The 88,631-nt window shown below is 55.6% G+C and carries 71 protein-coding genes (1 of these 71 running past the window's edge); 29 read left to right on the top strand and 42 right to left on the bottom strand.

What is annotated here, in order from left to right; all coding sequences use genetic code 11:
* Positions 1-101: 101 nt before the first annotated feature.
* From ACLBVC_RS11460 to ydfG, 3 genes are all read left to right on the top strand, one after another.
* Positions 102-1,547: an MFS transporter gene (locus tag ACLBVC_RS11460; protein ID WP_410149686.1), complete on the top strand. Its 1,446-nt coding sequence runs from the start codon at positions 102-104 to the stop codon at positions 1,545-1,547.
* A gap of 47 nt (positions 1,548-1,594) precedes the next feature.
* Complete coding sequence (locus ACLBVC_RS11455; protein ID WP_410149685.1) at positions 1,595-2,650, top strand: aldo/keto reductase; 1,056 nt, start codon at positions 1,595-1,597, stop codon at positions 2,648-2,650.
* 168 nt (positions 2,651-2,818) lie between these two features.
* Positions 2,819-3,568 (top strand): bifunctional NADP-dependent 3-hydroxy acid dehydrogenase/3-hydroxypropionate dehydrogenase YdfG, encoded by a 750-nt coding sequence (gene ydfG, locus ACLBVC_RS11450; RefSeq protein WP_152326213.1) that lies wholly within the window; start codon positions 2,819-2,821, stop codon positions 3,566-3,568.
* Positions 3,569-3,691: 123 nt separating this feature from the next.
* Here ydfG and ACLBVC_RS11445 read toward each other — a convergent pair whose 3' ends face one another.
* Entirely contained in the window at positions 3,692-4,987 is a 1,296-nt protein-coding gene (locus tag ACLBVC_RS11445) for an NCS2 family permease (protein WP_104922061.1), read from the bottom strand.
* 329 nt (positions 4,988-5,316) lie between these two features.
* On the opposite strand from ACLBVC_RS11445, the gene ACLBVC_RS11440 reads away from it, so the two are divergent.
* A complete protein-coding gene (locus ACLBVC_RS11440; protein WP_195815150.1) occupies positions 5,317-6,222 on the top strand; it encodes a LysR family transcriptional regulator in 906 nt (301 codons plus the stop codon).
* 3 nt (positions 6,223-6,225) lie between these two features.
* On the opposite strand, the gene ACLBVC_RS11435 is transcribed toward ACLBVC_RS11440, so the two are convergent.
* Entirely contained in the window at positions 6,226-6,552 is a 327-nt protein-coding gene (locus ACLBVC_RS11435) for a YnfA family protein (RefSeq protein ID WP_410149684.1), read from the bottom strand.
* Between the two features lie 134 nt (positions 6,553-6,686).
* Between ACLBVC_RS11435 and ACLBVC_RS11430 the strand changes: the two genes are divergently transcribed.
* Positions 6,687-7,043 carry a DUF1283 family protein gene (locus ACLBVC_RS11430; protein WP_410149683.1) on the top strand — a complete coding sequence of 119 codons (357 nt, stop codon included), beginning with the start codon at positions 6,687-6,689 and terminating at the stop codon, positions 7,041-7,043.
* A 118-nt stretch (positions 7,044-7,161) separates the two neighbouring features.
* Positions 7,162-7,458: a DUF1161 domain-containing protein gene (locus tag ACLBVC_RS11425; RefSeq protein ID WP_410149682.1), complete on the top strand. Its 297-nt coding sequence runs from the start codon at positions 7,162-7,164 to the stop codon at positions 7,456-7,458.
* 689 nt (positions 7,459-8,147) lie between these two features.
* Here the strand turns inward: ACLBVC_RS11425 and malI are convergent.
* Positions 8,148-9,179 carry a Mal regulon transcriptional regulator MalI gene (malI, locus tag ACLBVC_RS11420; protein WP_410149681.1) on the bottom strand — a complete coding sequence of 344 codons (1,032 nt, stop codon included), beginning with the start codon at positions 9,177-9,179 and terminating at the stop codon, positions 8,148-8,150.
* Between the two features lie 256 nt (positions 9,180-9,435).
* Here malI and malX point away from each other — a divergent pair, with 256 nt between their 5' ends.
* The 3 genes from malX to add all read left to right on the top strand — a co-directional run bounded on the left by malX (position 9,436) and on the right by add (position 13,498).
* The gene (gene malX, locus ACLBVC_RS11415) at positions 9,436-11,049 is read left to right on the top strand and encodes a maltose/glucose-specific PTS transporter subunit IIBC (RefSeq protein WP_410149680.1); all 1,614 of its coding nucleotides are present in this window, start codon (positions 9,436-9,438) and stop codon (positions 11,047-11,049) included.
* A gap of 61 nt (positions 11,050-11,110) precedes the next feature.
* Positions 11,111-12,295, top strand: a complete 1,185-nt coding sequence (locus ACLBVC_RS11410) for a MalY/PatB family protein (RefSeq protein WP_410149679.1) — start codon at positions 11,111-11,113, stop codon at positions 12,293-12,295.
* A gap of 204 nt (positions 12,296-12,499) precedes the next feature.
* Complete coding sequence (gene add, locus ACLBVC_RS11405) at positions 12,500-13,498, top strand: adenosine deaminase (protein WP_152326205.1); 999 nt, start codon at positions 12,500-12,502, stop codon at positions 13,496-13,498.
* A gap of 76 nt (positions 13,499-13,574) precedes the next feature.
* Here add and ACLBVC_RS11400 read toward each other — a convergent pair whose 3' ends face one another.
* The 9 genes from ACLBVC_RS11400 to argH all read right to left on the bottom strand — a co-directional run bounded on the left by ACLBVC_RS11400 (position 13,575) and on the right by argH (position 23,551).
* Positions 13,575-14,585 (bottom strand): bile acid:sodium symporter family protein, encoded by a 1,011-nt coding sequence (locus tag ACLBVC_RS11400; RefSeq protein ID WP_104922070.1) that lies wholly within the window; start codon positions 14,583-14,585, stop codon positions 13,575-13,577.
* A gap of 51 nt (positions 14,586-14,636) precedes the next feature.
* On the bottom strand, positions 14,637-15,680 hold the full coding sequence (locus tag ACLBVC_RS11395) for an oxidoreductase (protein WP_410149678.1): 1,044 nt from the start codon (positions 15,678-15,680) through the stop codon (positions 14,637-14,639).
* 775 nt (positions 15,681-16,455) lie between these two features.
* Positions 16,456-17,811, bottom strand: coding sequence for an MmgE/PrpD family protein (locus ACLBVC_RS11390; protein WP_410149677.1), 1,356 nt, complete (start codon positions 17,809-17,811; stop codon positions 16,456-16,458).
* Positions 17,804-18,706 carry a polysaccharide deacetylase family protein gene (locus ACLBVC_RS11385; protein ID WP_410149676.1) on the bottom strand — a complete coding sequence of 301 codons (903 nt, stop codon included), beginning with the start codon at positions 18,704-18,706 and terminating at the stop codon, positions 17,804-17,806. The genes ACLBVC_RS11390 and ACLBVC_RS11385 overlap by 8 nt, the downstream gene beginning before the upstream one ends.
* Positions 18,699-19,556 carry a polysaccharide deacetylase family protein gene (locus ACLBVC_RS11380; protein WP_410149675.1) on the bottom strand — a complete coding sequence of 286 codons (858 nt, stop codon included), beginning with the start codon at positions 19,554-19,556 and terminating at the stop codon, positions 18,699-18,701. Before ACLBVC_RS11380 ends, ACLBVC_RS11385 begins: the two co-directional genes overlap by 8 nt.
* 21 nt (positions 19,557-19,577) lie before the next feature.
* The gene (locus tag ACLBVC_RS11375) at positions 19,578-20,399 is read right to left on the bottom strand and encodes an ABC transporter substrate-binding protein (RefSeq protein WP_410149674.1); all 822 of its coding nucleotides are present in this window, start codon (positions 20,397-20,399) and stop codon (positions 19,578-19,580) included.
* 38 nt (positions 20,400-20,437) lie between these two features.
* A complete protein-coding gene (locus ACLBVC_RS11370) occupies positions 20,438-21,202 on the bottom strand; it encodes an amino acid ABC transporter ATP-binding protein (RefSeq protein WP_101079700.1) in 765 nt (254 codons plus the stop codon).
* An 11-nt stretch (positions 21,203-21,213) separates the two neighbouring features.
* Entirely contained in the window at positions 21,214-22,086 is an 873-nt protein-coding gene (locus ACLBVC_RS11365) for an amino acid ABC transporter permease (RefSeq protein WP_195815162.1), read from the bottom strand.
* 37 nt (positions 22,087-22,123) lie between these two features.
* Entirely contained in the window at positions 22,124-23,551 is a 1,428-nt protein-coding gene (gene argH, locus ACLBVC_RS11360) for an argininosuccinate lyase (RefSeq protein ID WP_410149673.1), read from the bottom strand.
* A 186-nt stretch (positions 23,552-23,737) separates the two neighbouring features.
* Here argH and ACLBVC_RS11355 point away from each other — a divergent pair, with 186 nt between their 5' ends.
* The 7 genes from ACLBVC_RS11355 (at position 23,738) to ACLBVC_RS11325 (ending at position 31,019) form a co-directional block, all read left to right on the top strand.
* Positions 23,738-24,718, top strand: a complete 981-nt coding sequence (locus ACLBVC_RS11355) for a LysR family transcriptional regulator (protein WP_410149672.1) — start codon at positions 23,738-23,740, stop codon at positions 24,716-24,718.
* Between the two features lie 278 nt (positions 24,719-24,996).
* Positions 24,997-26,007: an ABC transporter substrate-binding protein gene (locus ACLBVC_RS11350; RefSeq protein ID WP_410149671.1), complete on the top strand. Its 1,011-nt coding sequence runs from the start codon at positions 24,997-24,999 to the stop codon at positions 26,005-26,007.
* A complete protein-coding gene (locus tag ACLBVC_RS11345; RefSeq protein ID WP_410149670.1) occupies positions 26,004-26,813 on the top strand; it encodes an ABC transporter permease in 810 nt (269 codons plus the stop codon). The genes ACLBVC_RS11350 and ACLBVC_RS11345 overlap by 4 nt, the downstream gene beginning before the upstream one ends.
* Entirely contained in the window at positions 26,813-27,583 is a 771-nt protein-coding gene (locus ACLBVC_RS11340; RefSeq protein WP_410149669.1) for an ABC transporter ATP-binding protein, read from the top strand. Before ACLBVC_RS11345 ends, ACLBVC_RS11340 begins: the two co-directional genes overlap by 1 nt.
* A gap of 16 nt (positions 27,584-27,599) precedes the next feature.
* Positions 27,600-28,940, top strand: a complete 1,341-nt coding sequence (gene hisD / locus ACLBVC_RS11335; RefSeq protein WP_410149668.1) for a histidinol dehydrogenase — start codon at positions 27,600-27,602, stop codon at positions 28,938-28,940.
* A 2-nt stretch (positions 28,941-28,942) separates the two neighbouring features.
* Complete coding sequence (locus ACLBVC_RS11330; RefSeq protein ID WP_410149667.1) at positions 28,943-30,271, top strand: hypothetical protein; 1,329 nt, start codon at positions 28,943-28,945, stop codon at positions 30,269-30,271.
* On the top strand, positions 30,264-31,019 hold the full coding sequence (locus ACLBVC_RS11325) for an SDR family NAD(P)-dependent oxidoreductase (RefSeq protein WP_410149666.1): 756 nt from the start codon (positions 30,264-30,266) through the stop codon (positions 31,017-31,019). Before ACLBVC_RS11330 ends, ACLBVC_RS11325 begins: the two co-directional genes overlap by 8 nt.
* Positions 31,020-31,808: 789 nt before the next feature.
* Here ACLBVC_RS11325 and ACLBVC_RS11320 read toward each other — a convergent pair.
* The 10 genes from ACLBVC_RS11320 to ACLBVC_RS11275 all read right to left on the bottom strand — a co-directional run bounded on the left by ACLBVC_RS11320 (position 31,809) and on the right by ACLBVC_RS11275 (position 43,717).
* Positions 31,809-32,894, bottom strand: coding sequence for an iron-containing alcohol dehydrogenase family protein (locus ACLBVC_RS11320; protein ID WP_410149665.1), 1,086 nt, complete (start codon positions 32,892-32,894; stop codon positions 31,809-31,811).
* An 81-nt stretch (positions 32,895-32,975) separates the two neighbouring features.
* Positions 32,976-34,124: an alpha-hydroxy acid oxidase gene (locus ACLBVC_RS11315; protein WP_410149664.1), complete on the bottom strand. Its 1,149-nt coding sequence runs from the start codon at positions 34,122-34,124 to the stop codon at positions 32,976-32,978.
* Positions 34,121-35,275: a histidinol-phosphate transaminase gene (hisC, locus tag ACLBVC_RS11310; RefSeq protein ID WP_410149663.1), complete on the bottom strand. Its 1,155-nt coding sequence runs from the start codon at positions 35,273-35,275 to the stop codon at positions 34,121-34,123. The genes ACLBVC_RS11315 and hisC overlap by 4 nt, the downstream gene beginning before the upstream one ends.
* A 181-nt stretch (positions 35,276-35,456) precedes the next feature.
* A complete protein-coding gene (hutU, locus tag ACLBVC_RS11305; protein WP_410149662.1) occupies positions 35,457-37,139 on the bottom strand; it encodes a urocanate hydratase in 1,683 nt (560 codons plus the stop codon).
* A gap of 61 nt (positions 37,140-37,200) precedes the next feature.
* Positions 37,201-38,751: a histidine ammonia-lyase gene (gene hutH / locus ACLBVC_RS11300; protein ID WP_410149661.1), complete on the bottom strand. Its 1,551-nt coding sequence runs from the start codon at positions 38,749-38,751 to the stop codon at positions 37,201-37,203.
* Positions 38,752-38,868: 117 nt separating this feature from the next.
* The gene (locus ACLBVC_RS11295; RefSeq protein ID WP_101078820.1) at positions 38,869-39,654 is read right to left on the bottom strand and encodes an ABC transporter ATP-binding protein; all 786 of its coding nucleotides are present in this window, start codon (positions 39,652-39,654) and stop codon (positions 38,869-38,871) included.
* Positions 39,654-40,535, bottom strand: a complete 882-nt coding sequence (locus ACLBVC_RS11290) for an ABC transporter permease (RefSeq protein ID WP_410149660.1) — start codon at positions 40,533-40,535, stop codon at positions 39,654-39,656. The genes ACLBVC_RS11295 and ACLBVC_RS11290 overlap by 1 nt, the downstream gene beginning before the upstream one ends.
* 17 nt (positions 40,536-40,552) lie before the next feature.
* A complete protein-coding gene (locus ACLBVC_RS11285; RefSeq protein ID WP_195815176.1) occupies positions 40,553-41,533 on the bottom strand; it encodes an ABC transporter substrate-binding protein in 981 nt (326 codons plus the stop codon).
* A 232-nt stretch (positions 41,534-41,765) separates the two neighbouring features.
* A complete protein-coding gene (locus ACLBVC_RS11280) occupies positions 41,766-42,347 on the bottom strand; it encodes a HutD/Ves family protein (protein WP_410149659.1) in 582 nt (193 codons plus the stop codon).
* Entirely contained in the window at positions 42,344-43,717 is a 1,374-nt protein-coding gene (locus tag ACLBVC_RS11275) for a formimidoylglutamate deiminase (RefSeq protein ID WP_410149658.1), read from the bottom strand. The genes ACLBVC_RS11280 and ACLBVC_RS11275 overlap by 4 nt, the downstream gene beginning before the upstream one ends.
* Before the next feature lie 241 nt (positions 43,718-43,958).
* Here ACLBVC_RS11275 and hutC point away from each other — a divergent pair, with 241 nt between their 5' ends.
* The 3 genes from hutC (at position 43,959) to hutG (ending at position 47,034) form a co-directional block, all read left to right on the top strand.
* A complete protein-coding gene (gene hutC, locus ACLBVC_RS11270; RefSeq protein WP_410149657.1) occupies positions 43,959-44,759 on the top strand; it encodes a histidine utilization repressor in 801 nt (266 codons plus the stop codon).
* 179 nt (positions 44,760-44,938) lie between these two features.
* A complete protein-coding gene (hutI, locus tag ACLBVC_RS11265) occupies positions 44,939-46,201 on the top strand; it encodes an imidazolonepropionase (RefSeq protein ID WP_410149656.1) in 1,263 nt (420 codons plus the stop codon).
* Entirely contained in the window at positions 46,198-47,034 is an 837-nt protein-coding gene (hutG, locus tag ACLBVC_RS11260; RefSeq protein WP_410149655.1) for an N-formylglutamate deformylase, read from the top strand. The genes hutI and hutG overlap by 4 nt, the downstream gene beginning before the upstream one ends.
* A 681-nt stretch (positions 47,035-47,715) precedes the next feature.
* On the opposite strand, the gene ACLBVC_RS11255 is transcribed toward hutG, so the two are convergent.
* The 5 genes from ACLBVC_RS11255 to bcsR are packed head-to-tail and all read right to left on the bottom strand — an operon-like array spanning position 47,716 to position 56,903.
* A complete protein-coding gene (locus ACLBVC_RS11255) occupies positions 47,716-51,024 on the bottom strand; it encodes a cellulose biosynthesis protein BcsC (protein WP_410149706.1) in 3,309 nt (1,102 codons plus the stop codon).
* Positions 51,011-53,368 carry a cellulose biosynthesis cyclic di-GMP-binding regulatory protein BcsB gene (bcsB, locus tag ACLBVC_RS11250; RefSeq protein WP_410149654.1) on the bottom strand — a complete coding sequence of 786 codons (2,358 nt, stop codon included), beginning with the start codon at positions 53,366-53,368 and terminating at the stop codon, positions 51,011-51,013. The genes ACLBVC_RS11255 and bcsB overlap by 14 nt, the downstream gene beginning before the upstream one ends.
* Positions 53,365-55,980: a UDP-forming cellulose synthase catalytic subunit gene (bcsA, locus tag ACLBVC_RS11245; protein ID WP_410149653.1), complete on the bottom strand. Its 2,616-nt coding sequence runs from the start codon at positions 55,978-55,980 to the stop codon at positions 53,365-53,367. The genes bcsB and bcsA overlap by 4 nt, the downstream gene beginning before the upstream one ends.
* A 1-nt stretch (position 55,981) precedes the next feature.
* Positions 55,982-56,701, bottom strand: coding sequence for a cellulose biosynthesis protein BcsQ (gene bcsQ, locus ACLBVC_RS11240; protein ID WP_410149652.1), 720 nt, complete (start codon positions 56,699-56,701; stop codon positions 55,982-55,984).
* Position 56,702: 1 nt separating this feature from the next.
* Positions 56,703-56,903 carry a cellulose biosynthesis protein BcsR gene (gene bcsR / locus ACLBVC_RS11235; RefSeq protein ID WP_410149651.1) on the bottom strand — a complete coding sequence of 67 codons (201 nt, stop codon included), beginning with the start codon at positions 56,901-56,903 and terminating at the stop codon, positions 56,703-56,705.
* 203 nt (positions 56,904-57,106) lie between these two features.
* Between bcsR and bcsE the strand changes: the two genes are divergently transcribed.
* Genes bcsE through bcsG form a run of 3 tightly spaced genes read left to right on the top strand, consistent with a single transcriptional unit; the run spans position 57,107 to position 60,590 of the window.
* Positions 57,107-58,705 carry a cellulose biosynthesis protein BcsE gene (gene bcsE / locus ACLBVC_RS11230; RefSeq protein ID WP_410149650.1) on the top strand — a complete coding sequence of 533 codons (1,599 nt, stop codon included), beginning with the start codon at positions 57,107-57,109 and terminating at the stop codon, positions 58,703-58,705.
* Positions 58,706-58,710: 5 nt separating this feature from the next.
* Positions 58,711-58,944 carry a cellulose biosynthesis protein BcsF gene (bcsF, locus tag ACLBVC_RS11225; RefSeq protein WP_410149649.1) on the top strand — a complete coding sequence of 78 codons (234 nt, stop codon included), beginning with the start codon at positions 58,711-58,713 and terminating at the stop codon, positions 58,942-58,944.
* On the top strand, positions 58,941-60,590 hold the full coding sequence (bcsG, locus tag ACLBVC_RS11220; RefSeq protein WP_410149648.1) for a cellulose biosynthesis protein BcsG: 1,650 nt from the start codon (positions 58,941-58,943) through the stop codon (positions 60,588-60,590). Before bcsF ends, bcsG begins: the two co-directional genes overlap by 4 nt.
* A gap of 672 nt (positions 60,591-61,262) precedes the next feature.
* Here the strand turns inward: bcsG and ACLBVC_RS11215 are convergent.
* On the bottom strand, positions 61,263-61,961 hold the full coding sequence (locus tag ACLBVC_RS11215) for a FadR/GntR family transcriptional regulator (protein ID WP_410149647.1): 699 nt from the start codon (positions 61,959-61,961) through the stop codon (positions 61,263-61,265).
* A 196-nt stretch (positions 61,962-62,157) separates the two neighbouring features.
* On the opposite strand from ACLBVC_RS11215, the gene uxuA reads away from it, so the two are divergent.
* Positions 62,158-63,342 carry a mannonate dehydratase gene (gene uxuA, locus ACLBVC_RS11210; protein WP_410149646.1) on the top strand — a complete coding sequence of 395 codons (1,185 nt, stop codon included), beginning with the start codon at positions 62,158-62,160 and terminating at the stop codon, positions 63,340-63,342.
* Positions 63,343-63,642: 300 nt separating this feature from the next.
* Here uxuA and araC read toward each other — a convergent pair whose 3' ends face one another.
* The 4 genes from araC to ACLBVC_RS11190 all read right to left on the bottom strand — a co-directional run bounded on the left by araC (position 63,643) and on the right by ACLBVC_RS11190 (position 68,475).
* Positions 63,643-64,578, bottom strand: coding sequence for an arabinose operon transcriptional regulator AraC (gene araC, locus ACLBVC_RS11205; RefSeq protein ID WP_104922100.1), 936 nt, complete (start codon positions 64,576-64,578; stop codon positions 63,643-63,645).
* A gap of 176 nt (positions 64,579-64,754) precedes the next feature.
* On the bottom strand, positions 64,755-65,759 hold the full coding sequence (gene araH, locus ACLBVC_RS11200) for an L-arabinose ABC transporter permease AraH (protein WP_101078840.1): 1,005 nt from the start codon (positions 65,757-65,759) through the stop codon (positions 64,755-64,757).
* 18 nt (positions 65,760-65,777) lie between these two features.
* Complete coding sequence (araG, locus tag ACLBVC_RS11195) at positions 65,778-67,361, bottom strand: L-arabinose ABC transporter ATP-binding protein AraG (RefSeq protein WP_229893726.1); 1,584 nt, start codon at positions 67,359-67,361, stop codon at positions 65,778-65,780.
* A gap of 127 nt (positions 67,362-67,488) precedes the next feature.
* Positions 67,489-68,475: an arabinose ABC transporter substrate-binding protein gene (locus tag ACLBVC_RS11190; protein ID WP_195816514.1), complete on the bottom strand. Its 987-nt coding sequence runs from the start codon at positions 68,473-68,475 to the stop codon at positions 67,489-67,491.
* 416 nt (positions 68,476-68,891) lie between these two features.
* Between ACLBVC_RS11190 and ACLBVC_RS11185 the strand changes: the two genes are divergently transcribed.
* From ACLBVC_RS11185 to ACLBVC_RS11165, 5 genes are all read left to right on the top strand, one after another.
* Positions 68,892-70,571 carry a ribulokinase gene (locus ACLBVC_RS11185; protein ID WP_410149645.1) on the top strand — a complete coding sequence of 560 codons (1,680 nt, stop codon included), beginning with the start codon at positions 68,892-68,894 and terminating at the stop codon, positions 70,569-70,571.
* Positions 70,572-70,623: 52 nt separating this feature from the next.
* Positions 70,624-72,129, top strand: coding sequence for an L-arabinose isomerase (gene araA / locus ACLBVC_RS11180; RefSeq protein WP_410149644.1), 1,506 nt, complete (start codon positions 70,624-70,626; stop codon positions 72,127-72,129).
* Between the two features lie 384 nt (positions 72,130-72,513).
* Entirely contained in the window at positions 72,514-73,257 is a 744-nt protein-coding gene (locus ACLBVC_RS11175) for an ABC transporter ATP-binding protein (RefSeq protein ID WP_410149643.1), read from the top strand.
* An 86-nt stretch (positions 73,258-73,343) separates the two neighbouring features.
* A complete protein-coding gene (locus tag ACLBVC_RS11170) occupies positions 73,344-74,285 on the top strand; it encodes an ABC transporter substrate-binding protein (protein WP_410149705.1) in 942 nt (313 codons plus the stop codon).
* Between the two features lie 60 nt (positions 74,286-74,345).
* Positions 74,346-76,004 carry an ABC transporter permease gene (locus ACLBVC_RS11165; RefSeq protein ID WP_410149642.1) on the top strand — a complete coding sequence of 553 codons (1,659 nt, stop codon included), beginning with the start codon at positions 74,346-74,348 and terminating at the stop codon, positions 76,002-76,004.
* Here the strand turns inward: ACLBVC_RS11165 and ACLBVC_RS11160 are convergent.
* From ACLBVC_RS11160 to ACLBVC_RS11145, 4 genes are all read right to left on the bottom strand, one after another.
* Positions 76,001-77,482: an MDR family MFS transporter gene (locus tag ACLBVC_RS11160; protein ID WP_410149641.1), complete on the bottom strand. Its 1,482-nt coding sequence runs from the start codon at positions 77,480-77,482 to the stop codon at positions 76,001-76,003. The genes ACLBVC_RS11165 and ACLBVC_RS11160 overlap by 4 nt on opposite strands.
* 131 nt (positions 77,483-77,613) lie before the next feature.
* Positions 77,614-78,300 (bottom strand): dethiobiotin synthase, encoded by a 687-nt coding sequence (bioD, locus tag ACLBVC_RS11155; RefSeq protein WP_410149640.1) that lies wholly within the window; start codon positions 78,298-78,300, stop codon positions 77,614-77,616.
* Between the two features lie 319 nt (positions 78,301-78,619).
* Entirely contained in the window at positions 78,620-79,843 is a 1,224-nt protein-coding gene (gene mlc / locus ACLBVC_RS11150) for a sugar metabolism global transcriptional regulator Mlc (RefSeq protein WP_410149639.1), read from the bottom strand.
* A gap of 171 nt (positions 79,844-80,014) precedes the next feature.
* The gene (locus ACLBVC_RS11145) at positions 80,015-80,914 is read right to left on the bottom strand and encodes a LysR family transcriptional regulator (protein WP_410149638.1); all 900 of its coding nucleotides are present in this window, start codon (positions 80,912-80,914) and stop codon (positions 80,015-80,017) included.
* Between the two features lie 142 nt (positions 80,915-81,056).
* Here ACLBVC_RS11145 and ACLBVC_RS11140 point away from each other — a divergent pair, with 142 nt between their 5' ends.
* A complete protein-coding gene (locus tag ACLBVC_RS11140; protein ID WP_410149637.1) occupies positions 81,057-82,349 on the top strand; it encodes an MFS transporter in 1,293 nt (430 codons plus the stop codon).
* Positions 82,350-82,517: 168 nt separating this feature from the next.
* Here ACLBVC_RS11140 and ACLBVC_RS11135 read toward each other — a convergent pair whose 3' ends face one another.
* The 6 genes from ACLBVC_RS11135 to ACLBVC_RS11110 form a co-directional block, all read right to left on the bottom strand.
* The gene (locus ACLBVC_RS11135) at positions 82,518-83,612 is read right to left on the bottom strand and encodes an ABC transporter ATP-binding protein (protein ID WP_410149636.1); all 1,095 of its coding nucleotides are present in this window, start codon (positions 83,610-83,612) and stop codon (positions 82,518-82,520) included.
* Between the two features lie 4 nt (positions 83,613-83,616).
* The gene (locus ACLBVC_RS11130) at positions 83,617-84,459 is read right to left on the bottom strand and encodes a carbohydrate ABC transporter permease (protein ID WP_410149635.1); all 843 of its coding nucleotides are present in this window, start codon (positions 84,457-84,459) and stop codon (positions 83,617-83,619) included.
* Between the two features lie 10 nt (positions 84,460-84,469).
* The gene (locus ACLBVC_RS11125) at positions 84,470-85,393 is read right to left on the bottom strand and encodes a carbohydrate ABC transporter permease (protein ID WP_410149634.1); all 924 of its coding nucleotides are present in this window, start codon (positions 85,391-85,393) and stop codon (positions 84,470-84,472) included.
* 58 nt (positions 85,394-85,451) lie between these two features.
* Positions 85,452-86,735, bottom strand: a complete 1,284-nt coding sequence (locus ACLBVC_RS11120) for an ABC transporter substrate-binding protein (protein ID WP_410149633.1) — start codon at positions 86,733-86,735, stop codon at positions 85,452-85,454.
* Between the two features lie 66 nt (positions 86,736-86,801).
* Positions 86,802-87,980, bottom strand: a complete 1,179-nt coding sequence (locus ACLBVC_RS11115; protein ID WP_410149632.1) for an aminotransferase class I/II-fold pyridoxal phosphate-dependent enzyme — start codon at positions 87,978-87,980, stop codon at positions 86,802-86,804.
* A protein-coding gene (locus tag ACLBVC_RS11110) for a FadR/GntR family transcriptional regulator (protein ID WP_410149704.1) crosses the window boundary here: on the bottom strand, positions 87,967-88,631 show its 3' portion. Its footprint extends 49 nt past the window's final position; only the last 665 of its 714 coding nucleotides appear in the window; its start codon lies off the right edge, out of view — the gene reads right to left on this strand; its stop codon occupies positions 87,967-87,969. Before ACLBVC_RS11110 ends, ACLBVC_RS11115 begins: the two co-directional genes overlap by 14 nt.

Here is an 88,631-nt window from a genome sequence, read left to right as displayed (position 1 = left end):
TATTTTCACAGAAGAAAAGTCCCCCCCAATCTCGTCATTGACGCCTTCCCCCGATGCGCTATGCTCAGACATTGCTTATTTCATTAGCGCGCTTACCTTCTATGAGCCTCTTCGCAAACAAAAAATTCTCGCTGCCACAGGGTTCCGCTTTGCCGTTGCTGGTGGCGGGGGCGTTCTTTATGGAAAATCTGGATGCCACGGTGATCGTCACCGCGCTGCCGCAAATGGCGAAAGATTTCGGCGTGCATCCGGTCGATATGAATATCGGCGTGTCGGCGTACATTCTGACGCTGACGGTGTTCATTCCGGCCAGCGGCTGGATCGCTAACCGGTTTGGCACGCGTAACGTCTTTTCGCTGGCGCTTATCCTGTTCACCCTCGCGTCACTGTTATGTTCCGCCAGCACCAGTCTCGGCATGTTTACCGCCGCCCGCATGTTGCAGGGGTTTGCCGGTGCGCTGATGGTGCCGGTCGGGCGGCTGGTGGTACTGAAAAATACACAAAAATCAGATCTGATCCGCGCCATCGCGACGATTACCTGGCCCGGGTTGGTGGCGCCGATCCTCGGGCCACCGCTGGGCGGTTTTATTACGACGTATGCTTCCTGGCACTGGATATTTCTGCTCAATCTGCCGCTCGGGATTATCGCGCTGATGTTCAGCCGCAAGCTGATCCCGCAGGTTGCGGGGCAGAAAGGCGTGCCGTTTGATGTCACCGGTTTTGTGCTGACCGGCGCGGCGTGTCTGGGGTTAATCTTCGGGCTGGATATGTTTAATCAGGACTCCGTTAACTGGAAACCGGTGACAATGGTAGGCGGCGCGGTGATCGTCGGGGCGCTGGCGGTCTGGCATTCCGGGCGGGCGGCGTACCCGTTGCTGCCGCTGACGGCGCTGAAAATTAAAAGTTACGCCGTCACGATTTACGGCGGTTCACTGTTTCGCGTGGCTATCGGCGCCCTGCCATTTTTGCTGCCGTTGATGTTCCAGCTGGGTTACGGCATGAACGCGTTTGATGCCGGGCTGCTGGTGCTTGCCGTGTTCGCCGGTAATCTGGCGATGAAGCCGTTTACCTCGCCGATTTTGCACCGCTTCCGCTTTAAGTCGATTATGCTGGTTAACGGCCTGCTCAATTCTGCGACGATATTTGCCTGCGCGTTGCTGACGCCGGAAGTGCCGACTGCCATTACGTTGCTGTTGCTGTTCGCCAGTGGCATGACCCGTTCGATGCAGTTCACCGCGCTCAATACATTGGCCTTTTCGCAGGTTCCGGCAGAACAGATGGGCGGCGCGAATACGTTATTTAACACTGCACAACAGCTCTCTACCGGGCTGGGCATTGCAATCGGCGCGCTTTCGCTGCGCGTCGCGGAACATTTTTTACCGGCCAGCGCCGGGATGCAGACCGGCACGTTCCATATCGCTTTTATTATCATCGGGGTGTTTTCTTTGGCAGGAACACTCGACAGTCTGACGCTCGACCCTACCGCAGGCGATGAAATCCGCCGAAAAAAAGAATCTGAACCGCAACCGGCTTCGTCAGAAAAATAATGACGTTGCCAAACTGAAATTAAGTATCCGACAAATGGAGAAAACCCATGGAATACCGTCTGTTAGGCCATTCCGGCCTGAAAGTTTCAGTTCTAAGCCTGGGCACTATGACGTTTGGTGGTCAGGGGAAATTCGCTAAAACCGGCCAGACTGACGTCAGTGCCGCGCAACGCCAGATTGGCCTGTGTCTGGATGCGGGTATTAACTTATTTGATACCGCCGACGTTTATTCAGGCGGTGAATCGGAAGTGATTCTGGGCAAGGCGCTGGGCACTCAGCGTCATGACGTGCTGGTTGCCAGCAAAGCCCGTTTCCCGATGGGCGATGGCCCGAACAATCGCGGTTCATCGCGTCACCATATTCTGCGCGCCTGCGAAGCCAGCCTGAAACGCCTGAGTACAGACTATCTGGATTTGTATCAGTTGCATGAATGGGACGGTCAGACGCCGCTGGAAGAAACGCTGCGCGCGCTCGACGATCTGGTTAGCAGCGGCAAAGTGCGTTATGTCGGTGTCTCCAACTTTTCCGCCTGGCATGTGATGAAAACGCTGGGCGTGGCGGCAGCAAATCACTATATCCGCCCGGTCAGTCAGCAAATCCATTACACCCTTCAGGCGCGTGAAGCGGAATACGAACTCCTGCCGGTGGCGCATGATCAGGGGCTGGGCATTCTGGTCTGGAGCCCACTGGCCGGTGGCCTGCTTTCCGGTAAATACCGCCGTAATCAGGCCGCGCCTGAAGGGACACGCCATCTGGCCGACTGGGGCGAACCGCCAGTGCGTGACGAAAATGCGCTCTATGACGTGGTGGATGTTCTGGTGGATATCGCCGGGCAACGCGGCGTTTCCGCGGCGCAAATCGCGCTGGCATGGCTGATTGCGCGCCCGCAAGTGACGTCCGTGATTGTCGGTGCGCGTAACGACACCCAATTGCAGGACAACCTTCTCGCGGCAGATTTGACCCTGAATAGCGAAGAAATTGAAAGGCTTAATAAAGTCAGCCAGTTGCCGTTGCTGTATCCATACTGGCATCAGGCTCAGACCGCGCCGGACCGGCTTTCTGCGGCAGATTTATCGCTGATTGCGCCTTATTTGAAAAAGTGACCGCAATAAAATGATACCAAGTCAGACCGGCATCCGCTGCCGGTCTGGTTATTTTTGTGTTAATACTTATAGAGTTTCTTTTTCTACACACTGTGCGCGGGCAAACGCGTTCATTTTTGATTCGATTTTTATTTCATTCTATTTATTTAAATACTAAGGATTACCGGGATGATTATTTTTGTGACCGGCGCAACCGCCGGATTTGGTGCTGAGATCGCGCGCCGCTTTGTCAAAGAAGGCCATAAAGTGATTGCCTCTGGCCGCCGCAAAGAGCGTCTGGACGACCTGAAAGCGGAGTTGGGTGACGCGCTGTATACCGTTGAGCTGGATGTGACCAACCGTGCTTCCATCAAAGATGCCATCGACAGCCTGCCAGCCGAATGGAGCAACATTGATGTGCTGGTCAATAACGCCGGTCTGGCCCTCGGTCTGGAAAAAGCCGACAAAGCGTCGCTGGAAGACTGGGACAAAATGATCGACACCAACACCAAAGGTCTGGTGTACATGACCCGCGCCGTCCTGCCGGGCATGGTTGAACGCAACACCGGCCACGTGATTAATATCGGCTCAACGGCGGGCAACTGGCCGTATGCCGGTGGCAACGTGTATGGCGCGACCAAAGCCTTCGTCCGTCAGTTCAGCCTGAACCTGCGCACCGACCTGCACGGCACTCACGTTCGCGTGACCAATATCGAGCCGGGCCTCTGCGGCGGAACGGAATTCTCCAACATCCGCTTTAAAGGCGATGACGAGAAGGCCAGCAAAACCTACGACAAGACAAACCCGCTGACGGCCACCGACGTGGCTGAATCCGTGTTCTGGGTTTCCACATTGCCTGAGCACGTTAACATCAACAGCATCGAAATGATGCCTGTCAGCCAGTCTCTGGCCGGTTTGCAGGTTCACCGCGAAGACTGATCAGACCTTGTGATGCACATGAAAAGCAGCTCCGGCTGCTTTTTTTATTGGGTTTTCGTCCAATTTTGAGCATAAAAAAGGCGTGGTAATCAAACCCACGCCTTTTTCAAACCCGCAGAGCGATTACGCGCTCAGCCAGCCCAGTTTGATCACGAACAGAATCGACAGAACGATCAGCGCGGAATTCAGTTCACGCCAGCGGCCGGTCAGCAGTTTTGCCAGCGTCCAGGTGATGAAACCAAACGCGATACCGTTAGCGATGGAATACGTGAACGGCATGGTCAGCGCAGTCACGGTAACCGGCGCGGCAACGGTGATGTCTTTCCAGTCGATTTCGGCCAGACCTGAGGTCATTAGAACCGCGATGAAAAGCAGAGCCGGCGCGGTGGCGAATGCCGGAACACTGCCTGCCAGCGGTGCGAAGAACAGGCTCAGCAGGAATAGAATTGCGACCACGATAGCCGTCAGACCGGTACGGCCACCGGCGCTCACGCCCGCCGCAGACTCGATATAACTGGTGGTGGTTGATGTCCCCAGCAATGAACCGAACAGCGCCGCCGCACTGTCAGCAACCAGCGCACGGCCCATTTTCGGGATGTTGCCATCTTCGTCCGCCAGACCTGCGCGTTTAGTTACGCCGATCAGAGTGCCGGAGTTATCGAACACGTCAACGAAAAGGAATGCGAACACGACGCTGATCAGCGAAACGTTGAATGCGCCTTTGATGTCCAGCTGCATAAAGGTTGGTGCAATGGAAGGTGGCATAGACATCACGCCACCAAACGGTGAGTAGCCCAGCGCAATCGCCAGAACCGTCACCGCCAGCACGCCAATCAGCACAGCACCGGTCACTTTACGCGCTTCCAGAACCACAATCAGAATGAAACCGAGCATCGCAAACAACGGACCCGGTTTAGTAAGGTCGCCCAGACCCACCAGCGTGGCCGGGTTTGCAATCACAATACCGGCGTTTTCCAGCGCAATCAGCGCCAGGAATAACCCGATACCGGCGGCAATCGCCGAACGCAGCGGAAGCGGAATACTGCGGATAATCCATTCACGAATTTTGAAAATCGACAACGCGAAGAAGATACACGCGGAAAGGAAAACAGCACCTAACGCGATCTGCCAGGTGTAACCCATGTGCAGCACGACGGTGTAGGTGAAGAAGGCGTTTAAACCCATGCCCGGCGCCAGTGCAATCGGGTAGTTGGCGATAAAGCCCATCAGTGCGGAACCGATTGCGGCAGCAAGACAAGTTGCCACGAAAACCGAGCCTTTATCCATCCCCGTCGCGCCCAAAATGGACGGGTTAACGAACAGAATATAGGCCATTGCTAAAAATGTAGTCAGTCCTGCCACAATCTCAGTCCGCACGTTAGTACGGTGAGCTTTTAACTTGAATAGTTTTTCTAACATGAGAAGGAATCTCTTGGTCGCGTGATCACTTCAACCGGGTGATCAAAAGCGCACGCTTGTTATTAGTGTTGTTTTTCAAAACACGCACGCGCGCCAGCAGTACGAATGCCACAATTCGCACCCCTTCTGTCCAAAGAAAAGCGGCTCACGTGCTAAACGTGTTTTGACGAACCCTGTCATTACCCTTTATTGACCTCTTTTGCACAGAGATTTGCACATAAAACAATCTGAGGTGATTGTTTACAAAGGCCATTGCACAATCTAGGAAAAATGAGTGATGCAGTCCATAATAGATATCTCACTTATTCACTGCATAAATTAGTACACCTATGTCACCCTTCTCCCGTTTTTCGCAATATTTTACCGAAGTCGCCCGAACAGGAAGTTTGCGCAAAGCGGCGGAAGCGCTGCACGTCTCCGCTTCGGCCATTAACCGGCAGATTTTACAGGCCGAACAGACGCTGGAAACGCCGCTGTTTGAGCGCCTGCCCACCGGCCTGAAGCTGACGTCCGCCGGTGAGATTTTGTTCGATGACATCCGCCGCTGGCGGAAAGAATTTTCCCGCACCCGCGAACGCTTTGATGAGATTCAGGGTTTGCGGCGTGGGCATGTCACCATTTCCATTATTGCGGCGCTCAGTGAAGGAATTATGGCGCAGCTGATTGCCGAAGTCGGCGCTGAACATCCTTACCTCACGTTTGATATCCGCATTGAAGACAGCCGGAATATCAGTGAACAGGTCAGTTCGGCGGAAGTGGATTTTGGTCTGCTGCTCGATCCTATCGAACATACCGGGCTGGAAGTACAGGCGTTCGCGGAATTGCCGATTGGCATCGCCATGCCGGTCGGGCATGAACTCTCAAAGCAGGAATCGCTGTCGTTCAGCGATATCGCGGCTTACCGGCAGATTATTCCATCGGAACCGCTGATGGTGAACGCCCGCGCGAAGCTGTTGTACAACCGTTATCAGCTGCTGGATACGCCGTCGATTGTCTGTAATGACGTGCGCATGATGCGTGAATTGATCCGCAAAGGGGCTGGCGTGGGCGTGCTGAGTTTACTTGACGTATTGCCTGATTTGCAGGAAAACCGGCTGGCGTTTGTGCCCTTGCAAGGGCGCAGCGCCAAACCGCTGACGCTCGCGCTGTGTGTTGCGCCACGCCGTCAGCTTTCCCGCGCCGCGCAGATTGTGATTCAGAAAGTGATCGTGATGATGGAAAAACTTTCGCAGTAATCGTTACGCCGTTTTCCAGCCAGATATGATAATCAGCATCCCGGCCAGCGCCACACAAGCGCCGAGCCAGTCGGTGGTGCTGAGTTTCACGCCATCGACAAACCGCAGCCACAACATCGCCGTCATCACATACACCCCGCCGTAAGCCGCATACACCCTGCCGCTGGCTGCCGGATGCAGCGTCAGCAACCAGACAAACGCTGCCAGGCTCAGCGCAGCCGGGAAAAGCAGCAGCCAGCTGCCGCCTTTGCGCAGCCAGAGATACGGCAGAAAACAACCGATGATTTCCGCCAGCGCGGTCGCAAAGAACAGTAAAGTCGTTTTGAGCATGTGAATCGCCAGGTTTACAGTTGTAAGTTAAACATGAATTCAACCCGTTAGCAGGCTTTGGGTGACGTGACTCAGGGTGATGTTATAATTGAAAGTATTCGCCTGAGCGATGTGTAAATTAAAAGGATTAGCTAATGAATACAACGTTTTTACGCCGTTTACTGCCTGTTGCGCTGCTGGTTATGACAGCAAGCTGGCAGGCACCTGCGCTGGCAGCCACCAACTGTGCGGGCGGAACCTGTGTCTTTGGCGGCAGCGGCAATGACGCCATGTCCAACGAAGAGGCGCGCCAGAGTAAAGAGCAGTGGAACGAAACACAGCGTCTGCGGGCTTTGAAAAACCAGCGCGCTGAGAAAGATTATTCCAAGTACGATAATTCTGTGGATCTGCGTGATAAATGCAACGCCAGCCAGAACGTCAATGCGTACTGGGAATCTAATACCGAGCGCTGCCTCGACCGCCGTACTGGCCGTCAGCTGATGGCGCCGTAATACCGTTATACCGTAATAAAATCTTTCCGCCCTTTTCCTGCCCGACAGCGGCGAACGTTGCCGCTGTCTCTATCTGCTAAACTCATTAATACACTGTTTCTCATAAAAGGAATGAATGATGAAAAAGACACTCTTAGCCGCCCTTGCGGTCATGATGTTAGCGCCGCTGGCGGTTCAGGCTGCCACCTGTGAAAGCGTGAAAGCGGATATCGCCCAGAAAATCGTCGCCAATGGTTTGCCGGAATCCGGCTTTAAGCTCGACATAGTCCCGAACGATCAGGCTGATCAGGCCGGTGGACAGGTAGTAGGTCATTGCGGGAATGATACGCAGAAGATTATCTACACGAAGACCGCTGGCGCGGATGATGCGACAGCAGCGAGTCCTAAGACGGGGACAAGCCAGGATTCTCAGTGATGCAGACCGGCATCACACTCGGTGATATTTCATCGAGAAAATTTCACTTGCAGTGAATGCGCAACCCAGGTCAAGACCTTGGGTTGCCACCCAAACCGGCTTCAAGGGGCGCCTATCGCCGCAAACGCCGCCGCTGCGCGGTCCTCTCATTTCGGATTCGAACCAGCGAGAAAAAAGACTCTCCCCGTTTCTCACCACTCACTCGACGTCGTTTTGAAAGCGACCAGCGGCTTTTTCCCAATATAACCGTGGGTTGGTTTGCTCCTCCCCCTGCGAAGGGGGAGGCAGGGAGGGGGTTTAGCAGGCAACTGAGTCGCTAAAACCAACACCCCATCCCAGCCTTCCCCTCATGAGAGGGGAAGGAGCAATTCAAAATCAGCCAGCATCAATCTTCCGAATTACATAGCCTCCAGCCGCTTTCAAAAATCACGCCGTAGGAGTGGTGGAAAAACGAGCGTTTTTTTTGCGAGGTTTGTAACCCGAACGAAGGGAACCGCGCAGCGGCAAGTTTTCGCGGCAATCACTATTGTGTCTGGAACATAGCAGCGAGCGGCCGCGCGCAGTTAAAAAAGCGCAGAGTCCAGAGACCCGCGCGTTACCGGGTCTTTGGTCGGTGTGGGCCGACGCCCAAGACTTTGAACTTGAACTTGAATTTGAATTTGAATTTGTCACCTTTCTCAAAGGTGCTCTCAGGCCGACTCCCTCTCCACTAACCCCGGTGGCACAATAATATTCTGTGCTTCGAGATTCTGTCCCCCGATCCTCAGCAATAACCGTCTCGCCGTCGCATGACCAATCTCCCGCGCGGAGTTCGCGATTGACGTCAGCGGCGGTTCGGTGAGTTCAGATTCCGGTGCATCTTCCATGCCGATAAGCGCCACTTTTTGCTGGAAGAAACTGTCGACAGCTCCGCCGCCGACTTCCGCGCCGGTGCGCAAAACGCCGAAATAAGCGCCGAGCGCGACGGACGATTTATGGCAAACGATGGCGCTGATTTTCGGGTAATGGGTCAGCAGCGTTTCGGCGGCGTCAGCGGCGCATTTCTGCTGGTAATTACATTCGATAATCCACTCACTGCGAAACGGCAGACCGTACTGTATAAGTGTTGAGCAAAAACCGCCGAGACGTTCGGCGCGGGTTAACGAATTACTGAGGCCGCCGAGGTAAGCGATTTGTTTGTGGCCGTGGCGGATAAGATACTCGGTGGCCATTTTGGCGGCGAGCATATTGTCCGGGCGGACAACGTCGACACCTTCAATACCGCCGGAACGCGCGGCGCAAATCAGCGGAACGCCCTGCTCATCTGCCTTTTCTTTCAGGCCGGAAATAGAACTGGTGCCACCGGCGATGACAATGCCATCAACGCCGTGGGTCAGCAAAGTGTCGAAACAGCGCATCAGACCTTTGCCTGACGGACCACTTTGCAGCAGAAATAATACTTTGCCCTGCGCTTCAAACATCTCGCTGAGACCGGCGGTCATTTCCGCATAAAACGGCTCGCAGATGTCACGCACAATCAGCCCGACCACGCCGGACTCACCGCCGCGCAGCGTGCTGGCCTGCCGGTTACGCACGAAACCCAGTTCATCCACCGCACGGTTTACCCGCTCGGCGGTACTCAGGGAAATGCGCCCTTTGCCGCTGAGCACCAGCGAAACCGTGGTGACAGAAACACCGGCGTGCTGCGCAACATCGATAATCGTAATTTTTTTATGATTCATCAGGCTATGTCGTTCATTCCAGATTCCATGAAACGGGATTATGACCCGTTCGTCGGACTTAAGCGTTTAAATCAGTAGTGCGGTCAAACAGTTATACCCGACTCGCCAGATTGAGTAAAACGTTAAACCTCCATTTAACCCTGATAATGAGGCAACCTTCCAATATTGTGAGTTCAAACACGTATTGTTTAGGTAAAACGTTTTATCTTAGCCGCCATTACCACACAGCTAACACCAAACCACTCAGGGAGCAGTCATGCCTGCAAATAAAAAACAAAAAGTCACCCTTTGGGAATTCTTCCAAAGCTTAGGTAAAACCTTCATGTTGCCCGTCGCGTTGTTGTCATTTTGCGGCATCATGCTGGGCATCGGCAGCTCATTAAGCAGCCACGATGTCGTTACATTACTGCCTGCACTGGGCAATCCTGTTCTTCAGCTGATTTTCGTGTGGATGAGCAAAGTCGGCTCATTTGCATTCAGCTTCCTGCCGGTCATGTTCGCCATCGCTATCCCGCTGGGCATGGCGCGTGAGAACAAAGGCGTTGCCGCCTTCTCGGGTTTTGTCGGTTTTGCCGTACTGAATCTGGCCATCAACTTCTACCTGACCGCCAACGGCACGCTGCCAACGGTTGATCCGCTGGTGCTGAAAGCCAACAACATCCAGATGATCCTCGGTATTCAGTCTATCGACACCGGTATTCTGGGCGCGGTGATCGTGGGTATCATCGTGTACATGCTGCACGAGCGTTACAACACCATCCGCCTGCCGGATGCGCTGGCGTTCTTCGGCGGTACGCGTTTTGTGCCGATCGTCACCACCGTCGTGCTCGGTATAGTCGGTCTGCTGATCCCGTTAATCTGGCCATTCTTCGCCGCCGGGATTAACGGTCTGGGCCGTCTGATTCAGGGCGCAGGCGTGTTCGGGCCGATGATTTTCGGTTCCGGCGAACGTCTGCTATTACCGTTCGGTCTGCACCACATTCTGGTTGCGCTGATCCGCTTCACCGAAGCCGGTGGCACGATGGATGTGTGTGGCCGCGAAGTCAGCGGTGCCCTGACCATCTTCCAGGCGCAACTTTCCTGCCCGACCACCCACGGTTTCTCTGAAAGCGCGACGCAGTTCCTGTCTCAGGGCAAAATGCCTGCATTCCTCGGGGGTTTACCGGGTGCTGCGCTGGCGATGTACCACTGCGCGAAACCTGAAAACCGTCATAAAATTAAAGGTCTGCTGATTTCCGGTGTGGTCGCTTGTGTTGTCGGCGGAACCACTGAACCGATCGAATTCCTGTTCCTGTTCGTTGCGCCGGTTCTGTATGTGATCCACGCAATTCTGACCGGTCTGGGCTTCACCATTATGTCGGTACTGGGCGTCACCATCGGGAATACAGACGGTAACATCATCGATTTCGTGGTCTTCGGTATCCTGCACGGCACAGCCACCAAGTGGTATCTGGTGCCGGTGGTGGCTGCAATCTGGTTCGCGGCTTACTACGCAATCTTCCGCTTCTCCATCACGCGCTTTAATATCAAAACGCCGGGTCGTGAATCTGAAAATACGCCAGCCGCCGCGGCCGTGCCGTCTTCCAGCAAATCCGGTTACAACGTGCCGGTGATCTTAAGCGCCCTGGGCGGTGCCGGTAATATCGTATCACTCGATAACTGCATCACCCGTCTGCGTCTTTCCGTGGCAGATATGTCACTGGTTGACGATGCGACGCTGAAAGCCAACCGTGCGATTGGTGTGGTTCATCTTAACGAACATAACCTGCAAGTGGTTATCGGCCCTCAGGTGCAGTCGGTAAAAGATGAGCTGGATTACCTCATCCGTGAGGCAGCCAATCAGCCAGCGCCCGAACCGGCGATGGTGTAAACACTGAATCCACAGGGCGACGCCGTGTCGCCCTTTTCTGCTTTCTTCAGGGAGTGAAAAAATGTCCTTAGCTTCTTTTGATTTCTCCACCGTCGTTGATCGTCACAAAACCTGGTGTACTCAGTGGGATTACGTCGCCGACCGTTTTGGTCGTGACGATTTACTGCCGTTTACCATTTCAGACATGGATTTCGCCACCGCGCCGTGCATTCTGGACGCGCTGCAAAAACGCCTGCAACACGGCGTGCTTGGCTACAGTCGCTGGCACCATGAGGATTTTCTCGGTGCCGTTGAACACTGGTATCAGCAGCGATTTAACAGCCAGATTGACCTCGACTGGGTGGTGTATGGCCCGTCGGTAATTTACATGGTGGCACAGCTTATACGCCAGTGGAGCCAGCCGGGTGACGGCGTGGTGACGTTTACCCCGGCCTATGACGCGTTCTTTAAAGTGGTTGATGGCAATCAGCGCAACCTGCTGGCCTGCCCGCTGATTAAACACGGCAACGACTGGTCGCTGGATGCCGAAAATCTGGAAAGCCTGCTGGCGCAACCGGATTGTTCGCTGCTGTTACTTTGCAGCCCGCACAATCCGACCGGCAAGGTCTGGACGCACGAAGAACTGACGCTGATTGCAGCACTTTGCGAGCGCCACAGCGTGCGGGTGATCAGCGATGAAATCCACATGGATATGGTCTGGGACGGGAACCCACATACGCCGTGGAATGAGGTGGCTCGCGGTGAATGGGCGCTGCTGACATCCGGCTCGAAAAGCTTCAATATCCCTGCACTGACCGGCGCGTACGGCTTTATCAGCCATAAAATGCCGCGTGATGCGTATCTGCATCAACTGAAAGCCTGCGACGGTTTGTCCTCTCCGGCGGTACTGGCGGTGCATGCACACGTCGCGGCGTATCATGCGGGCGAACCGTGGCTGGACGCATTGCGCGATTACTTACAGGGAAATCTGCATTATGTGGCGGAACAGCTGAACGCCGCGTTCCCGCAACTGAACTGGCAACCGCCGCAGTCAACGTATCTGGCCTGGATTGATTTGCGTGCGCTAAAGATCGACGACAAACTGCTGCAAAAAGAGCTGATCGAACATCAGAAAGTCGCGATCATGCCGGGCTACACTTATGGCACGGAAGGCGAAGGTTTCCTGCGTCTGAATGTCGGTTGTCCGCGTTCAAAAGTAGAAGCGGGTGTTCAGGCGTTAATTCGAGCGATTAATACCCTGCTGTAAACGCCTCCCCCTGCGAAGGGGGAGGCAGGGAGGGGGTTTAGCAGGAAAATCAGATCAAAATACTCTTCAACTGTCTGATTTTTCATTAATACCCCACCCCAACCCTCCCTTCGCAGGGGAGGGAGCAAAAATAAAACCCTTATTGTTGCGCAACGAAATACAGTTATAATGCCCCGCACATTTCAATAAGAACGAGTGCACACCATGATCGACACACGCCTTCCCCTGACCGACATTCACCGCCACCTTGATGGCAACATCCGCGCTCAAACGATTCTCGATTTAGGCCGCCAGTTTAACCTGACGTTGCCTGCCAATGAACTTGAAGCCCTGCGCCCGCATGTGCAGGTGATGCACGCGGAACCCGATCTGGTGAGCTTTTTACAAAAACTGGACTGGGGCGTCAAAGTGCTGGGCGATCTCGACGCCTGCCGCCGTATTGCTAAAGAAAACGTTGAAGATGCGGCCAAAGCCGGTCTGCACTACACCGAACTGCGTTTCTCTCCGTATTACATGGCGATGAACCACAAACTGCCGGTCGCAGGCGTGGTGGAAGCCGTGATCGAAGGCATCCGTGAAGGCCAGAAAAATCACGATATCGATGTGCGTCTGATTGGCATTCTGAGCCGTACTTTTGGTGAAGATGCCTGTCTGCAAGAGCTGGAAGGTTTGCTGGCGCACCGCGACGGCATTACCGCGCTGGATCTGGCCGGTGATGAACTCGGTTTCCCGGGCAGCCTGTTCCTCAGCCATTTTAACCGTGCGCGCGACGCAGGCTGGCGTATTACCGTTCACGCCGGTGAAGCCGCAGGTCCGGAAAGCATCTGGCAGGCGATTCGTGAGCTGGGCGCAGAGCGTATCGGCCACGGCGTGAAAGCCGCGCAAGACCCGGCGCTGATGGATTTCCTGGCGAAGCACCAGATTGGGATTGAATCCTGCCTGACGTCGAATATTCAGACCAGCACCGTGTCCTCGTTTGAACAACATCCGCTGGCAACTTTCCTGCGCCACGGCGTTCTGGCGTCAATCAATACCGACGATCCGGCCGTTCAGGGCATCGAGATTGCTAACGAATACAACGTTGCCGCGCCAGCCGCCGGTCTGACTCAGAATGAAATCCGCAAAGCGCAGGAAAATGGCCTGACGATGGCCTTCCTGACCGGCGCAGAAAAACAGGCGATTCGCGACAAAGTGTCTGCGTAACCTTTTCTGAGCACCCGAATTCTGAGCATAAAAAAGGGCGGGATGCATTCCCGCCCTTCTCATTTATATCAATCCGTTAAGCAGATTTGATTTCCTCTTTCACGGCCAGTTTAGCCGCCTCTTCACGCGCAACACGTTTCGCGTAACGCGACGCCAGAACAGCGCACACCATCAGCTGGATCTGATGGAAAATCATCAGCGGCAACACCATCGCGCCCACCGCCGCCGCCGGGAACAGCACGTTCGCCATCGGAATACCGTTCGCCAGACTCTTCTTCGAGCCACAGAAAACAATGGTGATTTCGTCTTTGGTATTGAAACCAAACAGCCGCGCCACAAACGTATTGATGATCAGCACAATGGTCAGCAGCACAATCGAACAACCTAGCACCGCCAGCAGTGACCAACCGTCAATCTGATGCCAGATGCCTTCCACCACCGCTGCGCTGAACGCCACGTACACCACCAGAAGAATCGACGAACGGTCCGTAATATTCACGATCTTCTTATGACGCTGCACCCAGCCGCCAATCAGCGGACGGCACAAATGCCCGATGATAAACGGCACCATCAGTTGTAAAACAATCGAGCCAATCGCGTGCAGCGTATCGCTGGTACCGCCCTGCGTATGCATCAGCAAACCGACCAGCACCGGCGATAAAAACACGCCGAGAATACTGGACGCCGATGCGCTGCAAATCGCCGCCGGGATATTCCCGCCCGCCACCGACGTATAGGCAATCGCCGACTGCACGGTAGCTGGTAGCGCACACAGATACAGAAAACCATAATACAGCGTCGGTGTCAGAATACCGACCGGCACCAGCCATTTCATGCCCAGCCCCAGCAGCGGAAACAGCGCAAACGTGCTGAGGAAAACCACAACATGCAAACGCCAGTGGCCGATCCCCGCCATAATCGCCTCACGCGAGAGCTTCGCGCCGTGCATGAAAAATAGCAGCGCGATGGCAGCGGTGGTCAGATGTTGGAAAATCGTTTTATAGATCCCTTCACAAGGGAAGAACGACGCCACGACAACCACACAAATGAGAATCAGCAAAAATTTATCGATTTTTAACCAGGACATGAACCTTCCTTGCCAGTTGAACGAGTAAAAGTGAATCGGTTTAACGGCGGCTTATTTTTTTACTTTCAGCGTCGCCTGTTGTTCTGAAGATTGCATGCCCAGCTCAATCATTTCCATTACGCGGATAGCGTCTGATGCCGGAACCGGATTTTTGCCGTTGCCGTTAATCGCATCGCGTACGCCCGCGTAATACGCCGGATAGTTCCCCGGAAGGGTCTGCAGTGATTTCTCTGCCAGCACGCCGTCGTGGCTGAGCGTGATCACGCCGTCACGTTTGTCGTATCCCCAGTCCGCCTGCGGCAAACGTTCGCCCGCCTTCAGACGATCTTCCTGCGGATCCAACCCATATTTCACGTAACTGCCGGTTTCGCCCTGCACGATAAAACGGGCCGTTTCGGCCACGGCGTACACGGTGCTGTGCAACACCACACGGCGGCGCGGATACGTCAGCACGGCATTGAAATAATCCACCGCTTTTCCGCCCGGACGCAGCACCGCCAGGTCAGCCTGTAACGAATCCGGCGTACCAAACAATTGCAGCGCCTGATCCAGCAGATGTGAACCTAAGTCATACCAGATGCCGCTGCCCTGCGCATCGCTTTCACGCCAGCGCTGAAGCACCTGCGGTTTGTAGCGATCATAATGCGATTCGAAATACACGATTTCGCCCAGCGATCCCTCTTCGATCAGCGCCTTCACGGTCTGGAAATCAGAATCCCAGCGACGGTTGTGGAACACAGAAAGCACTTTGCCTTTTTCACGCGCCAGCGCGTCCAGCTCGCGGGCTTCTTCGAGCGTCACAGTAAACGGTTTATCGACAACAACGTGTTTACCGGCTTCCAGCGCCAGTTTTGCCAGCGGAAAGTGCGTGGTGTTTGGCGTAGGAATCACCACCAGATCGATAGACGGATCGGCAAGAAGCTTCTCCGGGGAATCAACAACCGCGACATTTGGCCAGTCGGCATGTACTTTTGCGGCGTCACTGCTCGATACCACCGACAGCTCAAGGCCCGGCGTGCCGTCAATCAAAGGGGAATGGAAAGTTTTACTGGCGAAGCCATAGCCGATCAGGCCAACGCGGAGAGTCTGGGACATGGGATTTTCCTCTGTTTAACGGTCTTGCCCGTTAGGACGCTAATCACCTGATTTGACACCAGCTTACAGAGCGGGACAAGTAAAAATTTGGTTTTGCAGCCTCGTGCGGCTGCCGGGCGTTACTCACCGATTCTGGCCAATGAAAATTTCGGGATTTCACTGGCAGTGACGCGCTGATAGCGAATCGAGAAAGTTTCGGTTTCTCAATAACTGTGAACACTCTACTGACAGTGCCGAAACCGACCAAAGAGGCCCAGGACGGGGCCTCCTTGGAATCTCCACGTCTTTTTACAACACGCGCTCCGCTCGCTGGCACTGTTTCAGGTACCACCATTATTGCCGCGAAATCTCGCCGCTGCGCGGTTCCCTTACTCGGTTTCGAGCCACAGGTCTCGAAACTCTTCGCTCGGCAAGCTTTCTGAAAGCGGCTGGAGGCTTTCTAAAAAGATAAAATCAGGCTGCATTTTTGATCAGCAGCAGTGAGGTTGTGAATTAGACAGTTTCCTGCCGTTTTCAAAACGACGTTGAGTGAGGAGTGAGAAACGACGAGAGTCTTTTTTCGAGCAGGTTCGAACCCGAGGCGAAAGAACCGCGCAGCGGTGGCGTTTGCGGCAATAGCTGCGGCATCTGAAACATACTTTACAAGCGACAGCGCGCAGTTAAAAAGCGCGGGTGTCCAGAGGGCGCGCGCGTTAACGCGCCCTTTGGGCCAGTTTGGGCGGCGAGCCCAAGGTCTTAAAGTTGAACTCGAAATTTTCCAATTTCAACTCCCCCCTCACCGCCCAAACACCCCCTGCACATCAGGCAAATACTCCATCTCCATTCCGCAGCTCCACATCCTCCCGGCACCCGCCACTGAAATCACCCGGGTCGCCAGCGACATAAACTTCTCCTTAAGCTGCTCATCCGACACCGGATTTCCCGGCGCGCCCAGTGCAACATCCACACGCAAGGTTTTTGATTCGCCGGTTCGGATGAAAATCGTGACATCCGGCTCGCCGTCGGAACTCATCGTGGCATCTTCCGTCAGCACGATCCGGGCGATCATCGCCAGCAAGTCCGGGGCCTGCCGTTGTGCTGCGCCGTAAGCGTCCAGCCCGGCGTGGCCGAAAACGACCCGCGCCGCGATGGCGTAACGCAGGCTCATCTGCGCCGCCGCCAGCGTGGCGATTTCATTATCTCCGCACATGCCGTTGAGGAACGGGCACAAACGGACGACGATTTTTTCGATATCACCGGCGGTCGCGTGCATTTCCTCAAGCAAAATGCCGGTCGCGTCGATGGCGGAATGCGTACCACGGCACGAGGCGTAAGGCTTGATGGAACAACGCTCCAGCTTCCAGATTTCACCCAGATTTGCCGTCAGCATTTCGGGCATTGCGCTTTGCGGTGCCAGCGTTGAGAGGAATCCGCCCCACTTGTCTTCGAATAACTGCGCAGGCCCGCTGATGCCCTGCCGGGCGCTGAGCGCGGCGAGTACTCCGCCTTCTGCGGCGCGGCCTGCGTGCAGCTTTTTGCTCTGCGAACCGTCATGGATAAACGCCCACAGGCCGCCGCTGAAACTGCCGGAAATGCCCAGTGCTGAGCTGATCTGCCCAGCACTCAGGCCGAGAACTTTCCCCGCGGCCGCCGCTGCGCCAAATACGCCGCAGGTTGACGTGGAATGCCAGCCCGCACGGTTATGCGGAGAATAGCCGCCGCAGGCTTCCAGCACGCGGCGCGCCACGTCGTAACCAATAACGACTGCCGTGATAAACGCTTTGCCGCTGATCGGTTGCGGGCACAGCGGCAACACCGCCAGCAATGCGGGAATGACCACCGCGCCGGAATGATCGCAGCCGCCGGTGTCATCGAGTTCCAGCGCGTGCGCCGCCACGCCGTTGAGCAGCGCAGCGTTGCGCGCTGACGTCAGTTCGCGGTAGCCCCAGACCGGTGAAAGCGGCAGTGCGCCTTCGCCGAGGATCATCGCGGCCACGTCTTTTGCCACGTCGCTGGTGGCACCCACCAGTCCCGCGCCAATCGTATCGAGAATATGCCGTTTGGTGCGTTCCACCAGCCGTGGCGGCAAATCGTCGAAATGGGTATTCACCACGAATTCGCTCAGAATTTGCTGCTGCGAAAGCTTATTCATGGCTGACTCCCGGCGCGGTGTGTTGCATCCAGATCTGCGCCGGATGGGAAGCCTCGTTTTGCGGCTGATTCTGTGACCACCAGTCGGCCACCTCGCTGGCGCTGGCGACCCAGACATCCGGTTTTGACGTGATGTAGTCCAGCAGTTCAGCCAGCACGCCAATGCGTCCGGCAGTGCCGATCACTTCCGGATGCAGCCGCAGTACATAGCACAGGCCAAAACGGTAGAAACCGTCGAAATCCAACTTCATGTTGCCCAGTGTCTGGCTGTAGGACGCAATGCGTGACTGCGCGGGGGGCACCGCCGGGCTGAGGTTAAAGGCGAAATACGGCTCGTCTTCCATCTCATAATGCAGCGGCAGTTCCACCAGCCGCGACGGCAAGCCATTCTGCATCGGCTGGAAATACGGCAAATCATCGCCGCGCCAGCCGGAGGTCCAGCTGAAACCTTCATCCGTCAGCACATCCGCAAAACCCGGTGCCCAGTTTCCTGCGGGCAGACGAAAACCGCGCGGCACCTTGCCGGTCAGGGCTTTTAGCGCCGCTTTGCCCCGTTGCAGGCTGTCAGTTTGCTGCGCCAGCGTCAGCCCGTCGAAATGCGCAAATTCATAGCCACACGTCGCCAGCTCGTGACCGGCGCGGTCGATTTCGCGGATCTTCTCCGGGTTTTCGTCCGCCACAATGCCCGGCACACACCAGGCGCTGCGCAGGTTTTTTTCATCCAGCAGCGCCAGCAAACGGTCGATGCCGCGCAGCGTACCGTATCGCCAGACCGACAGCGTTTTTTCACGCCCTGCCACGGCGGGAACCTGGCTGAGAATGCCGTGAATATCGTTGAAATCCACCGTGATAATCACCGCGCAGCGATAGCCCTGCGGCCAGTTTTGATTAGTCATTGGCATGCTCCTGCATCCACCAGTGAGCCACGTCGCGGCAGCGCGCAAACCACACGTCGTCACGTGCTTTCAGGTGGCTGAAAAATTGATCAAGTAGCATGATGCGCCCCGGTTTTCCGCTGATTTTCGGATGGAACAACGTGGTCAGGCTCAGCCCTTCATTCATCGCGCCGTCGTATTCACGGCACCAGTTGTCGAGCGTCAGCGCGTAACTGGCGGTGCGATCCAGCCCCGACGGGAAATTCGGTTCGCGGGTGTAGGCCAGAGACGCGTAATCGTCCATTTCCCAGCGGCCGGGGATTTCTACCAGCGGCCGATCATGGCCGGGCACAGAGATCAGATAAGGCCGGTCATCGCCGCGCATGCTACTGGAATACGTCACGCCCGCGTCGAGCAGCATCGCCGGTGTTTCCTTGTGCCAGTCACCGGAGGGCGTGCGGAAACCTTCGGCGCGTATCCCTAAAACCTGCCAGAAAATCTCGCGGGACTTCTCCATCACCCAGCGCTGGTTTTCGGCGCTGATGGCGTAAAAAGACTCATGACGATAACCGTGATACGCCACTTCATGGCCGCGCTCGACAATCGCCTGACATTGTTTCGGCCAGTTTTCCACCACCCACGCGGGAATGAAAAACGTCGCCGGAAGCTGATGTTCACTGAGCAAATCGAGGATCCGCCCCAGCGCCCGGTAAGGGCCGTAAGCGCCGAAGGTAAAGTAATCCGCTTTCTGCCAGATTGTGCCGTTAAGCATCGCGTCGCCGGTCGGGCCGTCGAGATCAAACGCCAGCGCCATGCAGCCGCGTTTTCCTTCCGGCCAAAGACTGGCCGTGTGTTGTGCTGAAATCGTCATGAGTCGTTCCGATACCTGAGGTTATTTGCCTTTGTTGATGGTGACTTCCTGAATTGCACCGTCCTGCAGGCCCCATTTGGTGAGGATTTTCAGATAGGTTCCGTCGGCAATCATGTCGGTCAGCGCGCCTTTCACCGCATCAATCAGCGGCTGATCGTCTTTGCTGATCCCCATGCCGGTGACCTGATACGCAAAAGCTTTGCCCAGCGGTTTATAGGTGTCTTTTTCCAGATTCATGATGTACGGCAGGGTTTCGCTGCCCTGCACCACGCCTTCGATTCGCCCCTGACGCAGCTGGGTACGCGCATCCGCCGTGCCTTCCGCACCAATCACCACGATGGCCGGTTTGCCTGCAGGCACGCAGTTTGCTTCGCTCCATGCAGCGATTTCAGCGGGGAAAGTGGTACGGCGGCTGGTGCCGACTTTCTTGCCGCAGAGATCTGACATGGTGTTGATTTCTTTGTGGGCGACGGTGGTGTAGAACTGCGGGCCGCTGTTGTAGTAATCGACAAACGTGGCGATATCCTGGCGCGGTTTGGTGTCAGTCATACCGGAAAGGATCATGTCCACGCGATGCGTCGCGACGGCGTTCACCATCTGTTCGAAGCCGATTTCCTGCCAGCTGATTTTGCGGTTCAGGCGCTTGCCGAGTTCCATACCCAGATCATAATCCATGCCGGTCAGCTGGCCGGTGGTCGGATCTTTGAATTCGAGCGGCGGATAGTTCGGCATCATCGCCACTTTGATTTCGTCTTTTTGTTTCAGCTCAGCGGCGCTGGCGACAGAAACCGCGCCCTGCAACAGGACAGCCGCAGTAATAAGGGACAACAGTGTTTTTTTCATGAAGGCATTCCCATAGTCAAAAGTTAACGGCAAACGGGTCAAATGAGGACGGCAGAGATAAAGTTCTGCGTCCGCGGGTTTTGTGGATTAAGCAAGATGTCTTCCGGATTACCACTTTCTATAATTCCGCCCTCATCCATGAAGACCACGCGGTTAGCGACTTCCCGCGCGAAACCTAATTCATGCGTGACCACAATCATCGTCATCCCTTCAGCGGCCAGGCCGCGCATCACCGCCAGAACTTCGCCGACCATTTCCGGATCGAGCGCCGACGTCGGCTCATCAAACAGCATCACTTTGGGTTTCATCGCCAGCGCACGGGCAATTGCCACGCGCTGTTGCTGACCACCGGAAAGCTCCAGCGGATACGCATCGCGCTTATGCGCCAGCCCGACGCGTTCGAGCAGCGCCATGGCCTCCTGCGTGGCCTCTTTCACCGGCCGCAGCAGAACCTGACACGGCCCTTCGATAATGTTTTCCAGCGCCGTTTTGTCCGGGAACAGATTGAAACGCTGAAAGACCATGCCGGTTTTCAGCCGCTGGCGGGCAATCTGCCGGTCATTCAACGGGTAAAGTTTCTTGCCGTCCATGCGGTAACCGACCAGTTCGTCATCCACCCAGACGCCGCCGCTGTCGATGCGTTCAAGCTGATTAATACAGCGCAGAAACGTACTTTTCCCCGAGCCGGATGGCCCGATGATGCACATCACTTCGCCGTGTTTAACCTCAAGATTGATGTTTTTCAGGGCCTGAAACTGGTCAAAGTACTTATTGACGTTCACGGCTTTGATAATACTTTTCATGATCGGGCTCCTCAGTGGCTGGTGCGGCGGCGGGTGCCACGGCCGAAATAACGTTCCAGACGGTTCTGCCCGAGCGACAACACCGTCACCACCACCAGGTACCAGATACCGGCGACAAACAGCAGTTCCATCACCCGCGCATTGGCGAAGTAAATGGTCTGCGCGTTATAAAGCACTTCGGAATATTGGATCATGCTCGCCAGACTGGTGGTCTTCACCATGCTGATAAATTCATTACCGATAGGCGGAATAATCACCCGCATGGCTTGCGGCAAAATGATCCGCCGCAGCGCATGCAAACGCGTCATGCCGATGGACTTCGCCGCCTCGTACTGCCCGAGATCGACCGAAATCAGCCCGGCGCGCACCACTTCCGAGGTATACGCGCCCTGATTAATGCTCAGGCCGAGCAGCGCGGCGGTGAATGGCGTCATGATGTCCACGGTCTGAATACTGAACAGGCCGGGAATGGAAATGGTCGGGAAAATCAGTGCCAGGTTAAACCACAGCAACAGCTGTAAAATCAGCGGCGTACCGCGAAAAATCCACGTATAGCCCATCGCCACGCTGCGCAGCACCGGGTTTTGCGACATGCGCATCACCGCGATAATCACCCCGAACACAATTCCCAGCGCCATCGCCAGCACCGACATCACAATGGTGTTGCCCAGCCCGAACAAAATCGCTTTGGCGGTCAGAAACTGCGCCACGTACTGCCATTCGATTTTGCCGTGCGCAAAGGCATTCACCAGCAAGGCCAGCAGCACCAGGATCACAACCGAGGCAAAAATCCGGCCGTAATAACGCTGCGGCACATAGTGGTATTCGCTGAGATCGATATCAGCGGTTTTCACATTTTCAGACGTCTTCTGATACAAAGTCATTCGCTGCTCCCCGCGAGGTGTAGAAGTTATGCAGATGTTACAAAGACAGGCCGGTGTACGCCGTTGCCCAGGCCGACTGTCCGGCCAGACGCACTTTCAGTCGCTCAATCTGCTCGGCCACGCGCACCGGAGACGTACCGCCCCAGCCGCTGCGGGCATTCACCGCGGCTTCTAACGTCAGGCATTCGCGCACGTCACCGCTCAGACGCGGATCCACGGCCAGCAGCTGTGCGTCGCTGAGTTCATGCAGCGCCAGATTGTGTTGCTCGCAAACCTGCACCAGCTGGCCGGTGATTTCGTGCGCTTCCTTAAACGGCACGCCGCGGCGGGAAAGCCAGTCCGCGACTTCGGTCGCCAGCGTGAAGCCTTCCGGTGCCTGTTCGCGCAGCCGTTCAACGTTCACCTTCATGGTGTCGATCATTCCGGCCATTGCAGGCAGCACCAGCAGCAGCTGATCAACGGTGTCCATCGCGTTGCGTTTGTCTTCAATCAGGTCGCGGTTATACGAAAGTGGCAGCCCTTTCATGGTGGTCAGCATCGCCGTCACGTTGCCAATCAGACGGCCACTTTTGCCCCGCGTCAGCTCGGCAATATCGGGGTTTTTCTTCTGCGGCATGATGGAACTGCCGGTGGCGTAACCGTCGTCAAGCTCGACCCAGCGAAACTGACGCGACGCCCACAGGCAAACTTCTTCGCAAATGCGCGATAAGTTGACGCTCAGCATACTGCCGGCAAACAGAAATTCAGCGACGTGGTCACGGCTGGCAACAGCGTCAATTGAGTTCTCACAGGCACCGTCGTAGCCCAGATCTTTAGCGGATAATTCCGGGTGCATTGCAATGGCAGAACCGGCCATTGCCGCCGCCCCGAGCGGGGAAAGTGCGCAGCGTTTATCCCAGTCACGCAGGCGTTCAACGTCGCGGTAAAACGACTGCGCATGCGCCATCAGCTGATGACCAAACACAATCGGCTGCGCCTGTTGCAGATGCGTAAAACCGGGCGCGAGGGTATGAATATGCTGTTCCGCCTGTTTGATCAGCGCGGTTTGTAATTCCAGCAGCGCCACCACAATTTTGCGGGTGTTATCGCGCAGGTACAGACGTAAATCGTTAGCGGTCTGGTCGTTACGGGAACGTCCGGCGCGCAGTTTGCCGCCAAGTGCGCCCAGCCGTTCGGTCAGGCTGCGTTCGATAAACGTATGCACATCTTCATCGCCCTGAACCGGCGTCACGGTTCCGGCGCGAAAATCGGCGGCCAGTTGCTCAATGGCTTCAACCATCTGACGGGTTTCATTCTCATCAAGTAAACCGGCGCGCTTTAATTCATATGCGTGTGCGCGGCACCCTTCCAGATCATATTCAGCGAGTGAAAAATAATATTCCGGGCTGCGCGATAAGGCGCTTAACGCCGCGGCTGGCCCGTGTTTGAAGCGGGCTCCCCAAAGAAGTTCTGGCAGCTGGGACATGATCGTTTCCTTTTATGGCATAGATGTTGCAAACCTGAATCCAGCGTATTGTCTGGCGGCGTTGAAATAAATTTCAGCAGACAGAATTTCGAATGACACTGAACAATCTTGGCTTACAGCGTAATAACGAGTGAGGCTGAGTGAATTTGATGTTGTAGATTTTTAGAGCGGGGGTAAATATTTATTATGGAAAGTCCACTTTCCAAATCAGGAAACACGTCACCCGCGAAAAGTGATATTAATCAGCACAGCCTTGGCGTCGCAGATTTAAAACTTTTGCGCGTCTTTAAAACCGTGGTAGAAGCTGGTGGATTTACCGCAGCCTGTAATGAACTGAATATTGGCCTGGCGGCAATCAGCAAACAAATATCGGATCTGGAGATCCGCTTCGGGATGAAACTTTGCACGCGCGGACGTGAGGGATTTTATTTAACCGAACACGGCAAAGTCGCCTATCAGGCGTGCCTGGATTTATTTTCTTCCATCAATCTCTTTCGCGATAAACTCAATCATGCACGCCACGAACTGTTCGGCGAGCTGAACATCGGTATTATCGACAACACCATCACGGATCCGCAATCGCCCGTCGTTTGTGGCTTAGGCGAAGTTTATCGTCAGGCGCCAAAGGTGAACATCCGCCTGCATGCCACCCAACTCGACGAGATCGAACGCGGCGTGATTGATGGCCGTTTTACCTGCGGCATCATGCCGGTCTATCAGGAAAAACCGGAATTCGATTACTTTTTTCTGTATCACGAAATGACCTATCTTTATTGCGGCGATAAACACCCGTTCTTCTCCGTTCCGGCTCAGGAAATTAAAGAGTCACAAATCAAATCCTCGCAAAGGGTGAATCACTTTTACGCCAATCACAGCAAGAAAAATATCTTCTCCGACGTCACAACACCGCACGCCATCGCCGTACAGGTCGAAGCGGTCACCATGTTACTGATGACCGGTAATTATCTCGGTTTTTTACCGGAACATTATGCCAGTGCATTCATGGGCGGAAATAAACTCAAAGCGCTGATGCCAGATAATATTGAAATCGCCACCCCCTTCAGCCTGGTGGTAAAAAAAGGCGCACCATTTAATTCCGTGCTAAATTTATTCTTTAATGCCCTCAAACAGGCACTCACTCCCCGACCTGAAGCAAAAGCCAGCTGATTCGATTAAGCGGGAATATTGCGGGTTCCGTCGTCTTATGCACCGGCGCAGAGCAATGAAAGTCATATTGTGGTGCAGGTTATCACTTTTAATTATAAATTCGTTTACCTCCTTCTCATTAATTATTCAAAAATGTATAACATCAATGCCCTGCCTGATTTCCTTCCGTGATTTCAACTGTGGCGTAGTAATTGCTTTACTCACTTGTCTATACAGGGTTGCACATTAGGATTTCTATTAGCCGTTTTTCTCTCTTTCAACACCATGCGAGGATCACCATGTCACCAACTCAGACCTTAAACGCCTTAAAAAACAAAGTTGCGCTGGCCTGTTGCCTTGGCGCGCTCACGACGTTCAGCCTGAGTGCTGGCGCGGCAACGACAGCACCGGAAGCCGGAACCTTCAAAATGGGTATAGAACCCTGGCTGGGCTACGGGCAGTGGCACGTCGCACAAAGTCAGGGCATTTTTAAACAGCAGGGGTTGGAAAAGGTCGACATCATTAACTTCGCTGAAGACAAAGACATTAACGCCGCGTTAGCTAGCGGGCAGATTGATGGCGCTAACATCGCCACACATACAGCAATGGCGATGGTTTCCGCCGGATTGCCGGTGAAAGTCGTCCTGCTGCTGGATCAGAGCGAAACCGCCGATGCCCTGCTGGTCGGCAAAGATATCGCCACGCTGAAAGACCTGAAAGGTAAACAGGTAGCGTTCGAAGAAGGCACCACCAGCGACATTCTGCTGCACAGTGCCGTCAACTCGGCCGGGCTGAAATGGAGTGATATCACGCCGGTGCCGATGCCTGCGGATTCCGCAGGCAGCGCATTGATTGCCAAACGCGTCACCGCCGCCGTGACTTACGAGCCCTACATTTCTGCCGCCAGAAAACAGGATCCGTCGCTGAAAATGCTCTACAGCGGCTCTTCCGATCCGGGTCTGATCGGCGACGTTCTGGTGGTTCGCGACTCAGTATTGAAAGAAAAACCGGGCCAGATTGCCGCGCTGATTAAAAGCTGGGACGCCGCATTGACCCATTATCAGGCCAATACCGCCGCAGACCGCGCCCTGATCGCCAAAGCCGTGGGGGCCACACCGGCGGACCTGGAATCGGCGTTTGACGGCGTGAAGTATTATTCGCTGGCCGAAAACAAACAGGTGCTCAGCCATTCGTTCTCCGACCAGACGTTTGCACATGTGCTGAAAGCCGCTACCGCCGCCGGGCTGATTCCAAAACCAGTCACCGCCGCGCAGGTGATTGACGCCAGCTTTGTGAACAGCCTGCCATGAGTTCGCGCCGCAAACCGCTCAACTTGATGGTGATTGGCCGCCTGCCGTCGCGCAAATTGTTCGTCGGCATCGCCGTAGCGCTGTTCGTTATCCTGTTTCTGTCGTGGGGGCTGGCGACCCGCAGCGGCGCCATTCCGCCGATTTTTCTGCCAAAACTTACCGACGTGTGGCTGAAAATGGTGTCACTGGCTCAGGACGGCACGCTCTGGAGTGACGTTAAAAGCAGCCTGTACCGCATCAGTATTGCGTTCGCCATTTCCTCGGTGATGTCGATTGTGATTGGCGTGCTGGCAGGCTGTTACGGTTTCTTCAAAGCCCTGACCGAACCGCTGGTGGATTTCATTCGCTACATGCCGGTGGTGGCGTTCGTGCCGCTGACCATTTTATGGACCGGTACGGACGACGTGCAGAAATTCCTGATTATCTGGATCGGCACCTTCTTCCAGCAGGTGTTAATGGTGATCGACGCCGTGAAACGCGTACCGGGCGATTTCGTCGGTTTAGGCCGCACGCTCGGCATGCCGGATCGCAAAATTCTCTTCCGCATCGTTTTACCGGGCGCGCTGCCGGGCATCTGGGACGCACTGCGTATCAGCCTCGGCTGGGCGTGGACGTGGCTGGTGCTGGCCGAACTGGTCGCCTCCACTTCCGGGCTGGGTTATCGCATCGTCGTTTCCCAGCGCTTCTTCCAGACCGACACCATTATCGGTTACATCCTGCTGCTGGGGATTTTGGGGTTAATGAGCGATCAGATTATGCGTGCCGCCGAGCGCGTACTGTTCCGCTACAACAAGAGGCGTGCGTGATGTCGGTTTTAACTATTTCTCATTTGCACAAAAGTTTTCAGGTCGGCAAACAGACGCGCGAAGTTCTGCACGATATCAGCCTGACGCTGGCAGACAACGAATTTGTCTCGGTTGTCGGCACGTCGGGCTGCGGCAAAAGTACCCTGCTGTCCATCGCGGCAGGCCTTGAGGATTACGACAGCGGCGACGTCCAGGTTGACGGGCAAACCATACGCGGCGCGGGCATCGACCGTGGCGTGGTGTTTCAGTCCTATACGTTATTACCCTGGCTGACGGCGCGGCAGAACATCGAGTTTGCGCTGAAAGCCGCCGGGTTCAGCCGGGCGGAATGCCGCGAAAAAGCCGATCAGCATCTCGAACTGGTTCAGCTGACGGCGTTTGCTGACGCCTGGCCGTCCGAGCTTTCCGGCGGGATGAAACAACGCGTGGCGATTGCGCGCGCGCTGTCCTATCGCCCGAAAATATTGCTGATGGATGAACCTTTCGGCGCGCTCGACGCCATGACGCGCCACCAGATGCAGGAACTGCTGACCGGTATCTGGGAACAACACCGGCTGACGGTGATGTTCGTCACGCACGATATTGAAGAAGCGGTTTATCTTTCCGACCGCATCGTGGTGATGGGACCGGGCACTGTTCAGGCAACGTTTGATGTGCCGTTGCCGCGCCCGCGCCGCGAAGAACTGACCGCCAGCCCTGAATTCACTGACCTGCAACGTCAGGTTCTCCACACTATCCGCAGCGGCCACACCCGCGCCGCGCTGGCCTGATCACCGGAGATTTACCATGTCTGCACCTTTTCAAGCTGTGACTTTTCATGACCTGAGCGATTCGACCGACCTGCCACCGGCATTATTCCAGCGCACCGAAGCAGATTTATCCTTTTTCATCGAGCGCGTGGCACCAATTATCGACGCCGTGCGCACGGAAGGCGACGCCGCCCTGCAACGCTTTGCCCGCGATTTCGACGCGGTCACCGCGCCGGAAATGAGCATCATGGCGGAAGATTCCGAGTTCGCCACGGCGTTTGAACGCCTTGATCCGCAGGTTATCGAATCCATCCGTTTCTCGGTGGAAAACATCCGCGCATTCCACGAAGCGCAGAAACCCGAAGACATGTGGATGAAAGAAATCCGCCCCGGCGCATTTGCCGGTGACCGCCATGTGCCAATCGACTCCGTCGCCTGCTACGTGCCGCGTGGCAAAGGCTCGTTCCCCAGCGTCTTTCTGATGACCACGATCCCGGCGGTGGTGGCAGGCGTCAAACGCGCCATTGTCATCACCCCGCCGGGGCCGGACGGCAAAGTAGACGACGCCACGCTGGTCGCCGCAAGGCTGGTGGGCATCACCGAAGTCTATAAATGCGGCGGCGCACAGGGCGTGGCGGCCGTGGCATTCGGCACCCAAACCGTGCCGAAATGCCTGAAAATCGTCGGGCCGGGCAGCCCGTGGGTCGTGGCGGCGAAACGCCAGTTATCAAACCTTATCGATCCGGGCATTCCCGCCGGGCCCAGCGAAAGCTTAATTCTGGCCGATGACAGCGTGGACGGCGCGCTGGCGGCCTTAGATCTCATTATAGAATCCGAACACGGGCCGGACTCCTCGGCTTATCTGGTGACAAACAGCCGCCGCGTTGCCGAAGAAGCCATTGCCGCCTTGCCCGGCTACTGGGCGCAAATCGGCGAAAAGCGCGCCGGTTTCTCGCAGGCCGTGTTATGCGGTACGCACGGCGGCGTGGTGCTGACGCCCGATTTCGACACTGCCGTTGATTTTGTCAACCAGTACGCGCCGGAACATCTGGAAATCCTTGCCGAAGAACCGATGGCCGTGATGGGCAAAATCCGCAACGCCGGAGAAATCCTGCTCGGCAACTACACGCCGATCACATTGGGGAATTTTGTGCTCGGCCCGAACGCTGTTCTGCCCACTAACGGCGCGGCGAAGACCGTCGGCCCGCTGTCCGTTTTCGATTACATGAAACGCATTTCTGTCGGTTACGTGACCCGCGAAGGCTACGCGCCGCTGGCTGAAAAAGCCCACGCATTCGCACTGTACGAGGGCTTCCCCGGTCACGCGCTGGCGGTATCGGCATTACGCACTGAGATCCTCAACAAAAAAGGCCAATAACGATGAGCAATTTGACGGGCAGTGAACCGCTGGCCGCGCAGGCGCGTCAGTTAGTCCATGCGGGAGAATGGCAAAAAGCGGCGGATGCGCTGCGCCAGTTGATCGGCGAAGTCACCGGCGTAAAGGCCGGTCAGCTTACCATCAACCGCGACCAGTACAGCCTGAATTCCCTCAACGGTACGGTGACGCTCGACGATGGCCGCGCCCTGTTCTTCAAATATCACAATGAAGAAGGCGAAGATAAAACCATCGAAGAGTATTACAACGCTGAATTGCTTCGTGAAAGCGGCTTTCGGGTCGATGTGCCGGTGTATGCCTGCGGTGAACCGGGGCGGCAGATTCTGATGTACACCCTGCGCCACGACCGGCGCATGGCGGATGTCTGCCGGGATATCGAACAGCAGCAAGCGTGGGATCAGGAAGCCGAAATCGAAGAAGCCCAGCGCCGTTCTGACCGCGATATCCTTGCCTATACGCTACCGACGCTGAACGCCGGGTCGGTGGACGCCGTTTCTGCCGAGCCCATTCACCAGCTGTTCCATCACCGGCTGGTTTCCCCGGACAACCCTGAGATCTCCGCCGGTTTCGGTGGCCGCGTCGCGCGTTTTTACGTCGGCAAAACCTTCCAGCTCGAAGACGAACAGCTGGAATGGCAAACACTGAGCAACCTGCGCTGGGTCATCAACGGCGTCGCGTATGAACACAGCCTGCGGCAGTTATTCGCCGAAGCGGGAACGCGCCTCGCGCCCGCCGCACTGGCCGATCACGGCGTCGTCACCGCACACGGCGATGCTCACAACGCCAACGTCTGGTACGACACGTCGGAAGAAATTCCGCAACTGGTGAGTTTCGACCCCGCGTTCGCCGGGCGCAACATTCCGGCGCTGCTGGCGGAAATCAAAGCCACCTTCCACAATATTTTTGCGCATCCGCTGTGGCTGTATGAACCCGCGCGCTGCGGCGAACTGTACAAAGTCACTGTCATGCGACGCGGCGATACGCTGTTTGTGGATCACAACTGGCAGCTGACGCCGCTGCGCGCCGCCTTCCTGCGCGACAAAGGCGAGGAATACTGGCAGCCATTGCTCGGTCAGCTCGCCCGCCGTGGCTGGTTGCCGCCGCACTGGCAGCGGATTTTCCGCCTCGCCATGTTCTGCTGCCCGACGCTGGTTCTGGATCTCCGCTCAGGCGGTTTCAGCGGCCATACCCCCACCAGCTCCGCCCTCGGTCTGGCGATGTCCGTCATGCTGGGCAGCCAGCCGTTGGAAGATCTCGACGAATTCAGCCAATGGCTGGCCGGTATCAGCCCGGCGGAGAAAGCTAATGACTGATCAGTTCTCACTGCAAGGCAAACAGGTGCTGATCACCGGCAGCTCACGCGGCATCGGTAAAGCGCTGGCGCTCGGCATGGCAAAAGCCGGTGCCAGCGTGATTGTCAGCGGGCGTGACAACGTCACGATAAACGCGGTCTGCGGGGAAATCCGTCAACTTGGCGCGGAGGCTTTTCCGCTGGTGCTCGACGTCACGCAACCCGCCACCTTCGCCGCCGCAATGGCTTCGCTGCCAGCGCCGCCTGACGTGCTGGTCAACAATGCCGGAACCGAACACCTTTGTCCGTCGATGGACGTTGACGAAGCGCTTTGGGACAGCATTCTCAACACCAACCTCAAAGGCGCGTTTTTCTGCGCACAGGCCGCCGCACGGCTGATGGCAGAAAATGGCGGCGGCAGCATTCTCAACCTCTGCTCACTCACCAGCCAGGTCGGCGTTCCGGGTGCCGCAGCGTATGGCGCATCGAAATCCGCACTGGCCGGTCTTACCCGCACGCTGGCAACGGAATGGGCCGCGAAAAATATTCGCGTTAACGGCATCGGTCCTGGATATTTCAAAACTGACCTGACGGCTGAGTTTTACGAAAACGACGACTGGTGCCAGCAAATGCAGGGGAAAATACCGCTCGGGCGTTTCGGAGAACTCGACGACCTGACCGGCGCGGCAGTGTTTTTAACCAGCGAGGCAGCGCGGTATATCACCGGGCAGGTGTTATATGTGGATGGGGGGTATTTAGCGGGGATCTGATGTCAGACCGGGCATCTGGCGGTTTTTCACTTGCAGTGATCGCGGAGGTCAAGACCTTGGGAGCTTTAAGGTCAAAACCTTGGGTTGCCACCCAAACTGGCCTTAAGAGGCGCCTATCGCCGCGCCTCTTAAGAATCTCCGGCTCTTTCACTGCGCGCTGCCGCTGGCTGGCTACGTTTCAGTGGCCACCATTATTGCCGCGAAAACTTGCCGCTGCGCGGTTCCCTTTCTCGGTTTCGAGCCACAGGTCTCGAAACGCTTCGTTCGGCAAGCTTTCTGAAAGCGGCCTGAGGCAAAGTAAATCTGCAAGCTTTTGCGAGTTGCTGGTCTGCTCCTCCCCCTGCGAAGGGGGAGGTCGGGAGGGGGTTTTGCAAACAACCCACCTTTAAAGTTGCCATTTCGAACCCCATCCCGTCCTTCCCCTTGCCAAGGGGAAGGAGCAAATCAAAATCCAGCCTGCATGTATCTTCCGAATTACATAGCCCCTGGCCGCTTTCAAAACGACGTCGAGTGAGTGGTGAGAAACAGCGAGAGTCTTTTTTCGAGCAGGTTCGAACCCGAGGCGAGAGAACCGCGCAGCGGCGGCGTTTGCGGCACTAGCAGGAGTTGCTGAAACGTAGCCAGCGAGCGGCAGCGCGCAGTTAAAAAGCGCGGTGTCCAGAGGGCGCGCGCGTTAACGCGCCCTTTGGGCCAGTTTGGGCGGCGAGCCCAAGGTCTTGATTTTGAATTTAAAACCCGTTCAGGTCGCTACTCAAAAACTCGCAGGCTTCGGCTGCAAGCCCAAAAAGATCAAATCAGATCCGCCATTGCCTCTACCCGCGAAATCGCCTCATACAATCCTCCTGCAGTCACATGCCCCGGCATATTCTCCATATCCGGTGCATGCAGCGATGCCTTCACGATGATGTCGAGTTCTTCGGCGTTCAGCTCGGCGATTTCACTCAGACGCAGCGGCACGGCGCAGGCGTGGGCGAGTCTGATGGCTTCCATTAGTTCTTCGTCGCTGCGATTTTCCAGCGCCAGCAGGCAGAGATTACCGAAACCGACCAGCAAGCCGTGGCCGAATTCGCGCGTTTTATCGCAAACGGTGAAGCCTTCGTATATCGCGTGGGATGCGGCAGCATGGGCTCCGCTGCTCATCAGCGAGGTCAGACCGGCAAACATGAAAATGGCGTCCAGCACCTGATCCAGTTCTGCGTTCGGTTTACCGGCGCGCACTGCGTCGCAGGCCGCCGGGCCACAGGATTCGATCAGGTCATAACATATCCGGCTGTTGGCGCTCGAAGATCGCGCAACGCCGCTTAACTGGCCTTGATGGCTGCTGATCGCGCGGAATTCGTACCATTTAGCCAGCGTATCGCCCAGCCCCGCAGCCAGCCAGCGCAACGGCGCGGCAACCAGAATATCACTGTCGATAATGACCGCCGCCGGGGCCTGTGGCAGCGGGAATAAATCGCGAAAATGCCCGTCATCGTGATAACGGATAGTCAGCGGCGTCACGGCGGCGCAGGTCGCGGCGATAGTGGGAATGGTCACCACCGGCACGTTGGTTTCCACGCTAACGGCCTTGCAGGTATCGAGAGATTTCCCGCCGCCCACGCCAATCACAATGTCGGCCTTTTTGTCTTTCACCGCTTTCGCCAGACGCGTGATGTTGCTTTCGCTGCTTTCACCGCCAAACCATTCGCTGCCCACCAGTTCCACCGCACAGCCTTCCAGCTGATGACGAATTTTATCCCCTGCCGCCGCCAGAGCCTGATGCCCGCCAATCACCAGCGCGCGCTTACCGAGCAATGCACAAATATCGCCAAGCTGGGAAATAACGCCGGGACCGCGCAGGATTTGCGCCGGGAAGATAATGTTCTGTGCCTGCATAACTGCTTCTCCGTGATGCTTATGTTTGACTGATTCGGGTTAAAAATTCTGAGGATGTTTACTGTTTTTACTTTGTACGCATTAACGCTGAGAACGCAGCAGATGCGGCCCCAGCTGATTCACCGACGTGCAGCCAAGCTGCGCCAGCGTGCGGTCAACTTCCTGCAAAATAATCTCCAGCGCACGTTGCGCGCCCGCTTCGCCCGCCGCCGCAACGCCGTAAAGCATCGGGCGGCCAAGCAATACGGCATTCGCGCCCAGCGCCAGCGCTTTCACCACGTCTGTACCACGACGAAAACCGCTGTCGATAAGAATAGTGGCATCCGCGCCGCACAACTGGCGGATTTCAGGCAGAACTTCCATCGCACTGACCGAACTGTCGAGCTGTCGGCCACCGTGATTAGACAGAACAATGCCGTCAGCGCCCGCGTCCAGTGCACGTTGCGCATCGGCCGGTGCCAGAATGCCTTTAATCAGCAACGCGCCGTGCCACTGGCTGCGGATCCAGGCAAGCGTTTCCCAGTTCAGGCGGGTATCCATCTGCTCTGAGAAATAGCTCGCCCCACCCGCGCCGCGCTGTTTATCCGCTGGCACGTAAGGTTTTAAATTGCCAAAACCGGGCATACCCGCCGGTTTCAGCGTCCTCCACACCCAGCCGGGATGCAGCGCGACATCCACCAGACTCGACAACGAAAGCTTCATTGGCCGCCGGTAGTTACGTTTGTCTTTTTCACGATTACCGAAATGGACAGCATCGACGGACACCACCAGCGTGGTGCATCCGGCGGCTTTCGCACGCTCCAGCAGGCCGGTCGTCACCGCGCGATCTTTTAATACGTACAGCTGAAACCAGTGCTGCGGCAGGTTTTCCGCCGCGATTTCTTCAATCGACGCCGTCGAGACCGTGCTCTGGATATACCCGATCCCGGTGCGTCTGGCGGTACGGGCCAGCATGGCGTCTGCGCCAAAACGCAGCATGCCGTTGTAACCGGTCGGTGCAATCAGCAACGGCGCAGAAAGTGTCTGCCCGCAGAGCGTGACAGATAAATCGCGCTGACTGGAATCCGTCAGCACCGGCGGAATAAAGCGCCAGCGGGCAAAAACCTCACGATTATCTTTCAGCGTTTGTTCATCATCCGCCCCGCCTTCCACATAGCTGAAGGCGAAACGCGGCAACGCGCACCGGGCCTGACGGCGCAATTCTTCAATGTTTAACGCAGCACGCTTCACGCGGCTTCCTCCGACAGAATGTGTTTCAGGCTTTCCATAAACTGCCGGTTATCCTGCTCGTTACCGACTGACACGCGGATCCAGTTTTCATAGCCGGTTTCGCGCCACGGCTTGATAATGACGCCATAAGTAAGCAATCGATGTGCCAGTTGCGCGCTCGGCTGGCCGCAGTCAAAGAACAGGAAATTGGCGTGTGACGGCGCAACGGTAAAGCCCAGAGCCGTCAGCTCTGCGGCCATTTTTTCACGCTGCGCAGTGACCAGCGCAATACTGTCACGCACGTGCTGTTTGTCCTGCAAAGCCACAACGGCGGCAGTTTGCGCCGAGCGGTTAATGTTAAACGGCGTCCGGACGCGATCGAGCAGATTCACCAGTTCAGGATGGCTGGCTAAACCATAGCCAATTCGCAAACCGGCCAGCCCGTAAGCTTTGGAGAAGGTACGCAACACAATCCACGGACGCGGCTGCGCTGCCAGAACGCGCAGGCTGTCAGGGTAGTCTGGCTCGTCTTCGCAATATTCGTAATAGGCTTCATCAATCACCAAAATGCAATCCTGCGGGGCGGCATCGATTATTCTGGCGAATCCTTCACGCCCCAGCATGCAGCCTACGGGGTTCGACGGATTGCTGAAAATCACCATTTTTGCAGGTGTGGAAAGCGCCAGTTCCCAGGCCTCAATATCGAACTGCTGCTGCGCGCTGACGCCCACCAGCGTGACGTCTGCCCCCATCATTCGCGGGAAAATTTCATGTAAACCAAAAGACGGGATCAGCGTGACGACACGGTCGCCGGGGTTCAGGAAGGCCAGCGCCAGCATGTGTAAAATGTCTTCAGAACCGTTGCCGGCCACAATGTTTTCCGCCCTGACGCCGGTTTCTTCCGCCAGCGCCGCACGTAATGCCGCGCTCGAGGCATCAGAATAAATCGCACTGAAACGGGCATCGGCTTCAAGTGCTGCGATGACTTTCGGGCTGGCACCCAGCGGGTTCTCATTACTCGCCAGTTTGGCGATACGGGCTGCGCCATATTTTTGTTGTACCGCGTCGGCTGAAAGCCCGGCGTTATACACACCGAGTGCCCGTGATGCGGGCCTTGCCAGATTTTTCAGGCACTCTTTTGCTGCATCAAAAACGGTCGGATCTGAAGCCATCTTTTACCTCGTGCTGTGAAGATTCTGTTCCCGAGTATGCCGGAAGTCAGCGTGGTTTTACGCCACTTTTTAACGCATTTTTAGATTATTTTAGAAACAAAACGGGCAGCGACCTGCGCCACTGCCCGCTGATTTTGTTCAGTTTAATTGCCGCTGTCTTCATCACTTACCCGAACGGGTTTCATAACATCGGCAGGTTCAGGTCATTTCGTTCGGCACAGGCTTTTGCCTGCTCATAACCGGCATCGGCATGACGCATCACGCCGGTTGCCGGGTCATTCCACAGAACGCGCGAAAGGCGTGCATCAGCCTCTTTAGTACCGTCCGCCACAATAACCATGCCCGCATGTTGCGAGAAGCCCATGCCAACGCCGCCGCCGTGGTGCAGACTGACCCAGGTCGCGCCGCCCGCGGTGTTGAGTAACGCATTGAGCAGCGGCCAGTCGGAAACTGCATCAGAGCCGTCTTTCATGGCTTCGGTTTCACGGTTTGGCGAGGCGACAGAACCGGTATCCAGATGGTCACGACCAATGACCACCGGCGCTTTCAGCTCACCGTTGCGCACCATTTCATTGAACGCCAGCCCGGCAATATGACGCTCACCCAGACCGAGCCAGCAGATACGCGCCGGTAATCCCTGGAAGGCAATACGCTCGCGTGCCATGTCCAGCCAGTTGATCAGGTTGGCTTTATCCGGGAACAACTCCTTGAGTTTGGCGTCCGTTTTATAGATATCTTCCGGATCACCGGAAAGCGCTACCCAGCGGAACGGGCCTTTGCCCTCGCAGAACAGCGGACGGATATACGCAGGGACAAAACCCGGGAAATCAAAGGCATTGGTCACGCCTTCGTCTTTCGCCACCTGACGGATGTTGTTGCCGTAATCCACGGTCGGAATGCCCATTGCGTGGAAATCCAGCATCGCCTGAACGTGTTTTGCCATCGAGGCTTTTGCGGCTTTCACCACAGATTGCGGATCCGATTTACGCGCTTCATGCCATTTTTCCAGGCTCCAGCCTTCCGGCAGATAACCGTTCAGCGGGTCATGCGCCGAGGTCTGATCGGTCACGATATCCGGGCGCAAACCACCTTCTTTCGCACGTGCCACCAGCTGCGGCATCAGTTCAGCCGCATTACCCAGCAGGCCGACGGAAATGGCTTTTTTCTCCGCACAGGCTTTTTCTATCATCGCCAGTGCTTCATCAATGCTATGGGCCTTGTAATCGACATAACGGGTACGCAGACGGAAATCGATACGCGATTCCTGGCATTCAATCGCCAGCACGCACGCTCCGGCCAGAACGCCCGCCAGCGGTTGTGCGCCGCCCATACCGCCCAGACCGGCGGTTAAAATCCACTTGCCGCGCAGGTCACTGTTGTAGTGCTGACGCCCCGCCTCGGCGAACGTTTCGTAAGTGCCCTGAACAATGCCCTGCGCGCCGATGTAAATCCACGAACCGGCGGTCATCTGGCCGTACATCATCAGCCCGGCTTTATCCAGCTCATGGAAATGCTCCCAGTTTGCCCAGTGCGGCACGATATTGGAGTTGGCAATCAGCACGCGCGGCGCATCGGTATGGGTGCGGAATACGCCGACCGGTTTGCCGGATTGAACAAGCAGCGTTTCGTCTTCACGCAGCTTGCGCAGGCTTTCCAGAATGCCTTCAAACGCGGGCCAGTTACGCGCCGCTTTACCAATCCCGCCGTAAACCACCAGGTCTTCCGGGCGCTCAGCGACATCCGGATCAAGGTTGTTTTGGATCATGCGGTACGCCGCTTCAATCAGCCAGTTCTGGCAGCTCAGTTCAGTCCCGTGCGGCGCACGAACAACGCGGGCTACGGCCGTTTTTTGTGGAGCGTTCATCGTCGGTTCCTTCTCTAAAATAGGGTGTGTTAACGTAAAAATAATCAGGCGAAGCTTGCGGTCAGACAAAGCTTGGCAGCAGTGCTTCAATCGCCGCTGGCCAGTGTTCACGGGAAGCCCAGAGGCGCATCATTTCGACGTCAGGCGCCATCAGGCGATCCTTTTCAAGGAACGCGACGTTTTCACGGATGGCCTTCATTTCGTTTTCCAGCGTCACAGAGCTTTGCAGCGGACGATGGAAATCAATCCCCTGTGCGGCCGCCATGGCTTCGATGCCCACGACGACGCTGGTGTTAAAGCACATGTCGCCCAGACGGCGTGCAGCGTAAGTGGCCATTGAAACGTGGTCTTCCTGATTCGCCGACGTTGGCAGGCTGTCAACGCTGCCCGGATGTGCCAGCGATTTGTTTTCTGATGCCAGCGCGGCCGCTGTCACCTGCGCAATCATGAAACCGGAGTTCACACCGCCGTCGTTCACCAGGAACGGAGGTAAACCGGAAAGGCCGGTATCGAGCAGCAGCGCCATGCGGCGTTCTGAAATCGCACCGATTTCTGCCACAGCCAGCGCGATGATGTCCGCAGCAAACGCCACCGGCTCCGCGTGGAAGTTACCTCCGGAAATCACGTCGCCATTTTCGGAGAAAACCAGCGGATTATCGGAGGCGGCGTTCGCTTCGATACGAAGAATACGCGCCGCGTGATGCAGGTTATCCAGACAAGCACCCATCACCTGAGGCACGCAGCGGATGGAATACGGATCCTGTACACGCCCGCAATCGGCGTGAGACGTGACAATGTCACTGCCTGCCAGAATAGTTGAAAGCGCCGCTGCAACGCCAATCTGGCCCTGCTGACCGCGTGCTTCATGAATGCGCGAATCGAGCGGTTTTACCGAACCTTTGATGGCTTCCAGCGACAATGCGCCCGCCACCAGCCCGGCAGAAAATACGCGTTCCGCTTCGAACAAACCGGAAAGTGCCAGAGACGTTGAAACCTGGGTGCCGTTTAGCAGCGCCAGCCCTTCTTTCGGGCCAAGTTCAAACGGCGCCAGACCGGCGGTTGCCAGCCCTTCGGTGGCCGACATTTTTTCGCCTTTCGCCGTGACCTGACCTTCACCAATCAGCATCAGGGAAAGGTGCGCCAGCGGTGCCAGATCGCCGGAAGCGCCGACCGAGCCTTTCTCCGGAATACACGGATACACGCCCGCATTAAACAAGGTAATCAGCGCATCAATCACTTCAATACGTATGCCGGAATGGCCGCGCGACAGGCTCAGGACTTTGGTTGCCATAACCAGACGCACCACGTTATCCGCAAGATCCTTGCCGATACCGACGCTGTGCGACAGCACCAGATTACGTTGCAGTTCAGCCAACCGTTCAGCAGGAATGCGCGTCTGCGCCAGTTTGCCGAAACCGGTGTTGATCCCGTAAACCACTTTGCCCGACTCGACGATGCGGGTGACGGTTTCCTGCGAAGCCAGTACGCCAGCACGCGCCTCCTCAGCCAGTTCAAGGCGGACGTTGCCCTGATAAATTTTGCGCAGCATCGGCAGGTCAACGTGGCCCGGTTGCAGGCGGCAAAGGGTTAAATCGGTGGATGAAGAAGCCATAATCTATTCCTGTATAGACAAGTGAAACGGGAAGTAAACCCGGCAAAGGCCTCAGCCCGCCGGGTGTTTATGCACGACCTGACACAACAACGTTCAATGCTTACCCGCAGGGAGAGATCAGTGATCCATCGTCTGCAGTGTTTCGGTACGGATTTCTTCTGTTACCCGCGCTTTCAGCGCCATAAATTCCGGTGACGTTTTCAGGGTGTAATCACGCGGATGCGGGAAATCGACGGCTATTTCCGTCTTAATCCGCCCCGGCCGCGCACTGAAAATGGCCACTTTATTCGCCATGAAAATCGCTTCGTCGATATCGTGCGTCACGAACAGCACGGTTTTACGCGAGGATTCCCAAATCGACAGCAGCAGTTCCTGCATCATTACGCGGGTCTGGTTGTCGAGCGCGCCAAAAGGTTCGTCCATCAGTAAAATTTTCGGGTCATTCGCCAGCGCACGGGCAATCGCTGTGCGCTGCTGCATGCCGCCGGACAACTGACGGGGAAAATGCTGCTCAAATCCGCGCAGCCCGACCTTATTAATAAAATAGTCGCTGCGCTCTTTTTGCGCCGCTTTGCTGACACCGCGTTCCTGCAAACCAAAACGGATGTTTTGTTCCACGGTCAGCCACGGAAACAGCGTGTAGCTTTGAAAGACCATGCCCCGGTCCGCGCCCGGCCCGTCAACCAGTTCTCCGTCAAGCCAGACTTCCCCGCGCGTCGGCTGATCCAGCCCTGCCACAATGCGCAAAAGCGTGGATTTTCCGCAACCCGATGGCCCGAGAATGGTGATGAAGTCATTCTCGTTAACCTGATAATCCACCGGCAACAGCGCCTGCGTTTTCTCGCCTTTCGGGCCGGTGAAAATACGCTCCACCTGCCGGACACTCAATTTGGGATGGCTCATCACAGTGAACTCCAGACAAACAGGCGGCGGTTTGCCGCTTTAAATAACAGGTCAGAAAGCAAACCGATGCAGCCAATCACGATAATGCCGAAGATCATTTGCCCGGTATTGAGCAGCGCCTGACTGTTAACAATCATATGGCCGATGCCGCTCGATGAACCGATAAGCTCCGCCACGATGACGTATGTCCACGCCCAGCCCAGCACCAGTCGCAGCAGCTCGGCAATTTCAGGCGCGGCACCCGGAATAATTACCCGGCGAACCACGCTCTGATTCGTCGCGCCCAGCGTGTACGCGGCTTCGACCAGATCACGTCGTGCAGCGCCGACTGTCACGGCAACCATCAGGGTTATCTGGAAGAAGGAGCCGATAAAAATCACCAAAATTTTTTGCATTTCACCGATACCCGCCCAGAGGATCAGCAGCGGAACAAACGCTGACGCAGGCAGATAACGGCAAAACGAAACAAACGGCTCAAAGAACGCTTCAATCAGTTTGTACGACCCCATCAGAATGCCCAGCGGCACGGCAATGGCGCAGGCCAGAACAAAACCGCCCAGCACGCGCATCACCGTCATGCCGATATCGGTAGTGAAATCGAAATCGGTAAACAGTAAAACGCCTTCCTGCAACATGCTGGCCGGGCTGGCCAGGAACGTCGGTGACACGAATCCGGTAAACGTCACCAGCGCCCACAGGGCGAAGAACAGGACAAAAAAACAGAACCCGAGGAAACCGCGTCGTCTTGCTGCGACCGGACGCAAAGGCACCATCATCGGGTTATGCCAGATTTTTTTGCTTGCCGGCAACGGTGCCGGCTCGCGTAAATCTGACTGCGTATTAACGGGATGTACGGCTGCCTCAGTGACAGAACTGTTCATGACTTTGTCCTTCATGGCTATTTCACGTACTTCGCGTCATATAACGTGTTGATGTCCGGCGTTTTGCGTAGGATTTTCATCTCAGTCAACAGGCGCGCCGCTTCGTTGGTGAAGGTGACGATTTCACCGCTGAAGAATTTCTTGTTGGCATCGCGATCCTGCCAGCGCAGATAACTGGATTCTTCCGCAAACTGTTTTCCGGTTTCTTTTACCGCAGCACCCATGATTTCGTTAGATTTCTCAGGGTCTTTCTTGATCATATCCAGCGCTTCAAAGTAGCTGTTCACCAGCGCCTGTGCGGCTTTCGGGTTTTTATCCAGCCATGCAGGCGTACAACCCAGCGTATCCATCACCATCGGATAATCGAGCGTCGTGGCAAGGATTTTGCCTTTGTCCGGGCTCTGGCGAATGGTGGAAAGGTAAGGCTCGTACGTCACCGCCGCATCGTTTTGCCCGGCGATAAACGCATGCGCTGCTGCGTCCGGCCCGAGCGTCGCGAGTTTGACGTCTTTCATCGTCATGCCGTTTTTATCGAGGATCCACGCCAGCAGGAAGTAAGAAGAGGTGCCAGGCGCATCGACGCTAACGGTTTTCCCTTTCAGGTCGGTAATTTTGTTAATCCCGCTGCGCACGGCGATACCGTCCGCACCGTAGGATTTATCAAGCTGCACAATCTGTTTAATCGGCACGCCGCTGGCGTTCCAGGTTAAATAGGTTTCCACCGTGGTCGCCGCGCACTGCAATGAACCGGAGGCAATCGCCAGATGACGAGACTGCTGCGGCACCATTTTCAGCGTGACTTCAAGGCCATTCTTTTTGAAGATCCCGGCTTTGTCCGCCAGCGTAAGCGGTGCAAAACCTGTCCACCCTGAGATACCAATCGCTACCGGTGTATCTGCCGCCTGTGCCGCGCTGACAGTCACGCTGCCCATCGCTACAGCCAGTCCTAACAAAGACAACGAACGTTTCAGCACAGCCCTGGAAATCATGTTGCTCATCTGCCACTCCTGCCAAAGTACCTGTCGGGGGAACGCCTGAAGCGGTGATAAACCTCAGGCAAAATGCGCTACTGTATATTCTTGTCTATACAAGTCAGTCGACTGTATTGAAGCAAGCTTTGTGCCAGTTCCGGCAGAGGCCGTTTTACGTCGTTTTCTGTCTCAAACTGCCCGGTGGCCCGGCAGCGGGTGAATCAATTCGGTGCGCTGCACGCTCTTTTTTAGCGCACGGTTAGCGCGTAATTTTTGCCCAGAGCAGAAGGCCGTTGTCCGAAAGCGACGTGATTTCCACGCTTTCCCCGTCGTCGTTCGCATCAGCAAGAGCGCCGTGGAAGAACCCTTCTCCGCGACCAAACTGGCGACCGTCCGGCCATTGCCATGTTCCGCGGATGGCGTACAACACGCCGCCATCAGTGAGAGAAACACTGAGGCTTTCAGCGGCAGAAATCACCTGCGCAGAACACCCGTTGCGGCGGGTCATAATATTGAAATCCGTTGTCGTGCCACGCAGTAAGCTCGCATTCAGCGCGATGTCTCCGCTGAAAGCGAAAGGTTTGCCCGTTTCACTGAGATGATGATTAACCTGCGGTTCAGAAAGCAGATGAACGCCCCCGCCGCTCAGCAACGTGATGGAGCGGTCAATGCCGGGAAATGCGGAAAACGGGCCGTCCTGTGCGATGGTGGCAATACTGGCGCGCCAGTCGAAAGCGGTTTTACCCGGCGGCCAGCTGAGGATTTCACGGGTTTCGCCGCCGCCGTTTCGCCACGGGCTTACCGGTAAGTTCTCGAAGGAGAATTGCTGCCATCTGGTCATGCGACATCCTCTGCCAGCTGATTCAGCAGGTGCAGGAAATCTTCTGCCGCTTCCTGTTGCTGTTCATGCTGCCCGCCGACAATGCGCGCGACACCACCAACGAACACGTCGCGGATTTGCCCGGCATTGCCGGCAAACAACCAGCGGTTTAGCAACTCGCTGTCTCTGGCGGCTGACAGATAAGGATCCTGCCCGTCGAGCACCAGCCAGTCGGCACGGTAGCCTGCGGATAACTGCCCGATTGCCGCACCGCACGCCTGCGCGCCGCCCTGTAGGGCCTGCGTATACAGCACATCGCCGACGGAATTTTGCGAGATTGTGGTAAGACGGTTCCGGCGCTGGTCACGCAGGCGCTGGCCGTATTCAAACCAGCGGAGCTCTTCCACCACGTTGAGGGAAACATGGCTGTCGGAGCCAATTCCCCAGCGGCCAGATTGCGCGAGGTAATCCACACCGTGGAAAATGCCGTCACCCAGATTAGCTTCGGTCGTCGGACAAAGCCCGGCAACTGCCCCGCTGCACGCCATGCTCGCCAGTTCAAACCGGTCGGCGTGCGTGGCGTGGATCAGGCACCAGCGGTCATCGATGTCAATATTGTCATACAACCAGGCGATCGGGCGCTGCCCGCTCCAGCCCAGACAATCGTTCACTTCTTTTTGCTGCTCGGCGATATGGATATGCACCGGCGACTGTTTATCGCCCGCCGCCAGCACCTGCTGCATTTGTTCGAGCGAAACGGCGCGCAGCGAATGGAAGCATAACCCCTGATTTTGCAGCGGCTGTTTTTTAATCTGGCTGCGGATAATGTCCTGTTGTTGCAAGTAACCGTCGGCATCCTGAATAAACCGCTTTTGCCCGGTCTGCGCGGGCTGAGCGCCGAATCCGGCGTAGGTATAAAGCACTGGCAGCAGGGTCAGACCGATACCGGTTTGTGCGGCCGCCTGGCTCAGATGCGCGGCCATTTCACCGCGACTGGCATAAGGATTTCCGCTGATATCGTTGTGCAGATAGTGAAATTCGGCGACTTGCGTATAGCCACCTTTAAGCATTTCGATGTACAACTGACGGGCGATAACGCCAACCTGTTCAGGCATCAGGCGCTGTACCATGCGATACATCAGGTCACGCCATGTCCAGAAGCTGTCCTGCGGATCACCGGCGACTTCTGCCAGCCCTGCCATTACCCGCTGAAAAGCGTGAGAGTGCAGGTTGGGCATACCCGGCACAACCGGGCCGGAAAGGCGGATACAGCCTTGCGGATCACCACCGGGCGTCACCGCGCTCAGTGTTCCGGCGGCATCAACGTCCAGACGCACATTGTGCGCCCAGCCGTTGGCAAGTAAGGCGCGTGAAGCAAAATAAGCAGGCATGACAGCGTTCCTGATCAGCAATAAGAAACATAAACGCAATTTTATAGAAACAATTGCAAAACTTTTAAGCGACTTGTCTATACATATACATATGCCCGATTGCGCTGTAAACTTGCAACAATCCTTTTTTTTATAAATTTAGTTTTCCGTCACGCCTTTCCGTTTCTTTTCCTAAAGGGAAACCGGCGGATATTCCGGGAAACTTTCCAGATACCTGTGTATTTTTTGAGAGGTCAGAGACATGTCGGAGCCCACACCACTTTCTTCGCAAAGTGCAGCGCAACAGGGAGTGTCTCAGCAGACATTGTCCGAACTGGCTGCGGCCATGAGCGACACGCCCGCGCCGATTTATCAGCGCGTGAAGCAGGCAATCATCGGGCAGATCCGTGCAGGTGTCTGGAAACCGCATCAGCGCGTACCTTCTGAAAGTGAGCTGGTCAACGAGCTGGGCGTCAGCCGCATGACCATCAACCGTGCGCTACGCGAACTGACCAGCGAAGGTTTTCTGATTCGCATGCAGGGCGTCGGGACGTTCGTCGCCGAAGCCAAGGCCTACACGCCGATGCTCGAAGTGCATAACATCGCCGATGAAATTGCCCAGCGCGGGCACCGCCACGACAGCAAGATTCTGATCTGTGAAGCCCGTCTGGCTGACGCCGAACAGGCGCTTCAGCTGGGTATTACACCTGGCGCAATGCTGTTTTACTCGCAGATTGTGCATTACGAAAACAATGTGCCGGTGCAGATTGAAGATCGTTTTGTTAATCCGGAAACTGCGCCGGATTACCTTCAGCAAGTGCTCAATAAGCAAACGCCGTACATCTATCTGATGGAAATCGCGCCTCTGACCGCCGGTGAACACCGCGTTGAAGCGGTGAGTGCCAGCGACGAACAGCGCGAACTTTTGCAACTCAGTGAGCATGAGCCCTGCCTCTTAATTCATCGCCGTACCTGGAGCGGCAGCCGCGTAGTGACCTCTGCACGCCTGATTTATCCGGGTTCCCGTTACCAGTTGTTCGGGCGTTTCACCAGCCACGGCTGATGCCTTTCATTCCGCCATACCCTAATCGCGGCCGTTCCGGGCCGCTATCGTTTCGTTTAAATTTTGGAAGACGTCTCGTAATAAGAAAAAACTATCGCTGGCTGCCTTGCCGGTTCAGTGGTTATGCGTTAGGTTGACTTTAGTTGTCTATACAAGATGAATTCAGCCTGGAGCCTGTCATGCCGGTAGCACTTTCCCCCTGTTTGTCTTCCGAACCGCCCTCTCACTGTGACAGCATCTGGCGTGGTGCCACGCTGGTGACCATGAAAGACGGGCAATACAACCTGATTGAAAATGGCGCTATTGCCGTCACCGGCGGCAAGATTGTCTGGACGGGCAGCGCGGCGGATTCCCCGCCATTTTCTGACGCCAAACAGCACAATTTCGACGGCGGCATCATCACGCCGGGTTTTGTCGATTGCCATACGCATCTGGTATTCGGGGGCGACCGCAGCGCTGAATTTGAACAACGTTTAAACGGCGTGAGTTATGCCGAAATCGCAGCGGCGGGCGGCGGAATTCTCTCGACCGTTAACGCCACACGTGACGCCACAGAAGATGAACTGCTGGCGCAGGCGTTATTTCGCCTCAAACCGTTGCTGGCCGAAGGCGTCACCTGCGTTGAGATTAAATCCGGTTATGGCCTGAGCGTGGAAAGCGAGCTGAAAATGCTGCGTGTGATCCGCCGACTGGGCGTGATGTTGCCGGTTGAGGTGAAATCCACCTGCCTTGCCGCGCACGCCCTGCCGCCTGAATTTAAGGGCCGCGCCGATGACTATATTGAGCTGATTTGCGACAGGTTACTGCCAGTGGTCGCCAGCGAAAATCTGGCCGATGCGGTGGATGCGTTCTGTGAGCATCTGGCGTTCTCGCCGGATCAGGTTGAACGGGTATTTACGGCTGCGGCGGCACTGGGTTTACCGGTCAAACTGCACGCGGAGCAACTTTCTTCGCTGCACGGCAGCGCGCTGGCAGCCCGACATCACGCACTCTCCGCCGATCATCTTGAATACGCCACGGAAGATGACGCCAAAGCCATGGCCGCCAGCGGAACGGTCGCCGTTTTATTGCCAGGTGCCTATTATTTGCTGCGCGAAACGCAGTGCCCGCCGGTGGCACATTTCCGCCAGCATAACGTGCCGATGGCGCTGGCAAGCGACGCAAATCCGGGAACTTCTCCGGCGCTTTCGCTGCGTCTGATGCTCAATATGGGTTGCACGCTGTTTCGTCTCACGCCGGAAGAAGCGCTGGCCGGGATCACCTGTCACGGCGCACGGGCGCTGGGATTACAGGAAACGCACGGTACGCTGGAAGCGGGCAAAGTCGCTGATTTCATCCACTGGCCGCTGTCGCGACCGGCAGAACTGGTTTACTGGCTGGGCGGGCAGTTGCCCTGCACTATCGTTTATCGCGGAGAAATCCGGGGAGAATTTCGTTCATGAGCCTTTCAGCAGCTAACGTCATCGCCGATCCTTACCATTTCATTCCCGGCACAGCACCAATACTGATCAGCATTCCCCACGCTGGCACGCACCTGACGCCGGAAGTCGCCAGCGGGCTCAGTGACGCCGCCCTGCCGCTTTCGGATACCGACTGGCATATCCCGAAGCTGTATGACTTTGCCCGCGTGCTGGGTGCCAGCATTCTTGTCGGCCAGTATTCGCGTTTCGTGATTGACCTGAACCGTCCGTCCGACGATAAGCCGCTCTACACCACGGCCACCACCGGTTTGTATCCGGACACATTGTTTGACGGGCGCGCTACCTTTAAACCGGGGATGACACCGACTGACGCTCAGCGTCAGCAATATCTGGATGAAATCTGGCAGCCGTATCACCAGAAAATTCAGTCAGAACTGGCGCGGATGAAACAGGAATTCGGCTATGCGCTACTGTTTGACGCCCACTCGATTGCCTCCGTGATCCCACGTCTTTTCGACGGCCAGTTGCCGGATCTGAATCTCGGCACCAACAGCGGTGAAAGCTGCGCGCCCGCGCTGAGTGAAATCCTCGAAAAAACCTGCCGGCAGCAGACGCGTTTCACTCATGTTCTGAACGGCCGCTTTAAAGGCGGGTACATCACGCGGGCTTACGGCCAGCCGGAAAACGATGTGCATGCCGTCCAGCTGGAACTGGCACAGGTGAATTACATGGAGGAGATTGAGCCGTTCAGCTATGCAGAGGACAAGGCCTCTGAACTCCAGGCATTGTTGAAGCCATTGCTGGCGGGGATGCTGGCATGGGGATCGGAGAGGTATAAACAGGGCGCTGTTTAATCACGCTTTTTATCGCTGACGCTTGGTGTGATTAGGTGTAAGTTTCGGTTTCTCAATTGCAGTGATCGCCTAACCCGCTGCGCCGAAACCGACCAAAAGGGGAAAGTGCTTTTCCCCTTTTGGATTTCCCCACGCTTTTTCAACACGCGCTCCGCTCGCTGGCTATGTTTCAGCAGCCGCAGCTATTGCCGCGAAAACTTGCCGCTGCGCGGTACCTTCATTTCGGTCTTCGAGCCTTTCGGTCTCGAAACACTCATTCAGCAAGCGTTCTGAAAGCGGCTGGAAGCTTATCCAAGTTTAGCAGCATTTTTTAAATGACAATCAGCAGTAAGGTTGCGAACTAGAAAACCTCTGGCCGCTTTCAAAACGGCGTTGAGTGAGCGGTGAGAAACGGCGAGAGTCTTTTTTCGAGCAGGTTCGAACCCGAAGCGAAAGGACCGCGCAGCGGCGGCGTTTGCGGCACTAGCCGGAGTTTCTGAAATATAGCCAGCGAGCGGTAGCGCGCAGTTAAAGAGCCGGAGATTCTTAAGAGGCGCGGCGATAGGCGCCTCTTAAGGCCGGTTTGGGTGGCAACCCAAGGTCTTGACCTTAAGACCAGCTTGGGTGGCAACCCAAGGTCTTGACCTTAAAGCCAGCTTGGGTGGCAACCCAAGATCTTAGCGCCCAATGCCCGCTCCGGCATTACTTAAAGTCCGCATACGGCACTAACGGCTCCGGCGGCATATCCAGATCCCCCTGCCATCCGCTTAAGGAATATCTCGCGTACAGCAGATAATGACTCGGTGTGTAATCTTTTGCCTGCTGGATGTCGACCCCGGCACCCACCGTCCAGTGTGAGCTGACACGACGCTCGACCAGTGCCTGAACCGTATAACCGAACCCGGAACCGCTGCTACCGGTTTCGACAGCACCTTTGTCCGGCAGAGAATCAGGTATGAGATTCTGGATCGGATACCGCTTTTCATCGCTGGTGGATGAACGTGACCACGAAACCGAACCGCCCAGCTGCCATGACCAGTTCTCTGTGCGCTGGCGGTAATTGACCGGCACGGACAGCGAGAAATACTGCTGCGGACTGTAGTAACCGCCCTGTCCCAGCGTGTAGCCGCTGAGATCTTTCTGGTAATGCCACAACATGGAGCTGAGGCCGACGGTGGCACGCCGGTTATCTTCGTTGATAACTTTGTAGTAATAGCCACCCATCAGGCGTTCGCGGGTGTTGTCTTCGACGTTTTCACCCGTCAGCTGATGTGCGCTGACGTCTGCCCAGACGCCGTTTGCCAGCCCCTGATCGTAGCTCAGGCCCAGGCTGGCACCGGTCGCGCGTACGCCACCCCAAGTGGTGCCGGTTCCCGGATCTTTTGCACCGGCAAAGGAAAGCAGTGAGCTTGAAACCGGACGGCGTGAAACCGTGGTCGTCCAGCCGATATCGCCCCAGTCTCCGCTGTAGGCCAGCCCGCCGACCCAGTCAACAACCGGGAAGCCCAGCGGCGTGGTGCCCAGATCCCCTTTCCATTTGTCGTTTTCCCAGCCCGCGCCAAGGCTGACGCCGTTGGCCGTCTGGCTGCGGTAGCTCCGGCAATTCTGATCACTACAGGTGCCGAAACTGGCTTCGTAATTGCCATTCTCGTTGTCGAATGTGCCCGCGTCCATACGTACCCAGTCGGCGCGCAGGAAGCCACGTCCCTGATAAACCGGCATATCAGCCTGGAACATGGTGGTGTTGGCGGTGAGGTCGGATTTCCCCGGCGTCCCGCTGGATGTCCAGGAATCGGTGTCCACCGTGAAATTCACATCCTGCTGGCGGTAAAGGTCATGCGCGTCGGAGCGGATACCACGTTTCAACCAGTCATCGCTGGCTTTGTTACGGGTCAGACGGGTGTAACTGTCGTTGTCCTGCGGCTGTTTGTTGGTAATCCCGCTGGCGATCATCGCCTGTTCGTAATCCTGACGCGCCAGTTGCGGCTGACCGAGCTGTTGTTCGACGTTGGCGGCATTGCGGTAAATCAGCGCTTTGTCCTGCCCGGCAGGTTGTGTCCGTACTGCGGTTTTCAGTGGTTGTAACAGTGCGGCAGCGCGTGAGGTTTCACCCACGTCCAGCCAAGCCATCGCGACACGCCGCTGCTGATTCAGGCTCATGCCTTTCAGATTGGCGGCTTGCAGCCGTTGTTTCGCCTGCGATTTGTTACCCGCCGCTAACGCTGTATCAATGCCAGTGAGGGTTTTGTCGAGCTGAATACGCTGAGCCATTTCGCGCATGTTGTCGTTCCACTTCGTTTCCGGCAGCGTATGCAGATGGCGAAGCGCCGCGTCGTCACGGTCAGAACCGGAAAGATAAAGCGAATATGCGTAAACCTGTTCCGGGTCTGCCGGACGTTTTGCCGCAAGATGTGCGAAAGCGGCGTCGGCCTGCGCCGGTTCTCCGGCCTCACGCAGGGCGTTGGCGTAGTGGTAGGTGGTCCAAACGTCATCCGGATTGAGTTTCAGGGCTTCGGCGTAACGGTTCGCCGCCTGATTCCACTGGCGGTTAGCAACATACTTTTCGGCCTGTGCAGTGACAATGTCACTTTTCAAACCACGTTGTTTATCAATCAGCCTGGCCTGAGATGCAGCCGGTAATGAATTGAGGTAATCGAGCGCTTTTTGCGATGACTGACGCTGATAAATATTCACCAGCCCGCGCTGGGCGCTGCTGTTATCACGTTCCAGACGCAGCGCATGCAAATAAGCCTGCTCGGCCTGCGGGTCATTTTTGCGCGCCACGGCAACATCACCGAGGCCAATCAGTGCCCACGGATCACGTGAGTCGATGCGCTGCGCCTGTTTGTACGCCGCTTCGGCCTGATCAAGCCGGTTGGCTTTCAGCGCGTTATCACCCTGACTAATTTTCAGCCAGTAACTGTTGGTCTGGATCAGACTGGTCCATTTACCGGAATTATAACCGTCAGTTTCGGCGGCTTTGGCCCGCTCGAAAAGATTCAGCGCCTGCTGGCGGTTCCCGGCGCGGGAATACGCCAGCCCCATCGCGCCCAGCACTTCGGCGTCATTCGGTTTGGCCTGCAACGCCTCTTTAAGCGGAGCGATTGCGCCGGTTGAACCGCCGTTGTTGACCTGCGCCAGCCCGCGAACGCGCGCCTGATAATGAGGATCGGCCAGCAAACCCTGCTGACGCTGAAGTTCCTGCTGTGCCGCAATCACCTGAGGGCCGGTATCAAACGTGGCAATAAACTGTTGCAGCGCGTCAACGCTGGCATTACTTACCGGCTGATCTTTGATTTTCGCCAGCCACAAATCAGCGGCGGGCGAACGCCCTTCGTTGGTGGCGGCAATCTGTTTCACCAGAACCACGGCTTTGGCGTTATCGCCTTGTTCAAAAGCCATCTGCGCCAGCTGCAAACGCAGCTGCACATCGCCAGGATACTGGTTATTCAGCGCCTGTAACTGCGCCTGCGCACGCGCTTTTTGCCCCGGAAGGCGGGCAACCAGTTGCCAGTATTCCACGGCCAGATCTAAGGTCGGAGGCTGGCCATCAAAGAGCTGATCGTACTGCGCTTTCGCTTCATCCAGACGCCCTGCCGTTGCCAGCAAACGCGTCTGCTGGAGTTTTTGCTGCATCTCCGGCGAGGCGATCTTCAGGCTCAGCTGCGCCTGACGGTATTCGTCAGAACCCGGCGCCACCTCTTTAATTCTTTCCAGCTGTTGCTGCGCTTTAACCTGATCGCCTTCCCGCAGGGAAAGGCGCAGGCGTGCGGACAACACTTTTGGATTTTTCGGATCCATTAATTCCAGACGAAACAGCGACTGGCGCACCAGGTCATCCTGATGGCTGGCTTCCCCGATGCGAACCTGTTCCAGTAACCACTGTTCAGGGGAAACCACCGGCGCCGAAATTGACGGCGCGGCGATCAGAGCCAGTCCTAGCGCCAGGGCCAGCCGGTTGATAATAATAGGTATTATCCGACGCGTGTTCACAAGCTTATTCCTGGTCATCATCAGACAGACGACGACGAGCCAGAGAACGCAGGCCGGTCCACAGTAAGATTGCAGCCAGAATCACCACAATAACCGCCATCAGTGCCAGCAGCGCCGGATGGTTTGCCAGCGCATTCCACACACGCTCCCACCACGGCAGATGGCCGACATAGTAGGTGTCGCCGACTTTCAGGCTGCTTACGCCGGAATCGCGCACCACGGTCACTGAACCAAAGACCTGCGTACGTTGTTTTGCGTCCTGCATCGAAGTGTTCAGCATTTCAAAACCTTTCTGACCGTTAGCCATCAGCGCCACAACGCTGCGCTGGTCAAAGTAAGGCGACTGCAAACCGACGATGGCCGCAATCGGCCCCTGCGCACTGACCTGCGTGCTTGTGTCGACGCGCGCATCGCTGGCCGGTGCGGTGTTGTCCGGTAACGTAGCCTGACGGATTGGCGTATTTACCGCATCGCGCGCCGCATCAAGCAGCAGGTTAGCTTTTTTGTCATCACGCAGGGTGTCGTCGCGCATACCCGCAGGCAGGTTGCCGATCACCAGCAAATCCGCATCGGTGGTTTTCGCTTTTGCCGCGTCTTCCGTGAGGCTAACGCCGAGAGACGGATAACCGGTCAGTGCGCCGATATTGCCCATCGCATCCAGTAATGTGGTGAGCTGAACCGGGTGCGGCTGCGGCTGAACCAGTACCAGCGTCTGTGACAAATCGGCCATGCGGCTGAACGGGAAACCGGCGTTGGCAAATGCGCGCAGATCCGGCATCGCCATAAAGTGACGATAACCGGAGAAGTCGATGGTGGAACTGTCGTCGATCACGACGTGGTTTGGCACGGTGGTGTAGGTTTCGCAGCGCCCTTCGGTTCCGCTCGCCAGCAGCGAGGTGTAGTCGAAATCAAAGCGCATCTGGTTTACCGCACCGAGTTTAAGCGCCGGGATGTTGAGGTCTTTACTGCCATCCAGCAGTCCCTGCAACAGGGACAAATGCAGGAGTTGGGAATCTTCGTCATGACCGGTTTTCAGGGTTAAATCCTGCACAAACTGGTTATTCAGGCTGATGCTCAGACGGGAAGTATTTTTCAGCTGCGGTGAGGTATAGCGATATTTCAGACGCATATCGATACCGGTGCTGTTAATCAGGAACAGGTCTGGCGGCAGATTGATGTTCAGGGTGATCGGGTTTGGCTGGATGCCGTCCGACTGTAACTGTTCCGCGTACTGTTTAAGTTCGCCGAAGTTCATCGGACGGTCTGTCCGCACCCAGTTTGGCGCGTCGTAAGGCTGGCGGGGCTGAATATGATCAACGTTATCCACGCCCACGGTTTCGCCACGGAACAGAATATTGCCCTGCGAAATACCTTTTACTGCCGTCAGCAGATCGTTGTCATCACGCCCCAGAATCAGCAGCATTTTGACGTAAGGATTGTCCGCACGGCTGATCATCTGCACGACTGGCCCTTTCACCGGCGGCATGTCTTTCAGGAAATCAGGGCGTTTTTCATTGGTGGCAAACACTACGGCGTGGCTGTCCGGCAGCTGGTTGTAAAGCGTCGGGAAAGACTGCCCGCGCCATTGCGCTTTGGCGCCAAACCACGAGGCCAGAATGGCGGCTGCCTGTTGCTGGCTGGCGTCCGGAGACGCGGCAAACACCATCGGTAAAACCAGCGGACGGCTGTCGCGTGCATCAAAGAATGGCACAGGGAAATGCGCCAGATCGTTGCTGAGTGGCAGTTTCTGGTATTGCAGACTGAGCGAGCTGCCCTTGCCGATTTCCAGCCACAGCGTGGAGTTGGCCGGGTTTTCACAGACGTTCTGATAATGGCCGATAAACTCCAGCCGGATGCGGTTGAAGTCGGTGATGTAGCGCGGGTCAATGACCATCTGTAAGTGATTTTTCTTGCCGAGCTGGTCTTTATCAATCACTTCAACGCCCATGAGCTGGTCATTGAGATACACCTTGAGGTGTGATTGCACCGGAATTAATGACGGCGACGGCGTGAACTCCAGATTCAGGGTGGACTGCGTGACCACTTCGTCACTGCGCACACCAAACTCGATTTGCCCGTTGGGCTGAAAACCGCGCAGGGTCATCGCCCCCGGCGTCGGAGCGACATCCGCGAACGGCAGCGTCACGTTGCGTACCGGCGCACCCGGAATAATCATCGGATTTACCGCTGGCGCAACCATCGGCAAAATCGCCTGTGGTGCAGGTATATTCTGCGCGGCGTCAGGAGCCGGGACGTTACCCATGCGCACAGAAGCCTGTTCGCTGAAGGCCGGAGCCGCTGAACCCAAAGCCAATGTCATCAATGCGGATGCCATTAAAGTCGTCAAAGGAAGTCTTTTCATTGTTTAGTCATCATCAGGTTGGATTCATCAGGCTGAACGGACAGCGGCGGATTGCGTGGCGCAAAGGACAGCAACCAGCAGCCAAACGCCTGTGTTCCGGAGGCAAGTGGGCGATATTGCTTCGGGGCAATGTCCAGCATCCGCAGATAGCCGCGAATACCCAGCCCCAGCACTTCGCGCAGGCTTTCCATAGGTTTGTCTTCCGGGAAATTATCTTCACGCAATACCCAGCTGTCAGCACGGGCGAAGGTACATTGAATGAAATCAATATGCTGTTGTGTGGTTAAAGGCTGAAGCTGCATACCGATGCTTTTGCCAAATACACGGCTGATTTGCATCGGGAAAGTATATTCCTGCTGACCACGATGAAGCAGTAACGTGACGTTGTCACCTGCCTTGAACTGGCTGGCACTCTCGGTTTCCAGCCCGACACCGTTGTCGGAGTAGTCCTGCACGGTACAGACATAAATGTGGCCGTCCGGGCGCATTAATGACGCCGGCATTTTGGCTTCCACGCGGTGAGCCTGACGCACCTGTTTGGACTCAAATGCCACGGCAATCGCCCCGCCCAAAATAATCATGTTGTAAATCACCCACGCCATACTCACCAGCACGGTAAGAATTTCGTCGGGGCGACCATATATCACGCGATAAATACCAAAGAACAAACCGGCCAGATTGAGCAGCATCAGCACCTGATACGGACGGCTGATTTTCCAGTCGACATACGCATGTTTGTTCAGGCCGCCTTTTGCCGTGACGTTAAAAGTCCCGGCGTGCGGATTAAACAGCGCGATGGTCGTCGGCCGGGCGATATACCACGCGAGCACGGTTTCGTAGATTTCATTCCAGAAGGAGTGGCGGTATTTCCCCTGCACCCGCGAGTTGGTCAGGCTGGCGTGGATCATGTGCGGCAACACGTACAGCGCGATGGCCAGCGCAGGCGCATAAATCACGTAAGCGTGCAGCAACAGAAACGCAAGCGGCGCAGTCAGGAAGATCAGCCGCGGAATACCGGCCAGAAAGTGCATCATGGCGTTGGCATAACACAGCCGCTGCGCCAGTTTCAGCCCTTTACCAAACAGCGGGTTATCAAGGCGGAAAATCTGCACCATCCCGCGCGCCCAGCGGATACGCTGGCTGACGTGCGCCGACAGGCTTTCTGTCGCCAGACCGGCAGCTTGCGGAATGCGGATATATGCCGAGCTGTAGCCGTGGCGGTGCATGCGCAGCGAGGTGTGCGCATCTTCAGTGACGGTTTCCACCGCAATGCCGCCGATTTCATCGAGCACGTCACGGCGTAACACCGCGCATGAACCACAGAAGAAACTGGCATCCCACAGGTCGTTTCCGTCCTGCACCAGCCCGTAGAACAGCTCGCCTTCATTCGGCGTGCGGCGCATGCGGCCAAGGTTGCGTTCGAAAGGATCCGGCGAGAAGAAGTGATGCGGCGTCTGCAACATGCTGAGTTTTTTGTCTTTAAAGAACCAGCCGACGGTCAGTTGCAGGAAAGAACGCGTAGGCACGTGGTCACAGTCAAATATCGCCACCAGCTGGCTTTTGGCATATTTCAGCGCGTGGTTGATGTTCCCCGCTTTCGCGTGTTCGTGCGTTTCACGGGCAATATACTGAACCCCGATTTCATGCGCAAAATCGGCGAACTCCTTACGGTTGCCGTCATCGAGCAGATAAATGGTGAGTTTGTCGTGCGGCCAGTCCAGACCGAGCGCGGCATACAGCGTCGGTTTCACCACGCTCAGATCTTCGTTATAGGTCGGGATCATCAGATCCACCGTCGGCCACGTCGATACATCCGCAGGCATCGGCACCGGTTTACGGTTTAACGGCCAGATGGTCTGGATATAACCGAGCACCAGCACCGTCCAGGAATAGGTTTCCGCGCCCAGCAGCAGCAATCCACAAATGAGGCTAAGCGGATCTTCCCAGTTTAACGTCGAGGTATAACGCCACCATAAATAGCGACAGGAAATGGTCAGCGAGAGAACAATCAGCATCAGCGCGGGGAATCGCCCAGGGATCCGCCGGATAATCATCGCAATGCTCCACAGCAGCACCACGAAAACAAACTGAGCGATATAACCGAAAGGCTGCGAAATACAGAACATCGCCAGCGTAATCGCCACCAGGCTGGTCAGGATAATCAGCACGCGTTTGCCGAGGCGGTTCATTTTACCAATGCGGCGTGTGACGCGAATTTCCAGCGGATTCTGTTTCACCTGTTTTGGCAGAGATTCCAGCCACAGAATCACCTTCTCACGCAAACGTTGCGGCCAGCGGGTATAAACCACGCGCTCACGCAGGCCGTTTGAAGGAATAATCACCAGCAACCACAGGCTCTGAACCAGATAACGTAAAGGATCAGCCAGACGAGGTTTTGACAGTGAAAGTTGCGGATACCAGCGGGTACGTTGGGTTTGCACTTTTTGCCAGGAAGGCGATTCAAAGCGCAGGAACAGCCAGCATACAGCGATACAAAAAACCATGGTTCCCGAGGCCATACGCGAAGCACGGCTGGCGCGATACCGCCGGTAGCGGTCTTGTAATTCAGACACCACCGGTGGCACCAGAAACAGGTTGAGCAGGCGGTTCATTTTATCGGACTCCGCGCAAATTCAGCAGGAACCAGTTCGCCAGCGTGTTAATTTCGCGGCTGATTTTACTGTTTCCTTTCCACTCGCCGACCGGTTGTTTGGCCGCCAGAGATTCAGCCATCGCTTCGTCGCGGTGTAAAATGACCGGGATCATGGTCGGTAAGGTTTCCTGCCACAACAGCAAAATGTCTTGCTGTAACTGGCTGGATGGCACGAACTGATTCACCAGGTACCGGCCATTCGCCGGTAAAGCGCGCTGATGGAGACGGATGTGAGATTGTGAATCAGCGTGAAGTAAAACGAGCGTGCTGTCGGCGATGGCCTGTGCAGGCAGCGGATCGGCGGCGGGCGAATCAATCAGTATCCAGTCATAAACGCCGCTGTTTTTGAGCTGCGTGATGGCTTTTATCCAGTCAAATTCAGGCGCAGTCCCGCTTTGTTCGTGGTCACTTTCAGGGCCGATATTACCGTAAGGTAAAAAGTCCAGATGCGAGTGATAACGCATGGCGGATTTCTGCCAGGGTTCACCGGCATTAAAGGCTGAGTGCCAGCCACGCGGCTGTGTGAAAGGCATTCCGAAATGCAGACGCAGCAGATTTTCCGGTGAAAAGTCGATCACCAGAACCTTTTCATTGAGTTGCGCGAGCCCCCAGGCCAGCGCTGCGGTGACTGACGTTGTCCCTGTGCCGCCACGAAATCCCTGTAACGCAATGACAGCCATATTATTTCTTCTCCGCGCCGTGTTTATCGTATTGCGCCAGCTCAGCCAGTAATGGCCAGCGGGACATTAGTTGCGGAATTTTTTCTTTACGGGCGACATCCACGTAATTTAATTCAGTTAAAGAAAAAAGGTGACTCAGCGCAAAGAAATCATCATCTTTTGACGGCTCGGATTCTTCCGAGTCTACAATATTGGGCTCCACCTTTCCTCCTCCCTGCTTCAATCAAAATGCTAGCGGTCTGGCACGCAAAAATTACCGTTCACATACCGGCATTTTAGTATCAAACATAATTGTGAAGTATTATGATTATTTAATGTAGCAATGATAGAATTTATTATACTCACATTTCTCAGTGTGTCCCAAGCAGACTTTTTATCTAAAACGAATACAAGCAGATTAACTATATGGCACTCTCCTTTTCATTGGGCATGAAGCAATACTGGAATGGATTAGCCCAAATGCAGGCCCGGGGGCTTTACTGGGTCAATGCTGACAAACAGGAAGCCGCGTATCACCTGTGCGGACAGGCTCTTGAAGCTCAGCAGGGCGAAACTTCTGTCACTGTATTTTTCCCACAGCACAATTTAATTTGCGCTGACGAAGAAAATAGACTAAATGACGACGACATTCTTCTCTCTCATTTGAAGAAACACCCCAGGCAAACGTTTTATTACCAGTTAGCCGACGGTAAGAAAGCGTTTCTCAGGTTGCCCGGTGATATTAACCGGTTGCCTCGTCACCCTGCGTCATTAATGATCTTATTACTTCCCGCCACTGCCTGGCAGACGCTAAATGATAAACAATTCGCCCGCTGGGTGAGTGAAATGCGAACCAGTGCGAATAGTAAAGACGCAACTGTCCTTATTATCTGCTACGGCGCGGGTATTAATGTGGTTAAAACTCAGCTGCATTTATATCATCGCAATATATACGGTCTTGCTGATTTAAAAACCGATACTGTCCCAAATCAGTGGGGCATTTCCTGGTGGCACGACGGATTAGGTGCTGAAGCCAATACGCTCTATCCACTGGTTCCGCGTCAGACAGGCTGGGAAATTCAGAAAAACACTCCGGCCTCAGTGGCCGAACAGGCCGGTGACGATCAGTGGATGTTGCTGGCAGAACGTAGCGTACTGGAGGGCGCACCAGCGCTGTCTGAACGCTGGTTCCTGTTTGACAGTAATGAAGAGCTTGCAGAAAGAGCCTCACACGCCCGCTCGGCGACGGTCATTTTCGCCCTGAGCGGCAATGACGCCGTAGAAGTGATGGCGCGCCAGATCCACCGTCTGCGTATGCAGCGTGGCACAGGTTTGAAAATCGTCGTGCGTGAAATGAACTCTTCCCTGCGCTACGTGGATCAGCGTTTACTGCAAGCCTGTGGCGCAAATCTGGTGGTTCCGCAGGCAGCGCGGCTTTCCAATTTCCTGACGTTGCTCGACGATCTGCAAAATCTCACCTTTACCCGTCATGTTCAGGACGATATTGAAACCCTGCTCGACAGCAGGTTACCGACGCACCATAAAGGCTATCTGCCGCTGCCGGTTTTTTGCAGCGTGATGAACGATATCTGGAACCATGCCTCACTGGCCACCGAATCGCGCGGTTTGCTGATTTCGCTGCGCCCTGCCGCCGGGATCAGCCCGCAGCAGGCGATGTCGTTGTGTTCCCTGCGCCGCGATGGCGATATTCTTACCGTGACCGAACGGCATCTTTACTTGTTCCTGTCGAACTGTCAGGTCAGCGATGTCGAGAACGTTCTGGCCTTCCTGTTTAATCTGCCGGTGAAAGACGTTTTCACCAGCCAGACATTTTGGAGTCAGGAGCTGGATATTCAGACCGAAGTCCGCCGTCTTGCGGCTAAACCGCCTATGGCAAAAGCCGTGACCGGCCCTGAAGCGTATGTCCCACAAAAAGCTGAACCGTTGAAACGCGCGCAGGTCCACGCCCCTGTGCCGGTGACGCTCGCGTTAAACAACGCGCCTGTTCAGCAGCAGCCGGAGTAAGTGAAATGGATATCCAGGACATTATTGAGATTTTTATTCTGGCCGCGGTGATTTTCATCCCGCTGGGATACGCCCTGCGCAGCCGCCTTCCCGGCTGGAAAAACCGTCTGGCGACACGTTTTCTTTCACCTCGTTATTTAACCCCGATGACAGTCAGCATGATCAGTAAGAACCGTAAACGTTCCAACGCGCTGACTGATGCTTCTCCGGTTACAGGGAAATCCAAGACTCCACTATGAACGAACCGAATTCTTCTTCACCGCGTTTGCGGATCTGGCAATCCTGGCGCGGACTTGGCGCCTGGAACTACTATTTCTTACTTAAATTCGTTCTGCTTTCACAGGGTTATCTGAATTTCGACGCGCTGAGCAATCTGGTGTTTGCCGCCGTATTATTATTCCCGTTGCCTTCGTTGCGTCTGCACCGCTGGCGGCTGTGGATTGCCCTGCCGTTTGGCCTGGCGCTGTTGTACCACGACACCTGGCTGCCGGGGTGGCGTTCAATTATGAATCAGGGCGCGGACGTCGCCGGATTCAGCGTAAGCTATCTGCTTGAACTGGCTGACCGCTTTATAAACTGGCAGTGGATTGCCGTCGGCTTTGCGCTGCTGGTAGGTTATCTGTTTATTTCCCAGTGGGTACGTCTGACCACGTTCACGGTCATCGCGCTGTTGTGGGTGAATCTAAGCGGGATGATTATGCCGTTTTTCGCGCACTCTCCGGCAGCCACCGTGCCACAAAATACCCCCGCTGCGCCTGCTGCCACTACGGCGCAGGCTGCCGGTGACAACACGGTAAACGGCCCGCCGACCAATGCTAATTTGAGTGCTTATCTCGAGCAGTTCTACCAGAGCGAAAGCCGCAAGGCGACGAAGTTCCCGGACGCGCTGCCTGCGGATGCCCAGCCTTTCGACCTGCTGGTCATTAACATCTGTTCGCTGGCCTGGTCAGATCTGGACGCTGTGAATCTCTCCAGCTCTCCGCTGTGGTCGCGTTTCGATTTCGTGTTCAGCAATTTCAACTCCGCGACCGCCTACAGCGGCCCGGCGTCGATTCGCCTGCTGCGCGCCAGCTGCGGCCAGACATCGCACCACAATCTTTACCAGCCTGCCGGTCAGCAATGTTATCTGTTTGACGATCTGGCGCGTCTGGGCTTCAGCAATCAGCTGGCGATGGATCACACGGGCGTGTTTGGTAATTACATCGGCAACCTGCGTGACGATGCCGACATGAAAGCCCCGCTGATGTCACAGGCCGGTCTGGGTTATGAACTGACGTCATTCGACGGTTCACCGATTTTCAACGACGGGCAGTTGTTCTCCCGCTGGCTGGAAAATCAGGAAAAAGCAGGCACGGCACGTACCGCCACCTTCTTCAACCTGATCCCCCTGCACGACGGCAACCGTTATGTGGGCAGCAACAAGGGCGCGGATTATCATAACCGTGCACAGACCCTGCTCAGCCAGCTGAATACCTTTATGGATCAGCTGGAGAAATCCGGTCGTAAAGTGATGCTGGTGGTTGTGCCGGAACACGGCGCGGCGCTGGTCGGCGATAAGATGCAGATTTCCGGTTTACGTGACATTCCAAGCCCGGGCATTACGCACATTCCGGTCGGCGTGAAATTCTTCGGTATGCAGGCGCAGCACGCCTCCACGCCGATGAAAATCGACGGCCCGAGCAGCTACATGGCGATTTCTGAAATGGTTTCCCGCGCTGTTGATGGCAAAGTCTTCACCAGCCCGACGATGGACTGGAAAACCTTTGCCTCCAACCTGCCGCAGACTCCGCTGGTTTCAGAGAATGAAAACTCGGTGGTGATGGAATATCAGGGGAAAATTTACATCCGGTTAAATGGCGGAAGCTGGGTACCGTACCCGAGTTGAGGGGAAGCCAGACCGGGCTTCAAAGGCAGTTTCTCACTTGCGGTGAGGCGCAGTAAATTGATCGAGAAAGTTTCGGTTTTTCAATTGCAGTGATCGCTCAGCGGCTCGCGCCGAAACCGACCAGAGAGGGCCAGTACGGCACCTCTCTGGACTCTCCACGTCTTTTTTACTGCGCGCTATCGCTGGGTCGATGGACGTGTTCTGTCATTCCGGCGCGTGGCGCAAATCCAGGCACTTCGTGCTTCCTTCATTCGGTCTTCGAGCCTCTGGTCTCGAAGCCGCTCCGTTCAGCTGGATTTTGAGCGCGCCATCTCACCATAAAAAATACCGAGTGTTTCTTTGGTTTTTGAAAAATAAATGCCAGGGCAAGGTTGCGAACTATGAGCCTCTGGCCGCTTTCAAAACGACGTTGAGCGAGCGGTGAGAAACGGCGAGAGTCTGTTTTCGAGCTGGTTCAAACCCGAAGCGAAAGTACCGCGCAGCGGCGGCGTTTGCGGCACTCGCCGGAGTTGCTGGAACAGTGCCAGCCAGCGACAGCGCGCAGTTAAAGAGCCCGAGATTCTCAAGGGGCGCGGCGACAGGCGCTCCTTGAGACCAGTTTGGGTGGCAACCCAAGGTTTTGATGTTGAATTTGGCATTTAAAAGCGCCCCCGATGCCCGCTCAGGCATCATTCACTCCGCAAATAACTGATCGTACACATGCTGTAAATGCCGGCTCATCCGCGCTTTCGCGCCGGCTCCATCTTTCGCCAGAATGGCGTCCAAAATTCCCTGGTGGTCGGCGTTCATTTCGCGGGCGAAATCGACTTCGGTGTAATGACTTTCGAGCCGCATAAACCGGCGGGAACGGCGTTTGTCCCACAGGTATCCCATCATGTCGTGCAGGACTTCGTTGCCGGTCATTTCACTGATCATGAGATGGAAACGACGATCGGCTTCAAGAAATGCGTCGTTGTTGGCATTCAGGCCATTTAGCTCATCGGCGATTTCTTTCAGTTTGGCCCGCTGATTGTCCGTGCCGTTCAGCGCAGCCAGTTCGGCAGTCATTGATTCATAAATCTGCCGCGCCCTGACAAGCGATTGCAGGCTGAACTCTTCTTCTGACGTCATCAACGGCGCTGCAGGTGTGGCCTGCGGAAGCGGGTCGTTGACGTAAACACCGGTGCCTGTACGGATTTCCACCCAGCCGGTGATCTCCAGCGCAATCAGCGCTTCACGTATCGATGAGCGGCTGACGCCCAGCTGTTTGGCCAGATCGCGTTCTGAAGGGATCATCGCACCCGGCGCGAACTGGCCGGTATTAATGCAATTAATCAATACATTAGAAATCTGGCGATAGAGCCTTTCGACTTTCAGGGTGGGCAAATCCATTATTTTCTCCGTACAGGTGCTGGATCCTAAATCTGTTATCCCGATCACATTAATGCTCGGTTCGATGCTGAATCATATGTCGGTCTGATGGCCTGACCAGCAGACCACCTGACCAGACCGCGCACTAAGATTGAACTTATCACCGGCCATGCGTCAACTACATTCAGATATCAGATAACAATTTTAAGGAAAACACATGGAACAGACTTGGCGTTGGTACGGCCCGAATGATCCGGTTTCACTCGATGATGTGCGTCAGGCTGGCGCGACCGGCGTGGTGACCGCCCTGCACCATATCCCGAACGGTGAAGTCTGGCCGGTGGATGAAATCAAAAAACGTCAGGCGCAGCTGGAAGCTAAAGGTCTGGTGTGGTCAGTGGTAGAAAGTATTCCGGTGCACGAGGAAATCAAAACCCGCAGCGGAAAAGTCGATCAGCACATTGCCAATTATCAGCAATCCATCCGTAACCTGGCGGAATGTGGCATCGACACTGTCTGCTACAACTTCATGCCGGTTCTGGACTGGACGCGCACGGATCTGGGTTATTTATTGCCGGACGGTTCCCGCGCCCTGCGTTTTGACCACATCGCGTTCGCCGCTTTCGAATTGCACCTTTTGAAACGTGAAGGCGCTAAATCCGATTACAGCGCGGAAGAACAAAAACAGGCTGCGGATTACTTTGCTGCGATGACACAGGCGGAGAAAGATCAGCTGGTATCCAACATTATTGCCGGTTTACCGGGCGCGGAAGAAGGTTATACGCTGGATCAGTTCCGTGCGCGTCTGGCGACTTATGACGGCATTGATAAAGCTAAACTGCGCGAAAACATGGCACATTTCCTGCGCAGCATCGTGCCGGTTGCTGAGCAATGCGGTTTGAGCCTGGCGGTTCATCCGGATGACCCACCGCGTCCTATTCTCGGCCTGCCGCGCATCATCTCCACCATTGAAGATATGCAATGGTTGAAAGAAACGGTCGACAGCATCCACAACGGTTTCTGTTTCTGCACCGGTTCTTACGGCGTTCGCGAAGACAATGATTTAGTGAAGATGATGACGACCTACGCCGACCGCGTTCACTTCATCCATCTGCGCGCTACCCAGCGTGAAGAGATCCCCGGCAGTTTCCACGAAGCCGATCATTTAGACGGCGATGTGGATATGGTTGCGGTCATCAAAGCGATTCTGACCGAAGAACAAATCCGCCGCAAAGCGGGTAATCTGCGCGCAATCCCGATGCGTCCGGATCACGGGCATCAGATGCTCGATGACCTGCATAAGAAAACCAACCCGGGGTATTCAGCGATTGGTCGCTTACGCGGCCTGGCGGAATTGCGCGGCGTTGAGCGGGCATTGAAGCAGAGTTTTTTTAGCGAATAAACTTGCCATTCAGGCTATCAACAGAAATGTGATAGCTCTGTAAATCGAAAGATTCAGGCTGGGTGGTTTTGACGTGCTCCTTCCCCTCTCACGAGGGGAAGGACGGGATGGGGTGTTGGTTTTGGCTGCTCAAACGTCTGCTAAACCCCCTCCTGGCCTCCCCCTTCGCAGGGGGACAAACCAACCGGTTGTTATATTTGAAAAAATTCCACAATCCGCTTTCAAATGTCACGCCGGTGGAGTGGTGGAGAACCGAAACTTTCTCGATCCAATTCAAAAACTTTCGGGCTTTGCAAAGCCTCAGAAATGATATGAAACCTGATTCTCCTGCTCCGGCCACGGCTGCGATTTGTACGGTTTGGCCGGGTAATTAATCTCCACGCTGCGGCGGCGGAAATCACTCGGGCTCACCCCTACCCGCTTGCGGAAAACACGCGAGAAATACAACTGATCGTCATAACCCACTACGCGGCCGATGGTCGCTATCGATTCCTGGGTAGTTTGTAACAGCAGTTTGGCGCGGATCACACGCTGATCTTCACGCCAGCGCAGGATGTTGATCCCGACCTGTTCGCGGAATAAATGCGCCAGACGTGATGGCGACAGGCAAACGTGGCGCGCCACTTCATCGATACGCAGCTCACCGGCCAGATTGCCGGTAATAAACTGGCAGGCTTCGATGACACGCGGATCCATAATTTTTTGCGGGCTTTGCGGATCTTCTTCCATTGCACGCAGCAACAGGCGTTCCAGCAGGTTCATCCCTAACTCTTCGCAGAAACGACGGCCCGATTTTTGGGTCTGCTCGATATTGGCAAACAGCCGGTCGAATTCCAGTAATAAGGTGTTGTTAGGCAGGGAAAGACGCCCGACGTCGCGGGTTTTGGTGTGCCATTCCAGCCAGTCAGCCCAGTAGGCGCGCGGGCGGAAATACACCCAGCGGTGATACCACGAATCGGCATTGGCCGAGCGGGCATATAAATGACGCGCTTTTGGCGGGAACAGCAATAGGTCGCCGGGATTGCAGTAAAACGTATCTTCACCGTCAAAGACTTTCCCCTGCCCTTTGACCGTCAGATTAAGAATGTACCCTTTCATGCCGCCGGGGCGGTCGATCGCGAAATCCAGCGGCCCGTCAGCAAGGATTGGTGTCATACCGGCGACCAGATAGGCATTGAAACTGTAACCCGGCAACAGCGGATTTTGCTGCTGATCCTGAATCATACGGTGATACATCGAACCTCCTGAACAGCGCGTGGTTATGGACTTTTCATCTATTCTAATCGGCGGTGAAAACGCTGCCAGTAAACGTTACCAATTTGTGAACAAACACGCGTTTTTACGGCATTTGACGCCTGCAAGCGTTAAATGCCGTGTGAGTCATCCAATGAAAGCGTTATCACAAAAGCGAATTAAACTGTCTTTTTCGCTTTCTGTTTGTAGCGGTCGAAGATTACCGCCGCCAGCAGGATCAGACCACGTACCACGTACTGCGAGAACGGGGAAATGTTCAGCAGATTCATCGCATTTTCCACGGTGCCCAGAATCAGGATGCCGGAAACCACGTAGGAAATTTTGCCGATCCCGCCTTTCAGTGATACACCACCCAGCACGCAGGCAGAGATGACGATCAGCTCAAAGCCCAGAGAAGTCATTGGCTGGCCGCTGGTCATACGCGACGCCAGAATGATCCCCGCCGCTGCCGACACCAGCCCGGACAGCACAAAGATGATGATTTTAGTACGAACAACCGGCACACCGGCCAGCCGCGCCGCATCTTCATTACCGCCAATCGCCAGCGTGTTACGCCCGAAGGTGGTTTTGTTGAGCAGCAGGCCGAAGATAATCAGGCAGCCGACGGTCAGCCAGATCGGCGCAGGCAGGCCGAACCAGTTGGCATAGCCGAGCGCGAAGAAACGTTCGTCTTCGATACCGACCGCTTTACCGTCAGAAATGATGTACGCCAGACCGCGCACAATCTGCATGGTGGCGAGTGTGGTGATCAGCGCATTGATTTTCAGGCGGGCGATAACAAAACCGTTGAGCAAACCGGTCAGCATCCCGAGCAGTAAACCGGCGGCGACGCCAATCCACAGGCTTTCGGTCATGTTGATGACCACCGCCGTGGTAACACCGGCGCAGGCAATCACTGAGGCGACGGACAGGTCGAAGTCACCGGACGCCAGACAGAAAAGCATCCCGCACGCCACCATGCCCGACATGGAAATCGCCAGTCCCAGGCCTTTCATGTTGATGAAAGAGCTGAAGTTCGGCACGAAAACAGAACAGGCGATAAACAGCACGGCGAAGACCACCAGCATGCCGTAACTGTCCCAGATACGCATCAGCCCTTGCCCGCTGCGCGACGCAGCAGAAGGTTGATCAGGTTTGGCTGAATTGGTTGTCATACTCGACATAATATTTTTGCTCCTCAGTCAGGCAGCGTCAGGGGCAGAGTCAAGATCTGGCGTTCGCAACATGGCGAGCCCCAGCGCTTTTTCTTCAGTAGCGTCGTCGTGCAACAGTTCGCCGGAGATAGCGCCTTCGCGCATCACCACAATTCTGTCGGCCAGACCCAGCACTTCCGGTAAATCACTGGACGCAAACAGCACGGCAATGCCCTGTTTTGCCAGTGAGTAAATCACGTTGTAGATTTCATGCTTGGCGCCGACGTCAATGCCGCGCGTCGGTTCGTCGAGCAAAATGACCTTCATTTCTTCCGATAGCCAGCGACCAAGAATGGCTTTCTGCTGGTTTCCGCCGGACAGATTCATGATCAGCTGCTGGTCGCTCGGTGTTTTGATGTTCAGCGCTTCGATATGCTTGCGCGCATTTTTGGCTTCCCAGGCGTTGTTAATCAGGCACCCCGCTTTCACCGTTTTGCGGCGGGCGCTGATGTTGATATTGTCGCGCACCGAATGCACTGGAATGATGCCGTCGGCCTTGCGGTCTTCCGGGCACAGCATGATGCCGAGGCGGATGGCGTCAGCCGGTTTGCGGATATTCAGCGCTTCGCCGTCCAGCCTGACGGTACCGCCGGTAATGCGCGTGCCGCCGAACAGGCCTTTCATCAGCTCGCTGCGCCCGGCGCCAACCAGCCCGAACAGGCCGACAATTTCCCCCTGACGCACGGTCAGGCTGACCGGCGTTCTCACGCCCGGTGCTTTGACGTCATCCAGTTCCAGACGAATTTCGCCGTGCGGACGCGGTGCGTAACCGTAGATATCATCCAGATTACGGCCGACCATCGCTTGCACGAGCTTGCTGTTATCGACTTGCGTCATGTCGTCGAATGTCCGCACGTAACGGCCATCTTTGAAAACAGTGACAGCGTCACTTAATGCAAAAATTTCTTCCATACGGTGTGAGACATACAAAATGACGCGCCCTTCAGCACGTAACTCGCGGATAACGCGGAACAATTGTTCAATTTCACGTGCAGACAGCGAACTGGTCGGTTCGTCAAACGCAATGATTTTGGCGTTACGCGCCAGCGCTTTCGCAATTTCCACCATCTGCCACTGGCCGATGGAGAGATATTTCAGCGGCGTGTCCGGGTCGATATCCAGCCCGAGATGTTCCAGCTGGATTTTGGTTTCATAGCGCAGCAATTTGCGGTTAACGAACCCGTGTTTACTCGGCAACTGCCCGAGATAAATGTTTTCTGCCACCGTCATTTCCGGCACCAGATGCAGTTCCTGATAAATGATCGCCACACCGGCATCGAGCGCATCGGTGGTGTTGTTAAACGCCACCGGCTGGCCTTTGATGTGAATGTTGCCCTGCGACGGCTGATAGTTTCCGCTGAGGATTTTCAGCAGCGTAGATTTACCTGCGCCGTTTTCCCCCATCAGCGCATGGATTTGTCCGGCGTAACAATTGAATGAAATACCGTCCAGCGCTTTCACGCCCGGAAAAGTTTTGCCAATGTCATGGAATTCCAGATACGGCCTGGCCGCATCAAACTCCGTCAGTGACGGTGTCAGCAAAGGCGTCTTATTTGAAGATTGCTGAGTCATAGTGGCTACCTGGAAGTTAATTGAAGTTAAATGCACGCCACTGCACAGCAGAAAACAGTTCCAACAACTTCCTGTCGTCCGTTGTGCAGCAGCGTTATCTAATGCTCGTTTCAAATGATTCCGGAGATCACATTAATCCTTTCTTCTTCAGTTCTTCTTTGAAGTTGTCGCGGGTAATTAAAACAACATCCGTAACTTCGGTGAATTTCGGCGGTTCAACACCTTTGGTCACCCACTCGTTCAGCATCTGGATACTTTTGTAACCGTGGATATCCGGGCTCGGTAACAGGGAACCGTAGAAGCCGGTTTGTGCGCTTTTTGACAGTTCATTCACCGCGTCTACACCATTGATGCCGATGCCGATCACGTTCGCCGCTTTAAAGCCCTGACCTTCTGTTGCACGCACGCCACCGAGAACGGTGTTGTCGTTCATGCCGATGATCAGCCAGTTTTTCACTTCAGGATGCTGCACCAGCAGGGAGTTACCGGCATCCAGTGCGCCGGGGATGTCATTGGATTTCGTCGGCACTTTATAGATTTGTTTTTCCGGGAAACCGGCGGCTTTCAGCGCGTCCATTGAGCCGGAAGTGCGGCGGCGTGCCGTGTCCAGTTCATCAGCCGTGATAGCCATAACGCCGGTATCTGCGGCTTTCCAGCCACGTTTTTGCATTTCTTTATACAGTTCCTGGCCCTGACGTTCGCCGATTTTGGTCGCAGCCATCATCACCAATGGCACTTCTTCCATCGGTTTGCCTTTGGCATTCACAAACTGGTCATCGACCTGGATCACTTTCATGTCATAGCTGCGGGCTTTGGCCATGATGGCCGGGCCAAGACGCGGGTCTGGTGTACAGATAACAAAGCCTTTCGCGCCGTTTGCCGCGAGGCTGTCAATCGCATTCAGCGTTTTTTCGCCATCCGGCACGGCAATTTTAATGACCTCGAAATTCAGGTCTTTACCGGCTTTATCAGCGAAGCGCCATTCAGTCTGGAACCACGGCTCTTCGGGCTGTTTAACCAGGAATCCCAGCTTCGGATTCTCGGCGGCCATAGCTGAATGTGACATAACGGCAGCTAAACCAACCGCCGCTAACGCCTTAGTGAATTTATGCATGATGTTCTCCGACTTTTATTGTTGTTTTTCACGATCCCGGCTCTGAATCGGGAGGTTTGCCATCGTCGTGAAAACGTTATCAGTAGCGTAAGGAAACAAATTCAGAGCGCGGCGAAGTCCGGTCTATAGCGGATTTACGTCACACTCTCTTGTAAGACGCAGTAAGTTTTAGCGGTAATTTTGCAACGGAATGTAGAGCGCTATCACACGGCGGGAAAACAGCAGGTTTGTACATAGATATAGCGATTTTAGCCAAACGCTAACATTTGACCAACCTCACAGAAACATCATGGGGAGCAGATTTGTGCATACTTCCAGCTAACGCCTCCTCACTCACTTTTTGTCATCCTCCTACTGTTAGAGCAATTCGATTCGCCGCCGTAATGACTACGGCAAACCTGAAGGAGTGAGAAAGAATGACGCAAGGTGCGATTGCTCTTGGTCTTGATTTTGGCAGCGATTCCGTCCGCGCACTGGCCGTTGATTGTCAGACCGGCGCCGAGATGGAAACCGACGTGGTTTACTACCCGCGCTGGAATGAGGGCCGTTACTGTGACGCGGCAATAAATCAGTTCCGCCACCATCCCCTTGATTATATTGAAGCGATGGAACAGGCGATTAAAAACGTCGTACAACGTCTGGGCCACGAACGCGCATCACGCGTGGTCGGTATAGGGGTGGATTCCACCGGTTCCACACCCGCGCCGGTCGATAAAGACGGCAACATTCTGGCGCTGAATCCGGAGTTCGCCGAAAACCCGAACGCCATGTTCATATTATGGAAAGATCACACAGCGATTGAAGAAGCCGAAGAAATTAACCGCCTGTGCCGCAGCGGCGATTTCCCCGACTATTCCCGCTATATCGGCGGTGTTTACTCCTCCGAATGGTTCTGGGCCAAAATTCTCCATGTTTCCCGCGCCGACAAATCTGTCACCAAAGCCGCCGCCTCCTGGGTGGAATTGTGCGACTGGGTGCCCGCCCTGCTTTCCGGCACCACCGCGCCGGACAAAGTGGTGCGTGGCCGTTGCAGCGCCGGGCACAAAATGCTCTGGCATCCCTCGTGGGGCGGCCTGCCGCCCAAGGATTTCTTCTCCGCGCTCGACCCGCTATTAGTTGAAAACCTGCCGTATCCGCTGTTTACCGAAACTGTCACCGCCGAACAGGCCGTAGGCACATTGACCGCGGAATGGGCACAGCGTCTCGGTTTACCGGCGAGCGTGGTGCTTTCCGGCGGCGCGTTTGACTGCCACATGGGCGCAGTCGGTGCGGGTGCGCAGCCTTACACGCTGGTCAAAGTGATCGGCACTTCTACCTGCGACATCCTGATTGCCGATAAAGAGCGCGTTAACGACCGCGCAATCGCCGGGATTTGTGGTCAGGTTGAAGGCAGCGTTGTGCCGGAAATGATTGGGATGGAAGCCGGACAATCCGCGTTTGGCGATATGTACGCGTGGTTCAGCCGCCTGCTGAGCTGGCCGCTGATTCAGGCGGCCAAAGCCCATCCGGAGCTGAAAGATCAGCTCACCGCAGCACAAAAAAATCTGTTGCCCGATCTGACCGCCGCGTGGGCCGCCAATCCGAAGCTGGATCACCTGCCGCTGGTGCTCGACTGGTTTAACGGACGCCGGACACCCTTTGCCAATCAGCGTCTGAAAGGCGTCATTACTGACATCAATCTCGGCACAGAAGCGCCGGAACTGTTCGGCGGTTTCATTGCGGCCACCGCCTTTGGTGCGCGTGCGATTATGGAATGTTTCGAGCAACAGGATATCCCGGTTGAAAACGTTCTCACGCTCGGCGGTATTGCCCGTAAATCACCGGTCATCATGCAGGTTTGCGCCGACGCCATGAACCGTCCGTTGCAGATAGTCGCCTCCGATCAGTGCTGCGCGCTGGGTGCCGCCATTTTTGCCGCCGTTGCCGCCGGAGAATTCAAAGACGTCCCGGCCGCCCAGGAAAAAATGGCGTGCAGCATCGAACGCACATTGTTGCCGGATCCGCAGCGCGTCGAACAATACCAACGCCTCTACGAACGTTATCAGCAATGGTGTGCCACCACTGAACCGCTGTTTGCAGCGAAGACAGCACACTGAGTACTTTTTTCGAAAACGGCTTTTTCAAACATCTGAAATCCAGGAGTGATTAATGGACGCGTTTAAACATCTCGAAGTGTGGTTCGCTATTGGCAGTCAGCATCTGTACGGGCCGGAAACATTACGTCAGGTAAAAGAGAATGCCGAGAAGGTGGTCAATGGCCTGAACTCAGAAGCCGGATTGCCAATCAAACTGGTGCTCAAACCGCTGGTCACCACGCCGGATGAAATCACCGCGCTGTGCCGTGAAGCCAACTATGCGAACTCCTGCGTCGGCCTGATTACCTGGCTGCACACTTTCTCTCCGGCCAAAATGTGGATTGCCGGTCTGAGCATCCTGCATAAACCGCTGTTGCAGTTCCATACGCAGTTCAACGCCGAAATTCCGTGGGATTCCATGGATATGGACTTTATGAACCTGAACCAGACCGCGCACGGCGGCCGTGAATTCGGTTTCATCGGCGCGCGTATGCGTCAGCAACATTCCGTAGTCGCCGGTCACTGGCAGGATGGCGAATCGCACCGCCGCATTGCTCAGTGGATGCGCGTTGCCGCAGCGAAAAATGCAAGCCAGCATCTGAAAGTCGCCCGTTTCGGCGATAACATGCGTGAAGTGGCCGTAACCGAAGGCGATAAAGTAGCCGCTCAAATCCAGTTCGGCTACAGCATCAGTGCCTATGGCATCGGCGATCTGGTCAGCGTCATCAACGAAGTCAGCAAAGGCGATATCGACACACTGGTGGAAGAGTATGAATCCACTTACCGCCTGACGGATGCCGTGAAACTGAACGGTGAACGCCGCGAAAACCTGCTGGACGCGGCAAGAATCGAACTGGGGATGACCCGTTTCCTGGAACAGGGAAAATTCGGCGCATTCACCACTAACTTTGAAGATCTGCACGGCATGAAACAACTGCCGGGGCTGGCGGTACAGCGTCTGATGCAAAAAGGCTACGGCTTTGGCGGCGAGGGTGACTGGAAAACCGCGGCTCTGCTGCGCATCATGAAAGTGATGGCCAGTGGCCTGAAAGGCGGCACATCGTTCATGGAAGACTACACCTACAACTTCAAACCGGGCAACGATCTGGTGGTCGGTTCGCACATGCTGGAAGTGTGCCCGTCGATTGCTAAAGAAGAAAAACCGCTGCTGGATGCGCAATATCTGGGCATAGGTGGCAAAGCAGATCCGGCGCGTCTGATTTTCTCCACCCCTGCCGGCCCGGCGGTCAACGCCAGCGTCATCGACATGGGCGACCGTTTCCGTTTGCTGGTCAATCAGGTGGATACCATCGAGCAACCCCATCCGCTGCCAAAACTGCCGGTGGCTCGTGCGATTTGGAAAGCCCAGCCCTCTCTGGCGACGGCAGCAGAGGCCTGGATCCTCGGCGGCGGCGCGCACCACACGGTGTTCTCGCAGGCGCTGGATATCGACGCACTCCGGTTGTACGCGGAGCTGTCCGGGATTGAGTTGCTGGTGATTGATAACGACACGACGCTGGCGGACTTCAAGAATCAGATCCGGTGGAATGAAGTTTACTTTAAGCTCTGCAGCCGCTAAGGGGCTGTTTTAAAGAAGAGTTTTGCTCCTTCCCCTCTCATGAGGGGAAGGCCGGGATGGGGTGTTGGTTTTAGCGGCTCAGTGGCCTGCTAAACCCCCTCCCGGCCTCCCCCTTCGCAGGGGGAGGAGCAAAACAAATCGTTGTTATTTATTAGAAAGTTTAGATGGCGCACTCAGAAATTTTGCTGACTGAGCGTTTCGAGATCGGTTTCGGCACACGCCGATGAGCGATCAGCGTAAGTGAAAAACCGAAACTCTCCCGGTCAAAGTCGACGCCGCCCGCAAAGGCAATTTGAAGCACCTTTCTAAAAGGTGTCACACCCCGGTCACATTTCCCCTTTACCCTCACCTCCACGAATAAGTCCCAAAGAGGATAGTACAACCATGACCATTCCAGCTAAATCCAGCGGGAATGCGCCGTCGCGCACCTGTCCCGCTATCGCTATCCATCAGGTTTCCCATTTCTTCGGGAGCAACCCGGTACTCAATCACGTCAATCTCACGGTGCCCAAAGGCACGATCCTCGCACTGCTGGGACCTTCCGGCTGCGGCAAAAGCACGTTACTGAAAATGCTCGCCGGTCTGCTCAATCCGGCATCCGGGGAAATCCGCTTCGACGGCGAAATCGTCGCCAGCGGCTCGTTCAGTCTGCCGCCGGAAAAACGCAATCTCGGCATGGCCTTTCAGGATTACGCGCTGTGGCCGCATATGAGCGTCCGGCAAAACGTCGCGTTTCCGCTGCAAATGCGTGGCATCAAAGGTCAGGCGCAGGAAGAAAAAGTGATGGCGGCACTGGAACGCGTCGGACTGGCGGATTTCGTCTCACACCGCCCTTCTGAGCTTTCCGGCGGGCAGCAACAGCGCGTTGCCCTCGCCCGCGCCATCGTCGCCGAACCCCGCATCCTGCTGTTTGACGAACCCCTGTCGAATCTCGACCGCGACTTACGCGAAAGCCTGTGTGAAGAAATGGCGGTGTTGTTGCGCCAGCTCGGCACCACGGCGGTGTATGTCACGCACGATCAGCACGAAGCCCACGCGCTCGCCCATCGTATTGCACGTATGGACAAGGGCGCGATCGCCAGTATTGACACGATTGATCCTTCCGTAATTTCACCTTTTGTTGCTTAACCTCTGATGGGATAAAAAAGATGAACCGCACACGCAGCACTTTTCGTAAAAACAGCACAACGTTTTCCCGTACTAAAACAGGCGTAATGACCGCAATGACTCTTTCTCTCGCAATGGCAGCAGGCAGCGCGCAGGCGCTGACGCTCTACACCGCCGGGCCGGGTTCTCTGGCAAAAAAACTGGCAGCAGGTTATGAAAAACAAACCGGCGTGAAAGTGGATGTTTTCCAGGCCACCACCGGCAAAGTAATGGCCCGTCTGGAGGCCGAGCAGGCCAATCCGCGCGCAGACATTCTGATCTCCGCATCCTGGGATACCGCAACCGATCTCGAAAAACGCGGCTGGCTGCTGGAATATCAAAGCCCGAACGCAGAGCAGGTTCCGGCGCAATTCAAAACGCCTTATTACGTCGCGCAGGGGATTTCCGCGTTGGGCATCGTGTGGAACACCAAAAGCGGTACCACTGAGCCAAAAGACTGGGGCGATTTAGCCAAACCCGAATTCAAAGACAAAGTGACCACGCCTGACCCTTCGCTTTCCGGTGCGTCGCTGGATTTGCTGATCGGGTTACAAAATGCCCACGCGCAGCAGGCATGGAAACTGTTTGAAGATCTGAAAGCCAACGGCATGATTATCGCCGGGCCAAACGCACAGGCGCTGACGCCGGTGTTGCAAGGCGCGAAAGCCGCCGTGTTTGGCGCGGTGGATTACGTCTCTTACGCCAGCGTGCAGGACGGCGAATCCGTCAAAGTGATTTTCCCGAGCAGCGGCACCGTGATCGCCCCGCGTCCGATGATGATCCTCAAATCCAGCCAGCAGCAAAAAGAAGCCAAAGCGTTTATCGATTACGCGCTTTCGCCTGAAGGCCAGAAACTGGTAGCTGATGCATGGCTGATGCCAGCGCGCACCGATATCGACGCCAAACGTCCGTTGTTTAAATCGCTGAAACTGTTGCCGGAAGCTTCCCAGGCCTCGGCGTCGCGCAAAGAAGTGCTCGAGCGTTTCGCAAAACTGTTCGGTCAGCAGTAAGTCCGTCACGGGCTGCGAAGACAGCCCGTTTCCCGTCCCCGAACAACGACGACAAAACCCATGAACAGAAATGCTTTTTTGCCCGGCGTAACGGGCATTACGTTGTTATTGCTGGTCGCCGTGCCGGTCAGCTTTGTGATTTTACAGGCGGTTTTCCCGCATCTCGATACCGGTGCTTATTCCGCACCGTTCAGCGCATTTACCCGCGTCTTCGCCGAACCTCAGCTGCGTGAACTGTTTTCCACCACGATCAAAGTCGGACTGGGCGTCGCGCTATGCAGCGGATTAATCGGTATTCCGCTCGGCGCGCTGCGTGGCCTGTTTGCCCTGCCGGGTGCGGCGTTGTGGGATGTTCTGTTTCTGGTGCCCTTTTTGCTGCCGCCTTATATTGCCGCCCTGTCGTGGATGCTGGCGCTGCAAACCCACGGTTATGTGCAGCAACTGGTGCCGTGGCTGCATCTCAACGATTTTCTGTTTTCCATACCGGGCATGGTTGTGGTGATGACGCTGAACGTTTTTCCGGTGGTCTATTTCGCGGTGTCGCGCAGCATGGCCGCCAGCGGAAGCCGTCTGGCAGACGTTGCACGTATTCACGGCGCTGGCTCTTGGCGCGCCTTTTCCCGCGTGACATTACCCATGGCACTGCCCGCCATAGCATCAAGTTTGCTGCTGGCATTTACGTTATCCATCGAAGAATACGGCGTGCCCGGCGCGCTCGGCTCGCGCAGCGGTGTGATGTTGCTGACCACCGGCATCGAAGCGCGCCTTGCCGACTGGCCGATTGATTTACCCGGCGCGGCAGTGCTTTCGCTGATGCTGGTGGCGATCGCGTTATGCGCTTACAGCGTTCAGCGCGCGGTAGTGGCAGGCAAAAATGTTGAGAGCATGACCGGCAAGCCCGCCGATATCACGCAAAAACAGCTGAAAGGCTGGACGATCCCGGTGCTGGCATTATTCTCGCTGGTCACGGTGATTGCCGTGGCGCTGCCGATTTTATCCACGCTGGCCACGGCGTTTTCCGGCACGCTTTCAGGCGGACTTTCGCTGTCGAACCTGACATTACGTCACTTTGGCGCGCTGTTTACCGCACACGGCGACGCGATCAGCGCCCTGTCGACCAGCCTCAGTCTGGCGCTCGGCACGGCATTGATCGCGGGCGTAACGGGATTTCTGGCGTCTTGGCTGGTGGTAGTCAGGAAGATCCGCGGTTCGGCGCTGATTGACGGATTGTCTTTGTTACCGGCCGCGCTGCCGGGGATTGTGGTCGGCGTCGGGCTGATTCTGGCGTGGAACCGCAGCTTCTGGCCCGTTACGCCTTACAACACTTGGGCAATTTTGCTGCTCGCCTATTGTTGTCTGCTGCTGCCTTATCCGGTGCGTTACGTCAGCGCGGCGTTAAAGCAGATTGGCGGAAATCTGGATGCGGCGGCGCGGGTGCATGGTGCGACGGCGGCACAAACGCTGCGCCTGATCCTGCTGCCGCTGGTGTTTCCCAGCCTGCTGGCGTCGATGATGATGGTGTTTGCTGTCGCGTCGCGCGAACTGGTGACGTCGCTGCTGCTCTCACCGGCGGGCGTGCAGACCGTTTCGGTCTACATCTGGCGGCAATTTGAACAGGGGTCGGTAGGAGAGGGTATGGCGATGGCATCGGTTGCGGTGTTACTGAGCCTGACGCTGATGCTGGCAGCCGTCAGGCTTCAACGAAAACCGCTGGCTTAGCTCTCCCGCTGCGGTTCGGTGTGCGGGCGGTCGCCTGCCGGAATTAACAGACCGGCAGCGACCGCAAGTACAGAAATAATCGCGGAAACCATAAAGACCCAGTGCAGGGACGCCGCCACACTTTCGATCAGCGCCGCCAGATGATGGCTTTCCATCGCATTGCGCGTGGCTTTTTCCATCAGCTGTTGAACCGGATCGTTCACCTGAGGCAGGCGATATTGCAGATTGAGATTCAGCGTTGCGCCCAGCACGGCGGTGCCGATTGCCGAGCCTAACATGCGGGTAAATAAGGTGGATGCGGTCGCAATTCCGCGGATTGCCGGTTCCGCATTATTCTGCACCGACACAATAAATGTGGTATTCGCTAACCCCATTCCCGCGCCGATTGAAAACGCCGCCAGACGCGCCACCCACAGCCCGGAATCCGGCGAGAGAAACAGCAGCGCCACACTTCCGCCCAGCAGTAAAACGCCGCCCAATACCGCTGTCGCGCGGTAAGACGTCGCCTGCATCAGACGGCTGCTGAGCATGCTCGCCAGCGGCCAGCCGATGGACATCAGCGCCAGCGTGGTGCCCGCCTCCAGCGGCGTGCCGCCGAGAACGCCCTGCACGTAGGTCGGCAGAAACGCGCTGATCCCCATCATCGTCGCGCCGATAATCAGGCCGCCAATGTTACCGGCAATAATCACTTTGCTTTCCCACAGCGCCAGCGGGAACAGCGGCTCAGGCGTTTTGCGCTCCTGACGGATCAGTAAATATCCGCTGACTACCGCCAGAACAATCAGCGCCAGCGCCCAGTAGCCCAGCACTTCGGCCTGAAGCAATGCCAGAAGCAGCGCCGCTACGGAAAGCGTCAGATAACCGGTTCCGGCCAGGTCCAGTTTATGTTGTTTACGCTGGCCGTCCGGCGGCAGGTATTTGATCAGAATCGCCATCGCCACCAGACCAATCGGCACATTGACCCAAAACACTACCGCCCACGGGAAATGCGAAACAATAAACGCCCCCATCAGCGGGCCGACAATCGCCGAAACGCCCCACACACTGGACAAATAGCCCTGCGCTTTTGCGCGTTCCTGCGGGCCATAAACATTGGCAATCAGCGTGGTTGCAATCGGTGTGATCGCCCCTGCGCCCAGCCCCTGCAAGGCACGGAAGGCAATCATCCAGGCCAGCGAGGGCGCGAATCCGCACAATACGGAACCGATGAGAAATAGCGTCGTCCCGATGAAAAACATCTTCCGGCAACCGTACAAATCCGCCAGCCGGCCGTAGATCGGTACGGTAATCGCCTGCGTCAGCAGATAGACGGCAAAGACCCAGCCGAGCAGCGAAAAACCGCCGAGATCACCGATAATGGTCGGCATCGCGGTCGCCACAATCGTGACTTCCACGGCCGCCATAAACATCGATAACATGCAGGCAGTGAGAATTAAGGGGCGGTGCGATGATTTTACAACGGGAGTCGTGACGGCCATGTTCTCTGTTTTCGTTAGATTATGCACTCAGGCAGATTGGCAAACTATACACAAACTATAGACAAAAAAGCGGCTCAGGGTTTGGCACTCTGAGCCGCTTTGTTTTGATTTTTACGTGACAGTGTCACCAATCAGGCTTTGGTTAACGTTTTCAGCTTCAGGCTGGACAGGTCAATAAATTTGGCCATATCGCGGCTTTCTGCGCGAGGTAAATAAGGAATTTCCCCCAGCAGTGGCGCGGAAATATTGGCACTGATCGCCTCAATAGTTTCCTGATAGTGAGCAAGGCACGGGTTAATTCGGTTTGCGACCCAACCCAGCAACGGTAATCCATCGGCGATAATCGCCTGCGCCGTTAATAACGCGTGGCTGACACAACCTTCCTGAATACCGACCACTAATACCACCGGCATATTTTGCTGGCGAACCCAGTCTGAATATAAAAGATGCGGAGTAATCAATGTTCTCCAGCCATCGCACCCTTCCACGACCACAGAATCTGCCTCTTCACGCATGAAGTTGAGGCCATTGGTCATTATTTCAAAAATATTCTCAGGAACCTGGCTGGCATAAATATCTTCGTCAGCTAAGGCCAGAGGCGTTATTTTATTAAAGGGATAAGCAATAGAAGATGACTGCTGGAGAGTTACCGCATCTTTATTTCGAACCCCGTCGGCCAGCTCCTGGCTGCCAGTTGCAATAGGTTTATAGCCTAAAACGCAGCGATCCTGCGCGGCTAAGGCCTGAAGCAAGGCACGTGTGACAATGGTTTTACCTACACGGGCGTCCGTACCCGTGACGAAAAAGTGCGTTAACATGAAATTCAGGCTCCGGGATCTCTCCGTCTTATTGAAAGATAGCCTCCGGTAAGAAAAAACCGCCAGAGACAAAGTAACAGCTGAAAGTCTAGGCGATGAGAGATGAGAGCGGTTTGCGTTAGCGCAATGTTTTGTTGACTGGACTGTAAGGAATACGCATAAGGTTATAAGTTTTTATTTAATGACTTACCTGAGGGAATATAAGTAATTAAAGTCATCAGCGGACAGAGCACATCCCGTGAGCGTCAGATTTATGGCATTGCTTGCTGATACAGATCAATAAATGCCACCACACTAAAAATATAGCCCGCTAAGTATATTAGCCCTGTAATAACTTAATCAGTAAAGAACCGCTATAAAGCGCGTCTTTAACTAATGCCGCGCCGGGCATCGTTCCCTGATTATAAAATTGCGTGGATTCCAGTTTGATATTTTCGCTATAAGCGGGAAGTGATTGCTGCTGAATACAGGACATTATCGCGGGATGAAGAATATCCTGAGATAAATTAAGCGGTGAGCCGATCAGCACTTTTTCCGGATTAAACAGATTCACCATGATCGCCAGAATACGCCCGACGCTCTGCCCCACGCTGATAATCACATCACGCGCCAGCTGGTCGCCCCGGTTCGCGGCGTCACACACCGCTTCAATCGTCAGCGACACGCCGTGCAGTAAACTGGCAGGCACCGGCACCGTGAGGCGCTGACGTACCAGTTCTAAAATACTGTCGGTACTGGCAACAGTTTCCAGACATCCGTGATTGCCGCAATAACAACGCTTCCCGTACGGATCAACTTGCGTATGCCCGATTTCGGCCACGCTGCTGCTGCCCGCGTGCAATACGCGGCCGCTGGTAATCACGCCTGCACCGACATTGTGGTCAATCACAATCTGCACCACATTTTTGCAACCGCGCGATGCACCGTATAACGATTCCGCCAGCGTCCACGCGCCGATATCGTGCTGAACGTACACCGGAAGCCCCGTGTGCTCAGAAAGCGTATCGCCCAGCGGCATATCGAAAACGTCATGATAAAACGGCATGCGGTGAACAATGCCCCGTCGCGCATCAATCATACCCGGCAGGGTAATCGCGATGGCGGTCAGGCGTTCAAGTTTGCGCTGATGGCGGATAAAGAACTGGTCGATTTCAGAAATGATGCGTTTAAGCAGCGGCTGATGCGCCTGTTCCGGCAACGGAAGTACTTCTTCCACCACCAGCTTGCTGCTCAGATCCCGTAAACCTAAGGTAATCGATCCCAGGCTGATGCGTGCAGAAAGGTAGTGCCAGGCCTGGGTATCGAGGGCTAAACCAATGGCAGGACGCCCGCGGCTGCCCGGATCCTGAAACTCGGTTTCCAGCACCAGATGAGCCTGAATAAGTTCACGGACAATCTTGGTAATACTGGCTGGAGCGAGTTGAGCTTTTTTAGAAAGTTCTATGCGCGAAATGGGACCAAACTGATCTATCAGGCGGTACACAGCACCGACATTGGTTTGTTTAATCTGATCAATATGGCCGGGTTGCCCGTCGGGGATCACTCAAGGAACTCCTGTTATTTTTCGCGCTTCAAAATAAAGATTAGGGCTATGTTGGGGTTTTTGTCATATGTCGTCAACTATTTGATTCGTTATGTGATTTGGTGCACAAATTGTGTGAAAAGCCTCTCAGAATTGGCTGGAAATACAGCAGGTTTGCGCCCTGTTGCGCGGTCAGTCCTGCTGAAGCAGTAATTCCATAAACGCCCGCGTGGCTGCCGTCATCGGGCGACGCGCGTGATTCACCAACCAGAGCTGTGTAGTGCCTTCTGTCTTTCCGAAACGCAAATAACGCACACCGTCGACCTGGATTCGCAGATAGGACGCCGGAAGGATCGACACGCCTAAACCCGCCGCCACCAGCCCGATAATGGTCAGCGGTTCGCCCACTTCCTGGGTAATAAAAGGCGTAATGCCCTGCGCTTTAAGTTGCCCGAGAATATCGTCGTACAGCGACGTGCCGACGTCTTTGGAGAAGAATACGAAAGGCTGATCGGCCAGATGCTGAAACGTCAGTTCGCCGTCGGGCAGCGCGTTCAGCGGATTGTCTTTGTGAACCACGGCAATCAGCGGTTCCGACAGGATCAGATGATGCGCCAGCTCTTCCGGCAGTTCGCCGTTGCGCATAATCCCCAAATCCAGCTTGCCTTCCAGCAGCGGTTCGATTTGCTGTTTACTGTTGAGCTGCTCAATCCGGATATTGACGCCGGGATAGGTCAGCCGGAAATGATGCAGCGTGCGGGAAACGCGGCGCATAAAAGGCGCGGAAGACGTCAGCCCGAGCGTCAGATTCCCTGATTCGCCGCGATGAATTCGTGCCGCCTGCGCCGCCGCTTCATCGACACGCAGCAGAATCTGCCGCGCTTCCTGCAAAAATGCCTGTCCGGCCTGCGTCAGCCGCACGCTGCGGTTATTGCGGTAGAACAGCGCCGCGCCCACGTGGGCTTCCAGTGTCTGAATCTGCTGGCTGAGCGGCGGCTGAGAAATATGTAACCGCTCAGCGGCACGACCAAAATGCAGCTCTTCGGCGACCGCGATGAAATACCGCAAATGACGCAGTTCAATGTGGCTCATGGTTTAGATCAATTAATCCTCATTGATATGTTTAACGTATCGTTCTTGCGAAATTAATATATTAGACAATATAACGGCCACTGTTAAAATTTTCATACATTTTAAAATTTAGTTTTACAGCTCATCGCGTTAAGGAATTACAGTGAAAACCTCCCAGCGGATTTCCGCTGCACCAGCCAATGACTCTGTTAATGACGACGAATTAAATCCTGAAAGCCCCGTCGCCCGTTCCGGCCTGAAAACCCCTTTTATCAAACGCGGGACACCGCAGTTTATCCGCGTCACGCTGGCTTTATTTTCAGCGGGTCTGGCGACGTTTGCCCTGCTCTATTGCGTTCAGCCAATTCTGCCGGTGCTCTCGCATGATTTCGGGGTATCGCCTGCGACCAGCAGTTTATCGCTGTCGTTATCCACCGGTCTGATGGCGATTGGCCTGCTCTTTACCGGGCCAGTATCGGACGCCGTGGGGCGTAAATCGGTGATGGTGGTGGCGTTGTTACTGGCCGCGGGATGCACGCTGGTGTGCTCCTTTATGCAAAGCTGGGACGCCATTCTTATCATGCGCGCGCTGATTGGTTTGTCGCTGAGCGGCGTGGCGGCGGTCGCAATGACGTATCTGAGCGAAGAAATTCACCCAAGCGTTGTAGCCTTTTCGATGGGTTTATACATCAGCGGCAACTCCATCGGCGGGATGAGCGGACGTCTGGTCAGCGGCGTTCTGACGGATTTCTTCTCGTGGCGTATCGCCATGGCGGTTGTTGGTTTCTTCGCGCTCGCCGCAGCGATCATGTTCTGGCGCATTCTCCCGCCATCAAAGCATTTCCGCGCCAGTTCTCTTAAACCGCGAAAATTACTGATTAACTTTAAACTACACTGGCGCGACCACGGTTTGCCGCTGCTGTTTGCCGAAGGTTTCCTGCTGATGGGCAGCTTTGTGACCATGTTCAACTACATCGGTTACCGCCTGCTCGCCACGCCGTACAACCTGAGCCAGGCCATCGTGGGTATCCTGTCGATAGTGTATCTGATGGGCACTTACAGTTCGCCGAAAGCCGGTGTGATGACCGGAGTGTATGGCCGCGGCCCGGTGCTGATTGGTTCAACGTCCATTATGCTGGTGGGGATTTTGATCACCGCTTTCTCGCCCGTCTGGATGATTTTCATCGGAATGATCCTGGTCACCGGCGGATTCTTCGCTGCCCACTCCGTCGCCAGCGGCTGGATTGGACGCCGTGCCCGTCGCGCCAAAGGACAGGCGTCGTCACTTTATCTGTTCAGCTACTACGCGGGATCGAGCGTCGCCGGGACTTTAGGGGGATTCTTCTGGCACGCCTACGGGTGGTACGGGATTACGGGTTTTATCAGTTTGATGTTGGTTCTTGGGGTCGGCGTCGGGATCCGGTTGATGCGATTGGCTGAAGCTAAGCCGGTTTAAATCAACTTCAAGGTCAAAACCCTGGGCTCCCCGCCCAAGGTCTTGACCTGAGCTGTGCGATCACCGCAATGTAAGATCCGGAATATGCCCGGTCAGCTTAAGCACCTCACCGCAAGTGAAAAACCAAATTTAGCTAGTCTGAAGCGGGTTCAGGGTTGCCAGCCCGAATCATTCATCAAGTTTAGAAAGCCTCCTCTGGCTGTCAGCCTCAAATAACTGCATCCGCGCCGTATCAATCTGCACCCAAACTCTGTCCCCCGGTGCGGCACCGGATCTCACCATGCTGTAAACACTCAGCCGTTCGCCACCGAAAGTACCGTGGATAAGCTCACTCAGGCCGGTGGGTTCGATGAGCGTGACGTCCAGAGGAACCGCGCCCGGCACGCCCTGTTCGCACAAGACAATGGCTTCAGGACGCACGCCGTAGGTGACTTCTGCGCCACTTTTCAGGTTCGTAATCTGCGGGTCAACCGGCAACGTCTGGCTGGCATTGATGCGCAGCTGCGGCGCAAAATCACCCAGTTCTATAGTGCCATTAATGAAGTTCATTGAGGGCGAACCGATGAAGCTGGCGACGAATTTATTGGCGGGTGTGTCGTAAAGTTCCAGCGGTGTGCCAACCTGCTGGATGACGCCGTGGTTGAGCACCACGATGCGGTCGGCAAGCGTCATGGCTTCGACCTGATCGTGGGTGACGTAAACAATGGTGTTGCGCATGCGCTGGTGCAGGCTTTTGATTTCAATGCGCATCTGCCCGCGAAGCTGAGCGTCAAGGTTGGACAGCGGCTCATCGAACAGGAAAACCTGCGGTTCGCGCACGATCGCCCTGCCCATCGCCACGCGCTGACGCTGGCCACCGGAAAGCTCTTTCGGGCGACGGTGCAACAGCGCTGTCAGCCCGAGAATATCCGCCGCTTTGTTCACGGCCGAGTCGATTTCGGCTTTCGGGCGTTTTTGCACTTCAAGACTGAACCCCATATTGCGCGCGACAGTCATGTGCGGATAGAGCGCGTAGCTCTGAAACACCATCGAGATATCACGGTCTTTTGGCGCGACCTGATTCATCAGGCGCGTGCCGATGTGAATGTCCCCCGCCGTCGCCAGTTCCAGCCCGGCGATGGTGCGCAGCAACGTGGATTTTCCGCAGCCCGAAGGCCCGACTAACACCACAAATTCGCCGTCCTGAATCGTCAGGTTAATATGACGCAACACTTCGACATTTTCGTAACGTTTTTGAAGATCGGAAATCGTAATCTGAGCCATAAAATTATCCTTTAACCGCGCCAGCCGTCAGCCCCTGAACCAGGTAACGCTGAATGAATGCAAAGAAAAGACAGGCCGGGATCAGCGCCAGCACCGCCGCCGCCATCATGTCGCCCCAGGAAACCGCGAACTTCGACACAAAACTGAGCAGCCCGACCGGGAAGGTCATCACCTCGTTTTTGTTGATAAGCATCAGCGAGAACAGCAGTTCGCTCCACGCGGCAGTAAACACAAACCCCAGCGTGGCGGCCATCCCCGGCAGCGTCAGCGGTATAATGACTTTGCGCAGCGCCATAAAACGGCTGCACCCTTCGAGCATCGCCGACTCCTCCAGATCTTTCGGAATACTGTCAAAAAACGACTGCATCAGAAAAGTGGCGAACGGCACATTGAACGCGGTGTAAATCAGGATCAGCCCCAGCAGGCTGTTGGTCAGCCCGAGCGGAGCCATCACTTTGTAAATCGGCGCGAGGATCATCACCAGCGGGAACATTTGCGTGAACAGCAGCAACGCCGCCATCACGGTTTTGCCACGAAAGCTAAAGCGCGAAAACGCAAAACCTGCACCGGCGGCGATCACGGTCGTCAGAAATGCCGTGCCGAATGACACAATCAGGCTATTAAAGAAATAGAGCGGAAACTGGCTTTCGGTAAATACGCGTTGGAAATGCACCAGCGTCAGTTCACTGGGCCACATCCGCACGCCTTCGCTGTAGAGCAGTGTGTCCGGCGTGAACGAAATCTTGATCAGCCAGTAAACCGGAAACAGCGCGAACAGCAGGTAAAAGAGGATCCCCAGCCGGTGTCCGCCTTTACGGAGCCACAAATTTAATGACATTAGGTTCATCGGGTTCTCCTTATTTCAACAGCTGTTGGCGGATACGCAGTAAAACCAGCGCGTACAGCGTCATCAGAACCAGCAGGAATACCGCCATCGCCGAGGCATAGCCAAAGTCGAGTTTCCGGTAGGCCGTGGTGAAAATGAAACTCGACAGAATCGACGTCGAATTTGCCGGGCCGCCGTCGGTCATGACCACAATCAGGTCGGCAAAATTGGCAATCCAGATGGTGCGTAACATGACGGTAATCGCGATCATCGGTGCCAGAAACGGCAGCGTGACTTTGCGGAACTGCTGCCAGCCGGAAGCACCGTCCATCGCCGCCGCTTCATACAAATCTTTCGGAATCGACTGCAATGCCGCCAGCAGCGTGATGGCAAAAAACGGGATGCCGAACCAGACATTCGCCAGCACCGGTCCGTAAAGCGCCAGCGCCGGGTCTGACAAAATGTTGTAAGGCTCAGAAATGATGTGCAAATCCGTCAGCCAGTATGGCAGCACGCCGATCACCGGATTCAATAACCACGCCCAGGTCAGACCGGAAAGAAACGCGGGCACCGCCCAAGGCAGAAACACCAGCGCCTGAACCCAGCGGCGGCCGGTAAATTCACGGTTGAGCAGCAACGCCAGACCGAGCCCCAGCGCGAACTGTAAAACCAGCGACGTGGCAGTCCAGTTGAAGGTGTGTCGCAGCGCGGCGTAAAAATGCCGGTCATCAAACATTGTGCGGAAGTTATCCAGCCCGACCCAGCCGGTATCAAACGGGTTGAGCAGCTGAATATTCTGGAAAGCATAAGAAATACCGATCGCCATCGGTACAAAAATGAACAGGCCAATCAGCACCATCGTCGGGCTGAGATAAACCCAGGGTTCAAGCAGCGCCCGCAAACGGGGAAAGCGCGGCGCGGCAGCGGTGTCTGGCGGTGAAACTTCCAACATCATGACGCGTCTCCAGTTGTAAAAGGTGTTAACTCCGGCACCGCGTGCCGGAGCCGCCTGCTTATTTCTGCGTAGCCAGCCACGCTTTTTGCTCTTTGGTCAGGTATTTCGCCCAGTCTTTCACCATGCTTTCTGTGTCGTTCTGGCCGAGCAGCGTTTCCTGCGAGCTGTCTTTTACAATCACCGAGTTGAAGTAACCCCAGCCTTTAAGGTGCGTCGGCATAGTCAGCGGGATGTAATCCGGGCTGTTAAGCTCGGCAAACCAGCCGGCGAACTGCGGGGCGTGGTAATACGCGTCCTGCTCCGCACCTTTGTAAATTGGCAGCGTGCCGACGAATTTCGACCACGTCAGGTTGTTTTCTTTATTACTGAGGAAGGAAATCAGATCCCAGCTTTGATCCTGATTTTTGCCCTGTTTGAACATCGACCAGCCGGTGTAACCGATGGTCGGATAGGCTTTGCCGTTTGGCCCGAGCGGCATCGGCGCGACCGAGAAATCGTCCGCATTCATGCTGTTTTTGATGGCGATCAGCGCGTCCGGATCTTGATCGAGCATCGCGCATTTCCCGGAATAGAAGCCGGAGACAATTTCGTTAAAGCCCCAGTTCACACTGTCTTTCGGCGCGTAACCTTTCTGGTACATGTCCACCAGGAACTGCGCCCCTTTAATTGCGCCCGGATGCGTCAGCGTGCTGTTGCCGTCTTTATCGAAAAAGTCCGGCGAGCCGTTCATCGCTGCCATAAACATCATCCAGGCGTTGGTGCCGCCGACGCCGCCGCGCATGCAATATCCGCTGATGCCATTGCCCAGCGCGCTGATTTTCTTCGCATCGGCCATGAATTCGTCCATGGTTTTCGGCGCGTCAGTCAGCCCCGCCTGCTGGAAGAGTTTCTTGTTCCAGAACATCGCCCGCAGATAGAAACCGTAAGGGATCATGGTCGCCGTGCCGCCGGAAGAGCGCGCCATTGTCAGCGTTTTATCGGTCAGATCCGGCGTGCCGCTCCAGCTTTTCAGGCGCGGTTCGAGATCGGCCAGCATCCCGTTGCTGGCGTACAAACCCTGCCAGGTGTCAGGCATTTCCACGACGTCCGGATATTGCCCGCTCTGAATCATCGTGCCGAGTTTTTCAAACGCCTGCCCCCACGGCAATGACACCACTTCAATCTCGACATCCGGATGTTGCGCCTTATACGCGGTCAACATTTTCTGCAGCATTTCGGTACGCGCCGGGCTGGTGATGACTTCCACCAGCGTCAGTTTGGTGGCGGCAAAACCGGCACAGGAAAACAGGCTGACGCTGAGGGTCAGCGCGCTGAGCAAAGCATGACGTTTCGGGTGTCGCATAATCTTGGTTCTCCACGGAGCTAAGGGTCGGATCACAGGAACAGTCGTTGATGTTTTAAACCGGGTTCAGGAACAGGCGCTTTCGATGGCGTTTTTCAGGTCACGCCACAGATCGCCAGTGTCTTCAAGGCCGATAGAAATGCGGATCACGCGTGGCGATACGCCAAAATCAATCGCTGAGTTAAATTCGCCCGCCTGATTCAGCACGGAAATGGCGGGCATCACCAGGCTTTCAAAACCGCCCCAACTCACGCCCATCCGGAACAATTTCAGCGCGTTACAGAATGTCGGAATGTCGATGCCCTCGCTGAGTTCAAATGAAAACAGGCCGCTGTAGCCGGTCAGCGTGGACGTTGGCAACGGATCTAAGCCGGGATGATTAACCTGCGTAATGCGCGAATAGCCCTGTAACCGTCGCGCCAGTTCCAGCGCACTTTCGTGATGCTGGCGCATACGCAGCGGCAAAGTCCGCAGGCCACGCAGCAAAAGCCAGGCTTCGTTGGCCGACAGTTTTCCGCCTAAAAACGGGCTGATGTGACGGACAATCGCGCCAATGCGCTCCTGGCTGGAGATGACCAGACCCGCTACCACGTCGCTGTGACCGCTGATGTATTTGGATGCAGAATGGATCACCAGATCGATACCGGCCGCCAGCGGTTTCTGGAAAACCGGCGATGCCCAGCTGTTGTCGATCATCGTGATCACGCCGTATTTTTTTGCCAGTGCGGCAATCGCTTTCAGGTTCTGCTCGCCCATCACCCAACTGTTCGGGCTTTCCAGATAAAGCAGTTTCGCGCCCTGAATCGCCTCTTCCAGTGCAGTAAGTGAACTGCCATCCACAAACTGAGCTTCAATCTGAAAACGGGTGCAGAACCCGCGCAGGAAGCGGTAGGTATCCGGGTAAACGTGATTCACGCACACCACTTTGTCGCCCGGCCCGGCCACGCTCAGAATGGAATTACTGATCGCCGCCATGCCGCTGCCGAAAGCCAGACAGGCTTCGCCGCCCTCCAGTTCCGCGACCTTTTTCTGCAATTCCACCACCGTCGGGTTATCGACGCGGGAATACAGTGCGTGATCGCTGTCGCCGCGAAAACGAGCGATCATGCTGTCATAATCGGTGAAACTGAATAACGACGACTGGTAAATCGGCGGTGAGATCGCGCCGCGATCATGGCGTCCGTCGTGGACTAAACGGGTGTATTCGTGCAACTCATCGTGCGGGCTTTTATCATCTTGCTGCATTGATCACTTCCTTCATGTCACGTTCAGTTATGTTCAGAATGTCATTGCTCAGCCTGCGTGCGGTTTCCGGCTCGCGCCGCGCGATGGCTTCAAATAAGATCCGGTGCAGCGGAAAAGAGTCGCTGAACAGCGCCTGTTCCGGCGGCGATTCAAAAAAGGCGTGGAGTAAGTCGTAGATGCCGCCGACCATTTGCAGCAGCAACGGATTGTGCGCGGCGGTGTAAATCGCAGCGTGAAACTGCCAGTCTTCGGCTCCTGCGGAACCAACGCTCAGGTGCACTTTTTCCATCACATCGAGCTTTTGTTCGATGAACAGCAAATCGCTTTCCGTCGCCCTGACTGCCGCCAGTGCCGAGGCTTCACATTCAATAATCCGGCGGACTTCCAGCGCGTGGAGCATAGTGGCGGAGTCGTTTTTAAAGCGCAGGGACAGAAAGCTGTCGTTGGCAGTGACTTCAGATTGCAGGAAAGTGCCGCTGCCTTTTTTTCGCACGATAATGCCCAGCGCTTCCCACCGTTTCAGTGCCTCGCGGACGGTATTGCGGCTCACCGCCAGCCCTTCCGCCAGCACGCGTTCGGGCGGCAATTTTTCACCCACGCGGGTGCCGGACTGCGCCACATAGCGGGTCAGCGCATCAAGCACCAGCGTGT

It is taken from the genome of Rahnella selenatireducens, assembly GCF_046449555.1.
GTDB lineage: Bacteria > Pseudomonadota > Gammaproteobacteria > Enterobacterales > Enterobacteriaceae > Rahnella > Rahnella selenatireducens.
The sequence above is the reverse complement of the archived record's forward strand: the minus strand, read 5'-3'. Positions and strand labels throughout refer to the sequence as shown.

Bases quoted from the DNA above. Each gene is read 5' to 3' on its own strand.
- ACLBVC_RS11165 (WP_410149642.1), top strand. From the start codon at position 74,346: ATGAACAGAAATGCTTTTTTGCCCGGCGTAACGGGCATTACGTTGTTA.
- ACLBVC_RS11325 (WP_410149666.1), top strand. From the start codon at position 30,264: ATGACTGATCAGTTCTCACTGCAAGGCAAACAGGTGCTGATCACCGGC.
- ACLBVC_RS11445 (WP_104922061.1), bottom strand. From the start codon at position 4,987: ATGTTAGAAAAACTATTCAAGTTAAAAGCTCACCGTACTAACGTGCGG.
- ACLBVC_RS11355 (WP_410149672.1), top strand. From the start codon at position 23,738: ATGGAAAGTCCACTTTCCAAATCAGGAAACACGTCACCCGCGAAAAGT.
- ACLBVC_RS11285 (WP_195815176.1), bottom strand. From the start codon at position 41,533: ATGAGCAACATGATTTCCAGGGCTGTGCTGAAACGTTCGTTGTCTTTG.
- bcsQ (WP_410149652.1), bottom strand. From the start codon at position 56,701: ATGGCTGTCATTGCGTTACAGGGATTTCGTGGCGGCACAGGGACAACG.
- ACLBVC_RS11130 (WP_410149635.1), bottom strand. From the start codon at position 84,459: ATGAACCTAATGTCATTAAATTTGTGGCTCCGTAAAGGCGGACACCGG.
- uxuA (WP_410149646.1), top strand. From the start codon at position 62,158: ATGGAACAGACTTGGCGTTGGTACGGCCCGAATGATCCGGTTTCACTC.
- ACLBVC_RS11320 (WP_410149665.1), bottom strand. From the start codon at position 32,894: ATGCAGGCACAGAACATTATCTTCCCGGCGCAAATCCTGCGCGGTCCC.
- ACLBVC_RS11115 (WP_410149632.1), bottom strand. From the start codon at position 87,980: ATGCAGCAAGATGATAAAAGCCCGCACGATGAGTTGCACGAATACACC.
- ACLBVC_RS11275 (WP_410149658.1), bottom strand. From the start codon at position 43,717: ATGCCTGCTTATTTTGCTTCACGCGCCTTACTTGCCAACGGCTGGGCG.
- ACLBVC_RS11175 (WP_410149643.1), top strand. From the start codon at position 72,514: ATGACCATTCCAGCTAAATCCAGCGGGAATGCGCCGTCGCGCACCTGT.
- bcsG (WP_410149648.1), top strand. From the start codon at position 58,941: ATGAACGAACCGAATTCTTCTTCACCGCGTTTGCGGATCTGGCAATCC.
- ACLBVC_RS11430 (WP_410149683.1), top strand. From the start codon at position 6,687: ATGAATACAACGTTTTTACGCCGTTTACTGCCTGTTGCGCTGCTGGTT.
- hutU (WP_410149662.1), bottom strand. From the start codon at position 37,139: ATGAACGCTCCACAAAAAACGGCCGTAGCCCGCGTTGTTCGTGCGCCG.
- hutI (WP_410149656.1), top strand. From the start codon at position 44,939: ATGCCGGTAGCACTTTCCCCCTGTTTGTCTTCCGAACCGCCCTCTCAC.
- ACLBVC_RS11170 (WP_410149705.1), top strand. From the start codon at position 73,344: ATGACCGCAATGACTCTTTCTCTCGCAATGGCAGCAGGCAGCGCGCAG.
- ACLBVC_RS11440 (WP_195815150.1), top strand. From the start codon at position 5,317: ATGTCACCCTTCTCCCGTTTTTCGCAATATTTTACCGAAGTCGCCCGA.
- ACLBVC_RS11255 (WP_410149706.1), bottom strand. From the start codon at position 51,024: ATGACCAGGAATAAGCTTGTGAACACGCGTCGGATAATACCTATTATT.
- ACLBVC_RS11190 (WP_195816514.1), bottom strand. From the start codon at position 68,475: ATGCATAAATTCACTAAGGCGTTAGCGGCGGTTGGTTTAGCTGCCGTT.
- ACLBVC_RS11280 (WP_410149659.1), bottom strand. From the start codon at position 42,347: ATGACCAGATGGCAGCAATTCTCCTTCGAGAACTTACCGGTAAGCCCG.
- ACLBVC_RS11410 (WP_410149679.1), top strand. From the start codon at position 11,111: ATGTCCTTAGCTTCTTTTGATTTCTCCACCGTCGTTGATCGTCACAAA.
- hisC (WP_410149663.1), bottom strand. From the start codon at position 35,275: ATGGCTTCAGATCCGACCGTTTTTGATGCAGCAAAAGAGTGCCTGAAA.
- ACLBVC_RS11160 (WP_410149641.1), bottom strand. From the start codon at position 77,482: ATGGCCGTCACGACTCCCGTTGTAAAATCATCGCACCGCCCCTTAATT.
- malI (WP_410149681.1), bottom strand. From the start codon at position 9,179: ATGAATCATAAAAAAATTACGATTATCGATGTTGCGCAGCACGCCGGT.
- malX (WP_410149680.1), top strand. From the start codon at position 9,436: ATGCCTGCAAATAAAAAACAAAAAGTCACCCTTTGGGAATTCTTCCAA.
- ACLBVC_RS11215 (WP_410149647.1), bottom strand. From the start codon at position 61,961: ATGGATTTGCCCACCCTGAAAGTCGAAAGGCTCTATCGCCAGATTTCT.
- ACLBVC_RS11385 (WP_410149676.1), bottom strand. From the start codon at position 18,706: ATGACTAATCAAAACTGGCCGCAGGGCTATCGCTGCGCGGTGATTATC.
- ACLBVC_RS11350 (WP_410149671.1), top strand. From the start codon at position 24,997: ATGTCACCAACTCAGACCTTAAACGCCTTAAAAAACAAAGTTGCGCTG.
- ACLBVC_RS11380 (WP_410149675.1), bottom strand. From the start codon at position 19,556: ATGACGATTTCAGCACAACACACGGCCAGTCTTTGGCCGGAAGGAAAA.
- ACLBVC_RS11395 (WP_410149678.1), bottom strand. From the start codon at position 15,680: ATGTCCCAGACTCTCCGCGTTGGCCTGATCGGCTATGGCTTCGCCAGT.
- araC (WP_104922100.1), bottom strand. From the start codon at position 64,578: ATGTATCACCGTATGATTCAGGATCAGCAGCAAAATCCGCTGTTGCCG.
- hutC (WP_410149657.1), top strand. From the start codon at position 43,959: ATGTCGGAGCCCACACCACTTTCTTCGCAAAGTGCAGCGCAACAGGGA.
- bioD (WP_410149640.1), bottom strand. From the start codon at position 78,300: ATGTTAACGCACTTTTTCGTCACGGGTACGGACGCCCGTGTAGGTAAA.
- ACLBVC_RS11345 (WP_410149670.1), top strand. From the start codon at position 26,004: ATGAGTTCGCGCCGCAAACCGCTCAACTTGATGGTGATTGGCCGCCTG.
- ACLBVC_RS11125 (WP_410149634.1), bottom strand. From the start codon at position 85,393: ATGATGTTGGAAGTTTCACCGCCAGACACCGCTGCCGCGCCGCGCTTT.
- ydfG (WP_152326213.1), top strand. From the start codon at position 2,819: ATGATTATTTTTGTGACCGGCGCAACCGCCGGATTTGGTGCTGAGATC.
- ACLBVC_RS11365 (WP_195815162.1), bottom strand. From the start codon at position 22,086: ATGACTTTGTATCAGAAGACGTCTGAAAATGTGAAAACCGCTGATATC.
- ACLBVC_RS11295 (WP_101078820.1), bottom strand. From the start codon at position 39,654: ATGAGCCATCCCAAATTGAGTGTCCGGCAGGTGGAGCGTATTTTCACC.
- bcsB (WP_410149654.1), bottom strand. From the start codon at position 53,368: ATGAAAAGACTTCCTTTGACGACTTTAATGGCATCCGCATTGATGACA.
- hutG (WP_410149655.1), top strand. From the start codon at position 46,198: ATGAGCCTTTCAGCAGCTAACGTCATCGCCGATCCTTACCATTTCATT.
- ACLBVC_RS11330 (WP_410149667.1), top strand. From the start codon at position 28,943: ATGAGCAATTTGACGGGCAGTGAACCGCTGGCCGCGCAGGCGCGTCAG.
- araA (WP_410149644.1), top strand. From the start codon at position 70,624: ATGGACGCGTTTAAACATCTCGAAGTGTGGTTCGCTATTGGCAGTCAG.
- ACLBVC_RS11400 (WP_104922070.1), bottom strand. From the start codon at position 14,585: ATGTCCTGGTTAAAAATCGATAAATTTTTGCTGATTCTCATTTGTGTG.
- ACLBVC_RS11375 (WP_410149674.1), bottom strand. From the start codon at position 20,399: ATGAAAAAAACACTGTTGTCCCTTATTACTGCGGCTGTCCTGTTGCAG.
- ACLBVC_RS11185 (WP_410149645.1), top strand. From the start codon at position 68,892: ATGACGCAAGGTGCGATTGCTCTTGGTCTTGATTTTGGCAGCGATTCC.
- hisD (WP_410149668.1), top strand. From the start codon at position 27,600: ATGTCTGCACCTTTTCAAGCTGTGACTTTTCATGACCTGAGCGATTCG.
- ACLBVC_RS11455 (WP_410149685.1), top strand. From the start codon at position 1,595: ATGGAATACCGTCTGTTAGGCCATTCCGGCCTGAAAGTTTCAGTTCTA.
- ACLBVC_RS11390 (WP_410149677.1), bottom strand. From the start codon at position 17,811: ATGAATAAGCTTTCGCAGCAGCAAATTCTGAGCGAATTCGTGGTGAAT.
- araG (WP_229893726.1), bottom strand. From the start codon at position 67,361: ATGACTCAGCAATCTTCAAATAAGACGCCTTTGCTGACACCGTCACTG.
- ACLBVC_RS11145 (WP_410149638.1), bottom strand. From the start codon at position 80,914: ATGAGCCACATTGAACTGCGTCATTTGCGGTATTTCATCGCGGTCGCC.
- ACLBVC_RS11370 (WP_101079700.1), bottom strand. From the start codon at position 21,202: ATGAAAAGTATTATCAAAGCCGTGAACGTCAATAAGTACTTTGACCAG.
- ACLBVC_RS11340 (WP_410149669.1), top strand. From the start codon at position 26,813: ATGTCGGTTTTAACTATTTCTCATTTGCACAAAAGTTTTCAGGTCGGC.
- ACLBVC_RS11120 (WP_410149633.1), bottom strand. From the start codon at position 86,735: ATGCGACACCCGAAACGTCATGCTTTGCTCAGCGCGCTGACCCTCAGC.
- ACLBVC_RS11460 (WP_410149686.1), top strand. From the start codon at position 102: ATGAGCCTCTTCGCAAACAAAAAATTCTCGCTGCCACAGGGTTCCGCT.
- ACLBVC_RS11290 (WP_410149660.1), bottom strand. From the start codon at position 40,535: ATGAACAGTTCTGTCACTGAGGCAGCCGTACATCCCGTTAATACGCAG.
- ACLBVC_RS11425 (WP_410149682.1), top strand. From the start codon at position 7,162: ATGAAAAAGACACTCTTAGCCGCCCTTGCGGTCATGATGTTAGCGCCG.
- argH (WP_410149673.1), bottom strand. From the start codon at position 23,551: ATGTCCCAGCTGCCAGAACTTCTTTGGGGAGCCCGCTTCAAACACGGG.
- bcsA (WP_410149653.1), bottom strand. From the start codon at position 55,980: ATGAACCGCCTGCTCAACCTGTTTCTGGTGCCACCGGTGGTGTCTGAA.
- araH (WP_101078840.1), bottom strand. From the start codon at position 65,759: ATGTCGAGTATGACAACCAATTCAGCCAAACCTGATCAACCTTCTGCT.
- hutH (WP_410149661.1), bottom strand. From the start codon at position 38,751: ATGGCTTCTTCATCCACCGATTTAACCCTTTGCCGCCTGCAACCGGGC.
- bcsF (WP_410149649.1), top strand. From the start codon at position 58,711: ATGGATATCCAGGACATTATTGAGATTTTTATTCTGGCCGCGGTGATT.
- add (WP_152326205.1), top strand. From the start codon at position 12,500: ATGATCGACACACGCCTTCCCCTGACCGACATTCACCGCCACCTTGAT.
- bcsE (WP_410149650.1), top strand. From the start codon at position 57,107: ATGGCACTCTCCTTTTCATTGGGCATGAAGCAATACTGGAATGGATTA.
- ACLBVC_RS11135 (WP_410149636.1), bottom strand. From the start codon at position 83,612: ATGGCTCAGATTACGATTTCCGATCTTCAAAAACGTTACGAAAATGTC.
- ACLBVC_RS11435 (WP_410149684.1), bottom strand. From the start codon at position 6,552: ATGCTCAAAACGACTTTACTGTTCTTTGCGACCGCGCTGGCGGAAATC.